Annotated in this window: 109 protein-coding genes, 1 riboswitch and 1 other annotated feature; of the genes, 25 read left to right on the top strand and 84 right to left on the bottom strand. The window is 44.7% G+C overall.

Going from position 1 to position 115,343, the window contains the following annotated elements:
* Positions 1-204: 204 nt before the first annotated feature.
* The 7 genes from ACIGG7_RS00650 to paaX all read right to left on the bottom strand — a co-directional run bounded on the left by ACIGG7_RS00650 (position 205) and on the right by paaX (position 7,529).
* A complete protein-coding gene (locus ACIGG7_RS00650; protein ID WP_224943435.1) occupies positions 205-1,311 on the bottom strand; it encodes a Leu/Phe/Val dehydrogenase in 1,107 nt (368 codons plus the stop codon).
* A gap of 106 nt (positions 1,312-1,417) precedes the next feature.
* On the bottom strand, positions 1,418-1,813 hold the full coding sequence (locus ACIGG7_RS00645; RefSeq protein WP_397548381.1) for a thioesterase family protein: 396 nt from the start codon (positions 1,811-1,813) through the stop codon (positions 1,418-1,420).
* A gap of 382 nt (positions 1,814-2,195) precedes the next feature.
* Positions 2,196-2,990 carry an ABC transporter ATP-binding protein gene (locus tag ACIGG7_RS00640; protein WP_224941934.1) on the bottom strand — a complete coding sequence of 265 codons (795 nt, stop codon included), beginning with the start codon at positions 2,988-2,990 and terminating at the stop codon, positions 2,196-2,198.
* A complete protein-coding gene (locus ACIGG7_RS00635) occupies positions 2,965-3,993 on the bottom strand; it encodes an ABC transporter permease (protein WP_224941933.1) in 1,029 nt (342 codons plus the stop codon). Before ACIGG7_RS00635 ends, ACIGG7_RS00640 begins: the two co-directional genes overlap by 26 nt.
* Positions 3,994-4,009: 16 nt before the next feature.
* The gene (locus ACIGG7_RS00630) at positions 4,010-4,981 is read right to left on the bottom strand and encodes an ABC transporter substrate-binding protein (protein WP_397549071.1); all 972 of its coding nucleotides are present in this window, start codon (positions 4,979-4,981) and stop codon (positions 4,010-4,012) included.
* Positions 4,982-5,574: 593 nt separating this feature from the next.
* The gene (locus tag ACIGG7_RS00625; protein ID WP_397548380.1) at positions 5,575-6,531 is read right to left on the bottom strand and encodes an NAD(P)H-dependent flavin oxidoreductase; all 957 of its coding nucleotides are present in this window, start codon (positions 6,529-6,531) and stop codon (positions 5,575-5,577) included.
* Between the two features lie 122 nt (positions 6,532-6,653).
* Positions 6,654-7,529 carry a phenylacetic acid degradation operon negative regulatory protein PaaX gene (gene paaX, locus ACIGG7_RS00620; protein ID WP_224941929.1) on the bottom strand — a complete coding sequence of 292 codons (876 nt, stop codon included), beginning with the start codon at positions 7,527-7,529 and terminating at the stop codon, positions 6,654-6,656.
* 172 nt (positions 7,530-7,701) lie between these two features.
* Between paaX and ACIGG7_RS00615 the strand changes: the two genes are divergently transcribed.
* Positions 7,702-8,628, top strand: a complete 927-nt coding sequence (locus tag ACIGG7_RS00615) for a hypothetical protein (protein WP_397548379.1) — start codon at positions 7,702-7,704, stop codon at positions 8,626-8,628.
* A 30-nt stretch (positions 8,629-8,658) separates the two neighbouring features.
* Here ACIGG7_RS00615 and ACIGG7_RS00610 read toward each other — a convergent pair whose 3' ends face one another.
* The 14 genes from ACIGG7_RS00610 to ACIGG7_RS00545 form a co-directional block, all read right to left on the bottom strand.
* A complete protein-coding gene (locus ACIGG7_RS00610) occupies positions 8,659-8,880 on the bottom strand; it encodes a hypothetical protein (RefSeq protein ID WP_224941928.1) in 222 nt (73 codons plus the stop codon).
* Between the two features lie 75 nt (positions 8,881-8,955).
* The gene (locus tag ACIGG7_RS00605) at positions 8,956-10,161 is read right to left on the bottom strand and encodes a thiolase family protein (protein WP_397548378.1); all 1,206 of its coding nucleotides are present in this window, start codon (positions 10,159-10,161) and stop codon (positions 8,956-8,958) included.
* The gene (locus ACIGG7_RS00600; RefSeq protein ID WP_224941926.1) at positions 10,158-11,033 is read right to left on the bottom strand and encodes a 3-hydroxyacyl-CoA dehydrogenase; all 876 of its coding nucleotides are present in this window, start codon (positions 11,031-11,033) and stop codon (positions 10,158-10,160) included. Before ACIGG7_RS00600 ends, ACIGG7_RS00605 begins: the two co-directional genes overlap by 4 nt.
* A gap of 66 nt (positions 11,034-11,099) precedes the next feature.
* Positions 11,100-12,617: an aldehyde dehydrogenase family protein gene (locus ACIGG7_RS00595; RefSeq protein ID WP_397548377.1), complete on the bottom strand. Its 1,518-nt coding sequence runs from the start codon at positions 12,615-12,617 to the stop codon at positions 11,100-11,102.
* A gap of 24 nt (positions 12,618-12,641) precedes the next feature.
* Positions 12,642-13,415 carry an enoyl-CoA hydratase-related protein gene (locus ACIGG7_RS00590; RefSeq protein ID WP_397548376.1) on the bottom strand — a complete coding sequence of 258 codons (774 nt, stop codon included), beginning with the start codon at positions 13,413-13,415 and terminating at the stop codon, positions 12,642-12,644.
* Positions 13,416-13,427: 12 nt separating this feature from the next.
* Positions 13,428-14,207: an enoyl-CoA hydratase/isomerase family protein gene (locus tag ACIGG7_RS00585; protein WP_397548375.1), complete on the bottom strand. Its 780-nt coding sequence runs from the start codon at positions 14,205-14,207 to the stop codon at positions 13,428-13,430.
* The gene (locus tag ACIGG7_RS00580; protein ID WP_224941922.1) at positions 14,200-14,508 is read right to left on the bottom strand and encodes an EthD family reductase; all 309 of its coding nucleotides are present in this window, start codon (positions 14,506-14,508) and stop codon (positions 14,200-14,202) included. The genes ACIGG7_RS00585 and ACIGG7_RS00580 overlap by 8 nt, the downstream gene beginning before the upstream one ends.
* A 41-nt stretch (positions 14,509-14,549) precedes the next feature.
* A complete protein-coding gene (paaD, locus tag ACIGG7_RS00575; protein ID WP_397548374.1) occupies positions 14,550-15,029 on the bottom strand; it encodes a 1,2-phenylacetyl-CoA epoxidase subunit PaaD in 480 nt (159 codons plus the stop codon).
* 13 nt (positions 15,030-15,042) lie between these two features.
* On the bottom strand, positions 15,043-15,885 hold the full coding sequence (gene paaC, locus ACIGG7_RS00570; protein WP_397548373.1) for a 1,2-phenylacetyl-CoA epoxidase subunit PaaC: 843 nt from the start codon (positions 15,883-15,885) through the stop codon (positions 15,043-15,045).
* The gene (paaB, locus tag ACIGG7_RS00565) at positions 15,858-16,214 is read right to left on the bottom strand and encodes a 1,2-phenylacetyl-CoA epoxidase subunit PaaB (RefSeq protein WP_034760966.1); all 357 of its coding nucleotides are present in this window, start codon (positions 16,212-16,214) and stop codon (positions 15,858-15,860) included. Before paaB ends, paaC begins: the two co-directional genes overlap by 28 nt.
* Before the next feature lie 16 nt (positions 16,215-16,230).
* Positions 16,231-17,199, bottom strand: coding sequence for a 1,2-phenylacetyl-CoA epoxidase subunit PaaA (gene paaA / locus ACIGG7_RS00560; protein WP_224941920.1), 969 nt, complete (start codon positions 17,197-17,199; stop codon positions 16,231-16,233).
* Between the two features lie 72 nt (positions 17,200-17,271).
* Positions 17,272-18,597 (bottom strand): phenylacetate--CoA ligase family protein, encoded by a 1,326-nt coding sequence (locus ACIGG7_RS00555; protein WP_397548372.1) that lies wholly within the window; start codon positions 18,595-18,597, stop codon positions 17,272-17,274.
* A gap of 617 nt (positions 18,598-19,214) precedes the next feature.
* The gene (locus ACIGG7_RS00550; protein ID WP_397548371.1) at positions 19,215-20,807 is read right to left on the bottom strand and encodes an MDR family MFS transporter; all 1,593 of its coding nucleotides are present in this window, start codon (positions 20,805-20,807) and stop codon (positions 19,215-19,217) included.
* A gap of 13 nt (positions 20,808-20,820) precedes the next feature.
* On the bottom strand, positions 20,821-21,276 hold the full coding sequence (locus ACIGG7_RS00545; RefSeq protein WP_224941917.1) for a MarR family winged helix-turn-helix transcriptional regulator: 456 nt from the start codon (positions 21,274-21,276) through the stop codon (positions 20,821-20,823).
* 246 nt (positions 21,277-21,522) lie between these two features.
* Between ACIGG7_RS00545 and ACIGG7_RS00540 the strand changes: the two genes are divergently transcribed.
* Entirely contained in the window at positions 21,523-22,368 is an 846-nt protein-coding gene (locus ACIGG7_RS00540; RefSeq protein ID WP_397548370.1) for a YitT family protein, read from the top strand.
* Between the two features lie 91 nt (positions 22,369-22,459).
* A complete protein-coding gene (locus ACIGG7_RS00535) occupies positions 22,460-23,164 on the top strand; it encodes a GntR family transcriptional regulator (RefSeq protein WP_224941915.1) in 705 nt (234 codons plus the stop codon).
* 60 nt (positions 23,165-23,224) lie between these two features.
* On the opposite strand, the gene ACIGG7_RS00530 is transcribed toward ACIGG7_RS00535, so the two are convergent.
* Together ACIGG7_RS00530 and ACIGG7_RS00525 are read right to left on the bottom strand one after the other, a co-directional pair.
* Positions 23,225-24,781, bottom strand: coding sequence for an ABC-F family ATP-binding cassette domain-containing protein (locus ACIGG7_RS00530; RefSeq protein WP_397548369.1), 1,557 nt, complete (start codon positions 24,779-24,781; stop codon positions 23,225-23,227).
* Between the two features lie 105 nt (positions 24,782-24,886).
* Positions 24,887-26,002 carry an NAD(P)/FAD-dependent oxidoreductase gene (locus ACIGG7_RS00525; protein WP_397548368.1) on the bottom strand — a complete coding sequence of 372 codons (1,116 nt, stop codon included), beginning with the start codon at positions 26,000-26,002 and terminating at the stop codon, positions 24,887-24,889.
* Between the two features lie 273 nt (positions 26,003-26,275).
* Positions 26,276-26,488 (top strand) — a binding site (T-box leader).
* A gap of 67 nt (positions 26,489-26,555) precedes the next feature.
* Here ACIGG7_RS00525 and ACIGG7_RS00520 point away from each other — a divergent pair.
* Positions 26,556-27,899, top strand: coding sequence for a sodium-dependent transporter (locus tag ACIGG7_RS00520; protein WP_397548367.1), 1,344 nt, complete (start codon positions 26,556-26,558; stop codon positions 27,897-27,899).
* Between the two features lie 54 nt (positions 27,900-27,953).
* Here ACIGG7_RS00520 and ACIGG7_RS00515 read toward each other — a convergent pair whose 3' ends face one another.
* Complete coding sequence (locus tag ACIGG7_RS00515) at positions 27,954-28,472, bottom strand: superoxide dismutase family protein (protein WP_397548366.1); 519 nt, start codon at positions 28,470-28,472, stop codon at positions 27,954-27,956.
* Between the two features lie 343 nt (positions 28,473-28,815).
* On the opposite strand from ACIGG7_RS00515, the gene ACIGG7_RS00510 reads away from it, so the two are divergent.
* A complete protein-coding gene (locus tag ACIGG7_RS00510; protein ID WP_397548365.1) occupies positions 28,816-29,778 on the top strand; it encodes a S8 family peptidase in 963 nt (320 codons plus the stop codon).
* A gap of 92 nt (positions 29,779-29,870) precedes the next feature.
* Here ACIGG7_RS00510 and ACIGG7_RS00505 read toward each other — a convergent pair whose 3' ends face one another.
* Together ACIGG7_RS00505 and ACIGG7_RS00500 are read right to left on the bottom strand one after the other, a co-directional pair.
* Positions 29,871-30,110 carry a YkuS family protein gene (locus ACIGG7_RS00505; RefSeq protein ID WP_206852339.1) on the bottom strand — a complete coding sequence of 80 codons (240 nt, stop codon included), beginning with the start codon at positions 30,108-30,110 and terminating at the stop codon, positions 29,871-29,873.
* A 61-nt stretch (positions 30,111-30,171) separates the two neighbouring features.
* Positions 30,172-30,327 (bottom strand): hypothetical protein, encoded by a 156-nt coding sequence (locus ACIGG7_RS00500; RefSeq protein WP_397548364.1) that lies wholly within the window; start codon positions 30,325-30,327, stop codon positions 30,172-30,174.
* A 149-nt stretch (positions 30,328-30,476) separates the two neighbouring features.
* Here ACIGG7_RS00500 and ACIGG7_RS00495 point away from each other — a divergent pair, with 149 nt between their 5' ends.
* A complete protein-coding gene (locus ACIGG7_RS00495; RefSeq protein WP_224941908.1) occupies positions 30,477-30,914 on the top strand; it encodes a ferritin-like domain-containing protein in 438 nt (145 codons plus the stop codon).
* Positions 30,915-30,944: 30 nt separating this feature from the next.
* On the opposite strand, the gene ACIGG7_RS00490 is transcribed toward ACIGG7_RS00495, so the two are convergent.
* Positions 30,945-33,215: a helicase C-terminal domain-containing protein gene (locus ACIGG7_RS00490; protein WP_397548363.1), complete on the bottom strand. Its 2,271-nt coding sequence runs from the start codon at positions 33,213-33,215 to the stop codon at positions 30,945-30,947.
* Positions 33,216-33,314: 99 nt separating this feature from the next.
* Here ACIGG7_RS00490 and ACIGG7_RS00485 point away from each other — a divergent pair, with 99 nt between their 5' ends.
* Complete coding sequence (locus tag ACIGG7_RS00485; protein ID WP_397548362.1) at positions 33,315-33,914, top strand: YczE/YyaS/YitT family protein; 600 nt, start codon at positions 33,315-33,317, stop codon at positions 33,912-33,914.
* Positions 33,915-33,950: 36 nt separating this feature from the next.
* Here the strand turns inward: ACIGG7_RS00485 and ACIGG7_RS00480 are convergent, their stop codons facing one another.
* Complete coding sequence (locus ACIGG7_RS00480; RefSeq protein ID WP_397548361.1) at positions 33,951-35,261, bottom strand: ATP-binding protein; 1,311 nt, start codon at positions 35,259-35,261, stop codon at positions 33,951-33,953.
* Between the two features lie 148 nt (positions 35,262-35,409).
* The gene (locus ACIGG7_RS00475) at positions 35,410-36,459 is read right to left on the bottom strand and encodes an ATP synthase beta subunit C-terminal domain-containing protein (RefSeq protein WP_224941904.1); all 1,050 of its coding nucleotides are present in this window, start codon (positions 36,457-36,459) and stop codon (positions 35,410-35,412) included.
* A 225-nt stretch (positions 36,460-36,684) separates the two neighbouring features.
* Between ACIGG7_RS00475 and ACIGG7_RS00470 the strand changes: the two genes are divergently transcribed.
* The 3 genes from ACIGG7_RS00470 (at position 36,685) to ACIGG7_RS00460 (ending at position 39,321) form a co-directional block, all read left to right on the top strand.
* Positions 36,685-37,635 (top strand): glycerophosphodiester phosphodiesterase family protein, encoded by a 951-nt coding sequence (locus tag ACIGG7_RS00470; RefSeq protein ID WP_397548360.1) that lies wholly within the window; start codon positions 36,685-36,687, stop codon positions 37,633-37,635.
* A gap of 169 nt (positions 37,636-37,804) precedes the next feature.
* On the top strand, positions 37,805-38,131 hold the full coding sequence (locus tag ACIGG7_RS00465) for a cyclic-phosphate processing receiver domain-containing protein (RefSeq protein WP_224941902.1): 327 nt from the start codon (positions 37,805-37,807) through the stop codon (positions 38,129-38,131).
* A 116-nt stretch (positions 38,132-38,247) separates the two neighbouring features.
* Positions 38,248-39,321, top strand: coding sequence for an aromatic acid exporter family protein (locus ACIGG7_RS00460; RefSeq protein WP_224941901.1), 1,074 nt, complete (start codon positions 38,248-38,250; stop codon positions 39,319-39,321).
* Positions 39,322-39,369: 48 nt separating this feature from the next.
* Here the strand turns inward: ACIGG7_RS00460 and ACIGG7_RS00455 are convergent, their stop codons facing one another.
* Complete coding sequence (locus tag ACIGG7_RS00455) at positions 39,370-40,530, bottom strand: acyl-CoA dehydrogenase family protein (protein ID WP_397548359.1); 1,161 nt, start codon at positions 40,528-40,530, stop codon at positions 39,370-39,372.
* A 185-nt stretch (positions 40,531-40,715) separates the two neighbouring features.
* On the opposite strand from ACIGG7_RS00455, the gene ACIGG7_RS00450 reads away from it, so the two are divergent.
* The gene (locus ACIGG7_RS00450; RefSeq protein ID WP_224941899.1) at positions 40,716-41,198 is read left to right on the top strand and encodes a hypothetical protein; all 483 of its coding nucleotides are present in this window, start codon (positions 40,716-40,718) and stop codon (positions 41,196-41,198) included.
* 42 nt (positions 41,199-41,240) lie between these two features.
* Here ACIGG7_RS00450 and ACIGG7_RS00445 read toward each other — a convergent pair whose 3' ends face one another.
* A complete protein-coding gene (locus ACIGG7_RS00445) occupies positions 41,241-42,698 on the bottom strand; it encodes an alanine/glycine:cation symporter family protein (RefSeq protein ID WP_224941898.1) in 1,458 nt (485 codons plus the stop codon).
* A 178-nt stretch (positions 42,699-42,876) separates the two neighbouring features.
* On the opposite strand from ACIGG7_RS00445, the gene ACIGG7_RS00440 reads away from it, so the two are divergent.
* A complete protein-coding gene (locus tag ACIGG7_RS00440) occupies positions 42,877-43,125 on the top strand; it encodes an alpha/beta-type small acid-soluble spore protein (RefSeq protein WP_397548358.1) in 249 nt (82 codons plus the stop codon).
* Positions 43,126-43,188: 63 nt separating this feature from the next.
* Here the strand turns inward: ACIGG7_RS00440 and ACIGG7_RS00435 are convergent, their stop codons facing one another.
* Positions 43,189-43,704: a DUF421 domain-containing protein gene (locus ACIGG7_RS00435; RefSeq protein ID WP_397548357.1), complete on the bottom strand. Its 516-nt coding sequence runs from the start codon at positions 43,702-43,704 to the stop codon at positions 43,189-43,191.
* A gap of 70 nt (positions 43,705-43,774) precedes the next feature.
* Positions 43,775-44,371: a uracil-DNA glycosylase gene (locus ACIGG7_RS00430; protein ID WP_397549070.1), complete on the bottom strand. Its 597-nt coding sequence runs from the start codon at positions 44,369-44,371 to the stop codon at positions 43,775-43,777.
* 168 nt (positions 44,372-44,539) lie between these two features.
* Here ACIGG7_RS00430 and ACIGG7_RS00425 point away from each other — a divergent pair, with 168 nt between their 5' ends.
* Complete coding sequence (locus ACIGG7_RS00425) at positions 44,540-44,962, top strand: pyridoxamine 5'-phosphate oxidase family protein (RefSeq protein ID WP_397548356.1); 423 nt, start codon at positions 44,540-44,542, stop codon at positions 44,960-44,962.
* Between the two features lie 560 nt (positions 44,963-45,522).
* On the opposite strand, the gene ACIGG7_RS00420 is transcribed toward ACIGG7_RS00425, so the two are convergent.
* From ACIGG7_RS00420 to ACIGG7_RS00350, 15 genes are all read right to left on the bottom strand, one after another.
* Positions 45,523-47,304: an ABC transporter ATP-binding protein gene (locus ACIGG7_RS00420; RefSeq protein WP_397548355.1), complete on the bottom strand. Its 1,782-nt coding sequence runs from the start codon at positions 47,302-47,304 to the stop codon at positions 45,523-45,525.
* On the bottom strand, positions 47,285-48,985 hold the full coding sequence (locus tag ACIGG7_RS00415; RefSeq protein ID WP_397549069.1) for an ABC transporter ATP-binding protein: 1,701 nt from the start codon (positions 48,983-48,985) through the stop codon (positions 47,285-47,287). Before ACIGG7_RS00415 ends, ACIGG7_RS00420 begins: the two co-directional genes overlap by 20 nt.
* Before the next feature lie 205 nt (positions 48,986-49,190).
* Positions 49,191-51,341: a beta-propeller domain-containing protein gene (locus ACIGG7_RS00410; RefSeq protein WP_397548354.1), complete on the bottom strand. Its 2,151-nt coding sequence runs from the start codon at positions 51,339-51,341 to the stop codon at positions 49,191-49,193.
* 112 nt (positions 51,342-51,453) lie between these two features.
* Positions 51,454-51,909: a threonine/serine exporter family protein gene (locus ACIGG7_RS00405; RefSeq protein WP_098351258.1), complete on the bottom strand. Its 456-nt coding sequence runs from the start codon at positions 51,907-51,909 to the stop codon at positions 51,454-51,456.
* A 34-nt stretch (positions 51,910-51,943) separates the two neighbouring features.
* Positions 51,944-52,705, bottom strand: coding sequence for a threonine/serine exporter family protein (locus ACIGG7_RS00400; protein ID WP_224941892.1), 762 nt, complete (start codon positions 52,703-52,705; stop codon positions 51,944-51,946).
* Between the two features lie 227 nt (positions 52,706-52,932).
* Positions 52,933-53,532, bottom strand: coding sequence for a DedA family protein (locus tag ACIGG7_RS00395; protein ID WP_397548353.1), 600 nt, complete (start codon positions 53,530-53,532; stop codon positions 52,933-52,935).
* A 146-nt stretch (positions 53,533-53,678) separates the two neighbouring features.
* Positions 53,679-54,275: an energy-coupled thiamine transporter ThiT gene (thiT, locus tag ACIGG7_RS00390; RefSeq protein ID WP_397548352.1), complete on the bottom strand. Its 597-nt coding sequence runs from the start codon at positions 54,273-54,275 to the stop codon at positions 53,679-53,681.
* Between the two features lie 70 nt (positions 54,276-54,345).
* Positions 54,346-54,444: riboswitch (TPP riboswitch) on the bottom strand.
* Between the two features lie 68 nt (positions 54,445-54,512).
* Positions 54,513-54,812, bottom strand: coding sequence for a hypothetical protein (locus ACIGG7_RS00385; protein ID WP_224941889.1), 300 nt, complete (start codon positions 54,810-54,812; stop codon positions 54,513-54,515).
* 294 nt (positions 54,813-55,106) lie between these two features.
* Positions 55,107-56,123 carry a DL-endopeptidase inhibitor IseA family protein gene (locus ACIGG7_RS00380; RefSeq protein ID WP_397548351.1) on the bottom strand — a complete coding sequence of 339 codons (1,017 nt, stop codon included), beginning with the start codon at positions 56,121-56,123 and terminating at the stop codon, positions 55,107-55,109.
* A 118-nt stretch (positions 56,124-56,241) separates the two neighbouring features.
* Entirely contained in the window at positions 56,242-56,784 is a 543-nt protein-coding gene (locus tag ACIGG7_RS00375; protein WP_397548350.1) for an RNA polymerase sigma factor, read from the bottom strand.
* Between the two features lie 199 nt (positions 56,785-56,983).
* Positions 56,984-57,310 (bottom strand): thioredoxin family protein, encoded by a 327-nt coding sequence (locus ACIGG7_RS00370; RefSeq protein ID WP_397548349.1) that lies wholly within the window; start codon positions 57,308-57,310, stop codon positions 56,984-56,986.
* 40 nt (positions 57,311-57,350) lie between these two features.
* On the bottom strand, positions 57,351-57,893 hold the full coding sequence (locus tag ACIGG7_RS00365) for a histidine phosphatase family protein (protein ID WP_397548348.1): 543 nt from the start codon (positions 57,891-57,893) through the stop codon (positions 57,351-57,353).
* Positions 57,894-58,366: 473 nt separating this feature from the next.
* Positions 58,367-59,182, bottom strand: a complete 816-nt coding sequence (locus tag ACIGG7_RS00360) for a ZIP family metal transporter (RefSeq protein WP_224941884.1) — start codon at positions 59,180-59,182, stop codon at positions 58,367-58,369.
* 215 nt (positions 59,183-59,397) lie between these two features.
* A complete protein-coding gene (locus tag ACIGG7_RS00355) occupies positions 59,398-61,017 on the bottom strand; it encodes a hypothetical protein (protein ID WP_397548347.1) in 1,620 nt (539 codons plus the stop codon).
* Between the two features lie 2 nt (positions 61,018-61,019).
* The gene (locus tag ACIGG7_RS00350; RefSeq protein ID WP_224941882.1) at positions 61,020-61,805 is read right to left on the bottom strand and encodes an ABC transporter ATP-binding protein; all 786 of its coding nucleotides are present in this window, start codon (positions 61,803-61,805) and stop codon (positions 61,020-61,022) included.
* Positions 61,806-62,014: 209 nt separating this feature from the next.
* Between ACIGG7_RS00350 and ACIGG7_RS00345 the strand changes: the two genes are divergently transcribed.
* Genes ACIGG7_RS00345 through ACIGG7_RS00330 form a run of 4 tightly spaced genes read left to right on the top strand, consistent with a single transcriptional unit; the run spans position 62,015 to position 65,780 of the window.
* The gene (locus tag ACIGG7_RS00345; RefSeq protein WP_224941881.1) at positions 62,015-62,410 is read left to right on the top strand and encodes a GntR family transcriptional regulator; all 396 of its coding nucleotides are present in this window, start codon (positions 62,015-62,017) and stop codon (positions 62,408-62,410) included.
* On the top strand, positions 62,397-63,296 hold the full coding sequence (locus ACIGG7_RS00340) for an ABC transporter ATP-binding protein (protein ID WP_397548346.1): 900 nt from the start codon (positions 62,397-62,399) through the stop codon (positions 63,294-63,296). The genes ACIGG7_RS00345 and ACIGG7_RS00340 overlap by 14 nt, the downstream gene beginning before the upstream one ends.
* Entirely contained in the window at positions 63,271-65,232 is a 1,962-nt protein-coding gene (locus ACIGG7_RS00335; protein WP_397548345.1) for a DUF6449 domain-containing protein, read from the top strand. Before ACIGG7_RS00340 ends, ACIGG7_RS00335 begins: the two co-directional genes overlap by 26 nt.
* Positions 65,233-65,249: 17 nt before the next feature.
* The gene (locus tag ACIGG7_RS00330) at positions 65,250-65,780 is read left to right on the top strand and encodes an RNA polymerase sigma factor (RefSeq protein ID WP_397548344.1); all 531 of its coding nucleotides are present in this window, start codon (positions 65,250-65,252) and stop codon (positions 65,778-65,780) included.
* A gap of 112 nt (positions 65,781-65,892) precedes the next feature.
* On the opposite strand, the gene ACIGG7_RS00325 is transcribed toward ACIGG7_RS00330, so the two are convergent.
* The 3 genes from ACIGG7_RS00325 to ACIGG7_RS00315 form a co-directional block, all read right to left on the bottom strand.
* Positions 65,893-66,615, bottom strand: a complete 723-nt coding sequence (locus ACIGG7_RS00325) for an amino acid ABC transporter ATP-binding protein (protein ID WP_224941877.1) — start codon at positions 66,613-66,615, stop codon at positions 65,893-65,895.
* Entirely contained in the window at positions 66,612-67,268 is a 657-nt protein-coding gene (locus ACIGG7_RS00320) for an amino acid ABC transporter permease (protein ID WP_224943426.1), read from the bottom strand. Before ACIGG7_RS00320 ends, ACIGG7_RS00325 begins: the two co-directional genes overlap by 4 nt.
* A 157-nt stretch (positions 67,269-67,425) precedes the next feature.
* Positions 67,426-68,250, bottom strand: coding sequence for a basic amino acid ABC transporter substrate-binding protein (locus ACIGG7_RS00315; protein WP_224941876.1), 825 nt, complete (start codon positions 68,248-68,250; stop codon positions 67,426-67,428).
* A gap of 192 nt (positions 68,251-68,442) precedes the next feature.
* On the opposite strand from ACIGG7_RS00315, the gene ACIGG7_RS00310 reads away from it, so the two are divergent.
* Positions 68,443-69,312 (top strand): STAS domain-containing protein, encoded by an 870-nt coding sequence (locus ACIGG7_RS00310; protein ID WP_318246427.1) that lies wholly within the window; start codon positions 68,443-68,445, stop codon positions 69,310-69,312.
* 540 nt (positions 69,313-69,852) lie between these two features.
* Here the strand turns inward: ACIGG7_RS00310 and ACIGG7_RS00305 are convergent.
* Positions 69,853-72,597 carry a GTP-binding protein gene (locus ACIGG7_RS00305; RefSeq protein WP_397548343.1) on the bottom strand — a complete coding sequence of 915 codons (2,745 nt, stop codon included), beginning with the start codon at positions 72,595-72,597 and terminating at the stop codon, positions 69,853-69,855.
* Between the two features lie 246 nt (positions 72,598-72,843).
* Positions 72,844-74,034, bottom strand: coding sequence for an MFS transporter (locus ACIGG7_RS00300; protein WP_224941874.1), 1,191 nt, complete (start codon positions 74,032-74,034; stop codon positions 72,844-72,846).
* A 543-nt stretch (positions 74,035-74,577) separates the two neighbouring features.
* Here ACIGG7_RS00300 and pxpB point away from each other — a divergent pair.
* The 3 genes from pxpB (at position 74,578) to ACIGG7_RS00285 (ending at position 77,520) form a co-directional block, all read left to right on the top strand.
* Positions 74,578-75,297: a 5-oxoprolinase subunit PxpB gene (gene pxpB / locus ACIGG7_RS00295; protein WP_397548342.1), complete on the top strand. Its 720-nt coding sequence runs from the start codon at positions 74,578-74,580 to the stop codon at positions 75,295-75,297.
* On the top strand, positions 75,294-76,298 hold the full coding sequence (locus ACIGG7_RS00290; protein WP_397548341.1) for a 5-oxoprolinase subunit C family protein: 1,005 nt from the start codon (positions 75,294-75,296) through the stop codon (positions 76,296-76,298). The genes pxpB and ACIGG7_RS00290 overlap by 4 nt, the downstream gene beginning before the upstream one ends.
* Positions 76,299-76,377: 79 nt before the next feature.
* Positions 76,378-77,520: an NRAMP family divalent metal transporter gene (locus tag ACIGG7_RS00285; RefSeq protein WP_397549068.1), complete on the top strand. Its 1,143-nt coding sequence runs from the start codon at positions 76,378-76,380 to the stop codon at positions 77,518-77,520.
* Between the two features lie 96 nt (positions 77,521-77,616).
* Here ACIGG7_RS00285 and ACIGG7_RS00280 read toward each other — a convergent pair whose 3' ends face one another.
* The 5 genes from ACIGG7_RS00280 to ACIGG7_RS00260 all read right to left on the bottom strand — a co-directional run bounded on the left by ACIGG7_RS00280 (position 77,617) and on the right by ACIGG7_RS00260 (position 80,287).
* Complete coding sequence (locus ACIGG7_RS00280) at positions 77,617-77,814, bottom strand: YwbE family protein (RefSeq protein ID WP_224941870.1); 198 nt, start codon at positions 77,812-77,814, stop codon at positions 77,617-77,619.
* Between the two features lie 33 nt (positions 77,815-77,847).
* Complete coding sequence (locus tag ACIGG7_RS00275) at positions 77,848-78,078, bottom strand: excisionase family DNA-binding protein (protein ID WP_224941869.1); 231 nt, start codon at positions 78,076-78,078, stop codon at positions 77,848-77,850.
* Between the two features lie 20 nt (positions 78,079-78,098).
* Positions 78,099-79,475 (bottom strand): 23S rRNA (uracil(1939)-C(5))-methyltransferase RlmD, encoded by a 1,377-nt coding sequence (gene rlmD / locus ACIGG7_RS00270; RefSeq protein WP_397548340.1) that lies wholly within the window; start codon positions 79,473-79,475, stop codon positions 78,099-78,101.
* 135 nt (positions 79,476-79,610) lie between these two features.
* Positions 79,611-79,982 carry a hypothetical protein gene (locus tag ACIGG7_RS00265; RefSeq protein WP_397548339.1) on the bottom strand — a complete coding sequence of 124 codons (372 nt, stop codon included), beginning with the start codon at positions 79,980-79,982 and terminating at the stop codon, positions 79,611-79,613.
* A complete protein-coding gene (locus ACIGG7_RS00260; RefSeq protein ID WP_397548338.1) occupies positions 79,982-80,287 on the bottom strand; it encodes an antibiotic biosynthesis monooxygenase family protein in 306 nt (101 codons plus the stop codon). The genes ACIGG7_RS00265 and ACIGG7_RS00260 overlap by 1 nt, the downstream gene beginning before the upstream one ends.
* Positions 80,288-80,542: 255 nt before the next feature.
* On the opposite strand from ACIGG7_RS00260, the gene ACIGG7_RS00255 reads away from it, so the two are divergent.
* Entirely contained in the window at positions 80,543-80,893 is a 351-nt protein-coding gene (locus ACIGG7_RS00255; RefSeq protein WP_224941865.1) for a hypothetical protein, read from the top strand.
* Between the two features lie 614 nt (positions 80,894-81,507).
* Here ACIGG7_RS00255 and ACIGG7_RS00250 read toward each other — a convergent pair.
* The 7 genes from ACIGG7_RS00250 to ACIGG7_RS00220 all read right to left on the bottom strand — a co-directional run bounded on the left by ACIGG7_RS00250 (position 81,508) and on the right by ACIGG7_RS00220 (position 86,870).
* Positions 81,508-82,422 carry a diacylglycerol kinase gene (locus ACIGG7_RS00250; RefSeq protein ID WP_224941864.1) on the bottom strand — a complete coding sequence of 305 codons (915 nt, stop codon included), beginning with the start codon at positions 82,420-82,422 and terminating at the stop codon, positions 81,508-81,510.
* 372 nt (positions 82,423-82,794) lie between these two features.
* A complete protein-coding gene (locus ACIGG7_RS00245) occupies positions 82,795-83,592 on the bottom strand; it encodes an arylamine N-acetyltransferase (protein ID WP_224941863.1) in 798 nt (265 codons plus the stop codon).
* 14 nt (positions 83,593-83,606) lie between these two features.
* Complete coding sequence (locus ACIGG7_RS00240; RefSeq protein WP_224941862.1) at positions 83,607-84,386, bottom strand: class I SAM-dependent methyltransferase; 780 nt, start codon at positions 84,384-84,386, stop codon at positions 83,607-83,609.
* A 388-nt stretch (positions 84,387-84,774) separates the two neighbouring features.
* A complete protein-coding gene (locus ACIGG7_RS00235; RefSeq protein ID WP_034760875.1) occupies positions 84,775-85,155 on the bottom strand; it encodes a helix-turn-helix domain-containing protein in 381 nt (126 codons plus the stop codon).
* A 184-nt stretch (positions 85,156-85,339) separates the two neighbouring features.
* Positions 85,340-85,906, bottom strand: coding sequence for a thioredoxin family protein (locus ACIGG7_RS00230; protein ID WP_397548337.1), 567 nt, complete (start codon positions 85,904-85,906; stop codon positions 85,340-85,342).
* A 405-nt stretch (positions 85,907-86,311) separates the two neighbouring features.
* A complete protein-coding gene (locus tag ACIGG7_RS00225; RefSeq protein ID WP_224941860.1) occupies positions 86,312-86,476 on the bottom strand; it encodes a hypothetical protein in 165 nt (54 codons plus the stop codon).
* Positions 86,442-86,870 carry a DUF4257 domain-containing protein gene (locus tag ACIGG7_RS00220; protein ID WP_224941859.1) on the bottom strand — a complete coding sequence of 143 codons (429 nt, stop codon included), beginning with the start codon at positions 86,868-86,870 and terminating at the stop codon, positions 86,442-86,444. Before ACIGG7_RS00220 ends, ACIGG7_RS00225 begins: the two co-directional genes overlap by 35 nt.
* Positions 86,871-86,971: 101 nt before the next feature.
* Between ACIGG7_RS00220 and ACIGG7_RS00215 the strand changes: the two genes are divergently transcribed.
* Positions 86,972-87,127, top strand: coding sequence for a hypothetical protein (locus ACIGG7_RS00215; protein WP_179884840.1), 156 nt, complete (start codon positions 86,972-86,974; stop codon positions 87,125-87,127).
* A gap of 86 nt (positions 87,128-87,213) precedes the next feature.
* Here ACIGG7_RS00215 and ACIGG7_RS00210 read toward each other — a convergent pair whose 3' ends face one another.
* The 4 genes from ACIGG7_RS00210 to gatC all read right to left on the bottom strand — a co-directional run bounded on the left by ACIGG7_RS00210 (position 87,214) and on the right by gatC (position 92,357).
* Complete coding sequence (locus ACIGG7_RS00210; RefSeq protein WP_397549067.1) at positions 87,214-88,833, bottom strand: M4 family metallopeptidase; 1,620 nt, start codon at positions 88,831-88,833, stop codon at positions 87,214-87,216.
* Between the two features lie 317 nt (positions 88,834-89,150).
* Positions 89,151-90,581: an Asp-tRNA(Asn)/Glu-tRNA(Gln) amidotransferase subunit GatB gene (gatB, locus tag ACIGG7_RS00205; protein ID WP_397548336.1), complete on the bottom strand. Its 1,431-nt coding sequence runs from the start codon at positions 90,579-90,581 to the stop codon at positions 89,151-89,153.
* 12 nt (positions 90,582-90,593) lie between these two features.
* Positions 90,594-92,054 (bottom strand): Asp-tRNA(Asn)/Glu-tRNA(Gln) amidotransferase subunit GatA, encoded by a 1,461-nt coding sequence (gatA, locus tag ACIGG7_RS00200; RefSeq protein WP_397548335.1) that lies wholly within the window; start codon positions 92,052-92,054, stop codon positions 90,594-90,596.
* 12 nt (positions 92,055-92,066) lie between these two features.
* Complete coding sequence (gene gatC / locus ACIGG7_RS00195; protein ID WP_397548334.1) at positions 92,067-92,357, bottom strand: Asp-tRNA(Asn)/Glu-tRNA(Gln) amidotransferase subunit GatC; 291 nt, start codon at positions 92,355-92,357, stop codon at positions 92,067-92,069.
* Positions 92,358-92,888: 531 nt separating this feature from the next.
* On the opposite strand from gatC, the gene ACIGG7_RS00190 reads away from it, so the two are divergent.
* Together ACIGG7_RS00190 and ACIGG7_RS00185 are read left to right on the top strand one after the other, a co-directional pair.
* Entirely contained in the window at positions 92,889-93,248 is a 360-nt protein-coding gene (locus ACIGG7_RS00190; RefSeq protein ID WP_397548333.1) for a cupin domain-containing protein, read from the top strand.
* Positions 93,249-93,279: 31 nt separating this feature from the next.
* On the top strand, positions 93,280-94,344 hold the full coding sequence (locus tag ACIGG7_RS00185) for an AbrB family transcriptional regulator (RefSeq protein WP_397548332.1): 1,065 nt from the start codon (positions 93,280-93,282) through the stop codon (positions 94,342-94,344).
* Here ACIGG7_RS00185 and ACIGG7_RS00180 read toward each other — a convergent pair.
* The 15 genes from ACIGG7_RS00180 to pcrB all read right to left on the bottom strand — a co-directional run bounded on the left by ACIGG7_RS00180 (position 94,341) and on the right by pcrB (position 114,826).
* Positions 94,341-94,790: a YueI family protein gene (locus ACIGG7_RS00180; RefSeq protein WP_397548331.1), complete on the bottom strand. Its 450-nt coding sequence runs from the start codon at positions 94,788-94,790 to the stop codon at positions 94,341-94,343. The two genes, ACIGG7_RS00185 and ACIGG7_RS00180, sit on opposite strands and share 4 nt — an antisense overlap.
* Positions 94,791-94,940: 150 nt before the next feature.
* Positions 94,941-95,891, bottom strand: a complete 951-nt coding sequence (gene argF / locus ACIGG7_RS00175; protein ID WP_397549066.1) for an ornithine carbamoyltransferase — start codon at positions 95,889-95,891, stop codon at positions 94,941-94,943.
* Positions 95,892-95,896: 5 nt separating this feature from the next.
* Positions 95,897-98,968 carry a carbamoyl-phosphate synthase (glutamine-hydrolyzing) large subunit gene (locus tag ACIGG7_RS00170; RefSeq protein WP_397548330.1) on the bottom strand — a complete coding sequence of 1,024 codons (3,072 nt, stop codon included), beginning with the start codon at positions 98,966-98,968 and terminating at the stop codon, positions 95,897-95,899.
* Entirely contained in the window at positions 98,961-100,025 is a 1,065-nt protein-coding gene (locus ACIGG7_RS00165; protein ID WP_397548329.1) for a carbamoyl phosphate synthase small subunit, read from the bottom strand. Before ACIGG7_RS00165 ends, ACIGG7_RS00170 begins: the two co-directional genes overlap by 8 nt.
* Before the next feature lie 70 nt (positions 100,026-100,095).
* A complete protein-coding gene (locus tag ACIGG7_RS00160) occupies positions 100,096-101,256 on the bottom strand; it encodes an acetylornithine transaminase (protein ID WP_397548328.1) in 1,161 nt (386 codons plus the stop codon).
* Positions 101,253-102,062, bottom strand: a complete 810-nt coding sequence (argB, locus tag ACIGG7_RS00155; protein ID WP_397548327.1) for an acetylglutamate kinase — start codon at positions 102,060-102,062, stop codon at positions 101,253-101,255. Before argB ends, ACIGG7_RS00160 begins: the two co-directional genes overlap by 4 nt.
* Positions 102,025-103,254, bottom strand: a complete 1,230-nt coding sequence (gene argJ, locus ACIGG7_RS00150; protein ID WP_397548326.1) for a bifunctional ornithine acetyltransferase/N-acetylglutamate synthase — start codon at positions 103,252-103,254, stop codon at positions 102,025-102,027. The genes argB and argJ overlap by 38 nt, the downstream gene beginning before the upstream one ends.
* 14 nt (positions 103,255-103,268) lie before the next feature.
* Positions 103,269-104,303 (bottom strand): N-acetyl-gamma-glutamyl-phosphate reductase, encoded by a 1,035-nt coding sequence (gene argC, locus ACIGG7_RS00145; RefSeq protein WP_397548325.1) that lies wholly within the window; start codon positions 104,301-104,303, stop codon positions 103,269-103,271.
* Positions 104,304-104,501: 198 nt separating this feature from the next.
* Entirely contained in the window at positions 104,502-105,782 is a 1,281-nt protein-coding gene (gene aceA, locus ACIGG7_RS00140; RefSeq protein ID WP_397548324.1) for an isocitrate lyase, read from the bottom strand.
* A 100-nt stretch (positions 105,783-105,882) separates the two neighbouring features.
* Positions 105,883-107,472, bottom strand: a complete 1,590-nt coding sequence (gene aceB / locus ACIGG7_RS00135) for a malate synthase A (RefSeq protein ID WP_397548323.1) — start codon at positions 107,470-107,472, stop codon at positions 105,883-105,885.
* A 339-nt stretch (positions 107,473-107,811) separates the two neighbouring features.
* The gene (locus ACIGG7_RS00130; RefSeq protein ID WP_224941844.1) at positions 107,812-108,081 is read right to left on the bottom strand and encodes a DUF3949 domain-containing protein; all 270 of its coding nucleotides are present in this window, start codon (positions 108,079-108,081) and stop codon (positions 107,812-107,814) included.
* Positions 108,082-108,595: 514 nt separating this feature from the next.
* Positions 108,596-109,747 carry a CamS family sex pheromone protein gene (locus ACIGG7_RS00125; protein ID WP_397548322.1) on the bottom strand — a complete coding sequence of 384 codons (1,152 nt, stop codon included), beginning with the start codon at positions 109,745-109,747 and terminating at the stop codon, positions 108,596-108,598.
* Positions 109,748-109,762: 15 nt separating this feature from the next.
* Entirely contained in the window at positions 109,763-111,769 is a 2,007-nt protein-coding gene (gene ligA / locus ACIGG7_RS00120; RefSeq protein WP_397548321.1) for an NAD-dependent DNA ligase LigA, read from the bottom strand.
* Between the two features lie 60 nt (positions 111,770-111,829).
* The gene (gene pcrA, locus ACIGG7_RS00115; protein ID WP_397548320.1) at positions 111,830-114,055 is read right to left on the bottom strand and encodes a DNA helicase PcrA; all 2,226 of its coding nucleotides are present in this window, start codon (positions 114,053-114,055) and stop codon (positions 111,830-111,832) included.
* Positions 114,056-114,139: 84 nt separating this feature from the next.
* On the bottom strand, positions 114,140-114,826 hold the full coding sequence (pcrB, locus tag ACIGG7_RS00110; protein WP_224941840.1) for a heptaprenylglyceryl phosphate synthase: 687 nt from the start codon (positions 114,824-114,826) through the stop codon (positions 114,140-114,142).
* Positions 114,827-115,343: the final 517 nt, after the last annotated feature.

Raw genomic sequence — 115,343 nt, 5'->3', positions numbered from 1 at the left:
GTATGGCGGTTGTTTCTCGTAATCTATTATTGGCCATTATGCCTTTTTGGGGTGCTTATTGGGCCACTTCTTGTGTTTATTGGGCCACTTTTGATGATAATCGGGCCACTTCGGTCCTTAATCGGGCCACATTTAAAGATAATTGGGCCACTTCCGGCATTTATTGTGCCAAATTGTGAACAATGTTTGTTTCCTGCTACAGTTCTATGTCCTAACCGACCACTTCGGACGCTTCGCATGGGAAAAGAAGCTGTTTCTTCTCGTGCGCGCATGAATCCGGTCTTCGCAGAATCGGTTGGCCGCTTCCACCGTGGTCATGTGGTCGTTTTCTGATTGCAGATAGATATTCTGAAGGCTGTTATAGATCGCACTTGTCTTCTGCAGTACACGTTCTTTGTTCGGTTCGTATAATTCGTCGGCTACCTGGATCAACCCGCCCGCATTGACGATGTAATCCGGTGCGTACAGGATCCCTTTTTCATGAAGCCTCATTCCATGGGAAAGATCTAATAATTGATTGTTGGCAGACCCGACGACCGCTTTCACTTTCAACTGATCGACTGTGTGATCATTGATGATCCCACCAATGGCACAAGGAACGAAAACATCGGCATCGACAGAGTAGATCTCTTCACCCGATACGACCTTGAGAGCAGCTCCCATGCTTTTCGCTTTCGCCACCAACTGGTCGATGGATCTCTGACTGATATCTGTTACATACAGGTCTGCTCCCTCTTCCAACAGACGCTCGGCCACTTTGAATCCAACTTTCCCGAGACCTTGAATAGCGTAGCTTTTTCCATGAAGGTCCTTTGAACCCCATACATTTTGGTTGGTCGCCTGCAATCCGTAGATCACTCCCATAGCCGTCGGAATGGAGGAATCCCCGCTACCTCCGTACTCTTCATTGACGCCTACGATACAATTGGTTTCTTTCAAGGCGAAGACAAAATCCTCAGGAGTGGTTCCCATGTCTGTCCCTGTATAAAATCGTCCGTTAAGGGATTCAACGAATTGACCGAAGGCGCGGAATAGTTCAGGATGTCTATCTTTTTCCGGATCCCCGATAATGACTGCCTTCCCCCCGCCGAAGTCCACATCGGCTGCGGCACATTTATAGGTCATTCCCTTTGATAGACGGAGGACATCCTCAAGTGCTTCATCCACTGATGCATACGGTCTCATCCGACACCCGCCAAGTGCTGGTCCAAGAGTGGTATTATGTATGGCGATGATGGCTTTGAGGCCGGTCTCTTCATCGTTGCAGAATACGACCTGCTCATGGTTTTGTATCTTTTGGAACATATCCATGTCATTTCCCCCTGTAAGCTCTCTATTTGTAACCGCTTTCACTTTTGTCGATGCATTTGTCACTGATCTTCCTCCTTCTACTACTTGATCAAAAAGTGGATCAATATTAGTTACCTTCTATTCTTTCTTTAATTTTCTCTTTAGGGAGTACCACTTGTTTCACTTCACCTTTGCCAACGATCCTGCCATTCTCTTTATCTATGACAGTCACTTCGGTGAGGATGACGTTGCGTTCATATTTAATGACGTTCGCTTTAATTTCAAGGAAGGAACCTGATTTTGCCGGAGCCATATGCTCCACATTCACCTTTGCCCCCATCCCTTCTTCGTGATTTTCCAAATAGGGTAGAATGATCTTCCTGGACGCCCATTCCATGTGATACACCATCGAAACTGTTGAATAAACGGGATGAACCACTTCTCCTTCAAACTGGGCATACATGCCGGGGGTGACTTCGGTCGATATAACGGCGGTATGTCCTACTGCTAATCCAGACTTCATTGCTTTCCCCCTTTAAACCAACAAATAATACATTTTTATATAACGTTAATTCAACGATATAATAACATTTTGTTTTATAAATAGTCAATGAATTGTTAAAATATTTAAAATATTATATTAATATAAGTTATTCAGAGGGACGGACCTCCCCAAAAGCGGAGGCGGCTTGGTCAACCCCGACAAGCATAAGGCGAACAGGCCGGAAAGGCGTTCTTTGCCTTTTTGGACTGTTTGACTTATGACCTCGAGCCTCTAGCCGCCGGAGCTGGACGAACTTCCGGTTTCCCCGGAGGTCCGTCCCTCACTCCTTTAACGCAAAAAAGGCAACGGGAACAATATCCCGTTGCCTTTTGCAGAAGGTTGTTTATTCTTTTTACCAATTCTATGAAAGCAGTGCACGGTCACTTGCCAGCTTACTGCCGCGGATCCGCTGGAATTCATGGAGCAGCCCTTCGACGGTAAGGTGCTTCTTCTCTTCTTCATTGACTTCCAATATGATCTGTCCCTTATCCATCATGATCAAGCGGTTCCCGAGATCCAGTGCCTGCTGCATATTATGGGTGACCATCAGAGTTGTGAGATTATACTTCTCGACGATCTCTTTAGTCAGATTTGTAATCAGGTCTGCCCGCGCAGGATCCAATGCAGCGGTATGCTCATCCAGCAGGAGGATCGACGGCTCGGTGAAGGTCGCCATTAAAAGGGAAAGGGCCTGTCGTTCACCACCTGAGAGCAATCCCACCTTGGCGTTCAAACGGTTCTCAAGTCCAAGGTGAAGGCTTTCTAGTACTTCCTTAAAGAACACCTTCCGCTTCTTGGTGACCCCCATTTTAAAGGTTCGGGTCCGATTCCGTGAATAGGCCATAGCCAGGTTTTCTTCGATGGTCATGGATGGCGCCGTGCCTGCCATGGGATCCTGGAATACACGCCCGATCAGCTTTGACCGTTTATACTCAGAAACTTTTGATACATCATGGTCATCAATCATCACATTACCGACATCAGGCAACAAGACCCCTGAAACAATATTCATAAGTGTCGATTTCCCGGCACCGTTACTTCCGATGACTGTGACGAAATCTCCTGGCTTTAAAGAGAGCTGAATATCATCAAGGGCGATTTTCTCATCGGGTGTGCCTTCATTAAATACTTTATGAATTCGATTTAATTGTAACACCGCTCTCACCCTTTCTCTCTGTTATCGCCGCTTTGTTTATCCGTTCTGCCATTCGCTGTGCTTTGCGTTTCTTATCCTTATAACGCTCCATCACTTTAGGCATGACAAGGGCAAGAATCACGATCGTCGCCGTGATCATCTTCATATCTCCTGTTTCAAGGAAATCGACCCGTAGAGCCATGGACACGACCAACCGGTAGATGATCGCCCCTCCGATGACGGCTAAAGTGGTACGGGCGATGGTCTTCGTTCCGAATAATGCCTCACCGATGATAACAGAAGCAAGACCGATGATGATCATCCCGATCCCCATCCCGACATCGGCAAATCGGCTGTACTGGGCAATTAAAGCTCCGGATAATGCGACCATCCCATTCGATATCCCTAACCCAAGGATGATCATGAGATTGGTATTGGCAGAGAAGCTGCGGATCATCCGTTGATTATCTCCGGTAGCTCTCAACGCCAATCCGATTTCCGTTTTCAAGAATGCATCTGTCAAAAATTTGATCACAAGCGTGATGATTGTCATGATGAATAGAATGCTCCACGTTCCTGGAACAGGTTCTCCAAGGCCGACTGCTACCCACAGTTTATTAAGGGCTGCATCGATTCCGAGAGGGGACCAAAACCCTTCTACTCCAGTAAACGCCGTGTCTTGACTGAGCAAGGGGACGTTGGATCTACCCATGATCCTGAGATTGATGGAGTACAGGGCGATCATCATCAAGATCCCTGATAATAAGGCATTGATTTTACCAAACGTATGAAGTAATCCTGTTATACATCCTGCTACAAATCCAATCACTATCGCTGTAATCGTTGCAATCACGGGATTTACGCCACTGACAATCATGGTTGCAGCGACAGCGGCTCCGGTTACGAAGCTGCCATCGACTGTTAAATCAGGAAAATCCAATATCCGAAAGGACAGGTAGACTCCGAGGGCCATAATAGCGTAAATGATTCCAGATTCAAAGGATGCAAATATTGCTGTTGGCACGAATCATCATCCCTTCCTATTTTTCTTCTATAAACTTCCCTAGATCAGACCATGCTTCTTGTACTTCCACACCTTGTTCCTCAGCAGCTGCTTTATTGAACATCAGTTCAAACTCTTCCGGAGCCTGTACAGGGAGTTCAGAAGGTTTTTTCTCACCCTTCAAAATCTTCACTGCCATTAACCCCGTTTGGTAACCAAGATCTTCATAGTTGAATCCACTCGCTGCAATTGCACCTTTCTTCAATGAATCGAGTTCCCCAACAAATAGAGGAATATCCTTCTCATTCGCTACAGTGATGACGGACTCAAGAGCTGAAACGACTGTATTATCTTTCGGAATGTAAATGGCATCGACTCTTCCCACCAGGGATTCCGTCGCTTGTTTAACATCAGCAGACGTTGAAACCGTAGCCTCTACTACTTCCACACCTTTTTCTTTTGCAATTTTATTCACTTCGGCAACTTGAACGACAGCATTTTGTTCGCCGGAATTATACACAATCCCGATTTTTTTCGCTTTCATTTCATCTGTAATAAAGTGAAGTGTTTTTGAAATGGCTTCTGGATGAGTATCCGTCGTTCCCGTAATATTCTCACCTGGCTCGTCAAATGACTTAACCAGTTCAGCACCGACAGGATCGGTAACAGAAGTGAAAACGATCGGAATTTCCTTCGTTGCGTTAAGAGCGGTCTGTGCACTTGGGGTCGAGTTAGCGAAGATAAGGTCTACACCATCTCCGACAAAGTTCTTCGCAATACTTTGTGAGTTACTTTGATCTCCTTGGGCAATTTGAACATCATATTTAACATTCTCGCCCTCTTTGAAACCGTTTTCATCCAAAGCCTTCTTAAAACCTTCAAACGCTGCATCCAATGATGGGTGTTCCACGATCTGGGTTACCCCGATCACATATTGCTTCTCACCATCTCCATCACCGGAGCTCTTATCACTACCACATCCTGATAGAATCAGCATTCCAAATAACATAGAGATAACAACAAGTAATACACTCTTCTTCTTCACAGAAATCCCCCTTTTTCTCTTCCTGATATATGATCAGTAGTCTGCAAGACTAGCAAATCCAAATATGATAAAAATACGACTCAACGTAAATACAACGTTATATTATCATTCCTGTCACAAAATAGTCAATAATATTCCGAAAATTTAAAAATTAATACTAGTATAGTCGGTCTTGAGGTGAATATCTAGAGAAAGTTGAGGAATTTTTTTTGATGTGGAATGGAGGTTAATTGGACTTTGTGGACTTCGGCTTTCTTTGATTAGTAATCATTTCGCCTGGATTGTCGCCATGTTTATGAGCCCAGCAACCGCGAGAATTTACAGTTCCAGCTTATTTAATAGTTTTGTACTATAATTTTCTGGCTTAATCGTAGAAAATTATGATGGGACTGGTTGAACTTGTGCCACTTCTGGCTAAACTCGTGCCACTTACGCCTGAACTCGTGCCACTTTTGACCAAACTCGTGCCACTTCCTTCTAAACTTGTGCCAAATGGGAAACTCCCCCAAAAAAAAGCGCTCTCCCTACAAGGAGCAGCGCTTAGGAACCACTTTCTATTAAAATTGCACTCCATTACTGGAGAGGTTTCTAAAAATCTCATGTGCCTCGCTCATCATTCTCTCTAAAAGCTCTGCTACGGTCGGAATATCGGATACAAGCCCAGACACCTGGCCCCCGTTGATAAAGCCCTGGTCCAGCTTCCCTTCAAGTGCCCCTATACGGTGATAATCCTCGGAAGTCATGGAACTGAACTCATCAAGAGCGACGCCCTCCTGCTCTTTTTGAATCAAGTTTGCTGCGTATGGCGTCTTCATCACCCGTCTCACCCTGCCGACAGAGCGACCTACGATGACTGTACTATCATCCTTTGCATCTACAAGAGTAGATTTATAGTTTTCATGAAAAGGTGCTTCCTGTGTCGCGATGAACCGCGTTCCCATTTGCACTCCACTGGCGCCGAGGGCGAGCATGGAAGCAAGTCCCCTTCCATCACCGATCCCACCTGCCGCCACCACGGGAATCTTCACCGTATCGACGAGCTGAGGGATGAGAGCCAATGTGGTCGTTTCAAGATTGGAATTGATCCCGGCCGCCTCGTATCCTTCCGCTACGATGATATCTGCCCCTGCCTCCTCCGCTTTCTTCCCCTGTTTTTTCGAAGCGACGACGCATATCACCTTTACGTTATGCTCGTGAAAGTAGGGAATGAGCGGGGATGGATTCCCTGCGGATAAGGAAACGACCGGGATCCCATGCTTCACGACTAGTCGAACCATCTCCTTCAAATGTGGGGTGATGGAAATCGGGATGTTCAGTGCGAAAGGCTTGCTCGTTCTTTTTTTCGTTTCAAGGATGATCCCTTCCACTTCCTCCACGTCCATGGTGCCGACTCCGATCGTACCCAGGGCTCCCGCTTCCGAAATTGCCGCGGTAAGTTGAGCATTGCTGATATTACCCATGCCACCTTGAATGATAGGATATTTTATATGTAATAGATTCGTTAAGTTATTCATAAAAATCCCCCTTCGTTAAATTAATGTTATACTTTTTGGAATTGTTCGACAAGTACCTTCTTACGATTCTAAAGGTCCGTCCCTCAAAAAACCCAACTGCCATATCAGGCAGGTGGGTTTAATCAATCGAGTAATAATGGATGTGTCATCACATTATAGCTCCGGTCTTTGTTTTTCAGTTCGTTTCCGTCTTCGAATACACTTTCGAAGAATCGGGATGCCGGTTCGGCCAGCTCTTTGTAGTAATCAGCGAATAGATTGGCTGCGTGGGCTCCGAGCCATTTTTCCGGTAAAAGCTCTTCCGGCAGACCCGGATCGACGAAGAGGAATTTCCGATATTCGTGGACGAGCTTCGTTCTTTCCACAAAGCATTCGGCATCGCTCATTTGCCCTTTACCGATCTTACTCTTATCAATCATGTACTGTTGACTGTAGTGAGAAATGAATTCCTGGTAACGGTCATTAATCTCTTTGAGATCCCAGCTCTTTTCGATCAACCGCTGATTCTCATTGGGACCTTTATACTCTGAGATGAAGAAATCGACGTACTCTTTAATATCATATTTACCGATCAGGGACTGCACCTGCTTCTCCAGGTTGTTAGGGGAAATCCAAGTGCTCGTCGATAGGGTTCCGAATCCGCTCCACACGAGTTCTTTTCTCAATTCATCCCGGATATTCCTGATTTCCTCAGGGATCGAGTACATCAGGATCCTCCATTTTCCGTCCCATTGCTCGGGCTTCAGCTTGAAGATCCTGTTTGCTGCCTCTTCCATCCGGATCACACCGCGCTCTGTGAGCGAGTAGTAGCTTTTGTTCCCCTGCTTCTCCGCCTGGACCCATCCCTGTTTATTCATCCGGGAAATCGCAGCACGGACGGCTTGATCGTTGTGTCCAAATTCATTGAGGAGGCGAATCAAACTCCCGATCCATATTTTATTCCCGTAATGACGGATATAGTCTCCGTAAAGTGTAAAGATCATTGACCTTGTATTCATTGCTGCCTCTCCTTTTATACGACCGTATACTTTCATGACGTTTATTTTACGTTTAGTTAATATATTATCATAAACTTTCTGTGAAAATAAATGAATATTCTTATTGCAACGTGATAGGCATCAAAAAATGTATTAAAATGGGACATAAGAAATCCACGGAAGGGAGCACCATATGGACTTACAGAAATATAAATCCACTGACAACAGAGTAGTCATGAAATCCTGGTGGACAGATAAAGGATATGTTCAGAAAATCTACCATAAATCAGAGAAAAAACATGAAGAACATCTGATTCCCTTTGAAAATATGGGAGAAGTCTTGATCGGTCATTCCCTGATTCCACTTCCGAATCCGGATCGGCAATGGTCTTCAGCAGACATCTATAGAATAGCTGCCCAAATGGTCATACGATATTCTGGACCGGACAAGGATAATGACTATCTATTATTTTTATCTGAGACAAAGGAAGATCTGGCAAACTGGCTGCAGCGCATAAAGAAAATGAATGCATCCGCATTTGTAACGACATGGGACCTTTATCAAGTCCCTAAAGAAGACTATCGTTCCCATTACAAAACGATTGATAAAGAGCCATATATGGACGAGGCACAGTTACCGAATGTCCTTGATACAACAAAAGATCATCAAGAACACCCCGTTTGGCAACCACCCTCCTTTTATAAAAGACGGGAGCGCAAACAGTCCATACGGGAGAAAAGAATAAAGAAACTGACATTTTACTTGTTACTCTGTCATTTCTTCGTTTCTTTATTCTGGGTGCCTTTTTGGAGTCTTGATGGAGAAGGGTATTTCTCTTACATTCCGACCCTATACTTTTCTTTCATACCCCTGATATATATGTTTGGCAGTTATATGTGGGATGATTCCACTCCCTACCGTTCTTTAATTGATACACTCCTATTAGGCTTACCATGGTTCGGTGGGTTGCTATGCGCGAAGCTATATACACCTGTACCGACTGAAATGTTCTTCGCTCTTTATGGTAACGTCATGACATTCGCTGTCATCCTGAACGGATTATTCTTCCTCAGCAGGATCCCGGTTGTGAAGAAGAATAAAAGATCGGTTACCCATTAGAAAAGTCAGGCTCCCCAAAGAGCCTGACCCTCAATGATACACCCTCAACATCTCCAGCATCTTCACAAAATCATACGTGTTCACGACTTTTTCCTTGGACCAGTTATTCTCGATCCAATTCACCAGCTCCTCCTGACTGTTGAACACTTCCCCGCTAGTGTCGGCCTTCCTGATCATATAGCGGCCGTTATCCTCATCCGCGACGACAAGACATGGGATCTCACTTTCGACTGTCATGATTTCAAATTCCATTCGTATCACCTCACGTCTATCTTTTCTAAAAAAGAAACGTCTTAATCACAAAAAGCCCTGCGTCAAACAGGGCACTTACGATTCTATGTTTTCCACTAAGGTCGCGATTCCCTGGCCGACGCCGATACACATAGTGGAGAGACCGTAGCGTACTTTCCTTTTCTTCATTTCATATAGTAGGGTGGTGAGGATACGGGCACCGCTGGCTCCGAGTGGATGACCGAAAGCGATGGCTCCCCCGTTGACGTTGACGATTTCTTCATTTAACCCGAGTTCACGTATACAGGCGAGGGACTGGGCCGCGAAGGCTTCGTTCAGCTCGACTAAGCCAATCTGATCAAGGGCGAGACCGGAACGCTTCAGCACTTTCTGCGTAGCATATATCGGACCAAGACCCATGACGGATGGCTCTAAGCCAGCAGTGGCGGACGTCACATAGCGGGCAAGAGGGGTGACGCCTAACTCCTCCGCTCTCTCCCTGCTCATAAGTAAGAGTGCCGAAGCTCCGTCATTCACGCCGGAAGCATTCCCCGCCGTCACGGTCCCCCCCTCAAACAGGGGCTTTAGCTTCTGCAGCTTTTCACTATTGGTTTCGGGCCTTGGATGCTCATCCATCATAAAAGTAGAGACGTTTCCTTTTCGATCCTTTAATTCCACTGGAACGATCTCTTCTTTAAAGCGCTCTTCGTCCATGGCACGTTTCGCTTTCATTTGGCTCCAATAGGCAAAGTGATCCTGCTCTTCTCGGGAAATGCCAAACTGCTTCGCTACGTTCTCAGCCGTTTCCGGCATGGAGTCGGTCCCGTATTGTACTTTCAGGCGGGAATTGACGAAGCGCCAGCCAATCGTCGTATCGAACATTTCCATATTACCTCTTGGGAAATCCTTTGAAGGCTTTGCCATTACGTACGGGGCACGGGTCATACTCTCGGTGCCGCCTGCAATAAAGACATCTCCTTCTCCTGCTAAAATGGCTCTTGCCGCATAGTTCACAGCATCCAGTCCCGATCCGCATAGCCGGTTGATGGTCGTCGCCCCGACTTCAACAGGGAGACCCGCCAGGAGCGTCGACATCCTGGCGACATTCCGGTTATCCTCCCCGGCTCCGTTTGCATTTCCAAGTACCACTTCTTCAATGGTATTTACCGGAACGAGAGGATTCCGTTCCACCAGGGCTTTTATGACATGAGCTCCTAAATCATCAGGGCGGACCTCTTTCAACGCGCCTTTGTATCTTCCGATCGGAGTACGGACGGCATCGACTATGACCACATCTCTCATGATTGATGCTCCTTTTCCTTCGTTTCTGAGTAATCATAGACCCCTTTGCCCGTTTTTCGCCCAAGGCGGCCGGCCTTCACGTATTTCTCTAATAAAGGCGCAGGACGATACTTTTCCCCAAGCTTTTCGTGGAGGTACTTGAGGTTGTTCAAACGCGTATCCAACCCGACTAGATCACCGAGCTCAAAGGGACCCATCGGATAATTAAGACCCAGCTTGATCGCCTTATCGATTTCCTCAGGAGATCCGAGTCCTTCCTGAAGCATATAAAAGGCTTCATTCCCGACAAGTGCCGAGATTCTGCTTGTGACGAAGCCGGGGAACTCATTGATAACCACCGTTTCTTTTCCCATCAGGCGGGCAACCTGCCCGATTACCTCCACCGTTTCCTCGCTTGTTTCCAATCCCTTTACGATTTCAACCAGCGGCATCTTATGTACGGGATTGAAAAAGTGCATGGCAATCACTTTGTCAGGACGTTTCGTAAAGGAGCCGATTTCGGTCGGGCTCATGGTGGAAGTATTGGTTGCCAGATAGCAATGCTCCGGGGCATGGGCATCCAGTACTTCGAATACGCCTCGTTTGATATCTGTTTTCTCAGGAACGGCTTCGATGACGACATCGGCATCCCTCACGGCAATGGACAGATTCGTTGAATAGCTCATAAGTTCTTTCGCTTCTACATACTCCTGCTGCGTCAGCTTTTTCCGCTCGATTCCTTTTTGGAAGATGTGCCCAATCTCATCCCGCGCATGATCCAATTGCTCTTGTTTAATATCCACAAGTGTTGTCCGGAAGCCTCCTGTTGCACTTACGTAGGCAATTCCTCTTCCCATTACACCTGAGCCGACAACGACGATATGCTGTGTCATGTTACATTCCCCTTTCTAGCAATAAGGGGTTGCCATGTAGGACAACCCCTCCTTGATGATAATTTCTTATACGCCAAATGGATTTAACGGACGGTTCCCAAAATAAGAAATGATGCTCTTTGTTTCTGTATAAAGGTCGAGCGTTTCCACGCAAAGCTCACGGCCGAATCCGGACTGCTTATAGCCTCCAAATGGTGTCCCCGGGAATGCGGAGAACGGGCAGTTTACCATGACAATTCCAGCCTGGATCGCTTTGGATACTCTTGTGGCACGACCATGATTCTGAGTCCATACCGCGGAACCGAGTCCATATTCGCTGTCGTTGGCCATTCTGATCGCTTCTTTTTCATCTTTGAATTTCATTACCACCACAACCGGTCCGAAGATTTCTTCTTTCACTACCTTCATATCGTGGTTTACATCGGTGATGATGGTAGGCTCATACCAGTAGCCATTTTCAAAGCCTTCTACCTTCGCAGGACTTCCTCCAGCTAAGATCGTCGCTCCTTCTTCTTTGGCAGACTGTACATACCCATCGATTGTATCCAGCTGACCCTGATTGATGATGGCTCCGATATGGGTGCCTTTATCATGTGGGTCGGCAAGCTTCAGCTTCTTCGTCTTTTCAACGAACTTCTCCATGAATTCATCATAGATATCTTCATGGACATATAATCTGGAGCGCGCTTCACAGGATTGACCTGTATTATAGAAGATTCCGAATAGGGAACCATCCACTGCTGCATCCACATCAGCGTCTTCAAACACGATATTTGGGGATTTTCCGCCTAATTCGAGCGTGACCCTTTTTAATGTTTGGGATGCTTTTTCCATGATGTTTTTACCGATCGGAGTGGAACCGGTGAAGGCCACTTTATCCACTTTTTCATGCTCCACTAAGTAATTACCTACAGAAGAACCTGCACCCGGTATGATGTTAACAACCCCTTCAGGAACTCCCGCTTCAATACAGATTTCCCCGAGGACGATGGCCGTCAGCGGTGTAAGGGTCGCTGGTTTCACGACAACCGAGCAGCCTGCAGCGATGGCCGGCGCGATTTTCCATGCAGCCATCATCAATGGATAATTCCAAGGGATGATCTGGGCACATACTCCGACCGGTTCTTTCTCGGCAACGTTTGTGAATTGACCTGGTACGTTATTGACCGTTCCGCGATGACCCACGATTGCACCTGCATAGAATTCAAAGTCTTCAATCGCTTGCATCACTTGACCTTGTGCCGCGGATAATGATTTCCCGCTGTCCATGATTTCCAGTGAAACAAGCTCATTGAAACGAGATCTCATAATGCCTGCAATTTTGTTAAGTACACGGGAACGTTTGTTGATCGGGAACTTCTTCCACTTACCGAAATCAAATGCGTTTCTGGCTGCTTCAACCGCTTTTTCAGCGTCTTCCACTGATGCAAGTGACACGGTGGCGATCGCTTCACCTGTTGCCGGATTGTACGTCGTGAACGTTTCTCCAGACGTGCTTTCCATGCGTTGACCGTTAATCACCAATGAATAATGTTCTCTTTTCATTTCAAGGACTTCAAAGCTTTGCTCTTTTACTGTAGACATAACTCCATCTCCTCTTTGATTGAATTATTTTCCGTGAAAGGCTGGCTTTCTTTTTTCTAAAAAGGCTGTCACACCTTCGCGATGATCTTCTGTCGTACCTGCGATCCGCTGGGCACAGGCTTCTTTTTCTAAGTATTCGTTGAAGGATAAATCTGCACTGCCCTTTAATAAGCGCTTCATCAAACCGATTGCCTTCGTTGGCATAGAGGCAATTCTCTCGGCAAAGGCAGCCGTTTCTTCCTGCCACTCATCGAGTGGAATGATTTTCGTTACCAGACCAAGTTTTTCTGCATCTATTGCTTTGATTTTCTCTCCAAACACCGCCAGCTCCAACGCTTTTGCGTAGCCGACAATATTTGATAAATAGTAGAGGTTCCCTGAATCCGGAACGAGTCCGACATGCACAAATGCCTGTACGAAGCTCGCTTTCTCTGATACCAGTCTGAAGTCACACGCAAGGGCCAGACTGAATCCCGCACCGGCCGCTACGCCGTTGACAGCAGCGATAACCGGCTTTTCACACTGCTCGATCTCTTTCACCATCGGTCCGTAGTTATGTCGGAGCACTTCACCGTGATCCATGCTTTCATCGACTTCACTTAAATCCTGACCTGAACAGAAGGCTCTCCCTTCCCCCGTGATGACGATGGCTCTCACGTCTTCATTACGTGAAGAATCCTTCACGGCTTTCTGGATCTCCAGGTTAAGCTGCCGGATAAAGGCATTCAGCTTATCCGGTCGATTCATGGTGATCCATGCTACGTTATTTTTCACTTCATACTTAATCGTTTCGTACATGTGGCAGCCTCCTTATTTCCCTTTAAAATCCGGTTTCCGTTTTTCCACGAAAGCGTTCATTCCTTCTTTCTGATCTTCTGAGGCAAAAAGCAGATAGAAGTTCTTACGCTCATATTGCATTCCTTCATAAATAGAGGAATCCACGGCTTTATGGACAGACTCCTTGATCAACCGAAGGGAAAGCGGTGGCTTTGTCGCCAGTTTCCTTGCAAATCTCTCTGTTTCTTCTATTAAAAGTTCTTTCGGGATTGCCCGGTTGATGACTCCCCATTCGAGAGCTTGAGTGGCTGTAAACATGTCTCCTGATAACAGCCACTCCATGGCACGGGATTTCCCAATCAGCTTCGTAAGTCTCTGGGTTCCACCGGCTCCCGGCATGACCCCCAGATTCACTTCCGGAAAACCAAAGCTCGCATCCTCAGACGCAAATAGAAGGTCACAGCAAAGGGCAAGTTCGAATCCTCCGCCTAACGCAAACCCTTGAACCGCACCGATGATCGGTTTCTTGATCCAGGCAAGGCGGTCCCATTCGGTGAATTGATTCAGTAGCTCAAGATCAATGGCGCCGTCCTCTGCCATTTCATCGATGTCTGCGCCTGCAGCGAACGCCCTTCCTTTTCCGGACAGCACGATGACTTTCACACTGTCATTCCGATCAAACGCCTCGAAAGCATGGACCAGCTCCGATACCATGGGACGATTGATGGCGTTCAAGACTTTCGGTCTGTTCAATTCGATAAAACCAAGTCCGTCCCTCTCGGTTACTACGATATATTCGTACTCTTTACTCATTCACTTCTTCGCCGATCATAAGGGTGACAAGATCTGCTGCAAAGCCCATAAGGTCCTTCCCTGAAGCTTTTCCTTCATCGGATTTCATCGCTGCCTTCAGTGCTTCATGGCTCTCGTAGTACATTTCACACATTAAGTAATACTTGCCTTCCCCACCCATTGGAGAACCGACGATGCGAGTAACATCCATCTTCTTAAGACCAGGGATTTTCGCCGTGATCGGACCATGGGTATTGAAGTAGTGCTCATCGAATTGCTCTTTGTTTTCAGGGTGCTTATATAATGCAATCAGTTTTACCATAATGGAATCTCTCCTTTGATTTTCAATAGTTTAATAGATTTTTACATCATCGTGGATATAGGCTTCATGGCTTCAAACGGGTTACGGCATTGTTTACAGTAGAGGATGCTTCTGCAGGCGGTCGGCCCAAACAGATTCTCCATTGACGTATAGGGGGAATCGCAGTAAGGGCAATGAATCTCCCAATCTTCCTCCCCTGTGAAATGTTCAGGCGGGGGCGCGATGCCAAATTCCTTCAGCCGCTCCCGTCCATTCACCGTCAGTCGATCCGATGTCCATGGCGGAGAATAGACGAACTCCACCTGTACGGATTGTACGTCAAGGTTCTCCCTGCACGCTTTCTCCACATTTCCTTTAATGATGTCCAGTGCAGGACAGCCGACAAAAGTGGGAAGCAGTTCAATTACCAGGGTTTCCTCCTGATGATGGACCCGATTCACCATACCAAGGTCCACAATGCTGATAGAATCAATTTCAGGATCTTTCACTGTTTGAAGAACATCTAATACGGTTGCCGTCATTTCTCCTCATCCTTTACCAGGTTGCTGCGGGATTGGTTTGATAGACTTCGCTTAGTGTTGATAAGGCTGCATCTAATTCATGAGTATGTTCTCCTACGCGTCCATTCCCTTTTTTCATGTCCACTCTCGGCGGAAATGATAGCTGTGTGGACATGAAAACCGGCTCGAGGGCAAGCTCCCATCGTTTCACCAAGCTTTCTTCCCCTTCGATCAAAGCCATGAAGGACATCTCTTTCCCCTTTGGCCCCAGGGTCAGGACTCCCTGGAACTCATCCAGTACACGTTCAATTGCCTTATTCATGCGCTCCCTTGCTTCTCCGCCTGAATTCAATAATTGAATGAACCAAGTTTTCCAGTGAAGCAGGTGATAATATAATTCCGTGTTGATCTTGATGGCCATTTCGGCAAGTGGTTCATAGGAAGAATTCTTTAATGAGTCAATCCGCACCTTTTTCGCCACGCTGTAGAAATAATGTCTCACAACGGCGAAAGCCCAATCGTAACGGGGTTCCTCCATATAGTTGCCTGGACCGTTCACTTCTTCAAGCAGGATCGCATTTCTTCTTTCATCTGCCTTCCGGCCATGAGCGAGATGGTCTTGATCTCCTTCTCCCAATTCTTCAAGGAGCTGATAAAACATCGTCGCATGGCCCATCGTGTCTTGGTTGATGGACGAAAACGCAACATCCTCCTCGATATGGGGAGCGAGGCCCAGCCATTCAGATCCCCGGTAAGCAAGGATGAAATCATCGTCCGCCAGCTGATAAAGGAGGCTCAAAAGGGCTTCCTTGTAATCTGCATTCGGGATGTCATTCGGACTCTTCACATTCATTTCTTCTTCACCAACTCTCCCCATGACATAATTTCCTTCTCATCCAGCATTTCCTGTTCGTACTGTCTCCACTTCTTTTTCAAATAACCGTAGCCTTTAGCGTTTCGGTAGTCTTTATTATCAAGGCGAGAGACACTCTCCCTTTCTTCTGGCGTCATCATCCGTACATCCGAACGCTTCACGACCCATATATCCGAAACAGGCTCCCTTCTCATGAAATTCTCCTGAGCCATCACCATGGCAAGCTCATGATTGGGGGCAAGCAAACTGAATTGATGCTGCATCTGTGCCCCGTCGGACCTTTTACTGAACACTTCAAATTCCTGATAAAAGTTCTGCCCCTTATCTGACATCCTGTCTCATTCCCTTCTAACTTACTTGGTCACTAGGGCTTAATGCTTCCCGTACCCACGCATTGTTGTCGTAGGATAACTCCCTCAAGCGAAGGCGTTCCTTCGATTTCGGCCCGTTATTCCGGATGATTTCCTTAAATCGGCTCCAATCTGGCTGCTTATAGATCCATACATCGTTTTCTTCATCAAAGTACATTGTTTCATCCGGCAGGGTCAGACCCAATGACAGGATTCTCGGTACATATTTCGTGAAAAAGTCCTGACGCAGCTGCTCATTCGTTTTCGTTCGAATGTTGTACTTAATGGTGATATCCTGCTTGGAAGAACCGGTTGTCTTCGCATCCCCCGGTCCAAAGAACATAAGCAGCGACTCCCACCAACGGTCCACCGCGTCCTGGACCAGTGCTTTCTGTTCCGGTGTTCCTTCTGTGAGAGCCATGATAATCGCTTCACCATGCTGTGCGTGGAACACTTCTTCCGCACAAATCCGCTTCAACGCCCGGGCATAAGGTCCATAAGAGGCATGGAGCATATTCGTTTGAGTGATGATCGCTGCCCCATCTACGAGCCAGCCGATCAGACCCGCATCTCCCCAGGTCGGTGCTTCCATGTGGAACACGTTATGAAACTTTAAATCCCCTGAAAACAAATCCCTCATGATATGCTCTCTCGTTTTTCCATATGGCTTCATTAAATCTTCCGCCACACGAAGCAGAAGCTGCCCATGGCCCATTTCATCCTGAACCTTTGCCATGATCCCGAGCTTTCTTCTAAGAGTCGGTGCTTTCGGGACCCATTCCTTCTCAGGAAGCGCCCCCATGATTTCACTGATTCCATGCATGGATATCAACTTGATCAGCGCATTCCGGTATTCATCCGGCATCCAATCATCGGCTTCGATCTTTTCGTTGTTTTCAATTTTTTTCATAAAATGAGCCATACGCTCTTCTTCCGTCAATCGTTGATTTGATAGTACGTCACTCATCGTAGCCCTCCTCTATCACATTGTTAATACGGGGTTAACCAATTGTGTGATAGTTATTTTTCTCAAAAAAATTTATTGAAGCATGGCCTCTCCTCTAAGATCCACTATCCGGATGGCTTTTCCTTCTGATCGGGGGATCTCTCTCGGTCCTCTAATCTTCACATCCATGGAAACGTAACATCGATCTTTCATCAGGCTTTTCACTTTCGCTTCCAATTGATTCATCTCTACATGATTCAAATCCCGGGACATTCCCTCAAAGCATTCATCCGTGACCTCTACCTGTAGTTCCACTAAATCAAGGGCACCCCTTTTCTTGAGATGAACCTGATAGTGCGGTGCCAGTTCATTAATCTGAAGAAGAAAATGCTCCATTTCAGATGGAAACACATTTACTCCCCTGATGATGAGCATGTCATCCACTCTTCCTTTCACCCTGGACATCTTCACCGTTGTACGTCCACATGAGCATGTTCCGTGCTGGATCGAAGCGATATCCCCGGTTCTGTATCGAATGATCGGAAAGGCTTCCTTCGTTAAACTCGTAAACACGAGCTCTCCGACTTCCCCCTCCGGCAGGGGCTCTAACGTATCGGGATTGATGACTTCCACAAGGAAATGGTCTTCCGCAACGTGAAGGCCATCCTGTGCTTCATGACATTCCATGGCTACCCCTGGACCGATGACCTCACTCAATCCATAGATGTCGCATGCTTTAATATCCAGCTTTCTCTCCAGCGTCTTTCTCATTGAATCAGACCATGGTTCCGCTCCGAATATTCCGTATTGTAAGGATAGAGAGGCGGGATCTTTTCCTTCTGCCTCCATGGATTCTGCTAAGTTGAGAACATAGGACGGTGTTCCACAGATGACCGTCGGCTGAAAATCTTCTAATAACGTTATCTGTCTGGACATATTCCCGCCCGACACTGGAACCGTGATCATCCCGAGCTTCTCACTTCCATAATGAAGACCGAGACCACCTGTAAAAAGTCCATATCCGTATGCATTATGCAGGACATCACCAGGTTTACCGCCAGCCATGGCAATCGCCCTGGCGACGATCCCGCCCCACATATCGACATCATTTTGCGTATAGCCTACAACCGTCGGCTTCCCGCTCGTGCCTGAAGATGCATGCACCCTCACCATTTCCTCACGCTTTACTGCAAACAGTCCAAACGGGTAATGATCTCGAAGATCCTTCTTTATTGTAAGCGGTAACAATTTTAAGTCTGATAAAGACTTTATATCCTCAGGCTTCAAACCTCTCCTGTCAAACTGCTCCCTGTAAAAAGGAACACGTTCATACACATTCCGGGCAACCTGTTGAAGTCTCTCTAGTTGAAGGCGTTCCATTTGCGATCGACCTGCCGTTTCAATCTCATGCAAAATCAATGTATCGGCCTCCCTGTCTTCATATAAAAATATATTTATATAACGTTATTTATTCGTATACAAAAATATGTGTTATATTTAACTACTCAAAAGATAACGTGTCTGCTGAAAATTGTCAATATATTTTCAGAAAATTTAATATTTACTGCAGAGGGAGATGGGTTGGGTTAAATGTTTGGGGGGTTGGGGGTCATTTGGGGAGTTCGATTAAATATTTTGTGTTTCGCCGATATATTTGGTGTTTCGCCGTTAAAATGAAGTTTTCGCCGATATATTTTGTGTTTCGCCGTTAAAATGAAAATTTCGCTGATATATTTGGTGTTTCGCCGTTAAAATGAAGTTTTCGCCGATATATTTTGTGTTTCGCCGTTAAAATGAAGATTTCGCCGTTATATTTTGTGTATCGCCGTTAAAATGAAAATTTCGCCGATATATTTTGTGTTTCGCCGTTAAAATAACGATTCCGCCGATATATCCCAAATTCCGCCGTTAAAATAAAATTTCCGCTCATAAAACAGTAATCCACTATAACCCCTATCAAATCTACAGCGCCCTCACGTAAAAACACATAACAAAAAGCCTGCTTTGAACTCACCCAAAGCAGGCTTTTTTCCGTATTATTCAGTAGCAGGTTTAAGAACTGGTTGTTCCGCCTCTTCCTGTAACTCTTTATCACGTTTAATCTTGCCGTTTCCAACCGATAAGGCCACTCCTACACCGATGGCGATGAAGATTAGACCGGTCAGGAAGACAGTTGTAAATGCATCGGACCACGCGGTTTCAATTGCAGTGATCACGATGCTGCCGATTTCTTCCGGCACTTCCAATAGGCCAGGTGTGACAAGTAAACCGAAAAGGGCATCGGTCTTTTCACTTAATCCTGTAAGAATCTGACCGGCAGCAGGATTTTTCGCCTGTGCGGCGACGTCCTTCATATTTTCCTGTAGGGATTGATTCATTACAGCGTTTAGAACAGTGATCCCGATCGTCCCTCCGATGGAACGGAAGAAGGTGGCCGATGATGTGACGGCTCCGAGTCTTGATTTAGGAAATTCATTCTGAACCGCGATCATGAGTGTAGGCATAACAAGACCCATACCGAATCCCATCACGATCATAAACATGTAGGCCGTGTATTCTTTAGACGATGGCCCCATTGTACTCATCAAGAAGAATCCTACTACAGTGATCAGCATACCTGCCGTCAAAACGGTACGGTATCTTAGTCTTAATAATAATCTACCTCCGATGATACTGGCCACAATAAGCGAAATCATCATTGGTGTCATGGTAGATCCTGCCTGAGTCGGTGTCACCCCGAGTATTCCCTGCATGAACATCGGCACGAACATGATCGCTCCGAACATCCCTAATCCAAGAAGGAATCCTAATGCATTCGTTGTGGCAAATACGCGATTTTTAAACAGGCTTAAATCAAGGATCGGCTCCTTTGCTTTATTTTCAATAACTCCAAAGACTAGAAGTAATACGATGGATCCGCCAAAGAGCATGAAGCTTGTTGCTGAAGTCCATTCGAATTTGTCCCCTCCGAAGTTCAATCCAATTAATAAAAGGACCAACGCCGGAATCAGGGTAATGATTCCAAGATAATCAATGCTTACTTTATCCGTCGGGCGTCCGACATTTTCATATTTCAAACCGATGAATAATAATAGGGCCGATAATATACCAAATGGTACGTTGATCAGGAAAATCCAGTGCCAGCTGATCGTATCGACGATGAAACCGCCGATGAACGGTCCGATGACAGAGCTCAATCCGAATAATGCCCCGAATACTCCCTGCCACTTCGCGCGCTGTTCAGCCGTGAAGATATCCCCGATGATGGTTTGGGATAATGGCATGATCATTCCTCCGCCAATTCCCTGAAGGCCGCGGTAAAGAACGAGCTGCTCCATGGAAGTGGCCGTGGCGCATAAGCCTGATCCGATGATAAAGATGATGACGCCGATCAAATACAATAATCGTCTGCCATATAAATCCGATAGTTTTCCCACGATCGGTGTAACCGTTGTGGAAGTGATTAAATAAGCCGTGGTCACCCATGCAAAAATGGAAAAGCCGTTCAGTTCGGCGATGATTGTCGGCATCGCTGTCCCGACCACCGTTTGTTCAAGGGCACTAAAAAACATCCCGATAATCAAGCCGGCCAGGACTAAACGTCTATTGATCCCTGGTTGTTCTGACATATATATTCTCTCCTTATTCTTCTGTATTGTTCTCTACGGCTGCTGCAAGCTTTTCGTAAATGGTCACAAGCTGATCTACATCCTCTTCGCCGAGATAAGCAAGGTAACGGGAGAAAATCTCTCTTCTCTTCCCTTTCGCCTTCTCGAAAATTTCTCGACCGAGTGAAGTGAGCTGCAGTTTTACAATCCTGCGGTCCTTCTCATCTCTCTCTCTGGCGACCAGGTCATTCTTCAGCAGTCGATCGATCATGACAGTGATCGCACTTGGTTTTACATCTAACTTCTCAGCCAGTTCCGTCGATTTCATATCTTCTGAAGTCGACAAGAGATAAAGGATGAAAAATTGAGGACCCGTTAGATTCATGTCTTTCAATGCAATCCCCATTTCCTGCTGAATATGGCGATTCGTTACGTGAAATGCTGTAAACAAACGATCTATATAAGATTGTTGGATTTGTTTCCGGTCCAAGTTCATCCTCCATTTCTGTTCATTCATTTAATATTTAACCTGTTTAAATATTAATCACCTTAGGTAAAAAAGTCAACAGATTTTTCACACCGATTTCCAGCAAAATAAATGTCAGAAAACATGCATTATAAAAACTTTTTTACGTAAATGCTTACATAAGAATTTATCATTTACATGGCGTTTTTCACTCTTTATAATCGGGTTGATTGTTTTTCAAACTACCGTTACTCAAAAGGAGCGTGCTCCATGATGAAACAAATTCAATCCTTATTAAATATAATGCTGGGTGCTTTTTTGATCGCACTGAATATACATTTTTTCCTGTCGCCCAATAAGGTCGGGACGGGAGGAACGAGCGGGGCAGGCATCGTGCTTGCACAATTCATGGACCTGCCCGTCGGGGTCATCATGTTTTCACTCGACATGATGTTATTTATTCTCGGGCTTCTGTTAATCGGTCCAAGTTTCGGACTGAAGTCCGTGTTCGCAAGCCTGTCAATCAGTGGAATGGTTTGGGGATTAGAGGTGTTCCACCCTCTCAACAATCCAATCGGACATGATATCCTGATACAAATTGTGATTGGGACCCTTATCGGAGCCATCGGAGTTGCCATGATCTTTAATCAGGAAGCGTCCGCCGGCGGCACGGGTGTCCTTGCGAAAATCATTCACAAATTTACGGGACTGGAACTGGGACGGGCCGTCCTTGCTTCAGATGTCCTTATTGTCCTGGCGTCTGCATGGTTCTTTGGACTACAGGTTGGATTATATGCATTCTTTGGTCTGTTGTTGAAAGGGATGATGATCGATCGCACCCTTCAATTTTTCAATGAAAGCAAAGAAGTGGTCATCATCAGCGAACACAGCGAAGAAATCAAAGAGTTTATCGTTGGAGATCTGGAAAGAGGAGCGACCGTACATTCAGCGAAAGGTGCCTTTTCAGATGATCAGAAGGAAGTCATCACGACCATTGTAGGCCGCAGAGACTTCTCCAAATTGAAATCATATATTCAATCCACTGATGAAAGAGCATTCATTACGGTTCACAGCATGAAGGAAATTTGGGGCAATAACTTTAAATCATTCGCATAAAAGGCTGGTTCGTAAGTCAGGTGTCTTCGAATAGAAGGCACCTGATTTTGGATCAGCCTCTTTTTCATATATGATAGTAAGCAGGAAATACTTGATTGAATGGATGATGACCGTGAAGATAAGACAAACCACAGAACTAAAAGTATACAGCCAGCTAAAGGATGCCTTATTGGCGAGGAAAATCGCACCCGGTACCCAACTCGTTGAACAAATCATCTCTCAGAAGATGAATGTTAGCAGGACCCCCATCCGGCATGCGTTGAAACGTCTTGAGGCAGAAGGACTTGTTCAGATCATTCCGAACCGCGGGGCATTCGTCGTCCATCCTACCAGGGAAGAGATTATTTCATTTTTTGAACTAAGGAAAGAAATCGAATTTCTTACTGTAAAATACGGCCTCCCTAAAGTGAGGAAATCCGATATGTCTAAGCTTTATTCGTTTCTGGAAGATGAACAGGAAACGTATAGACAAAAGGATCTGTTAAAATACGTCGAGCTTAATAAGCAATTCCATTTGTTTCTTGCCGAAGTGAGCGGGAATAAATTCCTGATCCGTTACATGGATGAAATGCTTACCCAATCCAATGTGTATTTATTTTTATTCGATGTGTTTTATCATGTCGAGCCGGGTGAAAACGTTCGCTTCCGTGAACATGAAGAAATGGTGAAGGCCATTGAAAACAAGGATCAACAGACGCTCTTGGAATTGATCGACCTTCACATGAAGCATAGTTTCGATGATCTTCGATTAGAGGACAATGGCTATTCTTCGTTGGAGTCTGTGTTAGAAGAGTAACATTCAATATACGTAAAAAAGCCGAATCCCCGTTATTCGTACAGGATTCGGCTTTCTTTATTAGAACAATTTCGTTGTCCAATCTTCACAATTCCATACTTCTGTCGCTACGTCCTGATAGAAATCAGGTTCGTGGCTGATTAAGAGGACGGTGCCTTTGTATTCCTTCAATGCACGTTTTAACTCTTCTTTAGCCTCGACGTCCAAATGGTTCGTCGGTTCATCGAACACAAGGACGTTCGATTCTTTATTCATTAACTTGCATAAGCGCACCTTGGCTTTTTCCCCACCACTCAGCACTTCTACCTTGCTTTCAATATGCTTCGTCGTCAGGCCGCATTTGGCAAGGGCTGCACGCACTTCTGCCTGATTCATGGAAGGAAACTCATTCCACACCTCTTCGATGCAAGTGTTGTTGTTCTTTGATTTGATTTCCTGCTCAAAATAACCGATATGGAGATAATCGCCAAGCTCCACTGAGCCGGAGATTGGTTTGATTTCACCTAGGATGCTGCGTAATAGAGTGGTCTTTCCGATTCCATTGGCTCCTGAAAGAGCAATCTTCTGACCACGCTCCATCTTCAGATTGAGAGGCTTCGATAACGGTTCATCGTAGCCGATCACAAGATTCTTCGTTTCAAAGATGACCCTGCCAGCGGTTCTCGCTTGTTTAAAATTGAATTCCGGCTTCGGCTTTTCCGCAGCCAGTTCGATCATATCCATTTTATCGAGCTTCTTCTGACGGGACATAGCCATGTTCCGTGTCGATACACGTGCCTTATTACGGGCAACAAAATCCTTCAGCTCTGAGATCTCCTGCTGCTGCCTCTTGAAAGCGGACTCCAGCTGCTGTTTTTTCATTTCATGGACACGTTTGAATTCATGGTAATCCCCGGCGTAGCGATTCAACTCTTGGTTTTCCATATGGTAAATCAGGTTGATGACACTATTTAAGAACGGGATATCATGAGAGATCAGGATAAATGCATTTTCATATTCCTGCAGATAACGCCTCAACCAATTGATATGCTGCTCATCAAGATAGTTGGTAGGCTCATCGAGTAATAGGATGTCCGGCTTCTCTAGTAAGAGCTTTGCCAGCAATACTTTCGTACGCTGCCCCCCACTCAGGTCGTGGACATCTTTATCTAATCCGATATCATCCAACCCAAGGCCACGACCGATTTCTTCTACCTTGGCATCAATGATATAGAAATCATTATTCGTCAATGCATCCTGAAGGGTACCGGTTTCCTCCAGTAATTCTTCTAACTCTTCAGGAGAGGCTTCTCCCATCTTGGCAAAAAGCTCATTCATTTCTGTTTCCATATCAAACAGGTATTGGAAGGCTGTCTTCAATACATCCCGGATCGTCATGCCCTGCTTCAACTGTGCATGCTGGTCCAGATAGCCGATACGGATCCGCTTCGCCCATTCCACTTTTCCTTCATCAGGCTCAAGCTTCCCTGTAATGATATTCATAAATGTAGACTTTCCTTCTCCGTTGGCACCGATCAAGCCGATATGCTCACCCTTTAACAGGCGGAAAGAAACGTCATTAAAGATCGCACGGTCACCGAAACCGTGAGTCAAATTTTTGACTGTTAATAAACTCATATCATAAACACCTTTTCTTCCTAATCTAAATTTCGCTCCCTCTATTATAAGGGTCATTCCCTATAGAAGATAGAGGGAAATGAGTTGGTGGTTTTTTCTTCTATTTCACTCGATCGCCCCAGCCACATCGTAGTCGGCGGGATCAAGCTCCGTAGGTTCTCCCATAGCCAAATTGGCAAGCTGTGATCCGAGATATGGACCCACTGTCAACCCTGATGCTCCAAGACCATTGGCTACCCAAATATTATCCAGTCCCGGCATCGCACCGAAAACCGGAAGGAAACCAGGTGTGAACGGGCGGAACCCGACTCTCGTCTCCAAGATCGTTCCATCGCTGACTCCCGGTGCAACGCCCATTGCTTTGTGGAGAATTTCGTGCAGGCCCCCCGCCGTTACCCTTTGATCAAAGCCGACATCATTTTCATGAGTAGCACCAGCCACGACCCTTCCTTCTGGAAAGGCTAGGAGGTATTGGTCATTAGGGGGCATGACGACGGGCCAATCATCCGTTTCTTTCCCTCCTGCTCCCAAATGGAGAATCTGCGCTTTTTGGGAGGTGACGAGAAAGTTGATTCCAAGAGGGCGAAAGAGCTCCTTTGCCCAAGCGCCGGCTGTCACGATGACCCCGTCCGCCTGTAATACTTCGCCGGAAATGTTGACCCCAATGATTCGATTGTTTTCGTTTTCCAGTCGGGCATCCCCTTGTCGAAATGATGCCCCGTGCTTTTTGGCACCACTCAAAAGCGCATCCCGCAGTGCCCTGCCATCTACCCTCGCAGCTCCGCTTACATGTACCGACTGAAATTCTTCTGAGAGCAACGGGAAACGATCCCGCGTATCTTCAGAAGTCAGAAGGGTAAGGTCTCCTATTTCCGGAGCATCCTCCCTGCGTTTCTCCGCTCTTTCCAACATTTTTTGGAGTTTATCTACATCCGTATGAAGGCTGATGGCCCCTACGCGTTTATAACCCGTTTCCGTTTCACCGTCTGCTTCGAGTTGCCTGATAATATCCGGATAGTATCTCGCCCCGCCCTTGGCAAGTCGATACCACACTTTATTCCTCCGCTGTGACAGCCACGGACAGACGATCCCCGCCGCTGCATCCGTTGCCTGACCGGCATCCTGTCGGTCCACGACTGTTACAGCGGCTCCTGCCTTCGCAAGATGATAGGCTGTCGAAGCTCCAAGGATGCCTGCTCCTACGATAATATATGATTTCATTTCAAACACCTTTTCAGTCTATTTTTCTTTATTTTACTTGAGAAAAAGGGTGAACTCAATGTCTGTACGTGTCAATGAGAAGGACCGACTTGTACCTGGTACATTTTCAGGGTTTTGTACCTGGTACATCTCCTCCCTTTTATACCAGGTACACTTATCACCACCCGCTCCTAAACCAAAAACCACCATCAATTCCAGACAATTCTCACTACTTTTCCCGAAATAGATTGACAAGATGTTTTGTTTCGTGATAAAAATTGTATAACCTAATATTGAAAAGCTTTGAAGGAAACAAGTAGTGGACATTTCCCTGTTAAAGAGAGCCGGTGGTTGGTGTGAACCGGTACAAAAATGAAGCGAATTTCGATTCCGGAGCTTCTTTTGACGAGATCAAAAGACGGTTGATGCCGTTATGTGTGAAGAGTGATGAGAAGGGATTCTTTCTCATAACTAGGGTGGTACCGCGATATCCAAATCGTCCCTACGATATGTAGGGGCGATTTTTTTATTTGTTTGCCTGCACACATCAATATAAACAGAAAGGAGAATGAACATGAGTCAGCGTGAACAATGGTCATCGAAAATCGGCTTTATCCTGGCGGCAGCCGGTTCTGCCATCGGATTGGGGGCCATTTGGAAATTCCCTTATATTGCCGGTGAAAATGGAGGCGGAGCATTCTTCCTGATCTTTATTCTATTTACATTACTACTCGGCCTCCCATTACTATTGGCAGAATTCTCAATCGGACGAACCTCCGGGAGCAATGCCGTGGATTCGTATAGAAAGATCGCTCCCGGGACAAAGTGGCACTGGGTCGGGATCCTCGGGATGATTACATCCTTCATCCTGCTTTCCTTCTACAGTGTAATCGGGGGTTGGATCGTCGTTTACTTATTCAAAGCCGTCACTGGGCAATTAAACGGCCTTTCTTCGGAACAGTATGCCGAAGTGTTCGGTTCAACGATTTCAAATCCAATGACTAGTGTGTTCGTGCAATTTGTTTTCATCTTGATGACCATCATTGTAGTGGCTAAAGGGGTTGAAAAGGGTATTGAACTTGCCAGTAAAATCATGATGCCGGCATTATTCATCCTTTTCATTCTGTTAGTGGTTCGTGCCATCACTCTTGACGGGGCAGGTGAAGGAGTGACATTCCTGCTTCAGCCGGATTTTTCTAAAGTAACGTCTCAGACGATTTTAGAAGCGATGGGTCAATCCTTCTTCACATTAAGTGTCGGGGTATCTGTAATGGTGACATATAGTTCATACCTTCCGAAATCGCAAAGTCTGCCACGATCAGCGATCTCTATCGTGGCAATGAATATTTTCATTGTATTATTAGCCGGACTTGCAATCTTCCCTGCAGTCTTTGCCTTTGATTTAGAACCGGGGGCAGGTCCTGTACTGCTATTTAATGTACTGCCTACTGTGTTCAGTCAGCTTCCTTTCGGGATGCTATTCTTCATCGCATTCCTGGTGCTTTTCTTATTTGCAGCACTGACATCTGCCTTCTCGATGCTAGAAATCATCGTTTCTGTCATTTCAAAGGGAGAGCCTGTCAAGCGGAAGAAATGGTCTTGGATCATCGGTCTTGCCATTTTCGTTTGCGGCATTCCGTCGGCATTATCGTTCGGAATCCTAGGGGATGTCATGCTGTTTGGCAAAACCATTTTCGATTTGGCTGATTTTGCGGTCAGCAATGTACTGCTTCCAATAGGGTCCTTACTCATTGCCCTTTTCGTGCCGATGAAAATGAAGAAAAGCGCTCTGTATGAAGAATTAAAGCAAGGGAGCGGGTTGAAACGTGGATTGTTCGAAACATGGTTCTTCCTGATCCGTTTCGTGGCACCTGTGTTGATTCTGTTCGTCATGCTGGATGTTTTGGGCGTATTTTAATTTTGTTACACAGTAAAGGGTTGACCCCCGATTAGGGGTCAACCCTTTTTCTTGTTATATTCCATATCCCATAATCACCCCACATGCCAGTCTTTTACCGGCATCTCCTGAAGGCTGTGACGTGAAGTCATCCGGGTTCTGGTGGATGATGACGCCTTTTCCTATCACGTCTTTCACTTTGAACTTATTCGTAAAAAAAGACATTTTCGCATAGCCATCATTCGAAAACAAAACAGGAAAATCACCTGCATGATTGCCATGTGGCTGGTTGGTTGGATTCCAATGACCCCCGGCGGATGTGTAAGGATTTTTCGGATCTCCTATTTCACAAACCCCTTTTTCATGGAGGTGAAATCCGTGGGGGCCGATCGGTTTTTGATCGCCTTTTCCTTCTTTATAAGCCGGCAAGCCTGTGACCTCCGCAAATACTTCCACTCCGTTTTGGACTTCACGAAAAAAAACATACCCTTGCAGGCCTGGAGCGAGCGGACCTCCCTGGATTTGAGCATACGCCATATTGGGAGCATTTCGGTAATAGGAATATGTCGGATAACCGTATTGATAATAATTCATCCGTGAATCACCTTCCTTCCATTTATTTTATGAAGGAAGTGAGGGTGACATGATGAAAAAGCAGTACATCATTTTTTAACCAAACGTTTGTTTAACCACGGGAACCATACTCACATCAAGGGTTTGTACTCTTAATCAAACGTTTGTTTAAATTCCCCCCTCCAAAACATGGTCTATCATTTCTGAAATCATCCACCTGCTCCCCTTATGCAGTCGAAGAAGAAAATATGATTGGTTTTATTTTCCTATTACTATTATCCCTTTTCATTTTGTCCCAAAAATGTTATATTTTCAGAAACTTCTGATTTCTATTCTACGCAACACTATTTTAGGAGGGATTGGTATGCAAAGTGAAATTAGGTTAATTCCATATTTCATGGACGAAATGATTGTTGATGCAAATGAAATTCCTAAAGGCGTTGATTTAATCCAAGCTCCTAGTATGTGGAAGAATGGGTATAAAGGAAAAGGTGTAACCATTGCAATACTCGATACAGGATGTGATATGAATCATCCTGATCTTGCCGGAAAGGTGAAAGCCTTCCGAAATTTCACCGACGATGATGACGGTGCGGAAGATAACGTGACGGATTACAGCGGGCACGGCACTCATGTGGCAGGTACGATTGCCGCCAGTGAAAATGGTGAAGGGGTCATTGGAGTGGCTCCACTGGCAGATTTACTGGTTATCAAGGTCCTTGCAGGCAGCCGGGGAAGCGGGAAGTATGACTGGATCGTCAATGGTATCCTGTATGCGATTGAACAAAAAGTCGACATCATTTCCATGTCTTTGGGAGGCCCGACTGATTACGAACCTCTGCACGAAGCAATTCAAAAAGCGGTGGATGCCAATATCCTGGTTGTCTGCGCGGCCGGGAATGAGGGAGATTCCAATAGCAGCACCGATGAGTTCTCCTACCCTGCCTGCTATAATGAAGTCATTTCTGTGGGTGCCATCGATCTTCAAAGAAAGTCATCCTACTTTACCAACTCCAACAATGAAGTGGACTTAGTGGCTCCTGGTGAACAAATCTTATCGACCATCCCAGGTGAGAAATACGCCAAACTCAGCGGCACATCCATGTCTGCTCCTCACGTCTCCGGGTCCCTGGCCCTGATTAAAGAATTCGAACAGATTTCCTTCGACCGCACCCTATCTGAATGTGAAGTCTATGCACAGCTGATTAAACGTACGGTTCCACTCGGCTTTCCAAAAACTCTGGAAGGAAATGGACTGATCTTTTTAACGGCTCCTGATCTTCTGCGCGAGCATTTAAGAAATCAGCCTCTTGCACAGATAGGCTGATATAATTCAGGTGCTTCAAAAATCGTGCACCTTCTACTTTTATTAATAAGGTACAAAAAAACAGCCATCCAAGGCTGTTTTTTTGTTGAAAACTATTGAAGTCTGCTTTGTACTTCCTGGCAGATTTGATCTGCACTCAGTCCGCTCGCTTCGATGACCGGCCCTTGAGTAGCTACATTTTGAATACCCATTACATCTGTATCCATTCCTGTCACGACACAGCAGTCACACCCGTTTGCATCAGACTCCTGCTTCAGCTCCACTACTTCATGCCCCTGTGCACGTAAGGCTTCTACAACGTTAGTTAAGGATTGTTCAACACCAATTCTCATGCCTTTACACCTCCTGTTTCTACATATAGGATTTTCTTTAGTTGAAAAAGATATTCGTCATTTATTTTTTATTTACTTGTGTGCCGCTTTTTTTCTGACTTTGGCCATTACTATTTCCAATCTGGGTATCAGATGCAAATTCCACATCATTCTTGGCTTTTTGTTTCGCCAATTGTTCCGAAGTTTGGTCCATATTTTTCTTTCCTTGCTTAGACATACTCATCCCTCCTCTGACTTTTATAGAATTAGAATCCCCATTTGAAGACAAAATATTTGGAGGGCTTTCATTTCCCCCGGTATGTTTATCTCTTCATCAATCCGGGTAATTAGTCTGTATAACAACAAATAAAAGGGTGGTATTTACACATGGATGAAGCAAAATTAAACGAATTAATTGATGGATTAAATGAAGACTTGGCAAATGAGTATGCGGCCGTTATCCTCTACACAAACTACGCTGCTGTTGTGAGCGGCTTATATCGTCAAATATTAAAGCCTTTCTTCGAAGAGGAAATTCCAGATGAGCAGGGACACGCTTTATACCTGGCTGAAAAGATCAAAACATTAGGTGGAGATCCGACAACGACGCCTGCAGCCGTTAAGCAAACGGATAATGTGAAGGAAATGCTTGAAGAAGGACGAAAAGCAGAGGCAGATACAATTGAACGTTACAAAAAACGTAAAGAACAGGCTGAGGAATTAGGTTTAGTCGAGCTTAGCATCAAGCTGGATGATATGATTGCTGACGAAACCCATCACCTTGAAGAATTCGATCGCCTGTTAAAGGACCCTTCTTTTAACTAATAACAAAAGACCGCTTAATAGCGGTCTTTTCTACGTTATCACACGATAACCTTTCCATTCTTCAAGAAATAAGGACCGATATTTAGGAGTCAGGTACCGATCGTCGATGAGTTTCAGAATTCCCCTGTCCTCTTCTGAACGAATGAGTCTTCCACCTGATTGGAATACTTTGTTCATTCCCGGATAAACATAGGCAAAATCGAATCCGTTCATCCCCAAGGCATTGAAATGATCTTTAATGATTTCCTGTTCCAGAGAAGGCTGTGGGAGTCCCACGCCGACCACGATCACACCTTTTAACCGGTCTCCTTTCAGATCGATCCCTTCTGAAAATATCCCACCGAGAACCGCAAAGCCAATAACCGGGCGCTCTCTATCACTTTGAAACTCACCAAGAAATGCCTCTCTTTCTCCCTCAATCATATTGGGTGCCTGGATGATGATATCCGCGTCCAGTGATGCTTTGTTCAACTTATCATACGCTTCTTGCATATAAGCATAGGATGAAAAGAAAATCAGATAATTCCCTTTGTACCCATTGAACGTTTCTTCAATCGAATGCGTAATGTAGGGAAGTGTTCGTTCTCTATCCTTGAAGCGAGTGGAGATGGGATGGATCCCAACCTGCCATTGCTCATGTTGAAAGGGAGAAGGAATCAAGAATCGATAATCCTCTTCCCCTCCACCCAGTTGTTGAAAATAATACGAAAACGGGTGCAGGGTAGCAGAAAAGAAGATGGATGAATGATATGGCTTTGCAACCTGCTTGATGAGTTTCGATGGATCAATGCAGAAGATTTTCACTTCCAGGTCATCCGAGCTTCGACTGATCACAAAACGATGCTCCTCTGAAAAGAGGTTGGAGATCCTCACGAAACTTATGACATCGAAATACAATTGCATGAATTCCTCCGGCCATTCCCGTCCCCCTTCTCCGAGATTTTTTTCCGCTATCTCTATGAAGATCATAATCGAATCTAACAATTCTTCATCTATTTCACTTCGTATAGCCTTCCCGTCTTCTTTTTTAATTCGTCTGAATGATTTCAAAACGGCTGTTATGGATGTATTCAATCCACCATGCTCAGGATATAGCTTTTGGACCAGAGAGAAATCCGATTTTTTCAGCGAAGCTGAGTACATTTCCCTTCCTCTGCCGACAAGATTATGAGCTTCATCAATGAGTAAAGTCGTATCATTCTTTCCCTCGTCGTTCAATCTTTTCAAGGAAACCCTCGAATCGAAGATGTAATTATAATCACATATGACCCCATCCACCAAATAGGAAAGATCGATTGAATACTCGAAAGGACACACTGTATGCTTTTTGGCGTACGATTCAATGATTGTCCGTGTAATGATGGATTCGTTGGTCAATATGTCAATCAAAGCCCCATTAATGCGGTCATAATAGCCGTTGGCAAATTCACAATACTCTTTTTGACAGATGGTTTCTTCTTTAAAGCATATCTTATCTCTCGCCGTAATCGTAACGGACCTGTGTGACAATCCTTCCCCTTCCAGGAGAAGCAACGCCTCTTCCGCCACCGTACGGGTGATCGTTTTGGCTGTCACATAGAACCATTTTGAGCGTCCTTCCCCCATGGCTTTCACTGTCGGGAACAAAGTGGAAATGGTCTTGCCCGTTCCGGTTGGAGCATTTGCATAGAGGGACTTGGATTCAATGACTGTTTTGTAAACGGCTCCTGCAAGGTTTTTCTGACCCTTTCGATAGGCGGGGTATGGAAAGGCCAGGCCCTCAATACTTTTCATTTTGTTTTCTTCATTCGTCAGTAGTAAATTGGCAAATGGCGTATAGGCCTCCAGGATACCGGTTACGATCCTATCCAGTTCTTCAATGGTATACGTCTGTTGGAAGGACTTCGTTTCTTCGGTTTCCACCTCAATGTAGGTCAGTTGAACACCGATATGGGAAAGTCCCTTTTCCTTAGCCAACAAGTAAGCATAGCATTCTCCCTGAGCCCAGTGGACACGGGAGCCTTTTTCAATGAAGTCTATCTTCTTGGCTGTGGATTTGATTTCTTCCACGGTCACCTCATCTTCATTGTAATGAATTCCATCACATCGCCCTTCCAACTGAAAGAGCACATCCCCTGAAAGCACCTCCCCTTTCAGGAACACTTCCTTCTCATCGCCCTCTTTATATTCTTTCTGCAGCTTCTGATGAAGCCTTGTACCAATGGTCATGGAGGAGCGTGCCTGAAATCGCAGGTCTATACTCCCTTCCTTAAAGACAAACTCTACTAACTCTCTGATGGATATTTTAATGGGGCTCTTCACCGACGCATCACCTCAAGCTTTCAGATCAAAATGTTGATTCTAACCTTTTCCCAACGAACATATATATTAGACAAGCTTTTGGAACGGAGGATTCAGGGGATGATGGCTAGATTCAGCTTTTACTGTATTGGTTTACTCGCACTTTCATTGGGTGTTTCTCTCATTATTAAAGGGGAACTGGGGGCGGCTCCCTGGGATGCACTTGCCGTCGGGGAATCAAACCTGCTCAACCTTTCAATTGGGACATGCATCTTTATGAATGGGTGTATTCTCATTTGCATAAATGCCATTTTATTAAAGGAAGGGATTCAATGGTTAGCTGCCCTTTCAATATTCGTTATCGGGATGATGGTTGATTACTGGATAACGATGGGTCTTACCTTTCTGGAGCCGGTTGGATTTGGCCAGCAGTTGTCCCTGGTCCTTACAGGCATCCTGATTCTTGGGATCGGGATTTCTATTTACCTACAAGCCAAACTCCCCTCAAGTCCGATGGATACATTTATGGTGGCGATTCACCAGAGATTCGGTTTGAACTTACGAAATTCACGTTTATTAAATGAAGCCATTGCCATTACGCTTGCCATGATTTTTCATGGAGCGGTGGGAATCGGAACCGTCATAGTCGCTTGCACATTAGGCTTCATTATTCATATCTTCTATCCTATCATGGAACGTATGTACGGAAAATGGAGTTGAGCTTTTTTATCAAAATAAAAAACACTTAGTACCGTCCTAAGCGTTTAAGTTGTTACTATATGTATTCGTTGTAGTTGTATCGAACTTCCCGTGCCTTTCACTGTTTAATGGAAGGCTTATCGTAGCCACCGTCCCTTTATTCACAATGCTCGAATAGTGAACATGCCCTCCCATCGCGCCTATGATACGCATGGAAACGGATGTACCGAGACCCGTTCCCTGGTCTTTTGTTGTGAAAAATAATGTCCCTAGCCTGGCAACCTGCTCTTTCGTCATCCCCTTACCTGTATCCGTGACCGTAATGACAGCCTGTGTATGGGTGACCTCCAGATTCACGGCTACCTTGCCTTGGGGCGGCGTTGCCTCTATGGCATTCTTGATGATATTTACAAAGGCTTGTTTCAATTTATTTCGATCCGTTAATAGATGTGCATCTTCATGCAGATCAGCTTCAAGGAATACGCCTTCCTTCAGGGCATACGCATTGAGAAGCACGGTGACATCCGAGAGAACTTCTCTGACATTGATCTTCTCGACCTTTTCGAACTCCGGTTTGGCAAAGTTCAAATAATCATTTATGATTTCCTCTGCCCTCCCCAACTCACTCAATACAATCTTCAGGTATTCATCGTGATCTCCGGTTACCTGCTTTTTCATCAATTGAAGAAAACCTTTTACCACAGTTAGTGGATTACGCACTTCATGAGCGATGGAAGCAGCGAGTTCACCTAGTGTGTTCAGCTTTTCCGATTTCATGATTTCTTCACGTAATAATTTCTTCTCGATCAGCCATTCATTTAGTTGAGCTGCAAGACCTACCCCAAGGACCTGAATTCCACCGAATATGAGAACATAAATCCCCATTTCTCTGTTGCCAGATACGGGTACACCGGTTATGAAGGCAAAGGAAAGGAGGATTCCGAGCATGACCAGTGCCGGCCAAAAACCAAGTAGAACAGCAAATGTCACTCGCTTTCTTGGAGGAAAGGACCAGAATCGATTGGATATCAAAAAGGGCAGAATTCCGGCTAAAAACGCACTAACAAATCCGAAGACCATCGCATCACCTCCATTGATGATACGTGCCAACATTATAAATAAGAAAACGATGACCCCAGCCTTCCTTCCACCATATAACATGGAAAGAACGAGTGGAATATACCTGAAATCCCAATAGAGCCCAAAGCTTTCATAGGCAAAAATCAAACACATAAATGCTGCAATCCCATGTAATACCCCAATGAAAACAGGGGACTTCCCCAGCCTGTGGTTTTCAAGGAGCGAAGTTTGAATGAGAACAGGAGCCAGTATAATCAGTACATGTAATAATAATTTCTCAATCAGCATCGAAATGTCTCCCAGAATAAAAAAGTATTACTTTACACATACGACAAAATTCTGATAATTCCTCTTTCATTTGCCATAAATTCACGAAAAAAGTCATAGATGAGGGACGGACCTTCGGCATTCCTGCCGAAGGTCCGTCCCTAAAAAATCAGTTCAGCTGTCCTTTGTAGGTAAGGTCTTTTGGATCGAGGTGGTTGAAGTCGCCTTGGAGTATTTTTTGAATATCTGTGATGGCTTGTTGGACCTGTACAGTTTGACCTTTGACTTTGGTGAATTCTTCTGCAACGAAGAAGGGCTGGCTCAAGTATGCTTCGAGTCTCTCACCTATGTGAAAAATCTCAAGGTCCGCTTCAGGTATTTTCTCCTTCCCGATTGTGTTCATGAGAACACGGATTTCTTTGTAGCGCCTTAATAATTTTTTTGCCTTCTTATGCATCGTCGAATGGTTGGTGTCCAACGCATCGTCTTCTAAGAGAACCGATGTGGATTGGACTGGATGAATGGCAGGGTACATCCCCCGGGTAGCCAAATCAATATCAAAATAACAGAGGGTATCGAGAGGACCGTACGGATCATCTTCATCGACCGCTTCTCCACTAGGATCAAATAATATAGTTGTGAGTTCATCATAATTCTCGGCTTCGAAACGCTCCCTTAATTCATACAACTCCCCCGACACAATATACGAACGGTCCACATATAGAAGAATGCTTTCCTTGTCATCCACCATGGAGACTTCTGCAAAGGCCTCTTCGATACTGTGGCATTTCGCATCGACAAAGCCTTCAAGATCACTTAAACCGGGATGGGTTTTATCCGTTGTCAACAGGATTGTGTGATAGCCTTTCTGTTTCAATGCCTGTGTCATTTCAGCCAGGACGACGAATTGACCGACCTGAGATCTTGCAACGAATCCGTTGGTTCCTCCCTGAACAATGGGCGCAAATACATCAAGCGGTTTAATCCCTGTTTCAATCATGCTTCGTTTCCCTCCTTGAATAATCAATTCATCCAACGTGCAATTCGCCAAATTGGCAAGTGTAACGATCGTTTTCACTTCTGCACGGCCAACCGATATCTTCCCTGTACATAAGTTCGAAACGGTCGCCGGTCTCAATCCCACCGTTTTTGCAGCTGTCGTCAGATTCGGCACACGCTTCCGCAGCAATGAAACATTTAACTGTAAATGATCTTTCATGGTAAATATCCCCTCCTTACTTTATAAGGTAATCTATTTTACGCTCAAAAGCAACATTTAATTATATTAAAAAGTAATTTTTTTACTCCAAAAAGTAATTACGTGCATTTTCCATACCCAGATTCCTATAGATAAATCTAATGTGACCCTATTTTATTGTCCTAAATAGACAAGGTCGTACCTATAATAGAAGATAAGAATCTTTTATTAAAAGGATGAAAGTGAATGAAAACTACGAAACTCACAATACCTGAAACTTCTAAGAAGAAGCAGCGTTTCATTGTCTTGATCATGATGATCGCTTTCAGTATCTCGTTTTCCCTCATTGTTTACTGGCTGCCAGTCAAAAAAGCACTCCCTCCTCCCTTTTTGCATAAAGACAAGGAGCGTCCCCTTGTCATCGCTCATCAGGGAGGGAAGCAACTAGCACCTGGTAATACCATTGAAGCGTTCCAACAGGCCGTTGATCTCGGAGCCGATGTGATCGAGACGGATATACATATCACCAAAGACGGCCATTTGGTCACCATTCACGACCCTACTGTCGATGCGACAACGAATGGGCGTGGATTTGTCGTGGACTTCACATTAAAAGAGCTTCAGCGACTTGATGCGGGATACTATTTTCAAAACCTCAATGGAGATTATTCCTTTCGGGGAAAGCATATCTATGTCCCAACCCTCGAGGAAGTATTTCAGCGGTTTCCAAACATGCGTATCAACATTGAAGTGAAAGACGATAATCCTAGGGACCGTACAGAGGAAATCGTACAGAAATTAATGAAACTTATAGAAGAATACGATATGGAAGATAAGGTCCTCATCGCTTCGTTCGACCAACACATTATTGACTTATTTGAAACTTACTCAAACGGACGGGTTGCCACTCAGGGAGGGAAGCAGGAAGCGAAAAAATTCGTCATCCTCCACAAGCTGTTCCTAAGGAATCTTTATAAAACAGAGGTTGATGCCTTTCAGCTTCCCATTCAGGAAGGAAACCTTGACCTGACACAATCGACACTGATCTCCGGAGCCCACCGCATCGGACTCCATGTCCACTATTGGACCATTAACGATCCTGAAACGATGGAAAGACTCATAAACCTTGGTGCAGACGGAATCATTACCGACAGACCCGATTTATTATTGAACATATTGAAGAAACGGGATAAATGAAGCTGTCATTACTTTTTTCTCTAAAAAAGATTCTTCCATAAAGATTCCTCATCAAAAACCAACAAAAAAATTACAAATATATTTGTATTATTCATACTATTTACCTATATCTCTATTTGTCAATCTCTGTTAGGCTTAAATTAAGTCAAATGACGAAAGAAGAATAAATATGACAGTAAATGTGTTTTTAGACGATTATCGACACTGTCCACAAGGGTACATTCTCGCGAAAGACATCGATGAATGTATTGATCTCCTTCTTAATTTTTCTATCGCTCATCTTTCACTGGATCACGACTTAGAGAGTAAAACACGCAATGGCTTAATGCTCGTCCACTATATGGTGGAAAAACAGCTCTTTGCAGAGAGAATCACGATTCACTCCGCAAACTCTGTTGCTGGCAAAAGAATGTATATGTACTTAAAAGAGGCTCAAAATGACCAAAAGATGCCTCAGTCAATTCAAATTCGATTGCGGCCTTTACCCCTAAGATGAGTTATCATATATAAAAGAACTGTTCCCTGAACAGTTCTTTTTTTGTCAATTTATTTAATTTGGTTTTTTCTTACTTTATAATAGGAATAGAGAATTTGATTAAAGAGGGTTAAATTATGGATTTTCTGAAAAAATTTCAATTTGTCGGGGGAAGGATTGCCAAGACCGGAATTGCCGTATTTCTTACTGCCTTCGTATGTCAACTAATGAACTGGCCGGCCACCTTTGCCGTCATTACTGCCATCGTTACCATCGAACCGACTGCAGCAAATTCGATCAAAAAAGCATTCATTCGTTTTCCGGCATCAGCTATAGGAGCATTATTTGCCGTGATTATCACTCATACATTAGGAGACCACGCCATTACGTATGCCCTGGTTGCACTCTTGACGATCATCACCTGCCACAAGCTTCATCTCGGGGCAGGGATTTTGGTTGCAACATTAACCGGAATTGCCATGATTCCGACAATACACGACCATTATGTAGCAACATTTTTCATACGTCTTGGCACGACCACCATCGGCCTGATTGTTTCAACGTTGGTCAATCTGTGGATCCTGCCTCCTAAATATGCCAACACGATTTCAACCAACATTCATAATCTTTATCACAAAACGGGGAACTTGTTGGAGAAAAGGGGTTCTGAAGTACTTCAGAATCAATCCCTCCACCGGGAGACGAAGCTGATCTTTAATGATATTTTAAGAGAAATTGAATCAACGGACACCCTTTGCGAGTATCAGAAGGAAGAGTGGAAGCTTCACCGCTCCAACCGTCAGGAAATGCGCTGTTTTAATTATGAATATAAAAAGCTGAACCTTTTAAGGCAAATCCTGTTCCATATCGGAAACTTGATCTATCTTCCTGTGCAATCTGCCTTCAGTGAAGATGAAAAAGAACGGATCATGGATGCTACACTGAGCTTAAAAGGAATTATGCATCATCCATCTTTTCAAATACCAGAACACCATTTCACCTTGATGAAAAATCTATTGGAAGAATTCTGGGAAGATCATGAAGGGCTTCATATGAAACCATTTCAATCCATGAAGCACCACTTTTCGTGTGAAACCGTCATGCTTTATGAATTATTATCCATTCACGATCTTATTGAAGAGCTGAGTGAAATTCACATTTTAGAAACCCAGCATCAAAATGTACTGAATAAAACGCTACACCCTGAGTAAACACCCCGAAAAAAAAGGCATAGACACTCCTGTCTATGCCTTTTCTCTTTATTCTAGGGCTTGCTTTGCTAACATCCCGATGACCATATCATCCATGGGTGGATTATGAAGCCCTGCCCTCACATCACGATAATACCGCTGCATGGGATTGGAGCGAAAAAGGCTCTTTGCCCCGACAATCCTCATGGCTGTATCCACAATTTGAAAGGCGCTGTTCGTCACCACATGTTTAACGGAAGCAAGCTCTGAAGCCATGTCTTCCCGTTTGGCAGGCTCCTTCACCCACTTGTCCGCGACTGAATAAAGGATCTGTCTGGCTTTAAACAGCTCTAATTCCATTTCACCGATTTTCCGCTGTACTTCAGGGACATCCTTGATTGGTCCCGGCAGACTGTTCGGGGAGTAGTCTTTCGCAAACTGGATCGCATAATGGCGCGCTGCAATCGCCACTCCTATATAGCATGCTGGTATATGGAGTAGCCACGCTTTGGGAAGGTCCTTATCCACAGGTATGCCGTCACGCTCAACAAGGGAAGAAGCCGGTAATCGTACATCCGTAAGGACGAGATCATCACTCCCAGTCCCCTTCATGGATATCGTATCCCACGTCTCCTCTACGCTCACCCCTTCCACTTCATGATCGACGAGGAAGAAGCCTTTCTCTTCAGTATCTCCAATTGCTGCTGATACCAAGGAATAGTCCAATACTCTTGCCATAGACGTAAAGGACTTCCTTCCATTGAGTATCCAGCCTGTTTCGGTTTTCACCGCCTTGGTCTGAGGCAGTCCCCCTCGGGTCGGACTGCCTGTTGCGGGCTCTGTGGCGGCGCGGTTAATCAGAGCTTTACTTACGGCAATTTCCTTACAGAGATCTCTAAATACCTTCTCATCCCATGTCCTTGTTTCCGTAAGCTCCATCAACCCTCCAAGGTGCCAGCCAATGGATAAGGCCGTTGCTGCATCCCCGGTTGCGAGCCTCTCTTGAATCATCACTAGCTCATACAGGTTAATCTCTTCTCCCCCATATTCCTTCGGTAAGGTCAGTTTTCCGTATCCACTCTTTTTGATATCGTCAAAATTTTCATAAGGGAATTCATCTTCTCTGTCATACGTTTCCCCTCTTTTGGCAAATGCATCAGCAAGCTCTCCTGCTAAATCAACCAACTTCCTCTGTCGTTCATTTTGTATAAACGATTTATATAAATCCAATGCAATTGCACCTCCCACTAATAACGTGCTCTCCTCCGTTTATCATAATCAATTTTCTTCACTGACTCAAAGATATTGTTTACTAAACTGATCGGATTACATTATTTCCATTAACCGTATAAATGTCTTTTCTTGAAACCATTCTATAAATAAGATCACTCATTATCCATTAGGGGGAAATCATCGTGGGCCAGAAAAAAAATAAATATTATATCCTGATTTTGATGCTCATTTCTTGGGTATTTCTCTTTTTGGCAGGAAAAGAGTCTTTAAAAAGATATTTACCCGCTTCCATATTCATGTCACTCCTTGTTTATATAGAAAATGTGGTGGCTGAGAGGATCAAATGGTGGACCATCACAACAAAACTCTTTCCGAATGTAAATGGCATTATGCCCTTTGTCGTCGGTGTTTTCCTGTCAGGATCAGTATGGATCCTGAAATTTTCCTATAAGAACTTCTTTCTTTATGTATTCGTCAATTTACTGGTTGATTCATTCTTTACATACCCCTTTTATTCCATGTTTAAAAAGTTCGGGGTGTGGAGGTTGACCAATTTAAAGCAATATCAGCTGTCCGCTCTGTTTTTTGTTAAATCTTTGCTCATGTATGCTTTTCAGAAATATATTGGAGATCGGTTATATTCAACATTCAGAAGCTCCCATTAAAAAAACCTGTTGCCTTGTTGGCAACAGGTTCCTTCTTGTAGCTTAAGATACATTTTCTTTTTCTTCCACTTTATATTCCTGCTCCCAGAACTCAGCATTTTTGATGCCGAGCTTCTTGGAGTTAAAGACCGGATCAAGACCCTGTTTCTTCTGTGCCTCGTAGTCCTTTAATGCTTTAAGGGCAGGTTTGGCCAGGATAAGAATCGCAATCAAGTTCAGCCATACCATCAGACCAAGGCCGATATCACCAAGCGCCCATGCAAGTGCCGCTTCTCTTACTGCACCGTAGAATGTGGCACCAAGAAGCACGACTTTCAGAATAACCATCGCTGTCTTAGAGTTCTTACCTCTCAATAGATATGCCACATTTGTTTCTGCCATGTAATAGTACGCCATGATTGTGGTGAAAGCAAAGAAGAATAAAGCGATCGCAACGAATGATGCCCCAAATCCAGGGATAACGGACTCAATGGCTGCCTGTGTATAACCAGGTCCCGCTTCGATCCCATCTAAGTTATTTGCAAGCATCGACCCGTCAGGAGCTTCTGTATTGAAAGATCCCGTAAATAAAATCATAAATGCCGTTGCCGTACAAACAAGAAGGGTATCGATATACACCGAGAATGCCTGAACCAACCCTTGCTTGGCAGGATGGGAAACCTCAGCTGCTGCTGCCGCATGCGGTCCAGTTCCTTGACCTGCTTCGTTGGAATAGATCCCGCGTTTTACTCCCCATGATACAGCCATACCGATGATTCCACCGAATATAGAATCGGTACCGAATGCGCTTTTGAAAATAAGGGCAAATACAGCCGGGATTTCGGCAATATTCATTCCGACAATGACCAGGGAAAGCAGGATATACGCGATGGCCATGAATGGAACGACATAAGATGCCACTCCGGCAATACGTTTTACCCCACCAAATATAATGCCCCCAATCAACACGACAAGTCCTATTCCCGTTACTGTCGTATTAAGTCCAAATGCATTCTCAAGTCCTAATGCAATGGAATTCGACTGAATTCCCGGCATTAAGATACTCATAGCCAGTAAGGTCGCAAATGAGAATAGTACAGCGTACCACTTCCAGCCGATTCCTTTTTCAATGTAATACGCAGGACCTCCACGATATTCCCCGTCCTGCTTCACTTTATAGATCTGTGCCAGCGTCGATTCAATAAAGGCACTGCTCGCGCCGATGAAGGCAATTGTCCACATCCAGAAAACGGCACCAGGACCACCGAAGGCAATCGCCGTAGCTGTACCTGCGATGTTCCCTGTTCCGACACGTCCGGATAATGAGAGTGCCAATGCCTGGAAGGACGATACCCCTGCACTGGAGCTTCCCCCCTTAAACATTTGAACCACCATATCTTTAATCAACCGTACCTGTAAAAACTTCGTTAAAATAGAAAATAGTAAGCCAACGCCTAAACAAAAGTAAATCATGACAGGAGACCACAGGATCCCTACCAATTTGCCAACGAATTCTTCCACGGCATTTCCCCCTTTTTCTTTATAAAATTTTCTAACTATTAAGAATTATATTTTATTTGACACATTATAGACAATCTTTTTTTGTAACGAATTTTTCACAACCGTTAAAAAACCCTTATATGACAATGCTTTATACTTACAAAAAAATTTTTGGGCAACCTATAATAGAGGTGATAAAATGTCGAAAAGGAAACTTCTTGTACCTGAATCACGAGCCGCCATGGATCAGTTGAAAGCGAAGGTGTCAGGGACACAGGACCCGAAGGAAGCTAAATATGAAATCGCAAGGGAACAAGGTATTCCCCTGCAACGTGGATATAATGGAAAATTAACATCTGAACAAGCAGGTAAAGTAGGCGGGGCGATCGGCGGGAATATGGTAAAAGAGCTTGTAAGGATGGCTCAAGAGAATATGACAAAAAAATAATGTCACTCGAGCATTAGAAATGATCGCAAAAAAAGATGGCACTCATCTGAATGCCATCTTTCTTTATTCTCTATATTCCCTGACGTGCTTCATAACCTCATCGTCCACATCTTTCGACTTTCCTATTACCGAAAAACCTCCATCCGCTTCCAGAATAACCATGTTCACATCCTTCAGCGAGGCGTAACCATTGTCCCTGACGGCCTGAAAAACGTCCATTTCCGCGATTCTTTCTTTTTTCATTTTTCCCTTGATGAATTGATCACGGTAATATAAAAGACTGGGCGAGGATTTAACCAACTGATCAATCGTATGGGAACGAACAGAAAACCAGGCAACCACATATTGCATCCCGACCAGAACCAGATAGGCGGTGATGCCTTCCATGAGTGGTACCTTCTTATTCAACAAAATGATGCCAAGCACCGAACCAATTCCGACGGTTACGATCAAATCAAAGGCATTCATCTTAGATAGAGTCCTTTTCCCTGATACCCTCAATAGTAGGACAAGGGATAGGTAAGCAAGAATTCCAACGATTATGATTCGGTATATTCCATACCACGTTCCAAAAAACATCTGTCATCACCTTTATGTCCATTTTTCTTACGATTCCCATTCAAATGACACCTAAAACATCCTCAGTCCCTTATTTTTCATGGAGCTGTTCTTTCAGCTTATCGAGGTCTTTGTAAATCTCTTTCTCCAGAGAACGGTTGTAGAAAATGGATGCAGGGTGAAAGGTTGGAAAAATAGAATAATACTCCTCCGTTCGAGTCCACTCATTCGTCTCAAGGTCTTTTAGTTGCCTAACCTGTGAATGAATCAAACGCCCGTGCACTTCTGATATCGTGTATTGCTTTCCCACTAATCTCTGTAACCCTACATTCCCCAACGTGACAATCTGTTTCGGTTTGATATGCTGCATCTCATAATCGAGAATGGGTGCATGGGCCAGCTGTTCTTTTATAGTCGGTGCCCTGTTATATTTCTTAATAAGTACCTCATTATTCTTCGTCTTTTGTACCCTTTTGTAAGGTCTGCTTCTGACCGTAGAGGTAAAATAAATATTTTCTCTGGAAACACCTATATAGTTGAAGAACTCATTCAGTACTTTCCCGGCCCTTCCGCTAAAGGGCATGCCATTGTGGATTTCCGTTTCCCCGGGGGCTTCTCCCACAATCATGATGTCAGGGGTCATCGGTCCTCTTCCATAAACAAATCCTTCGCAGTCATAGGGTTCCATCCTCTTCTTGCAAAGATCGACCAGTGTTTCCGGTATCACGCGCATCATCCTTCATTAGTTGGTATTTTCGTTATTCCCGATGAACCAATCATCTACACATTCCCATGTTTATTTCATCATGACAAAAGGAATAGTATGGTTAAAAGATTCAAAAAGGAGATGGATTTCTTGTCACAAGCTGAACTGAAACAACACATCCTCAAGGTTCTTGATGAAAGTAAAGTGGGGACACTTGCCACCGTGAAAAATAATAAGCCCCATTCCCGCTATATGACGTTTTCACATGAGGACCTGACATTGTATACACCAACAAGCAGTGAAACACATAAAACCGATGAAATCGAAGAGAACCCGAATGTCCACATACTCCTGGGATATGAAGGGGAAGGTTATGGAGATACGTTTGTTGAAGTCGAAGGACGTGCTTCCATCGAGGATTCCTCCCACTACAAAGAAAAACTTTGGAACGATCATATGAAGAGATGGTTTGAAGGCCCTGATGATCCGAATTATATCGTCTTGAAGATTCAGCCTACAGCCATCCGTTTGATGAACGATGAAGAAGATTCGCCACAGTCGCTTGAATTATAATTGAAATGTTTTCTTGACATGTTACTACATGAATGATATATTTATTTATTGTAATCTTGTAACATACATTGAAACGATAGAGAAGATAATTCGTAATTCTATTCTGTTTTGATTTAACAACTTATTCACACTGGATCGGCTTCGGAGCCGTTAGGATGTAAGAGAGGTAGGGCTTACGTCGTTTAGGTATATCAAACGACTCAAGGAATTGCCCGCGGCTGTTTATTATCTACAAACAACGTTCAAGATATAAATATATTACTTGTGATGTTGCAAGTTACAGAGTTGCCTTTATCCGATTAAGGCAACAACGGAGGGATCGCTAACGGGAAGTTTAGCCCCTCGACAAAGAAAAACACCTCAAAAGCGCTGACTTTTGAGGTGTTTTTTTCTATTTTGGAGGATTAGCCACGGTCCATTTAGCCTTTCCCACTCCCATTCTCCATTTTATTTTCAAAACCAACACTTTTATTTTCAAATTTCGTATTTTATTTTCAATTCCACCGATTTTATTTTCAATTCTCAGGATTTATTTTCAAAAACTCCATTTGCCCCCTCGCCTAAACACTTTCCTTCAACTGACTATGATACAACCCATGATAGAACCCTTTCTCCTCAAGAAGTTCCTCATGAGACCCCCTCTCAATGATCCTCCCCTGATCTAGGACCAGGATTTGATCAGCTTGTCGGATTGTGTTAAGACGGTGAGCCACCACCACGCTCGTTCGTCCCTCCATTAAGCGTTTGAGGGCATCTTGGATTTTCAGCTCTGTGATCGTGTCGATACTGCTTGTCGCTTCATCAAGGATGAGGATCGAAGGATCAGAAAGGATCGCCCTTGCAATGGATAAAAGCTGTTTCTGTCCCTGGCTGATCCCGCTTCCATCTGCCCGCAACAAGGATTCATATCCTTGGGGCATTTTTCCTATAAAGGTATGGGCATTGGCGAGCTTTGCTGCACTCCTCACCTCTTCATCACTTGCATCCAGCCTGCCGTAACGGATGTTGTCTGCAATCGTCCCCTGGAACAGGAAGCTATCCTGGAGGACAAAGCCCATCTGCTGCCGTAAACTTTTTCGTTTAATCGTTTGGATATCACGGCCGTCAATTTTAATACTGCCTTCGTTCAGCTCATAAAAGCGGGAAAGGAGGTTGGTGATCGTCGTTTTCCCCGCTCCCGTCGGTCCAACAAGGGCAATCGTTTCACCCGGACGTATGGAAAAGGATACATCCTCGAGCGTCCTCTCCCCTTTTTCATAGGAGAATGAAACATGTTGAAAATCGACCTTCCCCTCAACGGAATTGATTTCCACGGCATCCCCCTCGTCCTTCGCTTCTTCCTCTTCATCGAGGATTTGAAAGACACGCTCGGCACCGGCAATCGCTGACAGCAGTGTATTATACTGATTTGCAAGCTCGTTCAAGGGACGCGTGAACTGCCTTGCATACTCAGCGAAAATGACGATGACACCGATCGTGATCATGCCATTAAGGGCAAAAATCCCTCCTACACCTGCAATGACGGCAAAGCTGAGATTATTCAATACATTCATAAGCTTAGGGATAAATCCGGAATACGTGTCTGCCCAATACGCAGATGTTCGTAGACGTTGATTTTTTTCACTGAAATCCTTGATCGCCGTTTCTTCACGAGAAAAGGTCTTGATGATGCTATGGCCTGAGATCGTCTCTTCAATATAGCCGTTCAACTCACCGATATTCTGCTGGTATTCTTTAAATAATCGCCCTGTCCTCTTGGTGATCCACTTCATGCCAAGGATCATGAGGGGGACGATGGTCAAGGTGATGAGCGTGAGCAGCGGGCTCAACCAAAGCATGATCGAGACGGTCCCTACCAACGTAAGGATACTTGAGATGATTTGGATGAACGAACTATTCAAGGTGGCACTCACATTATCGATGTCATTGGTCACCCGGCTCATCAGCTCCCCATGCTTCCGTTTATCGAAGAAAGGGATGGAAAGTTGATGCAGCTGATGGAAGAGATCTTTGCGCAAGCGATAGACTGTATCCTGGGCTACTCCGATCATCCAATAATTTTGGAACCATATGGACAAAGAGTGCAGGATATACACCGTGATTAAACCGATGACCAATCTAATCAAACCAGTCGCTTCTTTCGTGACGATGTATTCATCGATCGCCTTCCCCACAAGGAAAGGTCCGAGAAGCGATGCAGCTGAACTGATGAACACCATTAAAATGACAAGATACAAAAACATTTTCATTCTGGAAAGGTAGCTCCAAAGGCGTCTCAGTGTCCCCTTTGCATCTCTCGCCTTGTCGTTTTTCCCCAATTTCTTACGCACGTGTCTGGACATGGTGGATATCCCCCTCTCCGAATTGAGACTGGTAAATGCGCTTGTAGAGGATGGAATCTTCTAATAGGGACTGGTGCGTCCCCTCTCCTGTCAGTACTCCTTCTTCTAAAAGAAGGATGCGGTCTGATTCCATGGCTGTACTCACTTTTTGAGTGATGATTACGGTTGTACACTCATACTTCTTCAAGGCCTGAAGAAGTTTTGACTCTGTTTTTAAATCAAGGGCACTTGTACTGTCATCCAATAATAGGATCTTCGGTTTTCGAATGAGTGCCCTGGCAATTGACAGCCTTTGTTTCTGACCTCCTGAAAGATTGACTCCTTTTTGACCCAGTATCGTATCATACCCATGAGATAGATTCAGGATGGTTTCATGGATTTGGGCATCCTTTGCAGCTTGTATCATTTCTTCTTTGGTAGCATTCTCTTTTCCCCATAGAAGGTTTTCGGATACCGATCCGGAAAATAGGATGACCTCCTGAGGGACGTACCCAATATTTTTTCTTATCTCGTTCAAAGGGATGGACCGGATGGAGTGACCGTCCAATTCAATAGTCCCCTCTGTTGTATCGTATAGACGGGGGATGAGCTGGAACAGAGAGGTCTTGCCTGATCCTGTGGCCCCTAATATGGAAACGGTTTGGCCCGCTCTCACGTTAAATGATAAATCTTGAAGCACTTTCCCCCGCGTGGATGGGTATTGAAACGATACCTCTTTAAATGTGATCTCACCATTCGACACTTTGTTGTTTTGATTTACTTCGTCTTCATCTTTCAAATCGATCTCCGTATTCAGGACCTCTTCCACCCGCTCTGCAGAAGCCCTTGCTCTTGAAAAACTGGTGATGATAAAGGAAAAGATGGAAAAGACAGATGAAATTCTCGTAACATATGTAACGATTGCCACGACTTCCCCAACCTTAGTTCCTCCTGAGGCAACATCTATACTGCCGAACCATAAAACAGACAGCAGGACCAGGTTCATGACAAGCATCAACAGAGGCATGATGATTTCCATGAATCGAAGGGCTGTGGCGGTCCGATCTTTTAAATCTTCATTGGCATTGTGGAAACGGCTCTCTTCATATTTACTTCTCGTATACGCTTTAATCAATCTCATGCCTGAAAGGTTTTCCTTCATGACCTCATTGACTTTATCAAGCCTCGACTGCACCCGTTCAAACAGGCTCCACCCCCGTTTAAGGACCCATAATAGAAACAGCCACAGTACCGGAATCACAATGATTAAAACAAGAGCAAGCCTTGTATTGACGATCAGCGCCATAATGGCTGACCCCACAACAAGCAATGGAGCCCGGAGCATGATCCGGAGACTCATGAAGATTGTATTCTGGAGTTGTCTTACGTCATTGGTCATCCTCGTAATGAGGGAAGAGGCAGGAAGTTTATGAAAACTCGCAAACGAAAATGATTGAACCTTCTTATACAGGCTATCCCGCACATCATAGCCGAATCCCTGACTCGTATGTGCGGCAAAAAAAGAATTCGTCACTCCAGAAATAAAGGCAATGAGGGACATCCCCACCATGATGAAGCCCCATTTCAACACAACGTCCAAGTCTTTATTCAGAATACCTTCATCGATGATCCGTGCCATGAACAACGGATTCAACAATTCTACAGCAAGCTCTACCAGCATCAAACTCCATGCAACGGCCATGGCAGTCCGGTAAGGCTTTAAGTAACGTATGACCTTCAAACGAACACCCCTCTAAACAAATATCTGCCATTATTTATATGTATCATCATATCGTTTTTTTATGCAGGGGGGTAGTTGGAAGCACCTGTTATTCCTTTGAGAAACGCTCTATGTCATGTATACAAAAAAGAGACCACTACATTTCGCGGCCTCTTCTGTCCATTCTTTAGTTTATCTCAATGGAGTCTGTCTTTTTGTAATCACCCAACGAGTAAGAAGTAATAGAGTGATTCGAAACGGTATAGAGCTGATCGTCAATATAGAGCAGTCTTTGGATCTGGTCTTCCCACTGTTCGTAGTATTCTTTGTCTTTGCTTCCTTCATCCGTGAGCTTCGATTTCAACACAATCCCTTTTTCAGGGGTGATTTCATAAAGAAGGGCACCTTGATAGTCGAAATCCAGTTCGTGCTGGCTTCCCTCCTTTTCATTGTAAACAGAGACCGGAAAGCCATATAGATTTCTTGAAGGCTCGTGAAGCAGGGCTTTGTGGTCCTCGAGCAAGTTGGAATGGGTCCCGGCCCCTCCGATGATTTCGGTGTCCGTTTCTTTCGGATGATGAAAATCCGTAATATCAAATAACGACATTTTCATCCCCTTCCGAGTGATTCTCGGTTCGATATTGGTATCCTTGCCATCGTTGATCACTTTCGTATCATATCCGAATCCGATCAGATGCCGATCGTCTATCGGGTGAAGGTAGGTACTGAAACCAGGGATCTTCAATTCCCCCAACACTTTTGGATGTGTTGGATCTTCCGTATCGATGACGAATAACGGGTCGACTTGTTTAAAAGTGACCATATATGCTTTGTCTCCCATGAACCGGACAGAATAGATTTTCTCCCCCCGTGCTAAATCCTTTACTTCTCCTACGTTTTTCATGTTTTCATCTAATATATAGAGAGCATTGGACGATGGCGAGTCATTGCTCCACACTTCTCCATCCGTCGTGGCAATTCGAAAATATCCCTTGTGCTCATCCATAAAGAATTGGTTTAACGTCCTTCCCTCTACCTTTCCTGATGAGGCGTATGTGATTTCTCCATCATGAACGGCAAATTTATATATGTTCGTATTAAGAGAATCCCGCCCCTCGTATTTTTCTACAGCGATATACAGATTTTCTTTCGACATATACACTGCCTCTCCCCCTCCAAGATAAGAACTGACGGCAAGGGGAGCTTTCGGATTTTCCATATCCAATGCTGTCAATAAGGTATAGTTTGGAGAAGTGGATTTCGGAAAATACTTGATGCTCTCGAAAGGAATCGGCTCCGCATCATCCCCCGTCAAACTATCACTTACCCTCGGTCTTACATCAAGGTCGGCATCCCGTTCAAGCATCCAGTAGTTTGGATACATACTGGAAATCAGGTAGACAGTAGAATCCACTTTCCTGGAAGCTTTATACTGACCTTCAAGCTCTACCTTTCTTTGAAGGGACGGCTTATCTTTATTCGATACATCATACAAGAGCGCCACCGTCATACCCTCTACCGGCAGAATCTTAGACTGGCTACCTTGATCACCCTCCTTAAGAGGTGGTGACCAGCTGTTTCCGATGACAAGCACTTGGTCTCCATTCAAAAAAAGATGCTGCGGCTGCACATGTTCTTCGAACGAAATGGTCGATATCCTTTCCATCTCAGGCTTCACCTTTGTAATCAACAGCTTCCGATCGGTCAATTGATAGATGTACTTCCCATCAGTCTTGACCAAATCCCCCTCGTCAACGCCTTGAACCTGATTATTCGTTGTTGAAAAATCGGATTCACCTGAAGCGCTGTCCTCTGAAGACGCAGACTCCATTTTCTCTTCCCTTCCAAACAGAGAAAACCTCGGACTTTCCTTATTCAATTTTAAAACGTCCTTGAAGTATTTCGTCAGGGCTTCCCCTGATTGAATGCTTGGCAAATGAGAGGTGACAGCAAAAGGGATCTCTGTGTCCCCGGTGTATGATAATCCCCATTTGGTTTTCACGTTTGGAGAAATATGAAGTGTGAATGCTTGAGGTTTAAGAGGATACCCTTCATTCGGTGCGAGCACCTGCAATGAATGGCGGTCTTCACTGAGCTTTAGTATGACATTGACATCCCGCCCATCGGAATCTTTCACATAAATGTTTTGCGGCGTCACGGTGTCTTTCTTAAGCGGAGTAGAAAATTGTAGATTCCACGAGTCATTCTCCATTATGAGGAGATTTCCCGCCCATTTCCCCTCCGCCTTCACCACAGGTCTTTGACTGTACATGAACACTCCGATACCAACCAGAAGAACAACACCAAGAACAATGAGCAGATACGATTTCTTACTCATAGCATGACCCTCCTATATGTCCTATTTGTTGATTAGACGTCAAGAGGGATGAATGGTTACACGGAAGTGACGGAATAAAAAAAAGACCCCACAAAAAGCAAGGTCCGTCCCTCTATCTCATTCTTCTTGCGCTGGCGTTCAGGCGTGCGTTTCGGATGACCTGGTTGATGACTTCGGAGAAGATGAGCCCGATGGCGATGGAGCCTGAGATCATGAACGCTTTGGCTGCCAGGTTAATGGCGGCATTGTAGTCGTTTTGTACGAAGTTTCTCATGGCATCATACGCAAGTCCGCCGGGTACGAGAGGGATGATCCCGGCGACAGAGAAGATGATGACCGGGGTTTTGTACATTTTCGCAAACACCTGACTGACCACCGCCACGACAAAGGAGGCCAATAACGTGGCAAGTACAGTATCGGCTTCATTTAAACTCATGAGTATGTAGATGATCCACCCCAGCATTCCAACAATTCCGCATTTGAAGAGGGACTGCTTTGGAGCGTTAAAGATAATCCCGAATGCGGCGGCGGAAATAAAGCTGGTCACTAATTGTTCGATGATGAGCATCCCTTTTCACCCTTTCCTTATATGACATACACTCTTACGTTAAAGTAAACACAACGGCAATACCCGTTCCGATGGCAAACGCGGTTAAGAAGGCTTCCGCGCCCTTTGACAGGCCCGATACTAAATGCCCCGCCATTAAATCCCTGACAGCATTGGTAATCAGGAGACCTGGAACCAGCGGCATGACGGAGCCAATGATGATCTTATCCAGCTCCTGCCCCACTCCGAGATGGACAAACCCGAATGACACCATTCCGATGATGAAGGAGGCAAGGAACTCGGCAAAGAACTTGATCGGAACGAGGCGATGTAAATGAATCACGCTTGTAAACCCGATCCCCCCTGTGATCAGTGCCGGTAAGAAGTCCTTCCATCCCCCCTGGAACATGATGAGAAAACATCCACTTGCAATGGCTGCCGCCACCACCTGGATCAGGAAAGTGTATGATAAGTCGGACTGATCCAACTTCTCAAGGGCATTGTATGCTTCTTCAAGGGTCAGATGCCCTTGGCTGATTTGCCGCGAGATACTATTCACGAGGGTCACTTTCTCAAGATCCGTTGACCTCTCGTTGATTCGGATCAGCTTTGTTTTTGTCGGTTCCGAGGTTTCAATCGAGAAGATGATTCCAGTAGGCGTCACATAGCTGTGGGATTCTGTTATCCCATAAGAAGCAGCAATCCGCATCATCGTATCCTCGACGCGATAGGTCTCTGCACCGCTTTGCAGCATAATTTTACCTGCCAGCAGGCTGACCTCCATAATGTCATATCTTCTTATCATTTTTGCTTCCATACGATTTCACCACACGCGCTTTTTTGAATAGGTCTAGTTTATAGGAAAGACGTGGTGTAAGCAATGAGGAACGGCAGGATTTTACGTAGATTTAATCTAGGGAGAGGGAACGGGGGTGATTTGGGGTATAAACAGTCCAATATTCAGGACCTTGTCCCCCCTTATGTAAGGCTTATGAATTGTTTCTCAGTATTTGTGGTCCTCTTGACGACACATCTCCAATCCCATTAGTGATTTTTCGTGTACACCCTTCTCTTCTTCTTCCTTTTTAAAACGACGTACAAACCCGTTATGATGACAAAAACGATAAAGGCCCCCACTTGATAGTCCTCCATCATTTTAAGAATCACTTCTTTCTCTCCCTCATATAACTGTCCAATACTCAAAAACAGAAAAGTGGATGGAGCAATACCGAGCATCGTGAGGAGGGAATAGGCCTTCACATCCATTTTCGCCATGCCCGCAAGGAATGGGATGACATTCCCTATATGAAGTGGACTCGCAATCGCTACGCTCCATATTCCATAACGATTGAATTTTTGACCGGCTGCCCTAAGCTTTTCCAGCTTCTTGGGATGTAGCTTCTCCTCCAATTTATCCCCCAGTTTCAAACTGATGTAAAATGGAATATAACTTCCCACTGTGTATAGAAGGCTTCCCGCAACCGAAATAATCCCGATTTCCACCCACGTTAAGTCCAGGATGAATCCCATCGTCACGATAAAAAATGTGCCCACAAAAGGAAAAGCACTTCCTTCAATAAATAGAGAAAACAATACACCCCAAATCCCCCACTCTTCCGCTATATTCAAGATCCAATCTGACATTCGACTCACTCCTGACAATCATCGTATCTTCAGTATAGAAAAAGGCCCGTTTATTCAACAGAAGCCGTAGAAGTAAATTACTCTAAGACTTGGGGTGTATTGACAAAAAAAGACCGGCCTTTTGGAATGGACCAGTCTTGTTGTTTCTATGAAGCCTTTCGGCTGATATCATGTTGATGTGTCCGTACTTTAATCAGTCTTGGTGCTATATTGGTGATGATCGCCAACACAATGGAGCACAACAGAGCCGACCCAAGCATTGTGATACCATTCGCAATGAAAGAGAAGAGCAATGGAGACATATCATCCGGTGCATATTCGGCAAAGAACACGAAACCTGCGATGAAATGCCAGAAATAGCGGGCGAGACTTCCTACAAATGTAGCGATCACAACCCATAGAATCGCTTTGGATCGACGACTGTCTCCTAATGAACCCTGTATCTTCCCGGCAAACATCCCCGCGAAACCGATAAAAGCAAAGGCAATGAAGTATTCAATCACCATTTGAACCGGCGTTGCTATCCAGGCATCCCCTAGGGCGATCTGCAGGATTCCCCATAAGAAGCCCCCTGTCAGTCCCGCTTTCCAGCCCCTTCGATAGGACAATAGAAAAATTGGAACCATGGCAATGGAAATGGAGATACTTGGTGATAGCTTAATAGAGGGCAGCATATCAAGGATGACGGCGAAGGCTGCCATCAATGACGCTTCAAGCAATACAATAAGTCGAGTGTGTTTCATAAAAAATCCTCCTCATGTAATAAAACGAAACCATAAGGAGGATGAATGCATGAATTAAAACACGCACAAAGAGGCGTATCTTCCACATCCCTACGCTAGTCCTAACTAACAGGTTCAGAGGGTCAGAACACATTGTTCAATCTCAGCTTTCGCTCCCCTTGTGGTAACGTTTATGAAGTTATTATGCTTTATTATACATCAAAAATGATAGATTAAAAGGTCGAAAGGCTCTTTTCCTTAAGGTGTCTCACTGAGAGGATCGTGAAGAATGATGACGGGCATTGACTTAGGGGTGACCATGAATCCATATACTTTTCCATCCTTGTCCTTATATGCGACAGAGTAATCTCCAAACTGGGGTGAAAATTCGACGTTTTGGTATTCCAGATCCAGATCCTTGTATTTAAGGCTCACATAGAGGTTGGTGGCGATTCTTGCCGTCAGGTGCTGTACAGTGGAAATCCGGTTGGCTACTATTATGAGGATGATTGCGAAACCGAGTAACATGACTCTCTTTGTCCTGGACAATCTGATCATTCATCTAGCCCCCTTTTTATTTCTTCTTGACTACTATACTCGTATACTCTCTATTATATACCTATTCAATAAGCCATGACAAAAGAGCTACTCTAATGGAATGTGACAAAATACCCATTTTAAGCAGCTCTATTTTAATTGCCTTTATTTTGCTCCCTTTCCAATCACTCAAGGTACCACTTTTCGCTATATGTGAGTTGAGCACCTTCTGTCCCAATCAACATACTACATTTACTGTTCGTGTTTTAGAATATATTGACTTACTTACTCTATTTAATCCCAGATTCATGCACTCTATTGAGTCGGCATGAATCCTACGCTCCAATAGCCATCTTCATCCTTGACCATTTGAAAGCCCATACCCCCTTCGCTACCATTGTCATACTTAATATATCCATCCGTATCGCCTGTTTGAATAAATTTACCGTTTTCTATACCTTTGTATACACGTAGAATATTTTCCTTTGTCCCCCTGTCCGCTTTGGGAAACTTCTCGTCTTCTTCCTTGGTCCACTGTACATACCCTGCCCTGTCTGTGTACATTTCATAAACCAGGTCGTCTCTTTCATCCAACGTTGCCTGGACATAAATTTTTGCAATGCTGATGGGTGATAACCCGTGTAAATGTTCTTCTCTTGGATCCCGGGAAAATTCCTGGTAGACCGCCTCTTCTTCTAGTGTCAACGTGAGGTTCCACTCTTTGGTCTCTTTCTCTACTTCTCTAAATGAAAATGGCAACTTCACACTGAACTTCCATCCTCCATCAAAAACCAGTCTGAAGCTTTGAACATTGACTCTCCCAAGCCCCTCCGAAACCGGTATTTCGTATGTCACATCACTCATGGCTTCTGTCGTCCTCACTTTGACTGCCGTGGTGTCGGTCCATACATTGCCAGGTTCAAAAGTTACATCAGGCTGGGCCAATTTCCCTTTATACACAATGAAGGGATGGTTCCCGAGGAGCTTCTCGGCAGCATCCGGGGTAAAGCTTTTTGATAGATAGTGAATCACTTTTTCTTCTGAATCAAATCCTTCACTCATATACCGATAGGACTCACCTTCATAGATAAAGGTCTCACCCATCCCTTCATCATTAAGGACGGTATCATATCGATTGAACGCTTCTACAATCAATTTATCTGCCGTAGGCTCATCCAGCTCGGTAGGCTCTTCTGGGGTAGGAGCTACGATGACGTCCTGCTCCTTTGAAGCATTTTGACCGTCCCTTTCGACATCGATCAGTTCGAAAGTCAAGAATATCCCCGCCAATATAAAGGCTGCAGCCAATACATTCGGGACCAATCTTCCCATTTTCCTCCCACTCTTTTTTTGCCCATCTATCTCCTCAAATAGTTTAGTTTTCAACTCGCTCTTAAATTCTTTGCGCGGAGCAAGGTCTGGTCGGTTTTTCAAAGATTGTAATATGTCATCATTGAATTTTTCTTTCATCTACCAGCACCGCCTCTTCATTGGAATGTCCTAATTCTTTTTTTAACTGCTTCATTGCCCTGTGATAATCCACTTTCACTTTAGAAGGCTTGCAATCTAGGATTTCCGCCGTTTCTTTGACGGAGTATTCTCTCAATCCCCTAAGGATGACGACATTCCGATAGTCCGGTTTCAACTTGGAAAGTGCCGCCTGAACCTTCTGCCACTCTTCGCTTTTCTCCACCTCTTCTTCCGGTATGCCTTCCTCACTTTTTCGTAAATTCAAAAGGACATCCGGGAGAAGGGAGATGAGCTTTCTCTTTCGGTAATGATCAATCGCCGTCCGTTTAGCAATGGAAATGATCCATGTTTTCAGTGAGGATTGATTACGGAAGCTGTGATAACTTTTAAACACTCTCATAAAGGTATCTTGGGTTAAATCCTCTGCTTCGGATGAATTGTTAGTGAAATAGAATAAGTACTGATAAACATCATGGAAATACGTTTCATAGAGCCCTTCCAATCGGTCGTGATCCTCTCTCAAAGCCTTCCCCCCTTTACTGTATTTATTAGTCGTTGCTGACATGGATATGGTTTCAATTCATTTAAATAAATTTCCATACAATAGAAAAAGAGCCATTATTATAACAGCTCTTTCATCAGATGTTTTGTCGTCTTAAACAACTGTTCAGCTCGTTCAGCCTCATTAAATCAATCATATTTACAGTTGATCAAACGTTTGTTTAGTTGTCTAACATCTCTATGAGACGGGATATTTGGCTCTGAAGTTCATCTATTGGCACGAAGCGTGCTTTTCTGAACATTTCTTTCCCCTCCACAAACATGATCAGGACAGGAACGGTAAAGATGGAGAATTCTCCTGCTACTTCAGGTATTTCTTCTGCATCGGCATGGATGGGGAACACAGATTGGAATTCCTCCAACACCTTTTCCACCTGTGGCAGGAGTGCATGACAAACAGAGCAATTGGGTCTTGATATGTATAGCAATACAAGCTTTTCAGCTTCGAGCTTTGACTTGATGGCTTCCAGAGAATGGACTTCTTCCATTTTGCGTTCCCCCTTCTTTATTCACACCTACCGTTTAAATTCATCCAGTCCGGTCCTGATATACATACAACTTACCGTTAGACGGTCTCCTAAAGGATGGTCCGGTAAATCCACGCTTTCGCAATTCTTTCCTCATAAACATCATAATTCCCCCATGACCGACAATCAGCACATCTTCCCCTTCGTGAATAATTCTATCGACCACACTTCTGATTCGCTCCTCGATTTCCCGTCTGCTTTCCGGCTGAGAGCGATGATTAAACCACCAGGCAAGCCTGATGAATGTTATATGTAGAAAAAAGGGAAGTTTCCTGTTAGATCGGAATAGAGGAGATAACCTGATTTCCCTCAGTTCCTCTAAAAATATGATTTCTCCTTCGTAAACGGTTTCAGCTGTTGTCTGCGCCCGAGCTAAATCACTGGAATAGCACCCCTTCCAGTCGATTCCTTTAAGATCCACCAGATTTTCTTCTACTTCTGACGCATCATATTCTTCCACCCACTTCATCAGCTCATCACTTGTTACTGATGACGATGGGTATCCCCTCGTCACCTTAAAATGCCTTACAAGTCCAATCTTCATACTGTTCCCCTCCCCTTTCATTATACTATTTTCGGGAATTGCTGCTTTCGTTAACATTGTTGCTTTTGGATATAGCGAGTAGTAGTTGATTTCCGCTCCAATCAACTGTCCAAGCATAACTTACAACCAAATCATTTTCTTAGCTGCAATGATCAATTGTATCTAATTTAGTAATGCTCATTTTTTTATGAACCATTTAGCTCTGTCAATAATTGCTTCTGTAGAGGGTGAAGGGAACTGCGCAGACTCCTACGGAAAACGGGCGTGCCGAGACCCCGGAAGCGTCCTTTGCTGAGGAGGCTCGGCCGAACGTCCGTGGAAAGCGGAGCAGTTCCTTTCACCCTTCAGCACAGACTCAGGTGACAGAGCATTTGTAGGATCATAGACTGTGTAAGAATAGCTACAATCTTTGAGAAAAGAGCTAATGAAAAATAAAAAAGCATGCTACTTCATCGCATGCTTTCAGTCATCCATTATCCCAGGGATACGTCCAGGATCATCATCACGACGAAGCCGAGCATTAATCCTAGTGTAGCCAGGTCTGTACTTCCTGAGGATTGTGATTCAGGTATCAACTCTTCCACTACTACGTATATCATCGCCCCAGCTGCGAAAGCCAGTGCATAAGGTAAGATGGGCTGCACCAACAGGACAGCAGCCGCTCCGATAACAGCAGCAATCGGTTCAACGATGGCTGATAGCTGACCATAATGAAAGGACCTTAAACGTGACATCCCATCACCCCTGAGTGGAATGGAGAGGGCTGCCCCTTCAGGCATATTTTGAATCCCGATCCCGATTGTAAGGCCGATCGCCCCAACCAGGGTGGCATCTCCCAGTCCCAGTGATGCTGCTCCAAAGGCGACACCGATTGCCAGACCCTCCGGGATATTATGGAGAGTAATAGCCAGAAAGAGTAAGGTTGATTTCTTGAATTTCGTCGGTGGGCCTTCCGCTTTATCCGAAGCACTGCCTAAATGCAGATGCGGTACAACGAAATCTAATAGTCTGATAAAAAGTCCACCCAACAAAAATCCAATGGCAGGGGCCAGCCATGGAATCTGACCATTTTGCTCACTGAACTCTATTGATGGGGCCAATAAGGACCAGAACGATGCAGCGATCATGACACCTGCTGCAAACCCGAGCATCATGTTCAATGTATGTTTTTCTATCTTCACAAAGAAAAAAACAGCTGCTGCTCCAAGTGCCGTCAGCCCCCACGTTACGAGGCCTCCAAACAGTGCCTGCATCGTAGGATTAAATCCGCTTAACCAATCTATGAACATAGAATTCACTCTCCTTCAGTCAAACATGTTGAATACTATCATCTTGCATCAAAGAAACTTTCAATGTCAAAATAAATGCAATACTTCTTTTTTACTAAAGACCACCGTTTTTCTATGTATAAATGATTACAGTCATATCTATCGTTTATACTTCCATATTTTCATACAGTGTATACCCAAAAACGCCCCTGCCTAAAAAGACAGGGACGCCTCTATTATTCATCCTTAATAGCTGTTTTCCATAAGATGAGGTTAACGACAAATAATATGGCCAGATAGCCGGGAATCCCTAATGGAATCTTCAGGGCCAGATAATGGAGACCAAAAAACACACCTACTACCAGGTAAAACGGCAGCACCTTCCAGCTATCGCTTTGTTGGATACCTTCAAAGCTTTCGGAAAATGGCAGGGTACCCCTCATTAAACCTAGACAAATCACAGTAAAGATACAGGCGCTAATGAAGACAACGATGATCTCAGGGATGATCCGGATACCGAATAGATAAATAAACACCATGCTCAATAAAGCGTACAAAGGCAGAAACAATTTAACAAGAAACGCCTTCAATGTCCCCTTGTAGATGGAAGCCCTGCTTTTGACAGGCGCGACTTTGTACACCCAGGACCCCTTGTATTTCCCTGAATAGCTGAGCATCATCACGACAGTAGGTATGACGATGAAGCTAGAATAAATGGAAAGATACATACTTGAAGTCAGTAAGTCTTCCCTCGACCCATCCATCAATCCATTGAAAATGAAGATAAATGGCATGATGATGGCAAACCCAAGGGCAGGGTACACCTTCAACTTGAATTCCCGTTCGTTTTTCATCATATACTGGGCGAATCGGTAAAATGCCCTTTCTTCGTTCGACTTGGATAAAACTTTCATGAATCCATCCCCGAAGCGGAATGCTTTCTTCTTTTTCCCGTCATGTGAAGATAATTTCTGAAGGTTCTTCTCAAACGTCGGCAATGCTTTCACGTAAACCATCAGGGCAAGGAATGGAAACAGTATGCCAATACCCGAAAGAATCAGGATCAACGACTGGTGATTCCCGTTCAATAGCCATTCAAAGGGAGCACCGAACCACATCGGAGGCAGAAAGACATTCCACCATTCAGGTGTGAACGAGACCGTCAAGTCCACAAACTCGAAGGAACGTGCCACAATCTGATAACCCACGGCGAGCCCGATGGATAATCCGATCTGGACATAGTTAATGATGTCCTTCAGCTTCTCACCGTCAAAATATTGGAGGATGAAATAATAGAGCATGGCTGTAAACACAACAATGAAAATATTCATCAGGATGATCCCTGCAAGGAACAGCAAAAAGAACACAAAACCTTGATTGATCAACCCTACAATCAAGGGAATCGCCGTCAAAGATCCTGTCAGGAAGAACAGATAAATAAATACGTGCAGCGTTTTCGCCAAGCTGATCGTTTTTCGTTCGACCGGCTTCGTAAAGAGAATCGTATGATCCCGGATATCGAGAATGACAACCGAAAAGTCGGATATCATGGAGGTCATGACGATGAAAATGAGCACGGTAAAGGTGATGCTCATTTGAAAGATGTATTGATCTCCCATCAATATGAAGGGAATGACGAATAATCCAAATAAAGCATACACCCAAAGGGATTTAATAAAGCGGTTCTCGTCCTTCCCTTGCTTCCTTCCCTGCTGCTGAAAGATCGTCGGTACCCGTCTTTGATCCATCGTAAGTTTGACTTGTAGTATTCTTCTCAATAACCGGTAATCGAATCCTAGCCTCGTAATCAATACGCGAAACCAATCCAGAAACAGAAGTGTACGAAATTCCTTCATGATTACACCTCTTGCACAACAGAAACGATCTCCGCTGCCGTTTCCCTGTGCTCATTAAATCCGGTTAATTGGTTGAAGATCTCCTCCAGAGAACCTTCCCTATTCTGATTCTTCAATTCTTCAAAACTACCATCCGCAACGATTTGTCCGTTATGCAAAAGGACGATCCTGTTACTGATTTTTTCTACGACATCCATGATATGGGAAGAGTAGAAGATCGTTTTTCCCTGTGAGGCAAGCTGGGCGAGCAGCTCTTTAAAGATCATGACCGAATTGGCATCCAATCCGTTGATAGGCTCATCGAGAAATAATACATCGGGATTATGTAAGATGCTGGAGATGATCAGAATCTTTTGCTTCATCCCCTTTGAATAAGACGCGATCCTCGATTGATACACGTCGTAAAGTCCAAACAGCCGGATCAGCTTCTCCGCTTTCCCCTGTGCCTTTTCAGCCTCCATCCCATAAAGCTCTGCAATAAATGTAAGGTACTCTTCTGCCGTCAGGTTATCATAAAGATCCGCCATCTCAGGGACATAGCCGATCCGTTTCTTGTATTCTACTGAACTGACAGATATATCTTTACCGAATAAAGTCACCTGCCCCGTATAGTCCTCTTCAAGACCGAGGATGATCTTGACTGTAGTACTTTTCCCGGCACCATTCGGGCCGATATAGCCGATGATCTGTCCTTTATACACATCCAGCTGGACGCCCTTCAACACTTCCTTGCTCCCAAATGTCTTCTTCAAATTCTTAATCGATAAAATCGGTTCTTGTACGTCCATAGAAATCCCCTTTTTTTCTTTCATTCTCCCTATATGCTAACATAAATTCCATTTTATGGTCAGTTGTGTGCGGGAAATTCACCGTTCCCAGGGTTTTCTCTTCATTTTGAAAATATTTTATTTCCCCCCTTCCCAAACTGGCAGAACTTGTTATATACTTTAACTGTATTAAGACACATAGTACACTACATACAGTCGGGAGGGTGGATATGTTTGAGCTTGATTTAAGAAGCCGTAAGCCAATTTATGAACAACTAGTCGAGAAGCTGAAAGAATTCATTATCAATGAAGTGCTGAAGCCTGACGAACAATTACCTTCCGTTCGCTCCCTGGCACAGCAGCTGACCATAAATCCAAACACAATCCAAAAAGCCTACAGGGAACTCGAAACCCAAGGGTATATTTATTCTGTGAAAGGACGGGGGAGCTTTGTTAATCCTTCAAGTCACATTCAAAATGCGGAGAAAATCATGAAAGTAAAAGAAGAGTTGTCCAGACTTTTGTCCGAGGCCCTTTACTTAGGGATCACATCTGAAGATTTAAAACAGATGATTGCAGAAATCGAGGCATCAGTAGGAGGGAATGGTCCTGATGATAGAGATTAAATCCATAAGGAAAGCCTTTGAAGGCACGAAAATCATTCATGACACTTCTTTCACTGTTCAAAAAGGGTCGATTTATGGTCTGCTTGGATCCAATGGTGCCGGAAAGACCACGTTACTGAAGACCATCTCAGGAGTGCTGAAGCCTGATAACGGAGAGATATTGGTTGATTCACAGCCTGTTTATGAAAATATCCCGACGAAAGAAAAGCTGTTTTTCATACCCGATCAACCGTTTTTCTTTTCCCATTACACATTGAATCAAATGGCCCGTTTCTACCAAAACACATATACAAGATGGAATGAGGAGCAATACAAATCTTTAATTAAAGAATTCAGGATCGACTCTCATAAAAAGCTTCATAAGTTCTCCAAAGGTGTTCAGCGTCAGGCTGCCTTTATCCTGGCTCTTGCGACAGAACCCGAGGTACTGATACTGGATGAACCGATGGATGGCCTTGATCCGGTTGTCAGGAAGAAAGTCAAGAGTGTGCTGATATCGGAAGTAGCCAACAGGGAAATGACCATCATCATTTCTTCTCACAATCTCCGTGAAGTGGAGGACATTTGTGATCATGTCGGAATCTTGCATCAAGGGGAATTCATATTGGAGAAGGAACTTGATGATTTGAAGTCCGGCATTCATAAAGTGCAGCTGGCATTCAAAGGTGAAATCCCGGAGAACCTCTTCAGTCAGCTCGAGCTTTTGCATTCAGAGGCACGGGGAAGTGTTTCCCTCTGCATCGTCCGCGGTGAAGAACATCAAGTGAGAAGCATCATTCAACCTTATCAGCCGGTCATCTTCGACATGCTGCCGCTGACGCTGGAAGAAATTTTTGTTTATGAAATGGAGGACGTCGGTTATGCCATCCAAAACATCATGGATTAATAAGGAAGTCATCACTCTGAGCCTCAGGAATGCTGGTTGGGTGGGGATTGTCTATTTCATTGCCCTTCTCTTTTCTTTACCTGTCGCTATCCTCGGCCGGTTGTCCAATGAAGATCCATCCTATCCCATTACAATTGAACATAATCTCTTTATGATTCAATACCCGATACAAGTGGGACTGATGCTGTTTATCCCTGTTATTCTCTCCCTGTTCTTATTCCGTTATCTGCATGTGAAACAAGCCGGGGATTTCATACATAGTCTCCCGCTTCATCGCAGAAAGCTATTTTTTCATTTTACAGGAACGGGATTGGGGCTACTTATCATCCCTATTCTCTTGAATACGATCATTTTGCTGTCTCTCTATACACTCACCGATCTTCATGAATTCATTGGGATCGGAGACATTTTCATCTGGTGCGGAACCACGATTCTCGTGAACCTTCTCTTGTTCACAGCCTCTACATTTGTGGCTATGATCACGGGGCTGACCGCTGTTCAAGGTGCCCTGACCTATATCTTACTATTATTACCGGCAGGGATGTTTGTACTCATCTGCTACAGTCTGAAAAATTTCCTATATGGATTCCCGGAGGACTATTACTTCAGTGTGCAAATGGAGGAATACTCCCCTCTCATCAAAGCGGCGTACTTGGAAGACAACCTACTTTCCGGTACAGACGTTTTGATGTTCATTGTGATCACACTCGTATTCTATGGATTATCATACTTTCTCTATCAATCAAGAAAAGTGGAGGTTGCTTCTCAGGCAATCGTTCATCCGATCCTGAGACCATTGTTTAAATACGGAATTTCCTTCTGCTTCATGCTCTTCGGGGGAATGTACTTCAATGGGGTGTACCAATCAGTGGCCTGGACCTTGTTCGGTTATTTCTTCGGGTCACTCATTGGCTACTATATTGGACAAATGATATTAGAGAAGCACTGGAGAGTATTCCGTCACTGGAAGGGATATGCAGGATTCGCCATTTGCATGGTTTTGGTAGGCATCGGCATCCGATTCGATCTATTTAACTATGAAAAGAAAGTCCCTGATATGGCGGACGTAGAAACTGTCCACGTAAGTGATACCTTTTATTCCCTGACAGATAACCCTGAAAATCTCATTGAGGATCCCTTTATAAAGGATCAAAAAACGATTCAGGCTGTTTTGGATCTTCATAAGGAAATACTGGACAATCAAGATCACGACACTCAGTCAGACAGGAAGAGCCAGATTTTTCTTTATTACAAGTTAAAAAATGGGCATAAGCTTGTACGGAATTACTGGGTTAACACAGAAGATATAGAATCTGAATATGCTACTCTCTATAAAATGAAGAACTATAAAGAGGTAACCGAACAAATTTATGGTGTTGATTCGAACAAGGTCGATAAAATCACGATCTATAACGAAATAAGCAACAATTCCGGCATTACCATTTCCGATCCTGCTGAAATCCGTGAAGCCATCGACATCTTAAAAGAAGGAACCTATCAAGAATCTTTTGAGGACCGTCGTAAAGTGAAGCTTTATAACGTTGAACTCCTTTTGCCCGATGGGATGTATGCACATGCAGACGTCAAGCATACGGACAAGAAATTTCTATCGTGGCTTAAAGACAAAGGGTATGTAGATGATACAAACGTAAAGACGTCGAGTATTGAATCGATGTATGTAACGGCACAAGCTGATTTCATTGATCGATTACCCCAGTCCCCAGAACAGACTGTCTCAGACTTAAAGGAAAAAGACATAGGATTTGAAATTAAGGATACTGAACAAATCGAATCCCTTATGACCCGACTTGTATACGATTACGAAGAGAGTGATTATGCCGTCATCATCAGGCATAAAAACGAAGGGAACGTCCAGGCATACGGTTTACAAAAGAAGGATGCACCATCTTTTATCAAAGAAAAATTCGATGAATAGAAAGTCGGGGTGACCATATGGACACGTTAGCACCACCATCTCCTCTCACATGTGAAGAGATGTATGAACAATTCCATAAGCTGATCTATCACATTGCTTTCAACATTACGAACGACATACATTTATCACAGGATATCGTTCAGGAAACCTTCCTGAAAGCATATTTAAAATTAGACACTCTACTGGATAGGTCTAAAACGAAGTCCTGGCTCACTTCGATCGCAAGGTGTACGGCGATCGATGTCATACGGAAACGATCAAAATGTCAGGAGGTCTTCATGGAAGATCATGAAGAGCTTCAATCCATTCAGGATCACCAGTCATTGGAGAGTGAGATTGAAGTTCGCTTCCTTAAGAATTGCATACAGGATCATATCAAAACCCTGCCCCCGACCCAGCAGGAAGTGATGGCGTTGAAAGTGACAGAAGACCTGAGTGACAGTGAAATTGCGAGCAAACTGAATCTTTCAGCTTCCACGGTCAAAACCCGCTTTCACCGGGGTAGGAAGCAGTTGTATTCAGTCGTTTATACTAAAGTATCAGCATAAGAAAGGGAGCCTCGGTGAGAAGGCTCCCTTTCTTGTGGAAATTGGGTTTTGAAAATAAAAAGACTCAACCTGGCAATCCTCTACAAGCGATTCGCCCCTCATTCGACGAATTTTATAACACTTTACTCAAAAATGCCTGCGTACGCTCATGTTTCGGACTTCCGAAAAGCTCTGCCGGTCTGTTTTCCTCGACGATGAACCCACCGTCCATGAAGATCACGCGGTCCCCCACTTCCCTGGCGAATCCCATCTCATGAGTGACGACCACCATCGTCATCCCTTCTTTCGCCAACTGCTTCATGACTTCTAGTACCTCTCCCACCATTTCGGGATCAAGGGCTGAAGTCGGTTCATCAAACAGCATGATTTCAGGCTCCATGGCTAGTGCCCTGGCAATGGCCACCCGCTGTTTCTGTCCTCCTGATAAAGAATCGGGATATACATAGGCTTTCTCTGCCAGACCCACCTTATCCAAAAGCTCTAAGGCCTTCTGTTCCGCTTTGTCCTTCGACCACTTCCGAACTTTCATCGGAGATAACATGATGTTTTGAATCACGGTTTTATGAGGGAACAGATTGAATTGTTGAAAGACCATCCCCACATCGGTCCGTACTTTATTGATATTTGTTTCTTTTGACGTGATATCCTGGTCTTTAATATACACATGTCCATCGGTAATCGACTCCAGGAGGTTCAAGCATCTTAGAAATGTTGATTTCCCTGAACCCGATGGTCCGATCACCACGACCACTTCCTGTGGTTCGATTTTCACATTGATATCTTTCAATACTTCTAATTCTCCAAAGGATTTCTTAAGATTCACTGCTTTAATCATTCGGTTGCCATCCTCCGCTCAATATAGTTTAGTAGATACGTAAGTGATAGAGTAAGGATTAAATAGATCACTGCGACGGCTAAATATGGTTCCCATACACGGTAGTACTGGCCCTGCATGGCCCGGCCCCAATACATGAGCTCCGGTGCCGCGATGACCGCTGCCAGGGAAGAATCTTTCAATAAGACGATGAACTCATTTCCAAGTGGAGGAATCATCCGCTTGAAAGCCTGAGGAATGATGATATATCTCATCGCCTGTATATTGGTCATCCCAAGGGAACGGGCCGCTTCCATCTGTCCCCTGTCAATCGACTGGATTCCCCCACGGAAGATTTCAGCAATATAGGCTGTCGCATTCAACGTCAATGCGACCAGGGCAGACACGGCCGGGTTGATTTCTGACATCAATGCTGGCATGACCCCAAAGTGAATGAGGAGGATCTGTACAAATAATGGCGTCCCCCTGAAAAAGTTTATGTACCAAATGAAAGGTGTTCGAACGAGCAGATAAGGTGAGATCCGGAAGATTCCCATAAGAAGCCCAAAAATCAAACCAAGAAAGATCGCCCCTACCGATAATCCGATTGTTAGTAGCGCACCTTTTAAGAAGAAAGGTAAGTATTCTCCAATAATATCCCATCTGAAATCCAGCATACAATAACTCCTTTGTCCGGTTGGCGGCGTTATTCCGCTTTCCTATTCAAGTAGTAAGTAAATAGACTCATATAAAAAGGGCGTGTGAAGAAGGAATATGACCTCCCTATGTTAGGAGAAGATCTGATATTCCCTTCACTACGCCCTCTTTCCTTTATTCCGCTTGCTCTAATAAAGCGTCAGTGTTCGGTTCTGTACCAAACCATTCTTTGTAAATGTCTGCATATGTCCCGTTTTCGATTACTTCTTTTACAGCTTTATCGAAGTCAGCCTTCAGCTTACTGTCCTTCGGAAACATCAACCCGTAAAACTCGGATTCGAAGTTCTCCGGATCTTCCACTGTTTTGAAGTTATCTTGTGGATTGTTTTTCACATATTCGTTCACAACCGTATTATCCGTCACGACAGCATCCACTTGACCCTGTTTTAATGCTGTGATGGCGACTACGTTATTTTCATATTTAGAGATATCAGGACTGTTCTGTCCGACAATCTTCTCTGCTGCTTCCTGACCGGTCGTTCCATTTTGAACCCCGATCTTTAGTCCTTTCAGGTCATTGGCGCTCTTAATATCTGTTCCTTCACCAAACATGATCATATGAGTGGATTCAAAGTACGGGTTGGAAAAATCGAATGTTTCCTTACGATCATCATTGATCGTAATACCGGAGATTCCCATATCTACTTCCTTGCCGCCTTGAACAGCTGCAAACAACGGATCCCATCCGATGTTTTTCACATCGTATTCATAACCGGCTTCTTTCATCACCGCATCCAGGAAATCGATATCGAATCCGACTACCTCTCCTTTATCCATATACTCAAATGGAGCAAATGCTGCATCGGTTCCGACAACCAGCTTTTCTTTTTTATCGCTTCCGCCTTCTCCTCCGCTTGCTTCATCGCTTCCACAGGCAGTCATAAATCCTGCCATCCCGATCATTAGTACTAGAAATAATCCCCTGACTTTCTTCTTCATTGTTGGCCCCCTAAAGTTTTTTGTTTTTTCTAATAATTATAATTATACATATATTATACTAGAAAACAAACACAAATTAGAAAATTGATAGTATTATGAATTTTTATTCCTGTTGTTTTCACCCTTAATGATTGACAGTCTTTCCTATAGGTTTCAGAATAGAAGAATAAACCAATTTCAGAGGGAGCGTATATGGATACTCATTCGTCTCATTTATATGAATACTTAGTAGACCACGCCTTAGACTTTACAGAAGACTGGCTTCGTCACCAGCATATTAAAACGGGCTCACATTATTCTCCTGATTCTCCACCTGAGGTTCTGAATAAAATCAAAGAGCAAAACGCCAATTATGTAAAAATCATTGCACAGTGTCTATTACTATCTAATGAAGAATCAAAGAAATTAATATCTGAATGGACGAAGCAAACAGCAGCGGATCGAAGTAAATCAAGCACGACCTTGGATGAGGTTGCACGCAATTCGGGTATCTTCAGAAGAGTGTACTGGACATACGTAGAGCAATTTACAAAAGAAAATATTGAGTTGAATATTCAATTAAAAGAAGTATTCGAGTGGGAGCGCAAGATTAACTTCGCCTTGGACTATGTATTAGAGACTTTCACTTCTACTTTTTTATCTATCCTAATGAACAGACTGCAAGCCCAGTCCACCTTGATCAAGGAATTAAGCACTCCGGTTATTTCTTTAACTTCTGAAGTGGGACTGCTTCCGATTATCGGGGATATCGATACGGACAGGGCACGATTGATTGTGGAATCAACCTTACAACAAAGCTCCCATTCCCATTTATCCATGCTGATCATCGATCTATCAGGGGTCGTATTGGTGGATACGATGGTGGCACAGCAAATCTTCCGACTGATAGATGCCTTGAATCTACTAGGCGTAAAATCCATCATCACCGGCATCCGTCCTGAAGTAGCCCAGACAGCCGTCCATCTGGGACTTGATTTTTCCAGCATTCAGACCGAAAATTCCCTGGAGCGCATCATTGCACATGTCATTCAGGAGAACACTGGATCATTGCAGGAGTTGTAAATTCATAATTTTTATTGCTTTTGAAAAAACGAGTGCTGGTTGATTTCCGCTCCAGATGTTCGCTTTCCGCGGGGCGTGAGTTGAGCCTCCTCGGGCTAAAGCCCTGTGGGGTCTCAACTTTCCCGCATTTCCCGCAGGAGTCGAACATCTTCTGCTCCAATCAACTGTCGAACGTATATTTGTTACTCTATTTTAAGTAAATGCTATATTCTTCACATCATTCTCTAAAGAATGAAGCAATCGATTATAAATCCCCATTTCAATATTGACTTTAGCTCTGTCACAAAAATACTTTTTAGATGGTGAGGGGAACTGCGGAGACTCCTACGGAAAACGGGCGTGCCGAGACCCCGGAAGCATTCTTGCGCTGAGGAGGCTCGGCCGAACGTCCGTGGAAAGCGCAGCAGTTCCCCTCACCATCCAGCACACTATCACTGACAGAGCTGCGCAGATCATATATTTAACATAACAACAATGCCAAAAGAGCAAAAAAAGACTGATTCTTAAGGGAAGTTCCTTCCCAAGAATCAGTCTTTTTGTTTATGAAAAATGATGTGATGCGTTATAGCTTGCTTTCACCATGTATTCATGCTGAAGCAGCTTCACTTCGAATAAGGTGATCGGATCGAAATATCGTTCCGGGTTTGCTTTCATGATCTTCAATGCATTTTGATCGGACGCGATGTCCTTTTCTGTATCTTTAATCGTGATCTCCAATTGCTTAAAAGGATCCGCAAAGAACGAATGAATGTCCTGTTGCAGTGATTTCTCAAACAAATCGAACTGAAGGAAGAACTTATTGACAACCGATTCCGTAATATCCTGATAGTCTTCATTCTCGAGATAACGCTTGTATTGATTGTACAGTATCGACTTATTCTGAGGCAGTACACCGAGTAACTTCCCTGCGCTTTTCAAAAGGAATTGAGCAGGCTTAAATCGGAGAAGTATATTTTCTTTATCGATTTGAGCCCTCGTCCCCATCCTGCTGACATCCCTGCGCCAATCATCGACCACCTGAAAATCACATTGTAAAACGACTTTATCTTTTCCAAATAGTCCGTTAAACGTTTCACTCATTTCGTTCAAATAGTCCTGACTATCTTGAAGTTCCTGACGTGAAGTGGCCAGCCAATCCTCAAGGGAAGTGACATATCGTGGCATGAGGTCTTCCTGGATATAATCCTGGATCCTCGTATTCATCGCTTCATTCAATTCAAGGTGAATCTGTTTGAAGTCACTTTCTTCACTGATCAATTCTGAACAACCGCTTAGGATTGCCGGTATTTTTTCAGAGATTTCCTTTTTCATGGCTTCCTTCTTCTTGTGGAAAGAGTCTTTGATGAGGGAGACCTTATCACTTTGCATGTCACCTAAGTAGTTCTCAAATCCATTTAGACGAGTTAGGATATCTTCGTTTTTCTCGATGGTATCCTTCAAGTCATTCTCACGATTCTTCCGACTTGAGTACAGATCCCTTAACGTTTTCCTCACTAAATAAAACAGCTTGCTTCCTCTTTCTTCTTTCAGGGTAGCACTCTTCATCCTATACTGATCTGAAAGGAACGCCTCAACATCTTGACGCTGCAAATGAACGGCTTCAAGGGATGAATACGGCAGTACCTCTGCATCAGGGAACCATTCACGGGCTTTTTCCCTTGCCGATTCAATGATTTCTTCGGTACGGTCTGTATGAGACACTTTGTCCATCTTATTCAATAAGAAATGAACGTTCACCGGTTGTCCGATTTCCGTTAACTTCCGTAAGGTCTGGCGGTCTTCTGCGTTAAATGGCGCATCGGCATTCAGAACGTACAAGAGACCGTCTGCTGCAGGATAAAAAGAGGTCAGATCATCCAGATGCCTCTTTCCTGTTTGAACATCAATGATGGCTGTTCCATTCTTCTTAAGGAACTCGGATGGAAGCTTATACTCAACGAATGCTTCCCGCTGCATCAATTCTTCGAAATCAGCGATGCTTTCCACATGATGAACACCCTTATCGTGAATCTCCTTCACTTCTACCTGCTGTTCATGATAGCTGTAGATGACGGTTGAATCGTCCGCTTCTCCTACGCTTTCCCCAAGGACAGATTGTACGAAGGAAGACTTCCCGCTTGATGCGCTTCCTGCAATCAATAGATGATGTTCGCTCAGATCCATCAGCTGTTCTGCAATCCATTGGGTCTTGTAGCCAACCGGCGCCTCATTCCGTTCTGACCACTGGATGATTTTATTCAAGAACAGGATAATGTCTTCAAAACGGGCCTGGTAAGAGTCTCCTTCCAATAAGATCCTCTCTGCTTCTTCCTTTACCATTGGTTCGATGCTGTAGGAGAACACATCGTTCCAGGCCAAAACTGCCGCTGCCGGGAATAACGGCTGTTGATCTCTGCTCACTTTCAACCAATTTGTCAGCATGGTTGGCATGAAGCCTTCGAGGTCTTTAACAAGGTAATCCCCTTCCAGGAATCCAAGGTATGCAGATTGGAACTGGGTAAGGATTTCTTCCCACGATTCGTTTGGAAGGACTTCAACATATTCAAAGATCGTATTGACCGTCAGCATCCATTCAATATGGGCAGCCGAGTGGCTTTGATAGCTTGACCAGAGAGCTGATACAAGCTCTTTAAATTGTTTACGGTCTTTTTCATAAACGGTGATTAACAGGTCATAAAAGTAATCCGGAGCAAATGATCTTGTATAGCCCAGATCGCCATACTCTCTCAGAATCATGAACCAGGCAGGCTCCTGGGTTCGGATTGATTCCTTTACCGCCAGCTCCACCGCTTTATTCCAATCCTCCTGCTCTTCATAGAACGTTCTCGCCAGCTCAGTCACATTGGCATAGTCCGGTTCAATGGACAACGCTTTTTCAATGGTACGATAAGCCGACTCGATTTTGTTTCGTTCAATATAAAGGGAGAATAGTTGAAGCGATACTTCCATGGTCAAAATCATGCTGTCTGTTTGAATGGCAGTGTATACATCCTCCGCTGACGACAGCATCCCAAGCTCATAGTAAGAATCCGCAATGTTCTTCTTTGCCCATGGCTCAAGTTCGTTCAGAATGCTTTCCCATTTGAAGATGGCCGCTTCATAGTCCCTGCTGTGAAAATAGACCTCCCCCTGCGCATAGCGGATGAACGTTAAATCATATGGTTCATTCTGCTGCTCTTCCACAAATGCTTCTCCAAGCACTTCTATCGGATGACGGGTTGTGTCCTGATCTACTAGAAAAGTTCGATAAAATGACTTCTCCATCAGTAATTTTTCTTCTGTCATAATGGCCTCCGTTATATGTGGATCCCCTGTTTCGGGAACCTCACAGACTTGTCTATTTCTCTCATTCTAACAGAAATTCTCGTGGATAAAATTTCATTTCCTTTTCAAATTCCGATTGATACTTTCTGCCGTGATTCAATGGAATCAGTTCCATTACAGAAGAAAGGACCATCCGTTACGAAAGGCTTTGATGCGCTTTCGAAAAGGATAGTCCTTTATACTTACCACCATTACACGGCCCTCAAACTAAGCGGATGTCTGGTGTGCAAACTTTTTATGTTTGCGGCCTTCAAGTATGGTGACAGCCAGAGCAATAAGTAAGAACAGGCTGGAAATCTGGAATAATACCCCTGTCTCGACATATTGAGCCAGGACTCCGAATACCAAGCCGCTCAACCCGATCCCAAGATCGATGGAAGAGAAAAACATACCGTTCGCCACTCCTCGTCTATGATCCGGGGTCATGGACAATGTCCATGATTGAAGGGTTGGGATCAGAGAGCCGAATCCCACACCGAAAAGAATACCGGATATGACGATAAGGAAATCAGAATGGGCGAAAGACAGGACCCACATCCCGATAAAAGTCACGACGATACAGAATAGAACAAGTCCCTTCGGTCCCCGCTCATCAAACCACTTACCGGCAATCGGTCTTGATAATGATGCCATGATCGCATTACACAAATAAAACAGGAAGATATGCTGAATTCCGCGTTCTTCCCCAAAGATGACGATAAAGGTTACGATAGAACCGTATCCGAATGTCACCATGATGGTGATGAAAGCCGGGAACCAGCTTGATTTCTCGACTAAAGAGCCGAGATACGAAAACTTCAAGTCTTCCTTCTTCGTATCTTTGACCACTTGAGGCGTCTGATAATGGACGATCCCCAAAAGGACGATCGCAATGACACCAAGCACGCTGGAAGTGATGATCAGATTCGTAAAGGTCGTGACCTGGAATAAATAGATTCCGAGACTCGGAGCGATGATCATACCGATCGTAATCGATAAACCATAGTAACCCATCCCTTCGCCTAAACGGGATTTAGGCACCACATCGACCGCTGCCGTTCCGTTGACCGTTGTGGACCATCCCCAGGCAAGCCCGTGAACTAAACGGAATATAAGGAAAATGAATACGACACTTGATAATGGATAAATCACTGTAATTAAGAGTAATGAAATCACCCCGATTAAAACGAGGGGCTTTCTGTCCCTGTACTCCAGCATGAATCCAATGAAGGGCCTGCTTAACACGGCACCAATTGAAAACAGCGTCGTCACCAGTCCGATTTCCAGCCCTGAAGCGCCGATCGACTTAATATAAGGAGGAAGTGTCGGAATCAGCATCTGAAACGACATAAACACAAACAAATTCCCCACCATCAACATAATAAAAGACCTCGTCCATAAAGGCTCCTTCACCTTCATAAAAAAAACCTCCAATCCCATCTATCAAACTCCATTATTTCATGAGGATATTATTTCGAATTACTAAATAATAGCACACAAAACACATTTGCGATACGATTTAACACAACGGAAATGTGTAAGTATTTGACAGAAATCGAGAAATGATCATTTTAGCATCAAGGAGAGTAAAATCATTATTATGAGGAAAATTATTCTTACATGTTTTTGGGCTCATTCCGGGTAGAGAAGGGCAGGTGAAAGAGCAAATTCATTCGCTCCTTTCACCTCCCTTCTCTACCCGGCCTTTCAGATAAAGCTGAAAGACGAGTGAAACGTACGTTTCACTCAAATGAGCAAAAAAACTCTGCAATACTTTTAGGTTCAAAGTCTTAATCTCACTCTTTCAATCAGCTATTTCCCAACCTTTTATTGAAAACACAAAGAATTATACTATAATAACAACATGGCCAAAATTTCTGAATAATCTTATTTGCGCGGCCATTCATACATAATTATTTTGTTTCATTAATAATCATACAAAACTAGAATGGAGGTAGTTTTTTGAATTATACGTTACGCCCACTAGGCGACCATGCCGTCGTCATCCAATTAGGCAGCTCAATTCAGAACGAAACACACGAACGGGTGAAAGCGGTAACAAATCTATTTGAAAACCAAAGACCCCACTGGCTTGTGGAATATATTCCGGCCTTCACTACCGTCACACTCTATTACGATCCAATGAAAATCATCGAATCACATCAGCCCTATCAACACACATTACCCTATAAGATCGTCTGTTCAGAAATCGAACACGCACTTTCGAACATGACCCTCGGAGAACAAGAAGGTTCACGTATCATCGACATACCGGTCTGCTACGGGGGCGAGTTCGGTCCGGACCTTGAAGAAGTCGCAAATCATCACCAACTGACCACTGAGGAAATCATTTCCAAACACTTAAATGGTGACTATCTCGTATACATGATCGGCTTCGCGCCCGGCTTCCCTTATATCGGGGGGATGTCCCCTGATATCGCGACGCCGAGAAGAAAATCACCCAGACTGAAAATACCTGCAGGATCGGTTGGAATCGCAGGGGAACAAACAGGGGTTTACCCCATTGAAACACCGGGTGGATGGCAGCTGATCGGCCGTACTCCTTTAAAACTGTTCAAACCGGAAAATGATGACTCTCCAAGTTTACTCCAAGCCGGAGACCGCATCCGTTTCAAGCCGATTTCATTTGAAGAATATAAAGCATTGGAGGAGGAACAATGATTAACGTAATCAAACCCGGCCTCCTAACGACCATTCAGGACCTGGGAAGGTACGGATATCAAAAATACGGCGTCATCGTAAGCGGGAGTATGGATCCCCTCGCTCACAAAATCTCGAATCTTCTTGTCGGCAATGATGTGGACGAAGCTGTCCTTGAAATCACACTGATGGGGCCAGTCCTTGAATTCGAGGAAACAACCCTTATTTCGATTTGCGGGGGTGACCTTACTCCGACCATTGACGGAAAACCGGTTCCTTTAAGGAGATCCCTATTGGTCAAAGCAGGCAGTATACTGAAATTCGGGTCCTGCACAAACGGATGCAGAAGTTATCTGGCGGTTGCAGGCGGCTTCAACGTGGAAACGGTCATGAACAGCCGGTCCACATACGTGAGGGCTGGCATCGGGGGAGTGAAAGGGCGTCCCCTACAGGCAGGAGATACCTTACAACCAGGAACAGCCAGTGAGGAATCTGCCAATATGGTCGAATATCTACTTCCGTATGTGGAAAACAGCAACTTCACAGAAATTGATTGGTCGATTTCATCTGAATTCATCTCATCCTATCATCAGAAGAAAGCCATTCGGGTGATTCCGGGAACGGAATTCGATTTGTTCACTGAAGAAAGCCGCGAACAATTTTTTAACAAACCCTTTAAGGTTTCTTCCCAATCAGATCGCATGGGATACCGTCTTGAAGGCCCGTCCCTCTATCTCGAAGAGGAATTCGATTTGATTTCAGAGGCGGTTGTGTTTGGTACGATTCAGGTTCCGTCGGACGGGAAGCCGATCATCCTGTTGGCTGACCGGCAAACGACCGGCGGTTATCCGAGAATGGGATATATTGCATCGGTGGATCTGCCGCTCATCGCTCAAACGAAGCCAGGAGAAGAAGTCACGTTTACCTTGGTCTCCCACGAAGAGGCTCAGGAGCTTTATATCGATCGTGAACGACAACTAAACCATCTAAAGCAGGGGATCGCCTTGAAGTTTCATTCTTAACATCATCCAAGAAAACAAAGGAGCGAATCATTTGAAGAAAAAATCGAATTTCAGTTTATTATTAGGAGCTGCGTTCTTAATGGCTACATCTGCCATTGGACCAGGATTCCTGACTCAAACAACGGTATTTACCGAGAAGCTCGCCGCAAGCTTCGGTTTCGTCATTTTAGTTTCCATCCTAATCGATATCGGTGCCCAGCTGAATATTTGGCGCATTATTGCCATTTCTGAGAAACGGGCACAGGATATCGCAAACGATGTCCTGCCGGGACTGGGCTACTTCCTTGCCATCCTGATCGTGGCAGGTGGCCTGGCCTTCAACATCGGTAACATCGCCGGAGCAGGACTCGGAACAAATGTCCTGTTCGGCATTTCACCTGAGATGGGAGCATTGTTCAGCGGGATTGTCGCTGTCGGAATCTTCCTTGTAAAGGAAGCAGGCAGATTAATGGACAAGTTTGCTCAAATCCTGGGATTATTGATGATTATTTTGACCGTATATGTCATGTTTACAGCAAACCCACCTGTCGGGGAAGCAGTAACCAAAACATTCGCTCCCGACACCATTGATTTTCTTGCGATCATCACCCTTGTCGGAGGAACTGTCGGAGGATACATCACCTTTGCCGGAGGGCATCGATTATTAGAAGCGGGGATTACAGGGAAACAAGCACTTCCTGAGATCACCAAGAGTTCCGTATCAGCCATCGGTATCGCATCCATTATGCGAATCTTTCTATTCCTTGCGGCGCTGGGGATTGTGGCTCAAGGATTTGCATTGGATCCTAAGAATCCACCAGCATCCGTCTTCCAATTGGCTGCTGGGGATATTGGATACAAGATGTTCGGAATCGTCATGTGGTCTGCCGCTGTTTCTTCGGTTGTAGGGGCCGCTTATACGTCCGTATCCTTTATCCGGACGTTCAGCCCGCTACTTGAAAAATATCATAAGTGGCTGATCGTCGGTTTCATTACGATCTCAACCCTTGTATTTGTCATTGTAGGTAAACCAGTCGCCATCCTGATCCTGGTTGGTTCCCTTAATGGATTGATCCTGCCAATCGCCCTTGGCGTCATGCTGATTGCCGCACATAAAACGAAAATCGTCGGTGACTATAAGCATCCGATTTGGATGACCATCTTCGGACTGCTGATCGTCGTGGCCATGTCTTATATGGGCGTGTACTCACTAATACAAGGCATCCCTCAGCTATTTAGTTAAGGGCACAAAAAACCTCGCTTCCCTGTTAGGAAGCGAGGTTTTTTTGTACCAGATCATTTAAATAGAATACAAAAAGTAAGAGAATGCACCGGCCTCTTATTTTTCAATAATCTTTTTCACCCGACCGACTTGTCCATCCGCTAATCGGACCTTGATGCCGTGCGGATGATTAGGGGAATTGGTTAGTATATCTTTCACAATCCCACGTGTCAGTTTATCTGTACGTTGGTCTTTTTTCAGGACAATGTCCACTTCAAGACCCGGTTTGATATTGGAACGCTGTTGTCCGTTCATTGTATTCTCCATTTCTTCTTAGTATTTTCCAGACTAGTCTTCGTCTTTCACATCGATATCTTCAGGGATCGGTTCACTTAAATATTCAGCAAGCTGCCGCTTCATCTTTTCCATCTGCTCCAGATGCTGATTGAATTGATCCCGATATAATAAATACTGTTCCCCGTCATGTACCGCACGTATTTTCTTATGTTGTACGAGGCTTTCAATATACGATTCAGGCAGGGACAAGTATTCGGCTGTTTCTTTAATGGTGAGATACATTGGTCTCTTCCCTCGCTTTGCTAATCGACTAACTCTATCTTCGCAACGGCTTCACAGTGCATCGTCTGTGGGAACATATCAACAGGCTGAACCTCTGTTGTTTTATACCCGCCGTCTTCCAGTATTCTAAGGTCACGGGCAAGTGTCGCCGGATTACACGATACATAGACTACACGCTTCGGCTTCATGGACAGGATCGTGTTGAGAAGCGCTTCATCACAGCCCTTCCGCGGTGGATCCACGACGAGGACATCTGCTCTGATTCCTTCTTCATACCAATCGGGAATGACCACTTCTGCTGGCCCCGCTTTAAATTCCACATTCGTCATGTCATTCAAAGCAGCATTTTTCTCCGCATCTTCTATCGCTTGAGGTACAATTTCGACTCCGTATACTTTCTTCGCCTTTTGAGCAAGGAATAAAGAAATCGTCCCGATTCCGCAGTACGCATCGATGACCGTTTCTTCACCTTGTAGATCCGCATACTCCAACGCTTTATCATAAAGCACCTTTGTCTGCTCCGGATTCACCTGATAGAAGGATCTTGCTGAGATCGCGAACTTCACATCGCCGATATAATCATGGATCACCTCTTCCCCCCATAATACTCGGGTGGTGTCGCCCATGATCACGTTTGTTCTTTTAGGGTTCACATTATGAACGATCGATTTTAATCCTTTAATATTTTCGACAAGTGCTTCGATGATGGCGTTCTTATGCGGAAGCTCAGGCGTCCGTGTGACCAATACAACCATCACTTCCCCTGTCGTATACGCCGTTCGGGCCATAATATGACGAAGAATCCCTTTATGATTCTTTTCGTCATAGGGACGGACCTCTAGTTTCTCGCATATATTCTTCACATGCTGGATGACTTCATCATTTTTTTCATATTGAATGATGCATTTGTCCATGTCGATGATTTCGTGACTGCGCTTCTGATAGAATCCGGCAACAAACCGGCCGTCTTTTTCCCCAACGGGTACCTGGGCTTTATTTCGGTAGCGCCATGGTTCTTCCATGCCAAGAACAGGGTGTACGATGACGTCATGAAGCTTTCCGATTCGCTGCATCACATCACGGACATTCTTTTCCTTCGCTTTCAGCTGTCCTTCATAGGTCATATGCTGGATTTGGCATCCTCCGCATTCCCGGTATATCGGACATGGGGGCTCTTGTCGGAAACTGCTTTCCTTCGTGCGTTCCGTCAATCGGCCGAAACCGTAGCCTTTACTCGTTTTCACGACTTTGACCTGACCTTCTTCTCCAGGAAGGGCGTTAGGAACGAATAATGGGTATCCGTCGACCTTGGTAACGCCATTCCCGTCATGGGTCAGGTCTTCGAATACGGCTTCATCTATATAATCATTTTTTTGAACAGGTGCTTTTTTACTCACGTATATCTTCCTTTACGAATTCCTTTTTAAGACTCTACTGATTGTACCATAAATGATGACGGAGAATGAAATCGTTGGAGGTCCGTCCCTCTCTATATAAAAAAGCATCGAACACTATGGATCGATGCTTTTGGTTCAGGTTGTTGGGATGTTTTCCTTATCTGCGAACTGGATGGACTCGATTGCCTGTTTCAGATAGAGCTTGAAGGCTTCCCCCTTTTCCACCTTGTGCTCCTCCAGGGATTCCATGATACATTTGAAATTATCGATGAGGTGGTCCGATTTCATTCCCCTGCTTACGAGTACACTGTTCAACCAGAGGGCATAGTCGGAAAACACTTTTGATTCGCCTACATCAGCGGCAGACTCCAGATAGTTGAAATGATGGATATTATCTTCATAGCATTTCTTTCGCCCGGTTTCACCGTATCGATCATCCAATTCCGGGTACCGTTCGTACAATTTTATAACCGCTTCATCTATGACGCTTTTATACTTATTTTCCATCAGTACGCCACCACCTTATAACGGTCAATGGATGGAATGATGGATGCAAGCTCTTGATCCGGATATTTCTTCTCCAGCTCATGAATCCGCTTATAGTCTTCACTCTGTACCCATGACATAAAGTGTTCCTTTTTATCCCATTCCATATGGACGGTGATTTCTCCCGGCTTCTTTTCATTTTGCAAGAGCAGGAATCGTTGAAACCCTTCAGCCTTGTCTACCAAACCTGAACGGGAATGATAGATAGAGATTACTTCATCCGCTTTTTCATCGGGAACACAAAATGTTGAATGTACGATATACATTGAATTCACCCTCCAGTGACTTATTGTCCGACATTCTTTTTATTCACTGTACCATAGTCAGCGAGTGGTGGGGAATACAAATTTTAACAGAGGGCTGCACTTTTCCAGTAAGGATGACAATAGATTTAGAAATTAAACAGATTCATGTAATTCTTCATTTTACTTGATAGGATGTTAAAACTTACCGCGTTTCATCCGATCTACAAAGGGTACAATGGTATGTGCAACAATTCTAGAAAGAGAAGGTAGATAAATATGAACCCAGACTTCTTAGTAAACCTTATCCTTGTAGGAAACGTTTTTCTTGGGGTATTATTCGCCCTTAAGTCAAGAAGGTGGTGGCTGCCCTATATATTAATCGGACTCACCTTTCTAACTTTGACCTTTGGATTTGGAATAACGCTCTTGATGAATAAGGAATCCATCCTTGCCTATTTATTCGTATTCGTGGTCGGGCAATTGATATGGGTTTTTGCTTTTGTGATCGCGGCCCATCTCTTATCCTGGATTGTCAGGAAGGTACCATTCCGTCATAAGCAGCAGATCGGCTGGGGCTTCTTGATCGGATTCCCTTTGTCTTTTTCTATCTTTTTGCTTGTTCATTAGAGAGGTTTGGAGTATTCTCCATTAGATTCTATTAAAATAAAATGCTGTTTTCGTAAACTTTGTTGTTTTTGAAAAAGCGAGCAGATGTTGATTTCCGCTCCAGATGCTCGCTTTCCGCGGGGCTGGCGGCGAGCCTCCTCGGGCTAAAGCCCTGTGGGGTCTCAAGATCCAGCTACGGCGGCTAGCCCCTCGAGGTCATAAGCTAAATGAGCCAAGAAGGCAAAAACCGCCTTCCCGGCTCATTCATCTTATGCTTGTCGGGGCTGAACGAGCCGCCTCCGCTTTTCGTCCTGTCCAGCGTTTCCCGCAGGAGTCGAGCATCTTCCGCTCCAATCAACATTCTAAGTATCCGTTTGTTACTCTTAAGTGAGGGATTGTAGTTAATATAAATCTTTAGTTTCTTACTTAATTTCTAATGACCATCTAGCTCTGTCACCAAATGATTGTTTAGTGGGTGAGAGGAACTACGTAGACTCCTACTGAAAATGGACTGCAGTTCCCTTTACCATACAGCCCGCCGACTCGTAGATCATGTGATTTAAATAACCACAACCTTTCCTAAAGAGCCAAAATAAAAAAGGAATGCCATAACCCCTGTGGCATTCCTTTTTATATTATTCAGCTTTATCTTCCGGGCGGATTTTATCGAGTGGAACGAATACTTGTAGGTGACGATACAGGTTTTCGAATTCTGCAGGGAGGACTCCTCCAAGCTCGCCGTCTACATTGAGCTGTACCTTTTCTTTCGCCTTGATCTTGATTCGATTGGCCTGAGTGTAGATGACATTCGGATCATTCACATGCTCCCCGCGTACAGCAAGGGAAGCGATTCGGATAAATTCTGCCAGATTCGTTTTCTTCAGAATCAGGAGTGAAAATAAGCCGTCATTGATTGAGGCATCGGGAGCCAATTTCTCGAAGCCTCCGACCGAGTTGGTCAGTCCGATCAGAAAGAGCATGGCCTCCCCTTCAAACAGCTTGCCGTCATATTCAATCGATACGTCCGTCGGCTTGATGGAAGGAAGCATTTCAATCCCTTTTAAGTAATAAGCAAGCTGTCCCATCATGGTTTTAAGCTTACTCGGCACTTCATAGGTCAACTCCGTAATTCTTCCCCCGCCGGCAATATTAATGAAGTAGCGTTCGTTCATGCGTCCGATATCGACCGGGATCGTCTCACCCTTCGTGATCACGTCAATGGCTGAGCTGATATCCTTTGGAATATGCAGTGCCCGGGCAAAGTCATTGGTTGTCCCCATGGGAACAATTCCAAGCTTCGGTCGGTATTCCTGTTCGGCCAAGCCGTTGACGACTTCATTTAGCGTACCGTCCCCGCCTGCAGCCACAACGATATCATATTGGCGTTCAACAGCCAGACGTGCCGCTTCGGTCGCATCCCCTTCGCAAATGGTTGCGTGAACCGAAGTTTCATATCCTGCCTGCTCAAGCTTAATTAATACTTCAGCCAAATGCTTCTTAAAAAGCTCCCGTCCTGAAGTAGGATTGTATATTATTCGTGCTCGTTTCATACCCATCATCCTAATCTGTATTAATTCAAAAACTCGTCCATTTATATACCATCTTTTAACATCATATACCAAATTGAATTATTCATGCAAAATGTGTTGTAAAGGGAGATTTTCTTCTATTCCTCCACCGGTCAATATCATAACTCTTTTCAGTAGAAAAATCTAATGAAATATCGAATTTCCAGAAGCCCGTTAACCGATCTTACGGAAGATTGTCAGAAAGAATACATAATTGGACACCGTTGGAATCTCATTCCATACAGGATCGTTATATATATTTATGATCGAAAAGCTCAAATTAGAGTAGTTCATTTGCCTTAAACCTCCCCAAACAAAAAAACGTCCAGAATATCACCACGATATTCTGAACGGCTATGGAAATAGTTTGATATTCCGTTTTTGTAAAAACTGGATAGATTCTTCAAGTGACCTCATATCGAAATGATAGACTTCCCCAATGACGTCTTTCCATCTATCCATATCCTTCATTTGATATTCACGGATATTCCTGTATGTCATGACCTTCAACGTCTGGTTACGGAGGAAGTAGCACTGGTTGCCCTGAAAGCGGACGGCCGTGATCCTCCTCATCGTGATGTTGTCATCTGAATCCAAGTAGGAGGCTTGAATGTCAGACTCCAATTCTTCCTCTTCAAGAGGAACCCATTCAATGGTCTTTTTCACAAAGGTCTTTCCATTTGAACGACGATCGACTTCAAATTCTCCTATGTCCTTCTGTGTAAAAATGATTTCCTCCCCAAATCCGTGAAGAAGATGTCGCTGTCTCGCCTCAAGCTCGACCGGCTTCATGATCGGAGAACCGTATCCTACATCAACATATAGCTTTCGATGTTCAATCTCGATCATCAATCCGAGGTGACCTGGGTTCACTCTGACAAATGAACAGTGGAATCCTAATTCCTTCAACAGCCTCCCGAAATTGATATTTAAAGTAAAGCAGGTTCCCCCCCACCCTTTCAAGTGGAGATTCTCCGCGAATGTCTCTAACGAAGGCACAAAGGATTCTCCTTCGGAGAAATAATAAAATTTACTAAACGTCTCATAAGGAATGCGGATCAAATGTTGCTGGATCAGCCGTTGTAAATAGTTCAACGTAGGAGGCTCGATATCCATATTTAAATAGTTCACATATTTTTTTACTGCTTCCAATCCGATCACTCTTTCTACTTTTTCATCAGGCAGACTGTAAACTGGTGCTGAAGAGTAAACTCATGGTGAGAATCGTAACGCCTGGACAAGAAGGTATGTAGGGATTGCAGCAATCCTTCTATTTCCGTATCCTCCAAGTGAGTTAGGAAGGACAGGGATCCCACGCGTTCACACCAGGACTGAATAGTGAAATTCACGGCATAGTTAAAGGTGTAAAAATCTTTCACGATAAAATCAGCTTGCTGCCATTCTAACAACCATTCCACAGGAAATCCATTCACCTGATTGCTAGGATCCGCTTTTGCTTCTGTGGATGATTGATCGATATTTTCATATAAAAATGTCATCGTATCCCGGACTACTTCCTGAGTCAGCAGGAAGGTGGAATCGCTCACAATGAACGTTCCTTTATCTTTCAATATCCGCTTGATTTCATTGTTCGCTTTCGGTCGATCAAATAAATCCCAGCTTCTGTGGATCATGGCGATATCATAATAGCGGTCTGGCAAATTCGTCGATTCCGCCGTACCTGTCAGATAAGGAATCTCTAAGTATTGTTTCTTCTCCAAAGCCTTGGCCGTTTTCCTCATTTCAATAGAAGGCTCCACACCAATCACCTCGGCTCCACGCTTATGAAGCTTTCTTGTCAGAGCTCCGGTGCCCGATCCGATTTCGGCCACTTTCTTTCCTTCCCACACAATTCCTCTTACCTTTAACGTATCAAAAAATTGATGCGGAATATCATCACAAGACGCAGCATAACGGGAGGTCACATTACCAAAATTCACTTCCATTTACTCTCTTCCCCTATCATAATTGATTTTCACTCTACTGAACGTTACGATTTCATGTCAACTCCATCACAAACCCGCCCAACAAACAGCCGTCCATTCATGCTGCCTTACACATCTACTACATTCTGCATCCCAAAAAGAAATTCCTGCAGAGCCCTGTTGAGGGACGGACCTCGATGGTCTTTATATCGTCATAATTTAATATCTATTAAACTACTGTTCACTATTAGAAAATATCCTATTTTAGTCGGTACTAAACCTTGAGAGATACTATATTTCTATCATTAAATCCAGATATAAAGGGAGTAAATAGAGGTCCGTCCCTCCATCATAAAACAAAAAAAAACGGTCATGTGGCATGACCGTTTGGTGTGTGATGGATGTTCTTTTAGTTGTTTGCTCCAGCTGCGATCCGCTTTACGTTTTGTTCGGCGGTTTTGGTCAGGTCTGGAGTGAATCCGTTCTTCATCCGTTGATTTTCTTCATTGAAGTAGTCCTGTACTTCCTGGTCGAATTCTATTTCAATAAGATCACGGATGTCTGTGATTCTAAGGGCGATCATGATGGATACAAGATGAGCCACCGTCAAGGATTTCTTCTTGAAATTCACTAGCTCATTGATCGTCGCCACTCTTAAACCTGTTAAGCGATGAAGATCGCCTTGAGTCAATCCTCTTTCGCGCAGGATTTCTCCCAATTTAATGTGAATTTTATGGGGAAATTTATTCAGCGCTTCTATTACAATGGTATTTGTCTTTTGGTGAATCATGATGCTTCAACTCCTCATCCTATACCATATTAACGTGAATAAGGTTATTCGTGAACCGGCAATAAATACCATCGTATCGGGCACTTTTTACCATTTCATTTTGAGCATGGATGAGGCACCGTGAATGACATGGAAGAAGACCCCCGAGTTCAGCGTCCGGAAGTCTTCCATTCCAACTATCATCTTACATCAATACGCTTTGAACGAGGCTCGTTTTCAAGCTTTCGTACACTTCCTGCCATACCTGTTCATCCTTGTTATATTGTGAGGTCAAGCGTTGGATCATTTCTTTCTGTTTTTCAGGGAAGAGTTCGTGATCTTTCGGCGGAAGCTTTGCCCGCTCATCATCGACGATTTTTTTGACCATTGGCGCTCTCGGGCCCCATACCAGCTTTTCATTTCCGTCCCGATCGATGAAAATGAAGATCGGGATCGCTCTTGACGTTCCATTGGTCAAATATTGATCCATCAATTCAAGGTTTTCATCCCTCAGGACCATCCGTACTTCAATATTGGCCTCCTCTGCCACTTTAAGAAGGATCGGGATATTCAACATGGCGTCTCCACACCAATCCTCCGTGATCGCAATCACACGTAACGAATGGCCTCCAAGTTGCTTGAGCACTTCTATATCATCTTCTGGAACGCTAAAGCCCGTCCGAATGGTTACTGTATTCTCTTTATGAACAGTCATGCCTTCTATATAATCTTCAGATGTCATTCCTTTATCAAACCATTGATTTAAGTTCATTTTCTTCCTCCTCCAGCGTTCCACCACCGTGAATCGCTGCACACTATTCTCGGAAATTCTCTCTCTAGCATATTCATAATTCTTTTATTCTACAAGTGAAATCTCCTACTAAAATTTCAATTGTACGATTATGCCTGTAGGAATATAATATAAGAAAAGCAACTCCGTGAACAGGTTCCAATGAACTGCTCCCCCGCGATGCTCTTCCATAAAAAAAGGAATAGCCAAGAAGCTACTCCTCAACCATTTTCCAGAGGGGGATGGAAATTGGTAAGTATGGAAAAGAGATGTATCTTTCATACATCTTTTTTTGACAGAAAAAAAGCTGACTCAATTGTCAGTTTCATCCTCGCTTTTTATGGTTACATTAAATGGATATAGGACGATTCTTTCCATTGAACCATCTTAGACATCCTGTGATTTCTCAATTATTTTTGCCACTTTATTGTAGTAGTAGTTCAGCTCGACTAGGCTATCTGCCTCCTTCAATCTCTTTAGATAGTGGTTCGCCTTTTCATATTCTTCTGGTGGCAGTTCAACCTTGATTCTTTTTTTCTTCCACTTCGCCAACAGGTTTCACCTCATTATGGTTTGTAGATCCTCCCTTAGAGGTCGGTTCGAGCTGATAATGAGATAGCTCTTGAATATAGGATGCTTTGGTGCTTGCTAAATTCTGTTCGATTTTCCGTGTAATGACGGAACTTCCCCCGATACCTGATAATAAACTAATGTAGATCACATACCAAATGGGGACTGTTTCGACTACCGGTAACACAGACAGATATCCTGCTAGAACGCCTATGATAATATCCTTTGTTGAGCCAAAAAGATAATGTTTCTCACCTCGGTCATCGATAAATTTTCTTGGAAAAGTGAAATGACCATTTTTGAAAACCAGAATATGTCCTAAGCCTCCAATACCACCCATTAACATTGGCAACAAGATCACTTCAAATAAGGACATTCTATCCACCCTCTGGAATCATTTACTAATATTATATATTATTTACAGAAAATTCAGAATAGATAATTGGACGCAATTTTGTCCACTAAAGGAGCGCCATTATGAGAAAAATTGTGATGAAAGTCTCGTCAGTCGACAAACTTCGATTCCAAAACTACATGATGCAGTTAAAAAGAGCGGAATCGAAAGTGGAAGCGGATACGTACTACCGCCTTGCCAAACAGATTCTGGAAAAGGCAAAAAGAAAGCAAATGTAAGCATGCACCTTCATTGAATCGTATTCGAACAATTCATTACCATAAAAAAAGAAGAGCCATTACAGCCCTTCTTCTCAATCCATTATTTAGTTAACGCCAACAGCATTATACGCCGCTTTTACACTTGCCACCTCAGCACTTCCTGCACCATATAAATCTGTAGCCGCTTGGACTGCTGCTGAACGAAGCTGGCTGTAGTTAGAAGATGGTGTTAAGTATTGAGTAAGGGCACGGTAATAAATCTTTCCGGTCTTAGCGTTTCCGATTCCCGATACACTCACCCCATAGTGTGTACCACCTTGACTTAACAGGTACGCGGCCTTGTTTCCGATACCACTATTGATATGAACCCCGCCGTTATCTTGAGTTCCTGTGTATCTTACAGAATAGTGATCCGGATCACCGTATTTTGTCGGGTCAGACATGGAACGAAGGGCATCCCCGCTCTTATTAGGTGTATAGATGTCTTCCCCGATCTCCCAGTCCGGATTAATATTGGCATCAAACTCTACTAATGTTCCAAAGATATCGGACATGGATTCGTTGATCGCACCTGATTCATTTTGATAGATCAGGTCGGCTGTCGTGTCTGTAACAGCATGAGTCAGTTCATGTGCCACAACGTCCACTCCACCTGAAAGGGAAATGAATGTCGAACCGTCTCCATCACCGTATACCATCTGCTGGCCGTTCCAGAATGCATTATTATAGTTTCTGCCATAGTGGACAGTCGAATTAAGTGCGCCGCCATTTCCATCATAACTGTTGCGATTATGTGTATTCTTATAGTAATCATACGTTTTCCCTGCGTAGTAATGAGCATCTACAGCAGCCGCGTCATAGCTTGCATTAAAGACATTGTCACTATCTGCCCACAGCGAACCTGGCAAGCGGGTACGATTCTTTCCATCATACGTGAACACTCCTGAACCCCTCGTCAGATCCTGAAGATAATAGGTTGAAGAAGCAAGGTACGTATTCAACGATTTTGTATCTCCAAGTACGCCCTTACCTGAACCTACAGTATTTGTTCCTCCTGTAACAGCGCCTCCACCGCCAGGTTTTCCACCTGCTTCATGGATTTCATTTACTTTGCCCAAGATATCCCCTGTGACAGCATCCACGAAATAGTTCCAGTTCCCTGGTTCTGGTGCTAGGAAATTATAGTTTACTAGATATGCATAATGGGCTTCCCCATCTTTTACATAGATCACTGAATCAGACTTAGGTGCATATTCATAATCAGGCTGACTTCCGACTGCTTTCACCAAATCTTTTTCACCCATTGATACAGCTTCTTTTTTGGATACTTTTTTGGCTTTCTTCAAGTCCTGTTTGGCATCCAGGTTCGCAATCGGAGCTCCGGATAATGCTGTCAAAACCCCATCCTTGTTCACATGGGCAGTTAATTCGGCACCATAAACTGGCGTCCCTTTGTACACTTGCTGGATGCGAAGGTATGTAAATCCTAAGTCATCTTTCTGTTTGTCTTTTACTTTGAAGGATAATTTTGCATCACCTTTAAATTTGAAGGTCTTTTGCTTCTCCGTTAAATAATCGAAAACAATTGTTTCCGGAGCCTTTGATGACGCTTTTGTTAATTGACCAGAAATAAATTGAGGAGTCCCCATTTGTGAATTAAAATTCACTTTCTCACTCACATTCGAAGCTCCAAATGCTTCTGGAGCCAATACCGGACTCATCATCAAACCTGCTGTTAATCCCAATGCAACGACTTGTTTCTTCAATTACAACACCTCTTTATAAGAATTTTCTAACTATTTAAAACATTAAATATACTATAATACAAGCCTCTTTCATGACGAACGAGCCTAAAGACCTAGATTTCTCGTTTTTCAACCTCGGGTTAAATGACCTATACAAAATGGACAAAAATCACTCAAATCAGGAAAACTTGAACGAAAAAGAGGGACGGACCTTGAATAAAATTCAAGGTCCGTCCCTCAAACGAAAAAAGCCCTGTGAAAACAGGGAATTTTCACAGGGCTTCCTTATGAAATGATTATCGTTTTTGAATTTCTTGAAGTAATAATTTGTTTACAAGCGGCGGGTTAGCCTGTCCTTTTGTCGCTTTCATGATTTGACCGACAAGGAAGCCGATGGCACGGTCTTTCCCGTTCTTGAAGTCTTCAATAGATTGTGGATTCGCATCCAGCGTTTCCGTCACAATCTTGAGTAAAGCACCTTCGTCCGAAATTTGAACAAGGCCTTTATCTTTCACGATTTGTTCAGGATCTCCACCGTTTTCTACTAGTTCTTTGAACACTTTCTTCGCAATCTTGGAAGAAATCGTCCCTTTTTCAATCAATTCGATCATGCCAGCTAAACCTTTAGGCGTAAGCTTTACATCGTCCAGCTCTTTTTGCTGAGCATTTAGGTATGCAGACACTTCACCCATCAGCCAGTTGGACGCAAGCTTCGCATCAGCACCCGCTTCCACGGTTTCTTGGAAGAAATCAGACATTTCTTTCGTCAATGTCAAAACCATAGCATCGTATGCAGGCAGTCCCATCTCTTCTACGTAGCGCTTTTTACGCTCATCCGGAAGCTCAGGGATCTCAGCACGGATGCGATCCATCCATTCTTGATCAATATGAAGATGCAATAGGTCTGGTTCAGGGAAATAACGGTAGTCATCCGATCCTTCTTTCACACGCATTAGGATCGTTTTACCCGTTGATTCATCGAAACGAAGCGTTTCCTGTTGAATCAATCCTCCAGATAAAAGTACCTTCTCCTGACGTACGATTTCATACTCCAATCCTTTTTTCACAAAGTTAAAGGAGTTCAGGTTTTTAAGCTCGGCTTTCGTTCCGAATTTCTCCTGACCGATTGGACGAAGAGAAATATTGGCGTCACAGCGAAGCGATCCTTCTTCCATCTTACAGTCAGAAACACCTGTGTATTGGATAATGGATTTCAATTTCTCAAGATACGCATATGCCTCTTCCGGTGTACGGATGTCCGGCTCGGATACGATCTCGATCAAAGGCGTTCCCTGGCGGTTATAGTCGACAAGGGAATAGCCGTCACCTGAGTGAGTCAGTTTCCCAGCATCTTCTTCAAGGTGAAGACGAGTGATACCGATCCGTTTCTTCTCACCATTCACTTCGATTTCAATCCAGCCATTTTCACCGATTGGCTTATCAAATTGAGAGATTTGGTACGCTTTCGGGTTATCCGGATAGAAATAGTTTTTACGGTCAAACTTCGTATCCGTAGCAATTTCACAATTCAATGCGATGGCCGCCTTCATTCCGAACTCAATGGCACGCTTGTTTACTACCGGTAGAACACCAGGATATCCAAGGTCGATCACGTTTGTATTTGTGTTCGGCTCCGCTCCGAAATGGTTCGGTGCCGGAGAGAACATCTTACTGTCCGTTTTTAATTCTACGTGGACTTCTAGTCCGATTACTGGTTCAAAGTTCATTGATTTCACCCCTTACAGTTGTGGTCTTTTTGTATGGAAATCTGTCGCCTGCTCAAATGCGTGAGCGACGCGATAAATCGTGCTTTCGTCAAAATGCTTACCGATGATTTGAAGTCCAAGCGGCAGTCCTGTTGAAGAGAATCCACATGGAACAGAAATTCCCGGTACCCCTGCAAGGTTCACTGGGATCGTTAAAATATCGTTCGCATACATCGTTAATGGATCATCGATTTTTTCACCGATTTTGAAAGCTGGTGTCGGTGTTGTCGGTCCAATGATAACATCGTATTTCGCAAATACATCTTCAAAGTCTTTCTTAATCAGTGTACGCGCCTGTTGAGCTTTCTTATAATAAGCTTCATAGTAACCTGAGCTTAAAGCAAACGTTCCAAGCATGATACGACGCTTCACTTCGTCCCCGAAGCCTTCTGCACGTGTCTTCTTGTAAAGGTCAAGAAGATTCTCTGCGTTCGGAGTACGGTAGCCGTAACGAACACCGTCAAAACGGGCAAGGTTTGCTGATGCTTCAGAAGAAGCTAATAAGTAGTACGTTGACACACCATATTTAGAGTGCGGAAGAGAAACTTCTTCCCATGTTGCACCCATGCCTTCCAATACTTTCAGTGAAGCAAGAACGGCTTGACGGGCTTCTTCCCCGACACCTTCACCTAAGTATTCTTTCGGTACTGCGATCTTCATTCCTTTGACGTCACCTGTTAGAGCCTCCGCATAATTCGGAACCTCTACATTGGCTGACGTGGAATCATTTGGATCAAGACCAGCGATGGCTTGTAGTAAGTACGCGTTATCCTCAACGTTACGAGTGATTGGTCCGATTTGGTCAAGAGATGAAGCAAATGCTACTAGACCAAAACGGGATACACGTCCATAAGTCGGTTTTAATCCGACCGTACCCGTGAATGCTGCCGGCTGGCGGATCGATCCACCTGTATCAGAACCTAATGAGAAAGGAACTTCCCCTGCAGCAACGGATGCTGCTGATCCACCTGAAGATCCACCGGGAACCGTTTCAAGATTCCATGGGTTGCTCGTCTTCTGGAAACCGGAGTTCTCAGTGGAGGAACCCATTGCAAACTCATCCATATTCAATTTACCGATTGTAATCGTATCGGCACTATGTAATTTATTCATGACCGTCGCATCATAAATCGGATTGAAGTTTTCAAGAATTTTACTTGCACAAGTGGTACGAAGACCTTTTGTGACGATATTGTCCTTGATCCCGATCGGCATTCCAAAAAGAAGGCCCTTCGATTCATCCGTACCAAGCTTGGAATCCATTTCCTTCGCTTTATTACGGGCATTCTCTTCATCCAATGTTAAAAATGCCTTTACTTTATCTTCAACGGCATCAATGCGTTTGTATGACTCGTCTACTAGATCTGTGACAGATACTTCTTTCTTATGTAAAAGCTCATGAAGTTCTGATAATTTATGGTCAAATAATGACATGAGGTCCCCTCCTTAGTCCAAGATCGATGGAACGCGAACTTGTCCATCTTGTTTGTCTGGTGCGTTCTTCAATACTTCTTCACGCGGTAATCCATCAACAGGCTTATCTTCACGCATAACGTTCTTCATATCCAGTACGTGACTGGTCGCTTCCACACTTGATGTATCTAATTCATTCAGCTGTTCGGCAAACCCGATAATCGCATCCAGCTGAGTCGTAAACTTCTTCGCTTCGTCCTCTGTGATGGCTAGTCGTGCAAGGTGTGCTACGTGCTTCACTTGCTCTTCAGAAATTCTAGACATCTTCTTCACCTCCGTATATGTTCGAACACTCACAATACTATTGATAATACCAAAATTCGCTTCATTAAAGCAACTATGATACGTGATTACCATACTTGTCCATACCTCGTTTCATTCTACCATGAAATTAGGGGTGGGTGTGATTTTGTGAGGGAAGCATTCTTGTAAAAATGTTGAGTCGAAAGGATAGATTGTCTGTTTTAGTTGGGAAGTGGTCATGGATGGTATATCTAGGACGATTGGGCGGCAGGTTCGTTCATTTTTTTAGACGTTTCAGTTTGGGGATCACGCGGACAAGACGGTCAATATGGGGCAAAGCGCGTAGTGATTGCGTCATTTCAGGCTTTGATTGCGTCATTTTACGAGGGGATTGCGTCGTTTTTTAATTTATTGCGTCGTTTTCGTCCTTCATTGCGTCTTTATTTTTATCATTGCGTTATTTTACATATATTGTATACTACACAATCTCTCCTCCCAAATTAAAGGATTCCTCCACTTCAAAGCAGAACCTATACCTATAGAGGTGATCCTATGAGAATATACAGTTTCAAACAAACTACCGGAAAATCCATAGAAAAATTCAATAGTCAAAACGTGACCATTCATCCTTTGCTGAAGCCGGATGAGTCATTTCAGATTGGGTACTTTTATTTAGAAGCAGAAAGTGTGCTCGGAATGCATCCCGCCATGTGCGATCAGCTTCTTATGATCACATCGGGAAGTGGCTGGGTGAGGATCGAAGGAGAAGAGAAAATCATGGTCGAACCGGGAATGGCCGTCTACTGGCAGGCAGGAGAAATGCATGAATCCGGTTCCGATAAAGGCATGACTGCCATTGTTGCAGAAGGAAGCCGGCTCGATCCCGACCGCTTTCTCCATCTGAACACTTGATTGCCTTCTATAACAAGAAAGGATTTTCAGCATGCATCCCATTTTATTAGCCTTTATAGCAGGTGTCCTAGGTGGAGGCGTGTTCACGCTCCTTCACCTTCCCCTGTCCTGGCTGCTCGGTTCCATGGTTTCAGTCTTTCTCCTCAACAAATGGACAAAGCTCGAATTCGCCTGGCCGTCTTATCTCCGAGACCTTGGATTGATCATCGTCGGCTATGCCATCGGGCAATCATTCAGTCAAAAGACGATGATCGAAATCTTTACCCAGCTTCCGTCCATGCTGACGACGACGGTTACCCTTATCGTCTTCAGCATGTTTCTCGCTTACATTACGTCTACTATGACAGGGATCGGCCTAACCTCAACCATTACAGGGAGCATTCCCGGTGGACTTTCACAAATGGTGACTCTCGGGGAGGAAATGAAGAACATCGATTTAACAGTCGTGACGATCCTTCAGGTCATCCGGCTGCTTTCTGTCATCTTTGTGGTACCGTTCCTCGTCTTCAGCCCCCTACTGGCTGGTGATAAAACGGATTCCGGGACTGCCGCACATTCGTTTGAAATGCCTGACCTTCAATGGGGGTTTGTCCTGTTTTTTGCGATCGCTGTCGCATCAGGGGTCCTGGCCAAAAAAATCCACTTGCCCACCCCGACGTTGCTTGGCCCGATCTTAGTGATCGGCGGCTTCATGATCGCTGAATCGCCGGTTCCACAAATGCCCGGTCTGTTCATCATCCTGGCTCAATTATCTTTGGGCATTTACTTTAGTTTCATGATGAATTTCTCGTCATCGGGAGCAATGGGCAAGTTTATCCTATGGTCATTATTTACTTCCCTTTGCCTGCTTTTGTGCTGTGCAGGTCTCAGCGTACTGTTGAGTCGCTGGCATGGCATTTCATTCCTCACTGCCTTTATCAGCCTGGCTCCGGGAGGCATGGCCGAGATGGCATTGGTGGGACAAGCAGTCCATGCAGACCTTTCCATCATCACCGGGTACCATTTGTTCCGGATCCTCTTCATTCTTTTCATCATCCCAGCGACGTTGAAAGGGTTGTTCAAACTCTCTTTTTTCCAAAAGGACAGGCACGGTTAGAAGAGCTTCTTTTTAATAGAGGAAAATAGGCTTTTCTTTTTTTTCGATTTTGATTTTGCTTCGACCACTTTCTCACTTTTTTTCTGCACATAAATCTCTTCTTGATCAATGGCATGATCATAAGCAAGAACGAGCCCGATATCCGTTTCGGTCCCCTTATTGGTGACCATGGAAAACGATACATGGTGCGCATCGGCAAGCTTGATGTATTTAGATAAATAGGTGTAGCTCATGTTTCCATTTAATAAAAGCGTCGCATCCGGATGCTTTTTTAAATTATCCTGGACTTCCTTGTACACGCCCTTTTCCCTTACCTGACTTTGGGTCAAGGCGATGACGATCCGTTCTCGCAGGCTTCCGAGGAATTTCCTTCTTTCATCAGGCTTTGTTTGCTTTTGCCCATACATTCCGTTTTCCAGGTAATCATCTAAAGTTGGTTTACTCAAAAAACACTGCACCTCCAAAACGTCTTATTACAGTTTCCCCTACACTATATGTTTGCATGTGTCCATTTGGTTCTGTCCCATTTTCGCTTATGGGGGTACTTTGAGGCAACTAAAAGGTCCGCCCATAAATATGAGCGGACCTTTTGTCCTTTAAACCAACACCGATTGCAATATCGCTTTTTGAACGTGTAAACGATTTTCGGCCTGTTGGAATACGGCTGAATGGGGACCGTCGATAACGGCTGCCGTGACTTCTTCTTCACGATGGGCGGGAAGGCAGTGAAGGAACGTCACATCAGGTGCCGCTTGGGCAAGCAACCCTTCATTGACTTGATATCCTTTAAAGTCTTCAATACGTTGAATGGCTTCTTCTTCCTGCCCCATACTGGCCCAAACATCGGTGTAGACGACGTCAGCGCCTTTTACTGCTTCATTCGGGTCATGCGTCAGTTCAAAGCTCCCGCCGCTCTTCTTGGCTAGATTCATCGTACTTTCAATGATTTCTTTACCTGGCTCATACCCTTCAGGACAGGAAACGACGACCTCCATCCCAAGCATGGCACAGAGAATCATGAAGGAGTGCGCTACATTGTTTCCGTCCCCGATGTACACTGCCTTCACCCCTTTTAACGTCCCTTTATGTTCAAGGATCGTGAGGACATCCGCCAATGCCTGGCAGGGGTGATACGTATCACAGAGCCCGTTGATGACAGGGATGCTCGCATATTCGGCCAGCTGCGTCACCTTCTCGGTCTCGAATGTTCGAATCATGATCCCATCCACGTATGATGACAGGACGCGCGCCGTATCCTCAATCGATTCGCCTCTTCCAAGCTGGATATCACGAGAATTCAAATAGATGGCGTGACCTCCCATTTGAAGCATCCCCGCTTCAAAGGATACCCTTGTTCTCGTGGATGATTTTTCAAAAATCATTCCGAGGGTCTTCCCTTCAAGAATCTTGGAATGAGGATTTTTTTTCAAATAGCTGGCAAGCGATAAAAGCTCGTGTACCTCTTCTACTGTATAATCGAGCCACGTGACGAGATCTCTCCCTTTCAAAGAGATCGTATATGGTGATGTGGCGATGTTCGAATTCATCATATTCAAATCACTCCCTGCATGGTTTTTGAATGGACCAAAGGCTTCGGCTGAACATTGTCTGTGTTTTTACTTCGAATGAAGGCGTATAAGGTTTCAGCTTCGGTAATGACCGTGACCCCTGCCTCTAGTGCAGCGATTCTCTTCTTCTTCCATTCTTCCGATTCCTCATCACTGAAGTAGATACAGGCATGGTCGGTTTTGATCCAGTCACTGAATGTATCTTCCTTCGCAGTCTGATACTGACTTATTTCGATCAGGTCGCTGTCGATGTAAAGGGTCCCCCCGGCCTCCACTCCTTCATGTAGGTCTTCAAACACTTTATACAAAGCTTCTTCGACGGTTTCACCGAGACACAGTCCTTCTCCCGTCGACTTCATATTCGCACCGAGTGTTTGATCGATCTCCGGGAGGGCATGGGATGAAAAGACCGGATACTTCACACCGACTCCGTCCACCTCGGCAGGAGTCTCAAAGTCATGGATCGTGAGGTTTTCCCTGCATATCAGATCGGTCGCCATATCCATCAGCGAAAAGCCAAGGATCTTGCTGACGATCGGAACAGTACGGCTGGCCCTCGGATTCACTTCCAAGACAAATAGCTGTTGATCCTGTAGTAGAAATTGGATATTCATGATCCCCTTATAATGAAGCGAAGAGACAATGTTACCGGCATATTCTTCAACCCTCTGCTTGATTCCCATTGAAAGGGATTCAGAAGGAAAGATGGACATGCTGTCACCCGAGTGGACACCCGCCCGTTCAATATGCTCCATTACACCGGGAACGTACGCGTCTACACCGTCGCCAACAAGATCGACTTCCACTTCCCGTCCTTCTTTAAATTCATCTACTAAAATGGGAAAATACTCTTCGTCTGCTCCTTGAATGAAACGCTGCATCTCTTCCGGTGTCGTCACCTTAACCATGCCTTTTCCACCAATGACGTAGGAAGGACGACAAAGAAGTGGGAAGGCTAAATGACGCGCCACCTGCAGCGCTTCTTCCCTGCTGTGACAAATATCTCCCTTCACACGAGGAATTCCTCCATCGTCAAGCAATTGATAAAATCTTTCCCTGTCTTCCACCCGATCAATGGTATCTGCCGAAGTCCCAAGTAACTGGACACCCGCTTCTTCCAACTTCCCGGCAAGATTCAATGCTGTCTGCCCGCCAAATTGCACCAGTACCGAGTCCACTTTCTCGTGGTGTATAATCGAGAGGACCGACTCAACCGTAATCGGTTCGAAATATAATCGGTCTGCCGTTTCATAATCGGTACTGACGGTTTCGGGGTTATTATTCACCATGATCGTCGTGTATCCGTGTTCTTTCAAGCGTTGGATCGCCTTGACGGCACTGTAATCGAATTCGACTCCTTGACCGATCCGTATCGGCCCCGCCCCGATGATCAGGACTTTCTTCTCTCCATCGAGAGGTCCGATTTCATTGGTACCATAATAGGTCGAGTAGGCATAATTCGTGATGGCTTCAAACTCGCCGGCGCATGTATCCACCATTTTAAATACAGGTACAATTTCCTCTTCCACCCTCATCGTTATGATATCCGCTTCTGATTTCTCACTAAATTCACCAATGGCCCGATCCTCAAATCGAAATTCTTTCGCTTCTTTCAAAAGCTCAGGAGTAAGAGGCGTGCTTTGAAGCTTCTTTTCCACGGACACGAGATGACTCATCACTGAAAGGAACAGCTCATCGATTCCTGTCTTCCCGTGAAGATCCACAATCGAATGCCCCCTTCTTAATAGCTCCATCAGCTCAAAGAAACGGGAATCCGTCGGTGTACCAATCTTTTTTTCCAAGTCTTGAGCCGATAATTCTGACAGTCCCTTGTATATGTTCTCAATAGAGATATCCAATGATTGAATGGCCTTTTGAAAGGCGGCCTCTAATGAGCGCTCGATCGCCATCACTTCCCCCGTTGCTTTCATCTTCGTCCCTAGCACCCGGTTCGCTTCCGGAAACTTATCAAACGGCCATCTCGGGAACTTCACCACCACATAGTCCAGGGCAGGCTCAAAGCTTGCATAGGTGGTCCTTGTCAACGGGTTGATGATCTCATCCAATGTGTAGCCGACAGCAATCTTCACCGCGATCTTGGCGATGGGATAGCCCGTTGCCTTTGATGCGAGGGCAGAAGACCTGCTTACACGAGGATTCACTTCAATCACATAGTACTGTTTGCTGTTAGGGTCTAAAGCAAATTGTATATTGCATCCTCCCACTACTTTAAGCGCATTGATAATATCGAAAGCCGCTGTACGTAGCATATGAAACTCTTGATCCGTCAAGGTCTGAGAGGGAGCAACGACGATGGAATCCCCCGTATGGACCCCTACCGGATCGAAGTTTTCCATATTGCAGACCGATATACAATTTCCTTTCGAATCTCTCATCACTTCATACTCAATCTCTTTGAAGCCGGCGATGCTTTTTTCCACAAGGACTTGATGGATGGGACTGGCCTTCAATCCGGATAAAACCAGCTTTTTGTATTCCTCCATCGTAGAAGCGATCCCACCGCCTCTCCCGCCTAACGTATAGGCAGGTCGGACAATAATCGGAAGGGGGATACTTTCAGAGAAAGTCACGGCTCCTTCCAGATCGTGGACAATGCTGCTTTCAGCCGTCGGATGCCCGAGCTCTTCCATTAAGGAACGGAACTTTTCTCTATCTTCCCCTTTTTGGATGGAATCTACGGAAGTCCCTAACAGCTTCACATCATACTTTCTAAGGACCCCTTTTTCATCAAGTTTGACGGCAAGATTCAAGGCGGTCTGGCCTCCCAGACTTGCGACCAACCCATGGGGGCGTTCTTTTTCAATGATGGCCGTCACCGACTTGATTGAGAGGGGCTCACAATACACTTTGTCCGCGTAAGCGGTATCCGTCATGATGGTGGCGGGATTATGGTTCACGAGGACCACCTCATAGCCCTCTTCCTTCAATGCGAGGCACCCTTGGGTACCGGAGTAATCAAATTCAGCAGCCTGCCCTATGATGATGGGCCCCGAGCCGATGATCAGGATTTTTTGAATACTGGAATCTTTAGGCATACATTTTCTCTCTCCCTGGTTGTTTAATCGATTGATAGAATTGTGTAAATATCCATGAAGCATCTTCAGGTCCTGGACGCGCTTCAGGATGGAATTGAGCGGAAAGGATAGGCTTATCCTTATGCTGAAGTCCTTCAAGTGAGCCATCATTGACATTTATAAACCGCGGTTCGAGGCCGGTACCGTTCAAGCTATCCTTCTTGACCACATAGTTATGATTCTGCGAGGTGATGAAAACCTCACCCGTTTGATGGTCCATGACGGGATGATTGGCTCCTCTGTGTCCGAATAATAATCGTTCCGTGTCCCCGCCAAACGCGAGGGCGATCAATTGGTGCCCCAAGCAGATACCCAGGGTCGGTGTCTCCATGATTTTCTCCTTCAGTTGAGGTAAGAACTTCATCATTTCCTTCGGATCCCCGGGGCCGTTGGATAACACCAGGCCATCGATGCTCAACTGGTCCAATAACTCGAGGCGGTGAAAGGGGATGACCGTCACGGAACAGTCCATTTCCAATAGACTCGTAACAATCGATTTCTTGACGCCGAAATCGATCACAGCGATCTGTTTGCTGCCGTTCCCCATCTGACGAATCTCTGAAAGCGCGACCTTCCCGATCTGACCTGTCAATTTTTCCTTCTCAGGAAGCATTTCAACGTATGAAATACAGGCGTTTTGACTTCCTCCTTCACGGATTGCTTTTACAACCTCTCTCGTATCCACCCCTGTCATGAACGGGATCTTCCATTTCTCAAGATAGTCTTTCAAGGAAGATGCGGCGTGATAATGGGAATATACATCTGGCGAGTTAAGCATGATGACCCCCTTTACCTGGGGTTCGCCGCTTTCGAAATCATCCTCATTCACTCCGTACTGACCGATGAGCGGGTAAGTGAAAACGACAATCTGGTCTTTATAAGAAGGATCCGTCAGCACTTCCTGATACCCTGTCATTCCAGTGAAAAATACAATCTCACCCTGAACGGGGTCACTTTCATCCATGATGACTTCCCCTTTAAAGGAGCTTCCGTTTTCCAAACATAAATAACCTGTCATGAGATGCCCTCCTATTTATGAATAAATAGTTATATTTAAGTATTTTTATACATTTGTAATTAAAAAAATATCAATATACTTCGGCTGATTGATGTTGATTGATCGTGCTGATCAAGATATGAAGAGCCCGATCAAGCTCCTCATCCGTCACCGTCAATGGTGGCAGGAGCCGAACCACATGAGTACCGGCAGGAAGCGCCAATAATCCATTGTCCCGAAGTTCCGTGATGATGTCTTTTACTTCCTTGTGGAATGAAATCCCGATCATAAAACCGATCCCTTTCACTTCTTTTACAATGGGATTCTCTATAAGCTGATCGTTCAGTTTGTTTATAAAGTATACGGATTTACGCTGTACATCTTGCAGGAATCCCTCATCAAAGATGGTTTCCATAGTCGCCTTCGCTGCCGCCATGGCTAATGGATTTCCTCCGAAAGTCGATCCGTGTGTCCCAGGGGAAAAGGTCGGGATGAGTGCTTCCTTCCCTAACATGGCTCCTACGGGAAATCCGCTTCCGATTCCTTTTGCAACCGTGACGATATCCGGATCCAGGGAATAGTGCTGATAAGCAAACGGTAATCCCGACCGCCCCGCCCCTGTCTGGACTTCATCAATGATAAGCAGGGCATTCATTTCCCGGCATTTGGCTTCTACCGCCTGTAAAAATGAAAGGGTTCCCGGATTGACTCCTCCTTCTCCCTGGATGACTTCCAGCATGATGGCGGCCACATCCTCACCCTTCACCTTCGAAAGAGCCGATTCATCGTTATATGGAAGATATTCAAACGTCGGCAGTAAAGGGCCGAAGCCGCTATGGATCTTTTCTTGACCGGTTGCACTCATCGTCGCAAAGGTCCGGCCGTGAAAGGACTGCTTGAAGGTAAGGATCTTCGTTTTCCCTGTATGCTTCTTCGCAAGTTTAATCGCCGCTTCATTCGCCTCCGCTCCGCTATTACAGAAGAAGACGGCATCCAGGCCGCTTGCTGAAGCGAGAAGTGTGGCAGCCTCTTCCTGCTTCGTGATCGAAAACAAGTTCGATACATGCCAAAGTTTACTCATTTGTTCTTCCACTGCTTCTTTTACAACAGATGGGGAATGCCCTAAATTACAGACGGCGATTCCCGAAATAAAATCCAAGTAAGATGTACCATTCTGGTCCTGCACCTCCGTGCCTTTGCCTGACACCAGTTCTATCTCTAACCGATTATACGTAGGAAATACATGACTCATATCGCTTGCACCTCTTTTCCACCTGTTATTTGTGTACCGATCATTTTCCCATCCTGTATGATGGAATCCTGACATCCGACAATCATCACTTCATGAATATGGTCGCTTAGAACGGATAAAGCTGCCTGAACCTTTGGAATCATCCCTCCATAGATCACACCGGATTCGATGTACTGATCGACGACCTTCTTTGTTACACGTGAAACAAGTTCTCCATCTTTCAAGATTCCTTGTACATCCGTGACAAACACCATTTTATCTACATTCAGGGCTTTGGCGACGGCCGAAGCGACCAGGTCGGCATTCACATTCACCCGTTCTCCTTCGAATGTGACAGCAAGGGGGGCGATGACCGGCAAGTAGTTTAAGGACAGTAGATGGTGCAAAAGCGTTAGGTTGACCTCTTCGATTTTGCCCACTAATCCAAGGGACTCCTCATCTACGAAACTCGCCTTTAATAATTGGGCATCATACCCGCTCAATCCGATGGCATTCACTCCCTGGAGATTCAGGAGATGGACTAATTCGCTATTCACCTTGCCCTTTAAGATCTGTTCTGCCACATCGAAAACGTCATTGGTGGTCTTTCGCTGCCCGTTCAGGAACGTCGACTGAATCCCCAGCTTTTCGAGTGTAGCCGTAATGTCAGGCCCTCCTCCGTGAACGATGATCACATGGTAGTGCTGCTGAAGATACTTCATGTTTTCATAGAAATGAACGGATAGCCGAGAAAGGATACTGCCGCCGAGCTTCACCACCATCACTTGTTTATGTTCGGTAACTTGCATTGATTTTGACGTAATCATACGTAAGATCGCACCCCCAGGCTTTTCCTATTCCTCCCCCGCTCTTCAGGAAGACGTTAATGAGCACTTGTTCAGCCTGCATATACTGACTGACTTCTTCCTCATTGAATGGTTGAGGCGTGCCATTTGAAAATACAAAAATGTCCCCGATGGAGATAGCACATTGATGAGGGTCGAGGTCCACTCCGCTGTGTCCCATGGCTCCGACGATTCTTCCCCAGTTCGGATCACCTCCGAATAGGGCTGTCTTCACCAAGTTGGAACCGACGATTTTTTTTGCAACGATATTGGCTTCTTGATGGGAGTTGGCCCCCGTGACACTCACTTCCACCAGTTTGGTTGCCCCTTCCCCGTCCCTTGCGATTTGCTTGGCCAGGTCTTCACATAATAGGATCAATCCTTCTTGAAAGTGATGCCAATCGGGATGACCTTCATGCAATGCCTCATGCTCAATCATCCCGTTTGCCATACTGATGACCATATCATTGGTGGACGTTTCCCCATCAACGGTAATTTGATTAAAGGATTGATCGATGGCGGTCTTGAGAGCGCTCTGTAAAGCGTCCGATGAAATCGTGGCATCTGTTGTAATGAAGCCGAGCATCGTCGCCATATTCGGATGGATCATACCGGATCCTTTCGCACAGCCACCGATGGTAACGGTCTTCCCGTCAATCACTACCTGGCAGCAGGACGACTTCTCGATTGTATCCGTCGTGAGGATCGCCTGTTGGAAAGACTGGGCAGCTTCTGGATTTTTCCCGACCACGATTTCGGTGCACCCCTTTTTCATCTTATCCATTGGAAGCCATTCGCCGATGACCCCTGTGGATGCGACGGCTACAAACTCTTCAGGGATCTGAAATCGACCGGCGATCCATTCCCTCGTCTGATACGCATCCTTAAGCCCTTGCTCTCCTGTGCACGCATTCGCTATCGCGCTGTTGACAACGATCGCTTGAAGTTTATGAGATTGAGAGATGCTTTCCTGTGTGACTTTGAGGGGAGCCGCTTGAAAATGACTTTGGGTATACACCGCTCCGCAATATGCCGGTTTCTCACTGTAAATGACCCCGAAATCCTTCTTTGCATAACGAAGGCCTGTGTGAAGTCCTCCCGCCTTATATCCAAGGGGCGACAGAATCGTTCCTCCCTCGATACGTTGAACCGCCTTTTCTTTTACCAGTTTCATTGATTCTCCCCCTTTTAAGGATAAATTGGATAGTGATGAAGCCCGGTCGTTTCGTCTGCCCCTGTCATCACATTCATATTCTGAACCGCTTGACCGGCCGCTCCCTTGACAAGATTATCGATCACCGACACAATCGTTACCCGGCCCGTCCGTGGATCAGATTGGATAGAAAGGTCACAGAAGTTCGTACCGAATACTTCTTTCGTACTCGGGAATTGACCTGTAGGACGTAATCTTATGAAAGGCTTCCCTTCATAGTAGTTGTGGTAGAGGCTATGTAATTGTTCTGTGGTGTGGGCCTCCGTTAATTCCGCGTACATCGTCACCATGATCCCCCTCGTCATAGGGATGAGATGGGTGGAAAACGTGATCGGTCCCGCTCCACTGTCCCATATCTTCAACTGCTGCTCGATTTCAGGAGTGTGCTGGTGCTGATGGACTTTATAGATTCGTAGATTTTCCTGCGTCTCGGAGAAATGGCTGGATTGAGTTGCTTTTCTCCCGGCCCCGGATAATCCCGTTTTGGCATCGACGATAAAGGAATGAGGCTTCACCAAATGGTGTTGAAAAAGTGGAGCCACTCCCAGCAGTGTCGCTGTCGGGAAACATCCCGGGTTCGCGATCAAGTCCGCCTCACGTATGGTTTCTCGATTGATTTCAGTTAGTCCATAAACCGCTTTGTCGAGTAGTTGTTCGGGTGCCGATTCTCCTTTATACCACTCTTCATATTCGCCCGGTTCCTTTAAACGCAGATCTCCGGAAAGATCGATGATTTTTGCTTTTTTCCCGATAAGCTTCTGAGCGAGCTCCTTTGATACACCGGAAGGGACGGCTAGGAATACGAAATCAAGCTCTTGCATTTCCTCGATCATGATCGGTTTCACATTTTCAAGAGAAAGACCGATTAAATGCGGATACTGTTCCGCATAGGAAGTCCCTTCCAAAGAAGATGAATATAAAATGCATTCATTCACATTCGGGTGATTCGACAACAGGCGATACAACTCCACACCACCATACCCAGTACTACCAACTATACCAACATCCAAAACCATTCACCTCAGACTGTAAATTTAAATTAGGTCTAATTATATGAGTGTATATTAATAAAATCAATAGTATATTTATAAATTTTTAACTAAAGTTACTTTATTCACAAATTCACTCCGATAGTACTAGAACAAAACAAATAAAGGTCCGTCCCTCGCTATGGAGGGACGGACCTTTATGAGTATTTTAATAATATCTTAGAATTGTGCTGCCTCCGTTGAACCCTTCAGTGCCGTTGTAGAGGAGGTTCCACCTGAGATGACCATTGATACTTCATCAAAATAACCGGTTCCTACTTCACGCTGATGTCTTGTAGCGGAATAACCATGCTTTTCGCTTGCAAACTCTGCTTCCTGTAGCTGTGAATAGGCTGCCATACCGCGATCCTTGTAGCCTCTGGCAAGCTCGAACATGCTGTGGTTCAGCGCGTGGAAGCCTGCAAGTGTGACGAACTGGAATTTGTATCCCATTTTCCCGAGCTCGACTTGGAATTTGGCGATTGTTTCATCATCCAATTTCTTTTTCCAGTTAAAGGACGGAGAACAGTTATACGCCAGTAATTTCCCTGGATGTTCCGCATGGATGGCCTCTGCAAAAAGGCGTGCTTCTTCAAGATTTGGTTCAGACGTTTCACACCACACAAGGTCCGCATAAGGCGCATACGCAAGACCCCTCGCAATGGCCTGATCCAGGCCAGCGTTTGTGCGGAAGAAGCCTTCCGGCGTACGATCACCTGTAATGAACTGGGCATCATAAGGATCCACATCGCTCGTGATCAAGTCCGCGGCATTCGCATCCGTACGTGCAACGATTAACGTCGGAACGCCCATGACATCCGCTGCAAGACGGGCTGAGATAAGATTCTTAACTGCCGTTTGAGTAGGCAGCAGCACCTTCCCTCCAAGATGACCGCACTTCTTCTCAGAAGAAAGCTGGTCTTCGAAGTGGACGGCAGAAGCTCCTGCTTCAATCATCCCTTTCATTAGTTCGAACACATTCAGCTGACCTCCGAATCCAGCCTCCGCATCGGCCACGATCGGCACGAACCAATCGATTGATTCGTCCCCCTCCACATAATGAACCTGGTCGGCACGCTGCAGGGATTGATTGATTCGCTTCACGACAGATGGTACAGAGTTTGCCGGGTACAGACTTTGATCGGGGTACATATGTCCGGATAAATTGGCATCCGCTGCAACCTGCCATCCGCTCAAGTAAATGGCTTTCAGCCCGGCTCTTACCTGTTGGACCGCCTGGTTTCCGGTCAAGGCGCCAAGGGCATTGATGTAATCTTCTTCGTGAAGAAGGTTCCAGAGCTTTTCAGATCCGCGACGGGCAAGAGTGTGCTCGATGTCGATGGAACCCCTTAAACGAATAACGTCTTCAGCTGAGTAAGAGCGTGTGATCCCCTTCCAGCGTTGATCCATTTCCCAATTTTCCTGTAGTGCCGTTACACGTTCGTTCGTTGGTTTTACCATGTTATATCTCTCCCTTTTTTGGTTTTGTTTATTTATACATATCGATGTATATTCCCGTTGTCATTGTTCGTTCGTGATTGAGGTCCGTCCCTCTATCCCTTTAAAGGATCTGATAGCCAGGGATGGTTAGGAAGTCTGTAAATTGGTCGTTCTGGATGAGCTGGTCGAATAGGTCGACGGCTTCAGAGAATCGGCGTTCCTTGTATCGATCGTCTCCTAATTGGCTTTTGAGTTTCGTCAGTTCTTCCTGCTTCAGGTGTTCATAGAGTTCCATGGTGATGTTCCTTCCATCGTCAAGGACCCCTTTCGGATGACGGATCCATTGCCATAGCTGAGCCCGTGAAATTTCTGCTGTCGCCACATCCTCCATCAGATTATGGATCGGAGCCGCTCCCTGTCCGCTCAGCCACGATGAAATGTATTGGATGCCCACATTGATATTCAAACGGACGCCTTCTTCTGTTATCACACCTTGAGGTACCTCGAGAAGATCCTGTTCTGTTACTTCAAGACCTTTCAATGTCTTCTCATCAATCTGATTGGCCGTTTTCATCTCATGGTTGAAAACCTCCATGGCGACCGGTACTAAACCAGGGTGGGCAACCCATGTACCATCATGGCCATCACGCGCTTCCCTTTCCTTGTCTGTCTTCACCTTATTGAAGGCTTCTTCGTTCTTAACCGGATCATTCTTGACAGGAATCTGCGCTGCCATCCCACCTATGGCAGGAGCTCCTCTTCTATGACAGGTCTTGATTGTAAGCAGGGAATACGCTCTCATGAACGGCGCTGTCATCGTAACCGACGAGCGATCTGGAAGGACGACATTTTCCTGTTCCCGAAGCTTTTTGATATAGCTGAAAATATAATCCCATCTTCCACAGTTCAATCCCGCTGAATGCTCCTTTAACTCATAAAGGATTTCATCCATTTCAAATGCGGCCGTAATGGTTTCGATCAGGACTGTCGCTTTGATCGTCCCTTGGGGGATTCCCACATATTCTTGTGCAAAGTTAAATACATCGTTCCAAAAACGTGCTTCCTGATGACTTTCTAATTTAGGTAAGTAAAAATAAGGACCTTTCTTCGTAGAGGTTAAATGTGTCGCGTTATGGAAAAAGAATAAACCAAAGTCGACAAGGCTGCCGGATAATGGATTCCCATCCAGTTCAATATGTTTCTCTTCCAGATGAAGTCCCCTCGGTCGTACGATTAATACCGCGTGCTCCTGATTTAATTCATAACGCTTGCCATTTGTCTCGAAGTCTATTGTGTGGTGTACAGCATCTCTGAGGTTGATCTGTCCTTCTATGAGGTTCGTCCATGTAGGTGAGGTGGCATCTTCGAAACATGCCATGAAACATTTCGCTCCTGAGTTCAGAGCATTGATGACCATCTTCCGGTCAACGGGTCCGGTGATTTCCACCCTTCGATCTTGTAAAGCCTGTGGGATCGGTCCGACCTTCCATTCGCTTTGTCGAATCGATTCCGTTTCCGGCAAAAAGTGAGGAAGCTCTCCACTATTGATCCGTTCCTGCTTCTTACCCCTGTTCTGTAACAGTTCCTTGCGTCTGTCTCCGAACCGACGCTCCAATTGTTCGAGAAACTGTAAAGCTTCCGGAGATAAAATGTCCGCAAAGCCCGTCCTGATTTCCCCGGTTACCTTGATACCAACCATTTGAGTAGACATAGAACCTTTTCACTCCTTACGTGTATTAAACAAACCTTATTGTTATAATACAGATTATTTAACATGTTTGTATTGTATAACAGTTAACACAGATATGGAACACTTTTTTCATAAATTTCATTCGACATTTTTCGCAACCGTTTCAAACCGCCTCTGAAGAAAGGAAAGAAGGTCCGTCCCTCATCGCGTTAAAGCGGCGAGGGACGGACCTTCAGGCATACAGTTTGTTTTACAGCTTGTGCTCCAATTCGTGGATTCTCTTTTCTAATTTTTTATTTTGTTCAAGTACATGAAATGCAAAGGTAAGGGCCGTACCGGCCATTATAAAAGCGATGAAACTCATCGTCCTTCTCCTCCTCCCCTATTTTTCATTTTGTATAGGATATGAGCGATGATGTTGGCAGGGATAAAAAGGGGATTGGACTGAGCATTGTGGTGAAGAACCTGCTCCTGGACAGGCATATCCTCAAACATCTTCCCCTGTGATCGATTCTTTTTCTTTTCCTCTTCCATCGCTTTAATATAACGATACTGAATAGGGATCATGATTAGCGTGACAACAAATAGTACAAGGGCAACGATGAGTCCAAATAAATAATATCCGTTCATACTTTTCACCTCTTTTGGTCTATACCCGTTCTACGTAAGAAAAGGCCTGGTAGTTTCATTTTTTGTAAAGCTGTTATCGTTAACATTGTCGCTCTTGACGAAACGAGTGGTGGTTGATTTCCGCTCCAGGTGCTCGCTTTCCGCGGGGCTGGCGGTGAGCCTCCTCGGGCTTCGCCCTGTGGGGTCTCACCTGTCCAGCGTTTCCCGCAGGAGTCGAGCACCTTCCGCTCCAATCAACTTCAAAGCATAAGTTTTTTACTTCAATTAAAGTAAACTAATCAACTTCTCACCTGTTTTTCAGCACCATTTAGCTCTGTCACTAAGATCTTGTTTTTATAGCTGAGTAAAGCAGCTCCCCTAAGCCTTAGAACATTCTCGATGACAGAGTGTTTGCAAATCAAAGTCTTTACTAAAATAAATAAAGCCTTCGAGAAAATACCTACTTCTATAATTCGAAGGTCCGTCCCTCACTAAAAAAAGAACTAACCCTTATGCGGATTAGTTCTTTTTCTGTTTATTCATAGATGTGCAAATAGGTTTCTTTACTGCCCTGTTTTTTCACGATGAGGGCTTCGGGTCCGTAGGAAGAGGAGACGAGAAGTTCTACGTCCCAGCTGTCCGGGGTCTGTTTACTGATCATATTCTTGAGATGCTGGGCGAATCCGATGGTTTCAGCTTTTCCCTGGAACGAAAGGGCCACCTCGAATTCCATCTTGGATAGCTTCTGATTTTGATAGAGAGCTTGTCCCGTCAGTCCCGTGTAGACCGGGAAATACTTTTCAATGTCTGTTTTAAACTCATTAAAGACTTTGTAATCGTTCGGATGGTTGTCCTCGGCTTCAGGAGAAGGGAATAAATAATAATCTTCATTGATTCCTTTCCAATCTTGAATGCCGCTATCCTTCGGCTCCACCGTCGTATAAGCAAAGAAATGACCAGGGACGACCTGATCTTTAGGAGCCTGCTTGTAAAGAGAAATCATAATCGGGACATTTTGAAGTTCTTTTTTCTGACGAAGGCGCTTCAGGACTTCGTCTGCGATTTTCGCTCCCTGTTGTTTCAACACTTCATTGCTGATATTTTTGACTGTTCTGGTCCCATTTGACATATTGGTCTCATATTGAACAGAATTCAGGGATAGGGCGATGGCGACTCCACCGAGGCGCACCTTGTTGTCTTCTTTTTTCATTAGATAATTATGTTCAATCACATGAGCCAGGTAGATAGGGGCATTCTCTCCGCTTGATTGAACGGGATTCAGACCCACATTTTCAGACTCCTGAAGTCCTTTTTCCTTCAGTTGTTCACTTGTATACTTTCTTTGAAGCCAGCTATCCACCGTTTTCTTCGTCAGGAACTGGCCTTCTTTAAAGAAGTATTCTTCCGTTGAGAATCGATTCTGAGCCACCCGCAGCAAACCCTTTTCGATTTCATTGATATCGTATCTGGATCCCAGATCATTCACGACGACCCCCCGAGTATTACTCGTTTCATACGGAAGCATCGTCTTGTAGTATTCTTTCGAAATTTGGAAGCTTGGTATGATGGCCTTCTTCGCTTCGCTGTCCTGATTTTCCTGAACGACCTGATCCTGTTTCTCAAATGTCGGAGCGCAGCCTCCCAACAACAACAATGCGGAGAGTGCGACCGAAATCCCTTTTTTCATTCCTCGTTACACCTCTTATCGGTTAAGTTCTTCCATCAGCTTGTCCTCATCCCAAACTTCTATGTTTAACTCGTTCGCTTTCGTCAGCTTTGATCCCGCTTCTTCCCCTGCGATGACAAGATCGGTTTTCTTACTAACGCTTCCGGTAACTTTCCCACCGAGCATTTCAATTTTTTCTTTTGCTTCATTACGGCTCAACCGCTCGATTTTCCCTGTCAGCACAATCGTTTTCCCTGCAAAATAAGAGTCAACGTCACTTGCTGCTACAGGTTTCGGTCCTTTGTATTCGAGGTTTACCCCGGCGTCCTTCAGCTCCTGAATAAGTTCCTTTACTTCATCGTTTTCAAAGTAAGCGACAATGGCATCGGCCATTTTATCCCCGATTTCATTGACATTCAATAGCTCTTCTTTGCCTACTTCCATCAGCCTGTCCATCGAACTGAACTCCTGTGCCAATGTCTTGGCCGCTTTGGCTCCAACGTGACGGATTCCAAGACCGAATAACAATTTCTCCAGGGAATTTCCCTTTGACGTTTGAATCGCGTCTAACAGATTATCGACGGATTTCTCACCCATTCGTTCCAGTTGCAGGAGCTGTTCACGTTCTAATCTGTATAAATCGGCGACATCTTCAATCAATTTCTCCCTGAATAATTGGCTGATCACTTTTTCCCCGAGTCCATCAATGTTCATGGCATTCCTGGATACAAAGTGAATGAGGCCTTCACGGATTTGTGCCGGGCATTTCGGATTGATACAGCGGAGAGCTACTTCCCCTTCGAGCCTTACAAGCTCACTTTCACACTCAGGACAATGGGTCGGCATCAAGAACTCCTGTTCATCACCTGTTCTCTTGTCTTCCAGTACGTTGACCACTTCCGGGATGATGTCCCCCGCTTTCTTAATGACAACGTGGTCACCGATCTTGATGTCTTTCTCCCTGATCAGATCTTCATTGTGCAGCGAGGCCCGTTGCACGGTCGTTCCCGCTACACGAACCGGTTCAAGAATAGCTGTTGGCGTGACGACTCCGGTACGACCAACACTTAATTCAATCTCCTTCAACACGGTGACGACTTCCTCAGCCGGGAACTTGTACGCAATGGCCCACCTTGGGCTTTTCGCTGTCGTTCCAAGTTCTTGCTGCTGATCAAGGGAATCCACTTTGATGACGATGCCGTCTATATCATAGGCAAGATTCGGGCGTTCATCTGTCCATTTTCCGACAAATTCAATGACCTCTTCAATGGTCGCACAGCGTTTACGTTCAGGGTTTGTTTTAAATCCAAGCTCATCAAGCTTATCCAGTCCCTCACTATGTGAGTCAATCCCTGTATCACCGATATCGGCGAGGGCATATAAGAAAACGTCCAGATTCCGTGATGCCGCGATTTTTGGATCAAGTTGGCGTAATGAACCAGCCGCCGCATTTCGCGGGTTGGCAAATGGTTCTTCCCCTTTTTCCTCTTTCAGCTTATTTAAAGCTTCGAAAGACCCCTTCGGCATGAAGGCTTCACCGCGGACCTCGAAGGACATCTTTTCAGAAATCTTTAACGGAATCGAACGAATCGTCTTCAGGTTCGAAGTGATATCCTCTCCTATGGATCCATCTCCCCTTGTGGCCCCCTGGACAAACTTTCCTTCTTCATACCTGAGGGACACGGCCAAGCCATCGATCTTCAGTTCGCATACATAGGAGAAATCATCTCCTACCGCCTGGCGAACGCGGCGGTCAAAGTCACGGAGATCGTCTTCATTGAAGGCATTTCCAAGACTCAGCATCGGCGTTCTGTGCTCCACTTTTTCAAAAGATTCTAGAATGGTCCCACCGACTCGTTGAGAAGGAGAATCCGCAGATTTCAATTCCGGGTATTGATCTTCGAGCCCGATCAGTTCCCTGAGAAGCTGATCGTACTCGGAATCGGGAACGGAAGGCTTGTCGAGTACATGGTATTCATAATTGTATTGATTTAACAATTCGTGCAGTTCACTGACACGCTTTTCGGCTGATTGTCGATCCATTTCCACAACCCTTTCTTGCTTAATATTCAGTCGGTCGGAAGAGATTACCGTTCCGACACGTCACGCTTTTTCAATTGGAGCGAATTTGGCCAGGAGACGCTTGATTCCCATTGGACTAGGGAAGGCAATATCGAGCTCGACACTGTCTCCGGACCCTTTCACACTGACAACCGTTCCCGTTCCCCACTTCTTATGCTGGGCCTTATCCCCAACCTGCCACGCAACGGATTCTCCACCCGTAGTGGTTTGGACTGGACGTGAAACCGGCTTTCTCGGCGTAGGGCGCGATGGTGATTTCGAAGCTGACTTCCCAAATGGCGTGAAGGCACTCTTCTTTTCTGCCATCACATCGTCCAGCAGGTCTGCTGGAATTTCGCTGATGAAACGGGAAACCGGGTTCATCTTCGTTTGCCCGAAGAGTGTTCTCATCTGGGCATTCGTCAAGAAGAGCTGCTCTTCTGCACGGGTGATTCCCACATATGCCAAGCGGCGCTCTTCTTCCATTTCATCTTCTTCCATAAGGGAACGGCTGTGAGGGAATACCCCTTCCTCCATTCCCATGAGGAAGACAACAGGAAACTCTAAACCTTTGGCTGCGTGAAGGGTCATTAAGATGACAGAATCCTTCGGTTGGTCGTCTTCATCAAGCTTATCTATATCGGCAACCAAAGCAAGATCTGTTAAAAACGCCACCAAGCTCTTATCGTCGTTTGATTCCTCAAAGCTTTTTGTTACTGACAGGAACTCGTCCAAGTTCTCGAGTCTTGATTGGGACTCGATGGACTTTTCTGCTTTCAGCATGTCTGTATAGCCTGATTTCTCAAGAATTTCTTCTACCAGTTCCGTTACAGATAGATACTCTTGCATACTCGTATAGCCTTTCACCATCTCCATGAATTCAATCACGGCCTTGGTGATTTTAGGGCTGAGTCCGATGAAGTCCGCTTCTGCAAGCGCCCTGAACATGGAAATATCATGGTCTTGAGCGTAACGGGCGATTTTATCGATGGACGTGGCACCGACACCCCTCTTCGGTACATTGATGACACGCTGCAAGCTGATGTCATCATCAGGATTCGAAATGAGTCTCAAATACGCTAAAATATCCTTGATCTCTTTACGGTCATAGAACTTGATGCCGCCCACGATGGAATATTCGATATTCGATTTAAGAAGAACTTCCTCCATCACACGGGACTGGGCGTTCGTGCGATACAAAATGGCAAAATCTGAATACTTTCTCTTACCGTTTTCCATCATTTCTTTGATTTTTCCTGTGACGAATTGCGCTTCGGTCTGCTCAGTATCCGCCCTGAAATAGGCGATCTTCTCACCGTCATCATTTTCCGTCCACAGGTTCTTCGGTTTACGGTTTGAATTCTTCTGGATGACTTCATTCGCCGCCTGAAGAATCCTTTTCGTTGAACGATAATTCTGTTCAAGGAAAATGACGGTAGCTCTTGGATAATCCTTCTCAAAAGACAGGATGTTGGCAATATCCGCACCGCGCCATTTATATATCGACTGATCCGAATCCCCTACTACACAGAGGTTCTGGAAACGGGATGCGAGCAGTTTTACGAGCATATATTGCGCTCTGTTCGTATCCTGATACTCATCCACGTGTATATACTGAAACTTGCGCTGATAAAACTCCAATACTTCCGGTACACGTTGAAACAATTGAATCGTCGTCATGATCAGATCATCGAAATCAAGCGCCTGATTCTTTCGTAATCGCTTCTGATACTCCGTGTACACGTCCGAAACGACCTGGTCGTAATATCCCCCTACCTGTTTGGATAATTCTTCGGGTGTAGTCAGCTCATTTTTCGCAGAGCTAATTGATCCAAGAAGGGAACGGGGATCAAATTTCTTTGGGTCTATATTTTTTTCTTTTAAAATCGATTTAATGACAGACTGCTGATCTGTCGAGTCCAGGATCGTGAAGTTTCGGCTTAATCCGATCCGGTCAATATCACGGCGAAGGATCCGTACACACATGCTGTGGAAAGTGGAGATCCAAATGTTCTCCGACGCCCCTCCAAGGATGTTATAGATACGATCCTTCATTTCTCTTGCGGCTTTATTTGTAAAGGTAATCGCTAAAATATTATAAGGATTGACCCCTTTTTCCACCATCAAATACGCAATCCGATGCGTCAACACTCTTGTCTTCCCTGAGCCTGCCCCTGCCATGATCAGTAACGGCCCCTCAGTCGCCTTCACCGCTTCAGCCTGCTGCGGATTCATTCCATTCAACAATCGATCAGTCAAAAATTGCATACTCTCTCACCACCATAACGAACGTACGTTCTATATTTGTATTTCAATTATATCTCATTCTAGGACGGACCTCCAGTAGGATCCTTATCCCTTCACAGCTTTTACCGTTTTCAATGCTTCCTTTACGTTGTCATATACAACATTCCCAACCACTACAACATCAGAAACCGCGGCCATTTCCTTCGCCTGCTGTACGGATTTGATGCCGCCTCCATAGAATAAAGTCGTGTTTTCAAGGGAATCTTTTACTTCTTTCACGGTTTCTACATCCCCATATGTACCACTGTATTCCAGGTAAAAGATCGGCAGATTGAACATCCTTTCTGCCATCATGGCATAAGCTGCCGCGTCTTCACTTGAAATGTCTGTGTTTGCTTCCGTTACTTGTGCTGCCTTGCAGTCACGGTTCAATATACAATATCCCTCTACCAGGATTTCGTCCCAATTCATGATTTCTCCATATTCCTTGACCGCCTGGTGATGTAATCCCGTCACCCAGTTCATATTCTGACTGTTCATCACCATGGGAATGAAATATAAATCGAAGCCCGGAGTAATCGACTCCAGATTCGACACCTCCAGAATACAAGGAACCGTATATCGTCTCACTCGTGCCATCAAATCAAGAACCTTTTCAAGGGTTACACCGTCCGTTCCCCCTACGATAATCGCGTCTGTTCCTGATTCACATACTGCTTCTAAATCTTCATCATCTATTGTCTTATTCGGATCTAGTTTAAATACATGGCGCCACTCTTGGACATCATACATGCGCTGTTCCTCCATTCATACATCCATCTAACGTATTATATCATTTGTGTGAAACTGTCGCATTACCTTCAAAAGCGGAAGCGGCTCGCCCAGAGGCGACAAGCATAAGATGAACCTGCCGGGAAGGCGTTCTTTGCCTTTTTGGCAGATTCATCTTATGACCTCGAGCCTCTAGCCGCTGGAGCTGGATGACACAAAAAGCGGAGGCGGCTTGCTCAGACCCGACAAGCATAAGATAAACCTACCGGAAAGGCGTTCTTTGCCTTTTTGGTAGGTTTTGCTTATGACCTCGAGAGGCTAGCCGCCGGAGCTGGATGACACCAAAAGCGGAGGCGGCTTGCTCAGACCCGACAAGCATAAGGCGAACTGGCCGGAAAGGCGCTTTTTGCCTTTTTGGACAGGTTGACTTATGACCTCGAGGGGCTAGCCGCCGGAGCTGGATGACACCAAAAGCGGAGGCGGCTTGCTCAGACCCGACAAGCATAAGGCGAACTGGCCGGAAAGGCGCTTTTTGCCT

It is taken from the genome of Rossellomorea sp. NPDC077527, from assembly GCF_044542955.1.
Classification (GTDB): domain Bacteria; phylum Bacillota; class Bacilli; order Bacillales; family Bacillaceae_B; genus Rossellomorea; species Rossellomorea aquimaris_E.
Note: the sequence above shows the minus strand (reverse complement) of the source record. Positions and strands in the feature narration are given on the sequence as shown.

Coding starts and splice junctions, on each gene's coding strand:
- ACIGG7_RS00360 (WP_224941884.1), bottom strand. CDS start 59,182: ATGTTCATAGATTGGTTAAGCGGATTTAATCCTACGATGCAGGCACTG.
- ACIGG7_RS00460 (WP_224941901.1), top strand. CDS start 38,248: ATGGATTTTCTGAAAAAATTTCAATTTGTCGGGGGAAGGATTGCCAAG.
- ligA (WP_397548321.1), bottom strand. CDS start 111,769: ATGGATCGACAATCAGCCGAAAAGCGTGTCAGTGAACTGCACGAATTG.
- ACIGG7_RS00185 (WP_397548332.1), top strand. CDS start 93,280: ATGCATCCCATTTTATTAGCCTTTATAGCAGGTGTCCTAGGTGGAGGC.
- ACIGG7_RS00625 (WP_397548380.1), bottom strand. CDS start 6,531: ATGAATAACTTAACGAATCTATTACATATAAAATATCCTATCATTCAA.
- ACIGG7_RS00420 (WP_397548355.1), bottom strand. CDS start 47,304: ATGTCCAGACACGTGCGTAAGAAATTGGGGAAAAACGACAAGGCGAGA.
- ACIGG7_RS00170 (WP_397548330.1), bottom strand. CDS start 98,968: ATGCCTAAAGATTCCAGTATTCAAAAAATCCTGATCATCGGCTCGGGG.
- ACIGG7_RS00385 (WP_224941889.1), bottom strand. CDS start 54,812: ATGATCAGATTGTCCAGGACAAAGAGAGTCATGTTACTCGGTTTCGCA.
- gatB (WP_397548336.1), bottom strand. CDS start 90,581: ATGAACTTTGAACCAGTAATCGGACTAGAAGTCCACGTAGAATTAAAA.
- ACIGG7_RS00530 (WP_397548369.1), bottom strand. CDS start 24,781: ATGAGTTTATTAACAGTCAAAAATTTGACTCACGGTTTCGGTGACCGT.
- ACIGG7_RS00305 (WP_397548343.1), bottom strand. CDS start 72,597: ATGACAGAAGAAAAATTACTGATGGAGAAGTCATTTTATCGAACTTTT.
- argF (WP_397549066.1), bottom strand. CDS start 95,891: ATGAATTCGAACATCGCCACATCACCATATACGATCTCTTTGAAAGGG.
- ACIGG7_RS00125 (WP_397548322.1), bottom strand. CDS start 109,747: ATGAAAAAAGGGATTTCGGTCGCACTCTCCGCATTGTTGTTGTTGGGA.
- ACIGG7_RS00440 (WP_397548358.1), top strand. CDS start 42,877: ATGTCGAAAAGGAAACTTCTTGTACCTGAATCACGAGCCGCCATGGAT.
- ACIGG7_RS00235 (WP_034760875.1), bottom strand. CDS start 85,155: ATGATTCACCAAAAGACAAATACCATTGTAATAGAAGCGCTGAATAAA.
- ACIGG7_RS00220 (WP_224941859.1), bottom strand. CDS start 86,870: ATGTCCTTATTTGAAGTGATCTTGTTGCCAATGTTAATGGGTGGTATT.
- paaD (WP_397548374.1), bottom strand. CDS start 15,029: ATGACGGCAACCGTATTAGATGTTCTTCAAACAGTGAAAGATCCTGAA.
- ACIGG7_RS00590 (WP_397548376.1), bottom strand. CDS start 13,415: ATGTACGAAACGATTAAGTATGAAGTGAAAAATAACGTAGCATGGATC.
- ACIGG7_RS00340 (WP_397548346.1), top strand. CDS start 62,397: ATGATAGAGATTAAATCCATAAGGAAAGCCTTTGAAGGCACGAAAATC.
- ACIGG7_RS00515 (WP_397548366.1), bottom strand. CDS start 28,472: ATGAATTATTATCAATACGGTTATCCGACATATTCCTATTACCGAAAT.
- ACIGG7_RS00325 (WP_224941877.1), bottom strand. CDS start 66,615: ATGATTAAAGCAGTGAATCTTAAGAAATCCTTTGGAGAATTAGAAGTA.
- ACIGG7_RS00210 (WP_397549067.1), bottom strand. CDS start 88,833: ATGATGAGTCCGGTATTGGCTCCAGAAGCATTTGGAGCTTCGAATGTG.
- paaA (WP_224941920.1), bottom strand. CDS start 17,199: ATGAGTGACGTACTATCAAATCAACGATTGACGGAAGAAGAGCGTATG.
- ACIGG7_RS00630 (WP_397549071.1), bottom strand. CDS start 4,981: ATGTTATTTGGAATGCTGATTCTATCAGGATGTGGTAGTGATAAGAGC.
- ACIGG7_RS00230 (WP_397548337.1), bottom strand. CDS start 85,906: ATGAACTTAAATCAATGGTTTGATAAAGGAATGACATCTGAAGATTAT.
- ACIGG7_RS00370 (WP_397548349.1), bottom strand. CDS start 57,310: ATGGAAGAAGTCCATTCTCTGGAAGCCATCAAGTCAAAGCTCGAAGCT.
- ACIGG7_RS00585 (WP_397548375.1), bottom strand. CDS start 14,207: ATGAGTAAAGAGTACGAATATATCGTAGTAACCGAGAGGGACGGACTT.
- ACIGG7_RS00165 (WP_397548329.1), bottom strand. CDS start 100,025: ATGACAGGTTATTTATGTTTGGAAAACGGAAGCTCCTTTAAAGGGGAA.
- ACIGG7_RS00465 (WP_224941902.1), top strand. CDS start 37,805: ATGACAGTAAATGTGTTTTTAGACGATTATCGACACTGTCCACAAGGG.
- ACIGG7_RS00380 (WP_397548351.1), bottom strand. CDS start 56,123: ATGGGAAGATTGGTCCCGAATGTATTGGCTGCAGCCTTTATATTGGCG.
- gatA (WP_397548335.1), bottom strand. CDS start 92,054: ATGTCATTATTTGACCATAAATTATCAGAACTTCATGAGCTTTTACAT.
- ACIGG7_RS00525 (WP_397548368.1), bottom strand. CDS start 26,002: ATGAAATCATATATTATCGTAGGAGCAGGCATCCTTGGAGCTTCGACA.
- ACIGG7_RS00650 (WP_224943435.1), bottom strand. CDS start 1,311: ATGGATATGTTCCAAAAGATACAAAACCATGAGCAGGTCGTATTCTGC.
- ACIGG7_RS00480 (WP_397548361.1), bottom strand. CDS start 35,261: ATGCTGATTGAGAAATTATTATTACATGTACTGATTATACTGGCTCCT.
- ACIGG7_RS00540 (WP_397548370.1), top strand. CDS start 21,523: ATGATGAAACAAATTCAATCCTTATTAAATATAATGCTGGGTGCTTTT.
- ACIGG7_RS00310 (WP_318246427.1), top strand. CDS start 68,443: ATGGATACTCATTCGTCTCATTTATATGAATACTTAGTAGACCACGCC.
- ACIGG7_RS00365 (WP_397548348.1), bottom strand. CDS start 57,893: ATGAAGATTGGACTTGTAAGGCATTTTAAGGTGACGAGGGGATACCCA.
- aceB (WP_397548323.1), bottom strand. CDS start 107,472: ATGTCTACTCAAATGGTTGGTATCAAGGTAACCGGGGAAATCAGGACG.
- ACIGG7_RS00130 (WP_224941844.1), bottom strand. CDS start 108,081: ATGAACGGATATTATTTATTTGGACTCATCGTTGCCCTTGTACTATTT.
- ACIGG7_RS00605 (WP_397548378.1), bottom strand. CDS start 10,161: ATGAGAGATGTGGTCATAGTCGATGCCGTCCGTACTCCGATCGGAAGA.
- ACIGG7_RS00350 (WP_224941882.1), bottom strand. CDS start 61,805: ATGGACGTACAAGAACCGATTTTATCGATTAAGAATTTGAAGAAGACA.
- pcrA (WP_397548320.1), bottom strand. CDS start 114,055: ATGCAATTTTTGACTGATCGATTGTTGAATGGAATGAATCCGCAGCAG.
- ACIGG7_RS00405 (WP_098351258.1), bottom strand. CDS start 51,909: ATGCTCATCATCGAACAATTAGTGACCAGCTTTATTTCCGCCGCCGCA.
- ACIGG7_RS00615 (WP_397548379.1), top strand. CDS start 7,702: ATGGACTTACAGAAATATAAATCCACTGACAACAGAGTAGTCATGAAA.
- ACIGG7_RS00265 (WP_397548339.1), bottom strand. CDS start 79,982: ATGGAAAATAAGTATAAAAGCGTCATAGATGAAGCGGTTATAAAATTG.
- ACIGG7_RS00255 (WP_224941865.1), top strand. CDS start 80,543: ATGAACCCAGACTTCTTAGTAAACCTTATCCTTGTAGGAAACGTTTTT.
- argJ (WP_397548326.1), bottom strand. CDS start 103,254: ATGAAACTGGTAAAAGAAAAGGCGGTTCAACGTATCGAGGGAGGAACG.
- ACIGG7_RS00345 (WP_224941881.1), top strand. CDS start 62,015: ATGTTTGAGCTTGATTTAAGAAGCCGTAAGCCAATTTATGAACAACTA.
- paaB (WP_034760966.1), bottom strand. CDS start 16,214: ATGTCAGATAAGGGGCAGAACTTTTATCAGGAATTTGAAGTGTTCAGT.
- ACIGG7_RS00260 (WP_397548338.1), bottom strand. CDS start 80,287: ATGTATATCGTACATTCAACATTTTGTGTTCCCGATGAAAAAGCGGAT.
- thiT (WP_397548352.1), bottom strand. CDS start 54,275: ATGAAACACACTCGACTTATTGTATTGCTTGAAGCGTCATTGATGGCA.
- ACIGG7_RS00335 (WP_397548345.1), top strand. CDS start 63,271: ATGCCATCCAAAACATCATGGATTAATAAGGAAGTCATCACTCTGAGC.
- ACIGG7_RS00470 (WP_397548360.1), top strand. CDS start 36,685: ATGAAAACTACGAAACTCACAATACCTGAAACTTCTAAGAAGAAGCAG.
- ACIGG7_RS00520 (WP_397548367.1), top strand. CDS start 26,556: ATGAGTCAGCGTGAACAATGGTCATCGAAAATCGGCTTTATCCTGGCG.
- ACIGG7_RS00485 (WP_397548362.1), top strand. CDS start 33,315: ATGATGGCTAGATTCAGCTTTTACTGTATTGGTTTACTCGCACTTTCA.
- ACIGG7_RS00315 (WP_224941876.1), bottom strand. CDS start 68,250: ATGAAGAAGAAAGTCAGGGGATTATTTCTAGTACTAATGATCGGGATG.
- ACIGG7_RS00410 (WP_397548354.1), bottom strand. CDS start 51,341: ATGAGTAAGAAATCGTATCTGCTCATTGTTCTTGGTGTTGTTCTTCTG.
- ACIGG7_RS00160 (WP_397548328.1), bottom strand. CDS start 101,256: ATGAGTCATGTATTTCCTACGTATAATCGGTTAGAGATAGAACTGGTG.
- gatC (WP_397548334.1), bottom strand. CDS start 92,357: ATGTCTAGAATTTCTGAAGAGCAAGTGAAGCACGTAGCACACCTTGCA.
- ACIGG7_RS00415 (WP_397549069.1), bottom strand. CDS start 48,985: ATGGCCGTTGCATGGAGTTTGATGCTGGTAGAGCTTGCTGTAGAATTG.
- paaX (WP_224941929.1), bottom strand. CDS start 7,529: ATGAATACAAGGTCAATGATCTTTACACTTTACGGAGACTATATCCGT.
- ACIGG7_RS00240 (WP_224941862.1), bottom strand. CDS start 84,386: ATGGAAGTGAATTTTGGTAATGTGACCTCCCGTTATGCTGCGTCTTGT.
- ACIGG7_RS00330 (WP_397548344.1), top strand. CDS start 65,250: ATGGACACGTTAGCACCACCATCTCCTCTCACATGTGAAGAGATGTAT.
- paaC (WP_397548373.1), bottom strand. CDS start 15,885: ATGGGGAGAGTTGGTGAAGAAGAAATGAATGTGAAGAGTCCGAATGAC.
- ACIGG7_RS00645 (WP_397548381.1), bottom strand. CDS start 1,813: ATGAAGTCTGGATTAGCAGTAGGACATACCGCCGTTATATCGACCGAA.
- ACIGG7_RS00505 (WP_206852339.1), bottom strand. CDS start 30,110: ATGAGAATTGGTGTTGAACAATCCTTAACTAACGTTGTAGAAGCCTTA.
- ACIGG7_RS00550 (WP_397548371.1), bottom strand. CDS start 20,807: ATGTCAGAACAACCAGGGATCAATAGACGTTTAGTCCTGGCCGGCTTG.
- ACIGG7_RS00510 (WP_397548365.1), top strand. CDS start 28,816: ATGCAAAGTGAAATTAGGTTAATTCCATATTTCATGGACGAAATGATT.
- ACIGG7_RS00395 (WP_397548353.1), bottom strand. CDS start 53,532: ATGTCAGATTGGATCTTGAATATAGCGGAAGAGTGGGGGATTTGGGGT.
- ACIGG7_RS00495 (WP_224941908.1), top strand. CDS start 30,477: ATGGATGAAGCAAAATTAAACGAATTAATTGATGGATTAAATGAAGAC.
- ACIGG7_RS00435 (WP_397548357.1), bottom strand. CDS start 43,704: ATGTTTTTTGGAACGTGGTATGGAATATACCGAATCATAATCGTTGGA.
- ACIGG7_RS00475 (WP_224941904.1), bottom strand. CDS start 36,459: ATGAAAGATCATTTACAGTTAAATGTTTCATTGCTGCGGAAGCGTGTG.
- ACIGG7_RS00190 (WP_397548333.1), top strand. CDS start 92,889: ATGAGAATATACAGTTTCAAACAAACTACCGGAAAATCCATAGAAAAA.
- ACIGG7_RS00280 (WP_224941870.1), bottom strand. CDS start 77,814: ATGAACGGACAACAGCGTTCCAATATCAAACCGGGTCTTGAAGTGGAC.
- ACIGG7_RS00300 (WP_224941874.1), bottom strand. CDS start 74,034: ATGAAGGTGAAGGAGCCTTTATGGACGAGGTCTTTTATTATGTTGATG.
- ACIGG7_RS00290 (WP_397548341.1), top strand. CDS start 75,294: ATGATTAACGTAATCAAACCCGGCCTCCTAACGACCATTCAGGACCTG.
- pcrB (WP_224941840.1), bottom strand. CDS start 114,826: ATGTATGATGTCCAAGAGTGGCGCCATGTATTTAAACTAGATCCGAAT.
- ACIGG7_RS00215 (WP_179884840.1), top strand. CDS start 86,972: ATGAGAAAAATTGTGATGAAAGTCTCGTCAGTCGACAAACTTCGATTC.
- aceA (WP_397548324.1), bottom strand. CDS start 105,782: ATGGTAAAACCAACGAACGAACGTGTAACGGCACTACAGGAAAATTGG.
- ACIGG7_RS00275 (WP_224941869.1), bottom strand. CDS start 78,078: ATGTATCTCACCATTAAAGAAACAGCCGAATACTTGTCCCTGCCTGAA.
- ACIGG7_RS00355 (WP_397548347.1), bottom strand. CDS start 61,017: ATGAAGGAATTTCGTACACTTCTGTTTCTGGATTGGTTTCGCGTATTG.
- ACIGG7_RS00430 (WP_397549070.1), bottom strand. CDS start 44,371: ATGGAACCCTATGACTGCGAAGGATTTGTTTATGGAAGAGGACCGATG.
- ACIGG7_RS00595 (WP_397548377.1), bottom strand. CDS start 12,617: ATGTCTACAGTAAAAGAGCAAAGCTTTGAAGTCCTTGAAATGAAAAGA.
- ACIGG7_RS00250 (WP_224941864.1), bottom strand. CDS start 82,422: ATGAAACGAGCACGAATAATATACAATCCTACTTCAGGACGGGAGCTT.
- ACIGG7_RS00580 (WP_224941922.1), bottom strand. CDS start 14,508: ATGGTAAAACTGATTGCATTATATAAGCACCCTGAAAACAAAGAGCAA.
- argB (WP_397548327.1), bottom strand. CDS start 102,062: ATGATTACGTCAAAATCAATGCAAGTTACCGAACATAAACAAGTGATG.
- ACIGG7_RS00285 (WP_397549068.1), top strand. CDS start 76,378: ATGGCTACATCTGCCATTGGACCAGGATTCCTGACTCAAACAACGGTA.
- ACIGG7_RS00600 (WP_224941926.1), bottom strand. CDS start 11,033: ATGACACAGCATATCGTCGTTGTCGGCTCAGGTGTAATGGGAAGAGGA.
- ACIGG7_RS00500 (WP_397548364.1), bottom strand. CDS start 30,327: ATGTCTAAGCAAGGAAAGAAAAATATGGACCAAACTTCGGAACAATTG.
- ACIGG7_RS00400 (WP_224941892.1), bottom strand. CDS start 52,705: ATGGAAGCAAAAATGATAAGAAGATATGACATTATGGAGGTCAGCCTG.
- ACIGG7_RS00610 (WP_224941928.1), bottom strand. CDS start 8,880: ATGGAATTTGAAATCATGACAGTCGAAAGTGAGATCCCATGTCTTGTC.